The sequence below is a fragment of the Pseudarthrobacter sp. NPDC058329 genome, from assembly GCF_042879835.1.
GTDB lineage: Bacteria > Actinomycetota > Actinomycetes > Actinomycetales > Micrococcaceae > Arthrobacter.
In genome coordinates, this window is the sequence record NZ_JBHVZR010000009.1 from 57,672 (window position 1) to 169,713 (window position 112,042).

Consider the following 112,042-nt stretch of genomic DNA (forward strand, 5'->3'; position numbering starts at 1 on the left):
CTGGGCGAGTTCGGCGAGTTCGTAGGTGCGGCGGTCCGGTTGAATCAGGTAGCCGGAGATGGAGGTATCGTCCACCACGCCCGCGAGCTCCAGGCCGCGGGAGGTCAGGGCTTTCAGTGCGGCCTTGAAGCCGTGCATGACCTTCGGCGCTTCGGGATCCCGCAGCCATGCGGCCAGGACGTTTTCCGCCTCAGCGTCCTGAACGGAGAGGTCGACGTATGCCGCGGCGCCGTCGCGGACAATGGCCAACCCGGCAGCATCCTCGCCGATGCGCCCAGGAACCAGGTCCACCGCGACGGCGGTGCGCTGGCCCGTGCCTGCAGCCAGGAATTCGGCGAGCTCAGCAGCCCCGGAAGGTGTGATGAAGTCCGGGGTTTCGATGCTCGCACGCTCGGGGGCGGGAGCGTCGTCGTCGCCATAAAGGGCGAAGAGACGGCCCCGGATGGCTTTGAATTCGAGCTGGTCGAACAGATCCTCGAGGGCTGCCTGGTCCGGGCGGGGCTCGTAGAGCTCATCGAGCGTGACGGGAAGTTCCAGGTCCGTGTGGAGCTGGTTCAGCCGGCGGTTGCGCTTGACGGCATCGACGTTCTCCCGCAGCGCGTCACCCACCTTGCCGCCAATGGAATCGACGTGTTCGAGCACACCCTCAAGACCGCCGTAGAGGTTGATCCACTTGGCCGCCGTTTTGGGGCCCACGCCTGGCACGCCCGGAAGGTTGTCGGCCGTCTCCCCCACCAGCGCGGCCAGGTCTGAATACCGTGCGGGGCTGACGAAGTACTTGGCCTCGATAGCGGCAGCGTCCATCCGGGGGATATCGCTGACGCCCTTCTTCGGGTAGAGCACAAAAACGTTGTCCGTGATCAACTGGAACGCATCCCGGTCGCCCGAGACGAGGAGGACCTCGAAGCCGGCTTTCTCACCCATTGCGGCGAGGGTGGCAAGAATGTCGTCAGCCTCGTAGCCCGGCATCTTGATGGTCTTGATGCCCCAGGCTTCCATCACCTGGCCGATGAGGTCGATCTGGTTGTTCATCTCGCGGGGGGTTTCGTTACGGCCCCCCTTGTATTCGCTGTACTCGGCCTTACGGTGGGTGGACGAGTCTGAGACGTCGAAAGCCACGGCGATGTGGGTGGGCTGCTGTTCCTTGATCAGGTTGATCAGCATTGAAGTGAAGCCGTGGATGGCGTTCGTGTGCTGCCCGTTCGCGGTGGAGAACTTGTCCGCGGGGAGGGCGAAGAATGCGCGGAAGGCCATCGAATGCCCGTCCAGCACCAACAGCCGCGGCTGGCCCGTCATGGGAACGACGGGTGCCACAGTAGCCGAAACCGAATCGCCGGCCTCACCCGGAACCGTGTCCTGAACGGCAGCGTCCGCGAGGGCAGTTGAGCCCTGCGGGGCGTTGTCCTCCTGCAGGACATTGGACGGAAAAGGGGACGGTTTGGTTGTTTCACTCACAGGTGCCAGCCTAGTTGCCATGATGGACAATTTCACGCCCGGCCCCTACGCCGATGAGCTCAACGCTGCCGGAGTCCCCGAGCACCTCCACGCCTGGCTGGGTCAATTCGGGATCGGCGCCCTCGTGGTGAAGATGGGGATCCGTTTCCTGGAGATGAGCCCGGAACGCACAGTAGCCACCATGCCTGTGGCAGGAAACACCCAGGTGGCCGGAATCCTTCACGGCGGTGCCCACGTGGTGCTGGCCGAAACGCTCGGATCGTTCTCCGCGGGTATGCATGCAGGGCCCAGCCGGCACGCCGTGGGCATCGAAGTCAGCGCCACCCATCACCGATCCATTGCAACGGGAACGGTGACGGGCACCTGCTCCGCCATTCACCTCGGCCGGACGCTTGCCACCCACGAGATCGTCATAACGGACGAGCAAGGGCGGCGTCTGTCCACCGCCCGCATCACCAACATGATCCGGGACAACGCCGCCCCGCCGCAGGGCTAGCACAGCCAGGGACCGCAAACCCAGGAATGTCAGGCCCCCATTAGAAGATGTCTGTATGGAGGAAATCCCGCCGGGCGAGGGAGTTGGTGGCGAGGCGTTGCTGCCTGTCAGCCCCAGCCTGCCCGCAATCACTCGCGGGAATGTCAGTGCCTCGATGGATGATGTTGGTATGGGAAACGGCGGAGGCGCACCGGCAGCGATGGAGGGCATACATGCTTCTGTTGCGGGCCTCGATGTGCTGTTCCTCGAAGAGGCCGCCCTGGATTCCTGCGCCGGCGACGGTGCCGACGTTGATGTGCTGCAGCGCCAATATGAGATCCGCCTGGAACGGATGACGGCAGTGAAGCAGCTGGAAGCACAACTCGCCGCGGTCAAAGCCCGGGACGCGGCAGAGGCCCTCGACATCCAGCACGCCATCACCCCGCCCGACGCGCCCGTGCACGAGCGGACCTACGCCGAAATGTCCGCCATCGAGGAGATCGCCGGGGTCCTCACCATCAGCTCCGGCACCGCCGGCGCGTTCATCAGCCAATCCCGCCAACTCTGCGCACTGCCCCTGGCCATGGACGCCCTGTGCACCGGGACCATCACCTGGCAGCACGCCCGAATCATCGCCGACGAAACCGAATCCCTCGACCCCGCCGGCGCCAAGGCCCTGGCAGCGCACTTCTTCGACCCGGACGCACCCAACCCGGCCCGCGGAGCCGCACCCGGGGAACTCGTCCCCGCCCGGTTCCGCGCCAAAGTCCGCACCTGGCGCGAACGCCATCACCCCGAAACCCTCGAAAAACGCCACACCAAAAGCGCCGCCGACCGGCGAATGGAATACACCCCCGACCGCGACGGCATGGCCTGGATCTCGCTCCACCTGCCCGGCGACACCGCCTGCGCCATCTGGAACCGCACCACCGCCCTCGCCCGCGGCCTCCAAAGCCCGAACGAGCCCCGGACCATGACCCAACTACGCCCCGACATCGCCGCCAGGCTCCTCCTTAGCGCACCGGCTGCCGCAGGAAGCGCCGGCACCGGGACCGGAGACGGCGTCGGCGACACGGCCACAGGCGCCACCGCAGCAAGGAACAATCCAGAAAGGGACAATGCCGAAGGGGACAGTGCAGAGAGGGCGACGGCAAACGGGGCCCCGGCGAACGACGGGATTGCAACCCTGGGACAGGTCCCGGTGCCCAAGGTGGATGTTCTCGTCACCGTCCCCGTTTTTGCCCTACTTGGCCTGACCGACGAACCCGCCCTCCTCGACGGGTACGGACCCATTCCGGCCTCCATGGCCCGCAAACTCGTCGCGGACGGTGCAAGCTCGTTCTACCGGGTACTCGTGGACCCCCGCGACGGCGCACCACTGGAAATCGGACGCACCAACTACCGGATCACCAAGGCCATGAAAAAGGCGTTGCACCTTCGGGACGGCAAATGCACCTTCCCCGGCTGCAACAACAACTCCCTCGACAACGAAGCAGACCACCTCAAAGCCTGGCAGCACGGCGGGACCACCGGCATCAGCAACCTGGCCCAACTCTGCCCCAAACACCACCGCCTCAAACACAACAGCGGCTGGAAACCCACACCAGCCACCCGGAACGAACCACCCGGCTGGACCTCACCCACCGGCAGACACTACAAAGCCGAACACCACCACTGGGAACCACCACACTGGCCAAATCAAATCGGACTGGAGCGGGGAATGCAGCGGGGCAACGTACTACCGAGCCACCCTCCAGACTTTGCCTACATCGGGCTTTCTCCGGGAGAAGAAGGACTGGAGCGGTTCCTTCATGCACGCGGCGGATGAACCATGCGGCTGGCACAGTATCGTTCGCGTGCCGGTTCCAAGAGGCGAAACAATAGGGCCAGGTTTCTACAAACTCAACCTACGGGTTGAATTCAACCCGCCCGCTGAACCAACGATTCCGACTTAAGCCCGCTCAATCACCGAGAACCGGGTTCGATTTCTGGCAGGTTCAACCATGGGTTTGGGGGCCGACAGACTCAAAGCCCGTTCAGGTTGTATCGCAACTCCACTATGCCCCTGCCCAGAGCCTGCGAGGCAGTCAACTCAAGTGGCGGCGTCGGGCCCGTCAACGGGAGCAGCCGTTTGCCATCACCCAGAACCACGGGAATGACGGAGAGGATCAGTTCGTCCAGGAGGCCGGCGTCTGCGAACTGCGCGGCGAGGTCTCCACCGCCAACCACCCAGATGTTTTTGCCTCCGGCGTCGGCCTGGAAGTCGGCGATGAATTCAGTGACGTTCCCGCGGACGAACGTGAGGTCGGCCCCTGGGGGTGCCTGGTACTCATGCCGGGTGAATACGTAGCAGGGGGTGCCGGGATAGGGCCAGTTGCCTGGTTCGTGCTCCATCAGCCAGGCGTAGGTCCCACCTCCCATAACAATGCAGCCAACACCCGCCATAAACGTTTCGTAGCTGTCCTTGCCGCCCTCAAAACCATCGAACTGCAGGAGCCAGCCCAAATCATCGGTGGACGTGGCAATAAAACCGTCAAGGGACGCGGCTACAAAATACTGGATCCGTGACATGGCTCCAGCCTAATGATCCGCCGCCGTCTGGCCAACGGCCCGGCACCTGGCGCTTTCGTGCCGGTGTCAGGGGGGTTAGGCGGAGAAGTACGGGATGATCAGGTAGAGGCCGAAAAGGACGGCGAGTCCGCACAGGCCGAAGCAGACGTAGGCAAGGGACCTTTTCACGCCGGGTGACGCCTGCTGCGCGTCGCCGGCGATGGCCGTCAACCGAACGCCCAGTGAGTAGAGAGCCACCACGGTCACTGCGGCCGCAAGGGTGGCACCGGCCACGGTCAGCAGTTCGAACCACTTCATCGTTGGGAATCCTTCGTCGTAACGGCTTCGGTGCCGGGCGTGTTGGTGCCCGCTTGGGCGCTGGTATTTGCCTCAGTGTTGGTGCCCCCCTGGGCGCCGGTACTGGTGTTGGCGTCTGCGTTGGTTTTCGCATGCGCCTTGGCCTTGGCGCGCGCACGGGCCATCGCCTTCTTCTTCGCGAAGCGCACGGTCTGGCCAGCCTCCTCCACCTCGATGGCGTTGTGGTGGCCCACGGCGGACTTACGTGAGTAGAAAAACATAAACAGAACGGCGGCGGTGCCGGCGATGGCCGCAAGCAGCACGCCCACGACGCCGGTCTTGACCAGCAGTGCGGTCAGCGCCCCGACCAAACCGGCCGCGGGAAGGGTGAAGAGCCAGCCCAGCGCAATCTTGCCCACCATGCTCCAGCGAACACTGGTTCCCCGGCGGCCCATGCCTGAGCCAATGACTGAACCGGAAGCAACCTGGGTGGTGGACAGTGCAAAGCCAAGGTGCGAGGACGCGAGGATAGCCGACGCGGTGCTGGTTTCGGCGGCGAAGCCCTGCGCGGGCTTCACTTCGGTAAGCCCGGAACCCATGGTGCGGATGATGCGCCACCCGCCGGCGTACGTGCCGATGGCGATGGCCAAGGCGCAGGCGGCGATCACCCAGAACTGCGGGCCGGAGCCGGGTGTTTGCGTGCCGGCGGCAATCAGGACGAGCGTGATGATGCCCATGGTCTTCTGGGCGTCGTTGGTGCCGTGGGCCAGCGCCACCAGGCTGGAAGTGAAAATCTGCCCCGTGCGGAAGCCGCCGCGCTTCTGGGTGAGCTTGCTGCCGGTTTCGGGGTCATGCCGGGACGTCAGGGCGTAGGCGAGGCGGGTGCAGATGTAAGCGACGATGCCGGCGATGAGCGGCGCGAAAATGGCAGGAAGGATGACCTTCTGGAGCAAACCCTCCATATTGATGGAATTGAACCCGATGCCGGCGATGGCCGCACCGATGAGGCCACCAAACAGGGCGTGCGAGGAACTCGAGGGGAGACCCTTCAACCAAGTGATCATGTTCCACAGGATTGCTCCCATGAGGCCCGCAAAAATGATCTCGGGCGTGATCTGTACCCCGTCGGATCCTTCACGAATGATGCCGCCTGAAACCGTCTTAGCCACTTCCGTGGACAGGAAGGCGCCCACCAGATTCAAAATAGCCGCGAGGGTCACTGCGGTCTTCGGCTTAATGGCACCGGTTGCGATGGGCGTGGCCATGGCATTCGCTGTGTCGTGGAAGCCGTTCGTGAAGTCGAAAAATAGTGCCAGTGCGATGACCAGCGCCACCATAAAGGTGATATCCACCTGTTGCCCAATCTGCAGAGTCGACGTCCAGCAGTTTCTATCCCCCGGCTGCCTTGCACAGCATAATTCACCAGCTGTTCGCTTGGAATGACCTGCGCTGTTAACTCAACCGGCGTGAAACCTTATCGATCGTACGCGCCCTCGGCAGGACGTCAAAAAATCGGCGCCGTGAGAAAGGCCGCAACGGCATCAAGTTCCGCGGGTGCGATTCCGCGCCGGGGGTTCGGCGAGAGTGCGAGCAACCGCCAGCCCATCACCCCCACCCAGGCCTGGGCCTCCGCCTCGAATGCGAGCTGGTCGTCAGCCCAGGCGACAGCAGCGGGCCCAGTCTCTTCCACATCTGCCTGGATTGCCCGGAGCTTCCACCAATCGGGGCCGCTTCCGGAACCTTCGGCGGTCAGGAACGGCCAGCGGCCTCCGTTCAGGCCGATGGCCGGACAAAGGTACTGCGGCGCCATGTCCTCCCAGCTGGTGAGCCAGACGCACCGCACCTCCGGAATCGCCGCCAGGCTGTTCAACCCCTTCACGAGCTCAGCCGCGAACGCCACCGGCAACAGCCCCGCGTCAGCACGCCTCCAAGGGGTTCCCCAAGCGTTGCGTCCGTCGGGACCGAACGGGCAGACGACACCGTCCACGTCGAGGTAAAGCGTGCGGACGGCCACGGCGTCTGTCCGGGGATCAGCCGTGCTGGGAATCAGTGGGCCGCGCGCCCGGATCCAGCATGGGTGCGATCTTGTCCTCAAGGGCCGCTACGGTCACGTCGGGCAGGACAATGAGGCCGTCGAGTTCCCGGCGCGCCCGCTTGTAGGCTGCCTGGCGTTCTGCCGGCGTGGCGGCATGGTTTTCGGCGATTTTCAGCAACTGCCGGGCGGTGGCAAGCCTTTCGCGCTCCGGTCCGGTGAACCTGCTGTCCCTGATGCGCCTGGCTTCACGCTCGGCGACGTCCAGCGCCACACCGAAACCGTCTACCGCCTTGCGGTACGACTCAAGGCGCGAGTGGGACGTTATGTCTGCCGCTGCGGCCGGCCGCAGTCCGTCGGCTTCCCTCTTAGCCCGAAGAAACGCCACAGTGAGCGGTTCCCGGACGTCGGTCATGAGCGGGAAGTCGATGAGCTTTCCCGCGTCCAGTTCGTAGTCAAGCCAGCGCTGGTTGGTGGCATCATGGGCGGCCATCAGTGACTCCACCTCCACCGCAGAGGCCTTCTCCGCCTCGCGTGTCTGGTTCCTGAGCGTGTACAGCTCCACCTTCCGCTGGTGCCGGCGGTCGCTTGCCTTGCGCCAGGAGTTCGCCCAGTGGCCGGCAAAAGCCAAGGCGGGGAAAACGAGCCACCATTTATCGTCAAGGATCTCGAAGAGGGACTCCACGCATACATCCTCGCACTGCGTGGCGCCCCTCCTCAAGAAAGCATGGCCGGGATGGTTATTCGGCGCCCAGGCCTGCCGCCTGCGGGTTGTTGACGTTCACCAGCCAGGCCACGCCGAAGCGGTCCGTACACATGCCGAAGACGTCTCCCCACGGCGCCTGCTCCAAGGGCACAGTGACATTGCCGCCGTTGCCGCTGAGCTGTTCGTAGTAGCCGCGGAGTTCGGCTTCGTCATCCCCGCTGAGCGAAATGGAGATGGACGACCCTCCACTGAACTCCATGCCGTTGGGTGTGTCCGCCCCCATCAGGACCAGGCCCTGGGTGGTTGTCAGCATGGCATGCATGATCTTCTCCGCCTCCGCGGGATCCTCGCTGGCCTGGAACTCCCCGAAGGTGCTGAGCGTCAGCTCGCCGCCGAAGACCGACTGGTAGAAATTCATGGCTTCGCGGGCGTTGTCACGGAAGCCGAGGTACGGGTTGAGGGTGGTGGGCATGGCTGGATCTCCTTGAGTCGTACTGAAAGGGATGGAACCAGACAACATCCTGCCCCAAGAGGCAACCCTCGGGGTAGGGGGCAACGGCCCCAATTGACTGCTTTTGGTATCCCCCGGCCGTTGATGCGTGCGGCGGCGGGGCAGGGAACGTAGGCTCGGGTGCATGGCCAGATACTTTGACGTTCACCCGCAGGATCCCCAACCCCGCGCCATCGCCCAGGCAGTACGGATAGTGCTCGACGGCGGGCTGATCGCCTACCCGACGGACTCCTGCTATGCGCTGGGGGCACAGTTGGGCAACAAGGACGCCCTGGACAGGATCAGGGCCATCCGCCGGCTGGACGACAAGCACCACTTCACGCTGGTCTGCCGCGATTTCGCCCAGCTGGGGCAGTTCGTGAACATCGGCAACGACGTCTTCCGCAGCATCAAGTCCGTGACTCCGGGCAGCTACACCTTTATCCTGCCCGCCACCAAGGAAGTTCCGCGGCGCCTGCTGCACCCCAAAAAGAAGACCGTCGGCGTCAGGATCCCTGACAACAGGGTGGTGCAGGCGCTGCTGGCTGAGCTCGGGGAGCCGCTGCTCTCCAGCACCCTGCTCCTGCCGGACGAGGAGGATCCGCTGACCCAGGGCTGGGAAATCAAGGAGCGCCTGGACCACCAGGTGGACGCCGTGATCGACGCCGGCGACTGTGGATCAGAACCCACCACGGTGGTGGACTTTTCCAGCGGCGTGGCCGAGGTGGTCCGTCGCGGGACAGGCGACCCGTCCCGCTTCGAATAGGGTGCCAAGGGCTGCTGAAGGCCGCTAATCCTGCTTTCGTGCGCGGCTCGGCTGGACCCGCGGCGGCTCGCCCGGCATCTTCGGGTAGTCCGGCGGGAAGGGCATCTCCTCGAGGCCGGCCTTGACGTCGCGGTCCCACCACTCCAAAAGCGTGTCGATCGTTCCGGCGTTGTTGTGCATGTCGACCCAGGGGTCCCCCACGGTCTTCAGCCGGTCCGGCACGGTGAGGATGGTGAAGTTCTTCGGATCCGCGGTTTCCAGCTCATCCCAGGTGATGGGGCATGACACCGAGGCGTGCGGCAGCGCCCGGGGGCTGTAGGCGCCGGCGATGGTGCGGTCGCGGTTTGCCTGGTTGAAGTCCAGGAAAATCTTCTTTCCCCGTTCTTCCTTCCACCACGCGGTAGTGACTTTCTCCGGCATCCGGCGTTCCACTTCCCGGGCAGCAGCAATCACGGCATGCCGGACGTCAAGGAACTCGCGGGCGGGCTCAATGGGTGCGTACACATGCAGTCCCCGGTTACCTGAGGTCTTGATGAAGCAGGTGAGCCCCACTTCGGCGAGGACCTCCTTCAGCACCAGCGCGGCGGGGATGGCATCACCGAAGTCGGTGCCGGGCTGCGGATCCAGGTCGATGCGCAGCTGGTCCGGGTTGTCCGTGTTCGCGGTACGGGAGGGCCAGGGGTGGAAAACGATGGTGTTCATCTGGACAGCCCAGATGGCCGCGGCGGGTTCGTCCAGGATCAGCATCGGATGGGAACGGGCACTCGGGAAGACCACCTTCGTGGTCCGGATGAATTCGGGGGTTCCTTTGGGCGGGTTCTTGGAGAAGAACATCTCGCCATCAACGTTGTCCTTGTACCTTTGCAGCGCCACCGGCCTGTCACCGTTGGCGGCCACAAACGCCTCGCCTACGTCGGCAAAATAGCGGGCAAGGTCGAGTTTCGTAATTCCCAGATCGGGCCAGAGCACCCTGCTGGGACTGGAAATGCGCATCTCGCGCTCGCCGTGGGGGCCCGGAACTGCGATGGTGGTCTGTTCGCTCGCCATGGGGACAACGTACACCCCGGCTGCAGAACGCGGACGGATTTGGGCTGCCGGGTCCGGCATGATGGAGGCATGCCCGTCTCAGAAGTGCCCCTGACCCTCACGGTGGGCGACGTTACCGTCAGTGCCGCCTACGCCCGCCCGGATAATCCGTCCGCCACCGTTGTGGTGGCCCACGGAGCCGGCGCCGGCATGGAGCACCCGTTCCTGCGCGGGTTCACCGCGGCGTTGAATGAGCTGGGAACAGCAACGCTGCGGTTCAACTTTCCGTACCGGGAAGCAGGCCGGAAATTTCCGGACCGGCCTCCTGTGGCCATCGCCGCGTGGCGCGCAGCCATGGCGGCAGCGGCTGAGCAGGCAGCAGCCCACAACGATGAGGGACCGATATGGGCGGCAGGCAAGTCCTTTGGTGGGCGAATGGCATCCATGGCGGTGGCCGAGGGGATGGACGCCGCCGGGCTGGTGTACCTGGGCTATCCCCTGCACCCGCCGGGCAAGCCGGACAAACTCCGGGACAAGCACCTGTACGGGCTCACCACACCCATGTTGTTCCTGCAGGGCAGCCGGGACACGTTCGCCACAGCCGGGATCCTGACGGGCGTGGTGTCACGGATCGGGCCCAACGCTGTCCTTCAGTGGTTGGCGGGCGGCGACCACTCCTTCGCCGTCGCGGGCCTGAAACGTACTGCCGACGAGGTGGGCGCTTCCCTCGCAACTCCGGTGGCTGCCTTCATCCGCGACCACTCCTGATACCTGCCCCAAGCGGAGCCCGGAGCCAGGATTAGGGGCAGGGGCCGGGTAGCCAGGCCCGCGGGACGCCCGCTACGCGGCGTCGTCCTGCCACCAGCCTTCCCAGGCCGCGGAGCTCAACTGTCCCTGGGGGGATTCGGATATTCCGTCGCCGTTGTGGGATCGGCCGTCATCATTGCGCTGGCCGTCGAGCAAGAGATTGAGGCTGGTGAGGAGAAACATCTGCACGTCCTTTGGGTCGGGGTGTGGACAACGTCATCCAGGTGCATATGAGCCTAACTACCGGATGTTTCAGCCCATCGACGCGAAGTTTCAACTGTGTATCGGAGATCTCACGCCGTATTCCCTGTGGCGGCGGCCCCTCCCCCTGTGCGGCTACTTCCTCCGCTTAACGTGTGCGGTGGCCGGCGCCGTCCAAGGGTCCTCGGGCCAGGGATGCTTGGGGTATCGGCCGCGCATTTCCGCCCGGACCTGCGAATAGGGGCCGGACCAGAATGACGTCAGATCGTCCGTTACGGCCAGGGGACGCCGGGCCGGTGACAACAAGTGGAAAAGGACCGGCACCCGGCCGTTGAGCAGCCGCGGCGTCTCTGCCCACCCAAAGCACTCCTGCAGCTTGACCGCCACCACCGGCCGCGCAGTGTTGTCTGCGACCTCCGGGTACTCAATCCGAATCCGCGATCCGCTGGGCACCTCAAGCCACTCCGGGGCCAGGTCATCAAGCCTGGCGGCCTCGGGCCAGGGCAAGAGGCGGCGCAACGGGTCCACCAGGTCCATGGCGCGTGCGGCCGCTCCGCCGGCGAGGCCTTCAAGCTCCGGTCCCAGCCATTCCTCCAGCCGCAGCAGCAGCGCCTGGTCGGCCACGTCCGGCCACGGCGCACCCAGCCCGCGGTGCAGGAAGGCCAGACGGCGGCGCAAAGCATCGGCCGCCGTCGACCAGTCAAGGAAACCCAGGCCTTCCCTCTGCAGGGCAACCGCTACTGCCCTGCGTCCTTCGGCGGGTGATGGGCGGACCGGTGTGGACGCCAAAACGATTTCCCCAAGCCGGCGGACCCTCCGTGCCGAGATGCGGCCGCCCGTGAACTGCGCCTCGACGGCGTCCGTCAGGAGGTGCGACGCGGCAGCCTCCGCCAGCTCCGGCGAGAGGGGCGCCGCCGAGCGGATCACGGCGCCGGTTCCGGCAGCGTCCCTCCCGTCGGCGCGGGTCACTTCCGCCACCGCCAGCCATTCGTGGCCGGACAGGGAGCTGCCGGCGGGCAGCCCGGCGCGGGTCCCGGAAGTCAGAAGGTAGCGGTTGGGGATGTCGCCGTCCACCCTGCGTGCCACCCGGTCAGGGAAGGCGAGTGCGACGACGGCGCCCACCACGGCCGCGCCGGTGACCGCGGCCGGCGGTGCGGGAGAAGCGGAGGGCGCGCTCTGCTGTGCGAGGGACGCAAGGCGGCGGGCGTCCTCGGCCCAGCGACGCGCTTCCGGCCCTGCTTCGTTCCGCACCTGGGACAGCAGCCGGGTCAGGTCTGCGCCGGGCGCGCGGTGATCCCCCGTTACCAGTGCCACTGCTTCCGCTGCCGGTGCGGGTCCCGCGAATGCCGCCCCGTCGAGCAGGGCCCGGGCCAGCCGGGGATCAGCCGGAATGGTGGCCAGGAGCCTTCCCATGCCGGTGGTCTGGCCGTCGTCGGTGACTGCACCAAGTTCGCGGAGGACCTCCATCGCCTCGTCCATCGCCTGCTGCGGCGGCTGGTCGGGCAGCGCGAGCCCCTCACCGCGCGGCGAACCCCAGGATGACAGGAGCAGGGCGGCCCCTGTCAGGTCCGCGACCTTGATTTCGGGCGTCACGTGGGCCGGCGCCGCACCGAAAGCCTGCTGGTCGTAGCAGCGGACCACCCGCCCGGGACCTTGGCGGGCTGCGCGCCCCGCGCGCTGGTCTGCTGAGGCACGGGAGCAGGAAACGGTGACCAGCCCGCTCATGCCCCTGCCGGCGTCGCGCCGGGGTTCCCGGGTGAGGCCGGAATCGATGACCAGCCGGACACCCGGGACCGTGAGGGAGGACTCCGCAAGATCCGTGGAAACGATAATCCTGGCGCTGCCCCCGGGCAGGCGACCCGACACTGCGCGGTCCTGCTCGGCCGGACCCACCTGGCCATGAAGCTCGAGGACGTCAATGCCCGGTCCCAGCCGGCCGCGAAGCCCAGCCGCTACCCGGGAGACCTCCCTCGCACCGGGGACGAAGACCAGGGCATCAGTGGAGCTGTCTACGCTTACCGCATGCGTCAACTCCTCCGCGGCGGTGGCGGCAACGTAGTCGAGGTAGGCGGGTGTGACTCCCCTGCCGTCCAGGCGCGCTCCCGCAGCAGGGCGCCACTCCGTCTTCAGGGGATAGAGCACCGAGGGACAGTCGACGACGGGAGCCGGGGTTCCGTCGTCGGTATTGGCGAGCAGGGCGGCAAACCGGGCTGCGTCCAGGGTTGCGGACATGGCGACGACGGTGAGGTCCCCGCGCAGTTCCCGGACCTCTGCGAGCATGCCGATGAGGAGGTCGGTCTCCAGCCCCCGTTCATGGACTTCGTCCAAAACCACAGCTGCTACCCCGTCGAGGCCGGGGTCGGACAGCAGTCGTCGGAGCAGGATGCCGGGTGTCACAAACTCGACCAGCGTCCCGGAACCGCCCTGCCGCTCTCCCCGCACCGTGTAGCCAACGCGGCTGCCCAACCGGCTGCCGTCCAGGACCGAGAGCCGGCGCGCGGCGGCACGGGCAGCAACCCGTCGCGGCTGGGTGACCACCACGCGCCCGGCACCCTCCGCAGTGAGGTTCGCGAGCAGGGGCGGAACCAGCGTGGTTTTGCCGGTTCCGGGCGGCGCCTGCACCACTGCGGCGCGGGGGCCGCCGTCATAACCGCCGCCCACAGCGCGCGGTCCGCCGTGGTTGCCACCGCCGGTCAGAGCTTGCACCAGTGCCTGGGCTGAACTGGCGAAGGCCAGGCCTGCTCCGATAGCCCCAATGTCGAAGGGTTTACCGGTGGTCGGCTGCTGCTGCCTGCCCGGTGAAGTCATCCGTCCATTGTGCCGGAAGTTGGACTACTGCTTTCCCTGGTCTTTGCCCTTCCCCTTGTCCTTGTTCTTGTCCTTTGCCGGTTGCGGCAGCACCGGTGCCTCCTGAACGGGCGCCGGAGCGGGCGCTGCCGGTACGACGACGGGCAGCTGGGGCTCAACGTCGACTGGCTGCTGCACTTGCGCGGGTTCGGTAGCCGCAGGGGTGTCCGCGGTTCCCGCCGTCGGGGCCACAGCCGCCGACACCGCTGCCATCCGGCCGGTGATGTCCGCCCGCACCGAGTCCACGGCTGCCTCAATTCCGCGGTACCTGGACAACGAGATCTGGCCCCGTCCGGCGGCGTCGTTCACGTCTTTCTCCAGCGCGTCCAATGCAGCGAGGGCCCCATCCATGCGGTTCTCGGCTGCGGCCTGGCTGATGGTCAGCACCCGTATCTGCAGCCCGCGGAGCGTGCCTTCATCCGGATCCGCCGGCCGCAGGAGCGGCGTGGCAGCGATCAGGGCCGCGGCCAGGCCGGCCACGGCCACGAGCACCGCAGCGGTCCGCCAGGTACGGAGGCTCTGCAGAAGCGGCTTGCCGGCGTTGTTTTGATACGGCGGCTGCGTTTCGGGAGGCCTGCCGGCTATGCTCTGACGCGGCTGCTGCATTCCAGCCGGGATGCCCGCTTTGCCTTGCTGCGGCTGCGTTTCAGGCGGCATGCCTGCCCCGCAGCGGAGCCATCGCCGGGGGCCGGGCGGGCAGCACGGTGACCGTGGCCATGTGCGCGGGCGCTGCTGCAGTATCCTCTTCAGCCATGCTGACGGTCCGCCCAGCCATGAGGCGCCTGGTGGCGACACGCAGCAGAATGGCGATGGCGTGACCGAGTCCCAGCCCCAACATCACATGGCCCGCGAGATACTGGCCCCCGTTCCCGGCAGCGCCAAAGGGGGCACTCAGAGCCGCGGCTGCTCCGGCAGCGGTGACTGCCACTGCCGAGGCGGCACCAATAACTGCGCCCATGGCCCTACTCCAATCCTGGATTAATCAGCAAGCTTATTACTATTGATCAGCAAGCTTACTACTTCATCTTCGCGAAGCAAGAACCCATCCACCCGGGACAGTGGGGCCAGCAGGGTCCGCCGCAGCCATGGACACCAATAGTCGGCAGGTTTAGCATCTTTTTCATCCGGCGGGCCTTCCGACGCAAGAAGCCGCGAACGGCTCCCCCGTTGGGCTTGTGGACCGGCCGCAGACGAGGCCCGCAATAACGGATGAGGGAGACGAACATGGCAACGGCACGGGACATCATGAGCGGCGGCGCGCAATGCGTGAACGAGAACGAAACGCTGGAGGCAGCGGCAAGGAAAATGAAGGAACTCGACGTGGGATCACTGCCGATCTGCGGCGGGGACAACAGGCTCAAAGGCATGCTGACAGACCGTGACATTGTCATCAAGTGCCTGGCAGCCGGCGGGGATCCGCGCACGGCAACGGCCGGAGAATTTGCGGAGGGCAAACCCGTCACCATCAGCGCTGATGATTCCGTTGAGGATGCCATCCGGACCATGCAGGACCACCAGGTGCGCAGGCTGCCCGTGCTGGATGGGCACAACCTGGTGGGGGTATTGAGCCAGGCAGACATTGCCCGCAACTACCCCGAGGACCGGGTGGGCGAACTCGTCGCGTTTATATCATTCTGAACGGCCGGATCTGTCTATTGGCGCCATCACGGCACCATCCGCAGGCTGCGTGCTAGCCGGCCGCTTCAAGCAGGCGGCCAGCAGGGGCAATCCCGGCGTAGGCGCCTTTGAAGAACACCAGCGGTTCGGCGTCCTGCCGTGCGCTCAGATGCCGCACGGCAGCCACCACGATGGTGTGGTCACCGCCGTCGTACTCCGCCTGGAGCTCGCAGTCGATCCAGGCGAGGGCGTCGTCAAGGATCGGGTTCCCCAGCGGCGAGGCGGAGTAGCCAACGCCGGCAAACTTGTCCGTTCCCGATTTGGCGAACTGCCCCGCGAGGTGCTGGTGTTCCGCGGGGAGGATGTTGATGGCAAATGAGCCCGCCTGCCGCAGCACCGGCCACGTATTGGATGTCCTTGCCGGGCTGATGGTCACGAGGGCCGGCTCAAGGGACAACGATGCGAACGACTGGCAGGTGAACCCCGCCGGGCCCTTTTCCGTGGCGCTGGTGATCACCGTCAAGCCGGTAGCGAAAGTCCCGAAAATATCGCGAAGCCGGCGGGGAGCAAGATCTGAGGTGGCTGTCATGGATGGCCTCTCGTTGGATCGTTACCTCACCAAACCATCTGCCCTTCCCGGCGTTCAACCGCTTTGCAACGTACCGACGCGCACCGCAACGGCGGGTCATGCCGGTACATCTGCCGTAACGGAGCAGGGCCGCGCCCGTCCGAAAAATCTTTCAGAAAACTTCCATGCATCTGCATCCAGATGACCGGATGTGCCGGTAGTAGGGGTGTAAGCAAAAACCGCCCGCCCAGCGGGCCTCAGAAGGAGAAATCATGCGCCCCAGCATTTTCGCATCAGGAGCAGTGGCAATCGCGGCAGCACTGGCTTTCGCGGGCCCGGCCCAGGCGGCGGAAGGAGACGCCCAGCTGTCCGTCCTGCACGGAGTCCCGGGCCTGACCGTTGACGTGTGGGTCAATGGTGAACGGACCCTGGATGACTTCACTCCCGGCACCCTTGCCGGGCCGTTGGCTCTTCCGGCCGGAAACTATGCCCTTGCCATCACCGCTGCCGACGCAGCAGACGCAACCGCTGCCGTTATCGGCCCGGTCAACGTGACCCTCGCCGCCAACGGCAACTACACGGCGGTGGCCAACCTGGATGCCGCCGGCGAGCCCACCGCGAACCTCTTCACCAACGACGTCTCGCAGATTGCAGCCGGCAAGGGCAAACTGACCGTCCGGCACACCGCAGCGGCTCCCGCCGTGGACGTCCTGGCCGCCGGCTCCGCTGTCATCTCCAACCTGGCCAACCCGAATGAGCAGACCCTGACCCTTGATCCCGGCACCGTCCCGGCAGCTGTGGCAGCGGCGGGGACTACCGAGCCCGTTATTGGCCCGGCTGACGTCACGGTAGCCGAAGGCACACACACCATCGTGTACGCCTGGGGCAGCCTGACTGACCAGAACCTGCAGCTCGCCGTGCAGACGATCGAGGGCCTGCACTCGGCCCCGGGAGCTGTCCCGGGCGGACGCTCGGGTGCCGCTGACGAAGGTGCCGCAGGACAGGCCATGGCAGTAGCCGGTTTCGGAGCTGCCGGGCTTGCACTCCTGCTCGGCGCCGTGGCGGCTTCCCGCGCGGTGGCCCTGCGCAGGGCAAGCTAAGCATCACGTTCAAGAGGAGCAGGCTGACCAGCCCTAAGCTCTGAACACCGGGACCCCGGCCGACCGGAATTCCCTCCGGCCGGCCGGGGTCCGCCATAATGTCCCCACCGAACCGGCTGCGGATTTTCCTGCAGACTCTCGGAGATGAGGTTGTTCCCATGAAAGGCACGACGACGTCGCAACGGTCGCGTAGTTCGGCGGACGTTACGGACGGGGCCACCGCCTCTGTGGCCGCGAAGTCACGCCGGCCGGCAGCCGCCGTCGTCCTCGCCGCGGCGGTTCTGCTGTCCGGATGCGGCACACAGGCACCCTCCTCGCCGGATGCTTCCCGGCCCGCCACAAACTCGCCGGACGCTTCCCGGCCCGCCACAAATTCCGGAGCCGCAGCCTCACCGGCCTCCTCCGGTGTACCCGCCGCGTTGCCGGACATTGCGGTGCGCGCCGCCACCCCCGCACCGCCAGCTCCGCCGGACCCCGAACCACGCTTCCTGACAGTGGAGGGCACCACCATCAGCATGGACATCGTGGAAGCCAGCGTCTCCCCGGACGGCGCTATGGAGCTCCCCGACGCCTTCCACCAGGCCGGCTGGTACCGGCACGGCCCTGCCCCCGGCGCGGCGGCGGGTTCAGCCGTTGTGGCGGGGCACGTGGACACCGCCTCTGACCTGGCCCCGCTGTCCCAGTTGAGGGACCTGGCGCCGGGCACTCGCATTACCGTCGACCGCCACGGTGCACCGGCCCTGAACTACCGGGTGCGCTCCGTTGAACTGATGGCCAAGGACAAGTTCGACGGCGGTTCACTCTTCCGCCGCGACGGGCCGCACCAGCTCAAGCTCGTGACCTGCGGAGGCCGATGGCTGGACGAGAGACAAGACTACAGTGACAATGTCATAGTCACTGCGGAACTGGAATGAGCCGCTACGCAGCCCTGACACTCAACGCCGAGGAGGGGAAGGAGGCCGGGTTGGCACCTTCAGACCAGGCGCCTTCCGGCGATGAGCAACACGGCAGCACCGCCGCGTCCCGGCCGCCCGTGCTGGGGGGCTGGAACCCGCAGCTGGATCAATCCTTTTCCGCCGGCGACGAAACCGCGCTCGCAGAGGCCTACCGGCGGTTCTCTCCCCTGGTGTACACACTGGCTCTCCGGGCGCTGAGGAACCGCAGCGCGGCCGACGACGTCACCCAGGAAGTCTTTATCCGCGTCTGGAAATCGCGGTCCACTTTCGACCCCCACAAGGCGGAACTGCCGGCATGGATTGTTGGCATCACCCGGAACGCCGTCACCGATGCCCTCAGCGCATCCGCCCGGGAAAACCGCAAGGTACTCGCGGCCGCCGAACTTCAGCCCGATGCCGGGGACACGTCCGCCTCTGCTTCTGCCGAAGTTTTGGCCGACCGGCTGTTGCTGGACGGGGAGCTAGACCGGCTTGGCGAACCCCAGGGCTCCATCATGCGCCTGGCGTTTTACGACGACTTGACCCATGACCAGATTTCACGGCGGCTGAACCTTCCCCTTGGTACGGTCAAGAGTCACATCCGGCGCAGCCTTAGCCACCTGAGACACAGATTGGAGGTGGATCATGCAGCACCTTGACCCCGAAGCCCTTAGCCTGTTCGCTCTGGACGAGCCGATGGACGCCGGCAGCATCGACCACCTCCGTGCCTGCCCGGAATGCGCAGCCGAGTACGCCGCACTCCGCCGGGCCGTCCACGCCGTCAGGACCACGCCTGATGCCAGCCATCTTGAGCGTCCGGGCGCGAACGTCTGGGAAGGCATCCACCGGACACTGGGACTCTCCGGGGCCGTCGCTGCGGACCCATTGGCCCCCGCCCGTGCCGGCGAAACACCGGCGGGCGCTTCGGCGGCGGAAGCTTCGGCTACAGCGGCTCCCGCGACAGGCGCTCCCACGGCAGGTGCACCTGCGGCCCTGAACCCCGTGAAAAAGCAGCCAGCGGAACCGCTGCCCCCCACAACAAGCGGCAACGTAACCTGGCTACGCCGGCCGGCCACGTGGCTGGCGGCAGCAGCGGCCGCCGTCGTGATCACTACCGGGGTTGTTGTGGCTGTCAACCAGACGGCTGCCCCGGTGCCGCTCGCATCGGCCCGGCTGGAACCGCTGGACCGGTTTACCGCCTCCGGGTCCGCCACCGTGACAGAGGCCAGCGACGGTTCGCGGAGTATTGAGGTGCAGCTGGACAAAACGGAGGCCCGGGGATACCAGGAAGTCTGGCTCATTGCCCCGGACCTTTCCCGGCTGGTCAGCCTGGGGATCATGAACTCCTCGTCCGGCCGCTTTGACGTCCCGGCAGGACTGGACCTCTCCGGCTACCCGATTGTGGACATCTCCGATGAACCGCTCGACGGCAATCCGGCGCACTCCAGCGTCAGCATCGTCAGGGGCACCCTCAGCTCCTGACCATGGCGCCGCCGCTGCGGAGCGGGTACAACTTATTCATGACATCGCCCCTGGTGCTCGGCCCCATGATGAGATTCGTGGACGAAACTTCAGCGAGCATCTGGGTGGAGACGCACAGCGCCTCGCAGGTGACGGTCCGCGCCGGAGTCAACAGCTGGGGTGCCCGCACTTTCGCCGTCCACGGCCACCACTACGCGCTGGTGGAGGTAATGGGGCTGGCGCCGGGAACTGTGACTCCCTACACTCTCGAGGTGGACGGGACCACGGTGTGGCCCGATCCGGAATCCGGCCTGCCGGCCTCGAAAATTGCGACCCTGGCACCTGGCAGGCCGCTCCGGCTGGCCTTCGGCTCCTGCCGCACCAGCGTCCCGCACGATGCCTCCGGGAACCGGAGCCACGGCGTCGACTCCCTGCGTGCCTACGCCCTGCAGATGGCGTCCGACGACGGCACCCCCTGGCCGGACCTCGTGGCCTTCCTGGGTGACCAGGTCTACGCGGACTCGACCAGCAAGCAAATGCAGAAGTTCATCCGCTCCCGGCGCAGCATCAAGGAACCGCCGGGAAAGGAGCTCAAGGACTACGAAGAATACGCCCACCTTTACTACCTGGCCTGGTCCGACCCCGCCAACCGGTGGCTGCTGTCCACCCTGCCCAGCACCATGATCTTCGATGACCACGATATCCGGGACGACTGGAACGCATCCCGCACCTGGAAGCAGGAGATGGCGGCCACACCGTGGTGGCACGAACGGGTGGTCTCGGGGCTGGCGTCCTACTGGGTGTACCAGCATTTGGGGAACCTCTCCCCGGAGGAGCGTGCACAGGACGCATTGTGGCAGCGGGTGGTCCGCCACACCGGCGACAACGAACTGGACATAGGTGCTGAGCTGGACCGGATCGTGGAACGCGCCGATGCCAATCCCGAGACCTATCGGTGGAGCCTTTGCCGGGACTTCGGCGACACCAGGCTGTTGGTGGTGGACTCCCGTGCCGCCCGGAATCTCTCCCCGGACCGGCGGGCGCTGCTGGACGACGTCGAAATGGCCTGGCTGGATGACAGCATGCGCGGCGGGTTCCGGCACCTGCTCATTGCCACCTCGCTGCCTTTCCTGCTGCCGATGGGGCTGCATTACGTGGAGTCGTGGAACGAAGCCATCGCCGAGGGAGCATGGGGAAGCCTGCCCGCCAAAGCCGCGGAGAAGCTGCGCCAGGCTTTGGACCTCGAACACTGGGCAGCCTTCCAGAAGAGCTTCCAGCGCCTTGCCGTCCTGGCCACCGAAGTGGCCGACGGCAAACGCGGGGACGCGCCGGAGACCGTAATGTTCCTGTCCGGGGACGTCCATTTTTCCTACGTCGCCGAAGTGCAGCGGTCAACGGGGAGCAGGATCATCCAGGCGGTCTGCTCTCCCATCCGGAACCCGCTGCCGCGGCTGATGCGGTTTGTCACGGCGATTTCGTCCTACGGGCTGGCGGCATCCTCGGGCGCACTGGCGGCGCGCTCCGCGAAGGTCCCGGACCCGCCCTTTAGATGGTCGGGCATCAAAGGGCCCTGGTTCGACAACAACCTGGCATGCCTGGAGGTCGCGCCCGAAGGCATGAACCTGTGGTGGCAGAAAGGCGTGGTGGAGGGCGGCGACCAGCTCCACCCACGGCTGCAGCGCGTCGCGTCCCTCACCATCGCGCCGCGGAAAACTACGCCCCGGAACATCGCTCCCGGCACCGTGGAGCAGCACACCCCGCAGGGACCCTAGACCCGCAGCGCAGGGCTCACCTTCCGGCGCCGGCAGCGGCCATATTGCCGGGGACGGGATCGTGCCGGATGTACTGGCGGCTGAACGTGCCGGTGCCCGCTGTCAGGGCACGCAGTTCCACCGCGTATTTCAGGAGTTCCTTGTCCGGCACTTCCGCGGTGATCTCGGTCCGGTCCCCGCCGGAGGAGTTGGTGCCTGTCAGCCGGCCGCGGCGCCCCGAAAGATCACTCATGACGGTCCCCACGTGCTCGTCCGGGACGCTGATCGCCACGGACGAGACAGGTTCCAGCAGCTGGATTTTTCCTGCCGCCGCCGCTTCCCGCAAGGCCAGGGCCCCGGCTGCCTGGAAAGCCGCGTCCGAGGAGTCGACGCTGTGTGCCTTGCCTCCCACCACGGTCACGCGGACGTCCACCACCGGGAAGCCGGACGCAACGCCCTTCTGCATCTGCGAACGGACGCCCTTCTCCACCGAAGAGATGTACGTTCCGGGGATCACGCCACCCACCGTTTTGTCGATGAATTCGAAGCCGTTGCCCCTGGGCAGCGGCTCAACCTCGATGTCGCAGACCGCGTACTGGCCGTGCCCGCCGGACTGTTTGATGTGGCGCCCATGCCCCGCCGCGCGGGCTGAAAAGGTCTCCCGCAGCGGCGTCACCACCTCGACGGTGTGCAGTTTAACGCCCTGGTCCCGCAGCCGGTCCAGCACCACTTCGGAGTGGGCCTCCCCCATGCACCAGAGGATCAGCTGGTGGGTTTCTGCGTTCCGTTCCACCCGGAGGGTGGGGTCACCGGCGGCCACCTTCCCGAGGCTGCGGGCAAGGGCATCCTCGTCGCCGTGGGAATCGGCTTCAATGGCCACTGGCATCAGCGGCTCGGGCATCTCCCAGGTGGCCAGCAACAATGGCTGGTCCTTGGCTGAGATGGTGTCTCCGGTCTCTGCGCTGCCCAGTTTTGCCACCGCGGCGATATCGCCGGCGATACAGAATGGCACGGGCCGAAGGGTGGCTCCGAGCGGCGAGTAAAGGTGGGTGAGCCGCTCATCGGTGTCGTGGTCCTGGTGTCCGCGGTCTGCCAGCCCATGGCCGCTCACGTGTACCGGGGTGTCCCCCCGCAGGGTTCCGGAGAACACCCGGACCAAACAGACGCGTCCCAGGAAGGCGTCCACCGTGGTGCGAACCACCTCGGCGGCCAGCGGCCCTTCGGGGTCGCAGGCAAGGGCGCGGACGGGCGCTCCGGCAAGGTCGGTTGCCCGCGGAAGGGTGCGCTCCGGCGGGGAGGGGAACGCCTTGGTGAGCAGCTCCAGCAGTTCCGCCGTGCCCAGCCCGGTCAGCGCCGAGGCTGGCACCGCAGGAAAGAAGGAGCCGCGCGCGACGGCGGTCTCCAGGTCCGCGATAAGGACTCCGGCATCGATGTCCTCGCCCCCAAGGTAACGCTCCATCAGCGTTTCATCTTCGCTTTCCGCGATGATCCCCTCAATCAGCTCGGCCCGCACAGCGTCCGCTGCCGCAATCTCCTGCGGCTCACCGGCACGGGCCGCCGCTCCCGCGGTGTCCGGCGGGTACTCGTACACCGTCCCGGACAGCAGGCCCAGGAGGCCGGTGACGTCACCGCCGGTCCGGACGGGGACGTAGAGCGGAAGCACGGTGTCGCCGAACGCCGCGCGGCAGGCTGCCAGGACGCCGTCGTAGTCTGCCCTGGGGTGATCGAGACGGGTGATGACCACTGCCCGGGGCATCCCCAAGTACTGGCACTCCTGCCAGATCGCGGTGGTGCCCGCGTCCACGCCGTCAACGGCGGAGACGGCAAAAAGGACGGCATCGGCGGCGCGAAGGCCTGCGCGGAGCTCGCCAATAAAGTCCGGATAGCCGGGGGTATCCAGGAGGTTGATCTTCATTCCGGCCACCGGCAGCGGAACCACTGACAGTGCCACGGAGCGTTGCTGGTGGATGGCAGCGGGATCGGAGTCGCTCACGGTGGTTCCGTCAACCACCGAGCCCTTCCGGGTGATCATCCCGTTGGCCTCAAGCAATGCCTCGACCAGTGTGGTCTTGCCGGCACCGGAGCGGCCCACGAGTGCCACATTCCTGACGAGGGCAGGGTCCCGCGGCGACACTGCGGCAGAAGCGTTGCCCGGGCGACCTTCCGGCCCGCCCCGCCCGGCCGTGCCTGCTGCGTCCTTGGTGCCTCTAACCGACATCGGAACCTCCTGGCGTCTTTGCCTGGTTGCTGTCTATTTTTCGCGTGCTTTGCGGGTGGCGGCGTCGTTGGCTTTTTGCAGCGCCTTGACGAGCTCTTCCTTGTCCATTTTTGAGCGGCCGCCGATATCCAGTTCCCGGGCGCGCTCCAACAAGTGCTTCTTTGAGGCGTTGGCGTCCACGCCGCCGGCGGTGGGCTCGTCCGCGTCGAGTCCCTTTTCCGCCCGTTTGTCAGAAGGGCCGCGTTTCTCCTTGGGCTCCCAGTGGTCCCCCACCTTTTCGTAGCTGTGCTTCAAGGAGGCGAAAGCCGCGCGGGCGGCGCGGCTTTCGTCTTTGTTATAGGACTCCATGGCGGAATCGTAGGTCTTCGCGAACGTGTCCTGCGCTTTCTGGTCCGAGCGCTGCAGGGTTGAGGGGAGCTCGTCCTTGCGGGCGTGGTCATTCTTTCCCGTCTTCGGCATTGCACTCACCGCGCTTTCGTCAGCAGGCTGATCGTCCGGACACACCAAGCTTAGCCACGCCATGGTTGGCTTGTCTGCTGGCGGCGCCGGCCGGATACCTGTGCGCGGAAGCCGGCATCAACCAAGCTCCGGCCACTGGTCCGGATCGTAGCCGTAAAGGCGGGGACGGCGGGGCGCCTCAGGCTCGGCGGCAGGGGGCGCCTCGGGCGGGGCAGCAGGGGGCTCCTCCTGCTGCTCACCATCCCCGGCCTCGGGCGCGTCGCCGGCACCGCTTTGCTTCGCGTCCGCTTCGGCGCTGCCCTGCGTGTCCGGGCTGTCGGCCATGAGCACTCCAATCCCCCCTTTGGGAGCGGCCCGGCTGCTTGAACCACTGAAGCCACCCTAACGGCAGGAATGCTGCCCAAACATGTCACTTTTGCTCAAGAAATGGGCAGTTTCGCCGCCAGGCCCGGATAGCCACCGCAGCGCGGGTGCCCTGCAGCTCAGCTTCGCGGGGTGCGGTCCAGCGCGTCGAGGAGCCGCCGGACCGATCCGCCGAGGTTCCATTCGGTGGCGAGGCCTTCGAGTTCCGCGCGGGCCTCCCCGGTGACAGGGTGCAGTTGGGCGCCGGCGTCCTCCAGGGAAGGCAGGTCGAGGTCCCGCACAAGGCGTACGACGGCGGGCGCGGCCACAAGGTAATCGGCGGCGGCATCCAGTTTGGCGCGGACAGGTGACGACAGGCCGCTGCCCGGGTCCGCCGCTGCCTCCAGCAGGTTCTCGAGGGTTCCGTACTTCAGGAGCAACGACGCTGCCGTCTTCTCCCCGATACCGGCCACACCCGGCAGGCCGTCCGACGCGTCGCCGCGAAGGGTGGCGTAATCCGCATACTGCTGCGGCAGCACCTTATATTTCCCCACCACCACCGCTTCGGTCATGACCTCAAGGTTTTTCATCCCGCGCGCGGTGTAGACCACCCGCACCTGGCGGGCGTCATCGCAGACCTGGAAGAGGTCGCGGTCCCCCGTGACGACGTCGACGGGAAAGCCGGCGTGGCTGGCGTAGGTGCCTACAACGTCGTCGGCCTCATGGTCGGCAGCACCCACGATGGCGATTCCGGCCAGGCCCAGGACGCGCCGGATCATGGGAAGCTGTGCCTCGAGGGCGTCCGGCACCACCTCCACGTCCGGGGCGTCCGTGATGGCTTCCGCCACGCGGTGGGACTTGTAGGTGGGGACGAGGTCAACGCGCCATTGAGGCCGCCAGTCGTCATCCCAGCACGCGATGAGATGGGTGGTCCCGTAGTCGGTGGTCAGCCTGGCGATCATGTCCAGGAGTCCCCGGACGGCGTTGACAGGAATCCCGTCGGCACGGCGGATCGAATCAGGCAGGCCGTAAAAGGCGCGGAAGTACAGCGAGGCGGTGTCCAGCAGCATCAGGCGGTCAGGCATACCCTGATCCTGACACGGAATGGGGCTGTCCGGGCGGCAACGGCGCGTCGCCTCTGGCACAATGAGCCTGCCCGGGGCGAGAATGGCCTCGTGTTCCTTGCACGGAGGGGCCGGGCCAGTGAACCGATGAACGCCGCGGCCCGAAGGATCCAGCGCATCTACCTGACGCTGACGCTGGGCAATACGCTTGCGGCGTCATTCATCTGGGGCGTTAACACGCTGTTCCTGCTGGACGCGGGACTCAGCAATTTCGAGGCCTTTGCCGCCAACGCGTTTTTCACGGTGGGCATGGTGATTTTTGAGGTCCCCACCGGGGTGGTCGCCGATGGCTGGGGCCGCCGGGTGTCGTTCCTGCTCGGCACCGTGACGCTGGCGGGGTCCACCTACCTCTACTACCTGCTGTGGCAGTTCTCGGCCCCGTTCGTGTTGTGGGCTGTGGTGTCGGTGTTGCTGGGCCTAAGCTTCACCTTTTTCTCCGGTGCGGTGGAAGCCTGGCTTGTTGATGCCCTGCGCTACTCGGGGTACGACGGCGGGCTGGAGGGCGTGTTCGGGCGCGGCCAGATGGTTTCGGGCGTGGCGATGCTCGCCGGTTCGGTGGCCGGTGGCGTCATCGCCCAGGCCACGGACCTCGGTGTGCCGTTCCTGGTGCGGGTGGGTGTGCTGCTGGCTATGTTCGCGGTGGCCTTTGGACTGATGCACGACGTCGGGTTCACCCCTGAGCGGTCAACGCACCCTTTGCGTGCAACACGGGCGGTGCTGTCCGCCTCGATCGAGAACGGCCTGAAAATCCCGCCCGTCCGGTACGTGATGCTGGCCGCCCCCTTCAGCGCCGGCGTCGGGATCTATGTTTTTTATGCCCTGCAGCCGTTTCTGCTGGAGCTCTTTGGCGATCCCCGCGCCTATTCCATCGCCGGACTGGCGGCGGCCATCGTGGCCGGCGCCGAGGTGGTGGGCGGTTGGCTTGCGCCCTACGTCAGGCGCCTGTTCCGGAAGCGCACCTCGGTGCTGATCCTCAGCGGCAGCATCAGCGCGGCGCTTCTCCTGGTCCTCGGATTCACCCGGGTGTTCTGGGTGGCCCTGGTCCTGCTGACGGTGTGGGCGGTCATCGACTCCGCGGCAACGCCCGTCCGGCAGGCCTACGTGAACGACATGATCCCCTCGAAGCAGCGCGCCACCGTCCTCAGTTTCGATTCCCTGATGGGATCCAGCGGCGGCGTAGTGGTGCAGCCGGTCCTGGGCAGGACCGCGGACCTCTACGGCTATCCGGCGTCACTGGCCCTGGCCGGGATCTTCCAAAGCCTTGCGGTTCCGTTCCTGCTGGCAAGCCGCCGGCAGGGCGCTCCCGCGGACCGGGCCAACGCGTCCACGGAGGACCCGGACAAGGGACCGGCGGAGGAATCCCTTCCCTGACCGCCGGGCACTGCGTGATTGAGGATAATGGCCGGGACAGTTATTGGTGCGTGAGAAAGGCCCCGCATGATCGAGATCCTGAACTCTGCCGAAGTGGCCCGGGCCAGGGAGGCAGGAGCCCTGGTCGCTGACATCCTGCAGGCGCTGAAGAGCCGCAGCACGGCGGGCACCAATCTTTTGGACATCAATCGCTGGGCCAAGGCCATGATTGTGGAGGCCGGAGCAGTGTCCTGCTACGTGGACTACGCGCCGTCCTTTGGGCGCGGGCCGTTCGGCCACTACATCTGCACGGGCGTCAATGATGCCGTGCTGCACGGGCTGCCGCACGACTACACGCTTGCCGACGGCGACCTGCTGACTTTGGACCTCGCCGTCCTGCTGGACGGAGTGGCTGCAGACTCTGCCATCAGCTTCATCGTGGGCGACTCGAAGCCGTCCGAAAGCATCGCGATGATCAACGCGACCGAGCGCGCGCTAAACGCAGGGATAGCCGCTGCATGTCCCGGAGCCCGCATCGGCGACATCTCCCATGCCATCGGCACCGTGCTCAGCGAGGCAGGCTACCCGGTCAACACGCAGTTCGGCGGCCACGGCATCGGATCAACGATGCACCAGGACCCGCATGTTCCGAACACCGGACGCCCCGGCCGCGGATACACCCTGCGCCCCGGGCTGCTGTTGGCACTGGAGCCCTGGGTCATGGCGGACACGGCTGAACTCATCACCGATCCCGACGGGTGGACGCTCCGGAGCGCGACCGGCTGCCGGACTGCACACAGCGAGCACACCATCGCCATCACCAGCGACGGTGCCGAAATCCTCACCCTGCCGAGGCAGCCGCACCCGTGAGACGGCGGCGTCATTGTTGAATGCCTCCGGCCAGTCAGCCTAAGACGCCCAGTCCGTGTCGCCGAAAGTCTGCCCCCGGAAGTGGGCCCGCAGGTACTCTCCCACCACGGCCGCCCCGAGCCCTCCGACGTCGGGCGCCACGACCCTGCCTCCGACGCGCCGCACCATGCGCTGGACGAACCGCTCGAGGCTGGGATCGTCGCCGAGCCGGAAGAATGTCACCTGTGTCCCTGCGCGCCCGAGCCGGTCCAGCTCGGCGATGGTGACGCGGATGGTTTCCGGGTCCGAAGGCCAGCAGAACCACGGCACGCCCTCCGGCAGCAGATGCGCGGTGGGTTCGCCGTCGGTCACCACCAGGAGGACCGGCTGCATGGATGGGTGCCGGCGGAAGAAGCGGCCGGCGAGCAGCAGCCCGTGATGAAGGTTGGTACCCTGCTCCCGCCGCACCGGCAGGGCTGTCAGCTCGCCAATATCCATCGACTGCGCGTGCAGTCCGAACGTTGTCAGCTCCAGCCGGTCCCCGCGGAAGCGTGTGGAGATGAGGTGGTGCAGGGCAAGTGCAGTGCGCTTCATCGGGACCCAACGCCCCTCGGCCGCCATGGAGAACGAAACATCGACGAGCAGGACGACGGCAGCCTGGGTGCGGGCCTCTGTTTCGCTGACCTCGATGTCGGCCGGCGTCAGCCGGAGTCCGGCGGCGGGGTTTCCGCCGTCGGCCACGGTACGGTTGACCGTGTTGGTCAGGGTGCGCGTGACGTCCCACGGTTCCGCGTCCCCGAACTCCCACTGCCGGCTGGAACCGGTCTGCTCCCCGGCGGCTCCGGCCACGCGCGTGTCCCGCCGTCCCTGCCGGCCGGACAGCTGTTTCGCAGTGTCCCGCAGTAAAGACTTGCCCAGCCGCCGCATCGCCTGCGGAGACAGCCGCAAGTCTCCGTCGGCTCCCCGTCGGAGGTAGCCGCCGTCCTGCATGGCCCGCTCTATGTCAGCGAGCGTGCGGGCGGTCACGGCGGCATTCGGTCCAAGCTGCCGGGCGAGGGCATCAAGGTCCAGATCGCCGAGGTTTGATCCGCTATAGGACTGGGCCAGCTGTTCCGCCAGCCCGTCCAGCTCCGCAATATCCTGAAGCACGCCGGTGCCGTCGCCCAGGCCCAGCCCTTCCTGGCCCTCAAAGCGTTCGGAGCCGGTCCAGTCCTCACCGGGGCGCAGGGCGCGCAGGCTGGAGTCGAGCTGGTCCAGCTGGGCCATGAGTTCGGACGAGCCGAAGGCCTGCGCGGACAGCCGCATCAGCTCATCACGCTGTTCGGGGGACATGGATTGCAGGAGCCTCTGCGCCGCGGCGGCACGCTTGGCCAGGGCATCAATCAGCTCCTCGACGGACTGCGGGTCCTCCGGAAAGAACCCGCCATGGCGTGCCATAAACTCCTGGAAGTCCTCCTCGGTGTCCTCGCCGCGCCGGTGTTTGTCCAGCAGCCGGTTGAGATCGCGCAGCATGTTGTTCACAGCCGCCCGGTCCTGATCCGTGGCGTTCTCAAGTGCCTGCTTCATTCCGGCGAACCGCTGGTCCAGGACCTCCCGGCCCAGCAGGTCATTGATCCGCTCGTAGGCCTCCCGCGCGGTGCTGGACTGCCAGTCGTAGGCGGCGAGCTCGTTGACGGCAGCCGCCGTGGACTGCGGCAGGTTCTGCAGCTGCAGCTCCCGGAAGGCGCGGTCGGTGTTGTCCATCATGGCGTCCCGGGCCAGCTGCTTCCGCTCCTCCAGCACAGCCGTCCCAAGCAGCTCTTGCACCTCATTCAGGGTGCCGTCCAGCCGGTGCCGGCCCAGCAATTCACTCCTGCGCTGCTGGACGCGGCGGGCGAGATCGTCCAGGCCTTCCCGGTTCCTGCCGCCGCGCCGCAGGAACTCCTCCAGCGCGTGGCGGGGCGAGTAGCCGGCCATCACGTCCTCTGCGACGGCGTCGAGCGCCTCCGCGAGGTCAACCGGCGGAGCGAGGGGGTCCGGTCCGCCCGTGTACCTGCCGTACCTGGCGGAATGGTGGTGGATTCCCATGACGCCTCCTGGTTCTGTTCCTGGCTGTCCCGCTCCCGGCTGCGCTGCTGTCAGCCGTATATGGTTTCCTCATCGTCGGATTCCTTGGAGATCCGGCGGGCGAGGTAGAGGCCTTCCAGTGCCAGTTCGATGGCGGCGGCGCGCTGCCCGTCGTTCGTGGCTCCAAGGCGGCTGCTGATTTCGTCGTAGAGTCCGGATCCGTTGAGGGACGGCAGGTTCCCCAGAAACTCCTGCGCCGTGACGTGCTCGCCGGTGGTCACCGTCCGGTGGCCGTCCAGGGCGCCGACGAGCGGACCCAGGTCGATGCCCTGGTAGTGTGCCCGCACGGCTTCGGCGGTGGCGGTACGCAGCAGGTGATCGAGGACGGCCTGTTCGCGGCCTTCCTCGCCCGACTCGAACTCGATCTTGCCTGTCAGGACCTCCACCGCCGTGCCGAGGTCCACAATCCGCGCCACGGCTTGGCCCTCCCCGCGCACGCTGGCACGGCGGAGCGCTGCGGCGGCGACGGTTTCGGCGCCTGCGATGCCGAACCGCGCCGATACACCGGAAGTCTGGTTGATTGCCGGGGACTGCCGGAGCGCACGGGTGTACCGGGCGAGGATCTCGAGGATGACGGACGGAACATCGGCCACGAGCCGCCCCTCCTGCCGGATCACCGCGACTTCGTCGTCCAGTTCTATCGGGTAGTGGGTCCGGATCTCGGCGCCGAAGCGGTCCTTCAGGGGCGTGATGATCCGGCCGCGGTTGGTGTAGTCCTCCGGGTTGGCGGACGCGACCACGAGCACGTCCAGCGGCAGCCGCAGCACGTAGCCGCGGATCTGGATATCCCGCTCCTCCATAACGTTCAGCATCGCCACCTGGATCCGCTCGGCGAGGTCCGGCAGTTCGTTGATGGCGATGATCCCGCGGTTGGAACGAGGAACCAGGCCGTAATGGATCGTCTCCGGATCGCCCAGGCGGCGGCCCTCCGCCACGCGCATCGGGTCCACGTCGCCGACGAGGTCTGCAACGGAGGTGTCCGGCGTCGCGAGCTTCTCCACGTACCGCTCCGAGCGGTGGCGCCACGCCACGCGCAGCCGGTCCCCTTCGGTGAGGGCCCGGGCGCGGGACTGCTCGGTGAGCGGCTCGTACGGGTGTTCGTTCAGTTCCGAATCCTCGATCACCGGGGACCATTCATCCAGCAAGCCGGCCAGCGTGCGCAGGAGCCGTGTCTTGCCCTGCCCCCGCTCACCCAGCAGGACCACGTCATGGCCGGCGATCAACGCGCGCTCAAGCTGGGGAAGGACGGTCCGGGTGAAACCGTACAGCCCCGGCCATGGATCCCGGCCGGCCCCGAGCGCGGCCAGTAAGTTGTCGCGGATCTCAAGGCGCAGGTCCTTCTGGACATGGCCGGCGGCGCGCAGTTCACCAACTGTGAAGATATCGGGTCGGTCAGTCACCTCTCCACGGTAGTCCCGACGTGTGGTGTAAATCGAGGGAAAGTTTTCGCCCGCTGCGGACAGGGGCCCTGGCGCTCACCCACCGCCGCAAGGGTGCTGCGGGGACGGGCGCCGGGGTGTACTTATCGGAGCGCGGCCGGGCGATTCCGGCGACTGGACCGGGCCTTGTCCCGCCGGCGGTGACCCGGGAGGGGCAGCTAGGCTTAATCAGTGCAATTCAAAGCCGCAGCATGGCACCCCTCGTCGCGGATTTCCGAGCAGGCGCCTGGCGTGTTCCTCGTCGAGGGACCTGCCTCGAACTGGGTCGTGGTCCGTGACGGCACCGGCTTTATTCTCATCGACAGCGGCTACCCGGCGGACCGTCCCCTGGTGCTGGAATCCATCCGGCACCTGGGGCTGCAGCCGGCCGATGCCAGGGCCGTACTCATCACGCATGGCCACGTTGACCACACCGGATCTGCTGCCCACTTCTCGGGCACCTACGGGACCCCCGTTCTCTGTTCACCCGAAGAGCTGGCCCATGTCCAGGGGAAAGAAAAGCACCAGGTCACGTTCAGCCAGGTCATCGTCCGCGCATGGCGTCCCCGCGTTTTCCGGTGGATGCTCCACGCCATCGACGCCGGAGGGCTCACTGCCAGGCCGGCAACGCAGGCCCGGGCGTGGGACACCGACACGCTCCGCAGGCTGCCCGGCAGTCCCGAAGCCATTCCCGTGCCGGGGCACACGCCGGGCAACGCCGCGATCCTGCTTTCGGGAGCGGAAGCTATCGCTGCGGGAGATTCCTTCGTCAGCGGCCACCCGCTGACCCGGAAGACCGGCCCGCAGATGCTCCATCCCATGTACCACTCGGACCCAGCCGCGGCGCTGGAGTCCACCCACCGCCTGGACGGAGTCCCGGGCGCAGTGGTTCTTCCCGGACACGGCCCGGCGCTGCGCATGCCCCTGGCCGAAGCCCTGGCAGCGCTGCGCCGTTAGGCCGGGCGGGACTTCGTTACTGGCCGGCCGGCATAACCGGCGGGACGAACTCGAACGTCATCCCCAGGAGCCAGACCAGCAGCAGCACCACCGGCAGGTGGAACACGAACTGCAGGAACGTGAAACCCACAAGGTCCCGGGCGCGCAGCCGGAGCACGGCCAGCAGGGGCAGCATAAAGAACGGGTTGATGAGGTTCGGCAGGGCCTCGGCGATGTTGTAGATCTGCACGGTCCAGCCGAGGTTCATCTGGACGTCCGTGGCGGACTGCATCACATAGGGCGCCTCCGCGAGCCATTTGCCGCCGCCTGATGGCACCAACAGGCCCAGCACGGCGGTGTACAAGGCAATAACCACGGCGAATGCGCCGTTGCCGCCGATGTCGGAGAAGAACTCGGCCAGGTGGGCGGAGATGGTCATGCCGCCGTGGCCGGTGGCCTTGGTGAGGATTGCTGCCATGGCCGCGTACAGCGGGAACTGGACCAGGATGCCGGCGGTGGCGGGAACGGCCTTGGTGACGGCCTGCAGGAAGTTCCGCGGTGTGCCGTGCAGCACCAGTCCCAGGATCAGGAACACCAGCAGGTAGCCGTTGAGGCTGCTCACGACGGTCAGGAAGGGCTTGGTCAGGTACTGCGAGACCAGCCAGCCAAGCGTCAGGATGCCTGCGAGGATGGGCAGGATCCTGCTGTATTCGAGCCATTCCCCCGGACGGGAGCGCGGTGCGGCTTCGCTGGGTTCGTCGTCGAGGTCGACGCCGAGATCCTCAGCCGTGCGGATCGCGCCGCCCTGGGGTGCGGAGAAGTGCGAGATCACCGTGGTCAGGGCCATCAGGATGACCAGGGTGAGCAAGGACTGCCACGTGAAGATCGTGGTCCCGAAGTCCAGGATTCCAGTGATTTTCAGCAGGGCGGGCGGCAGCGACGCGGGCGTGGCCTGCAGCTGAGCGGCGGAGGAAGACAGTCCCAGGGCCCAGACGGCACCAAGGCCCATAAAGGCGGCCGCGCCGAGTGCCCGGTAGTCCACGGTGAGGTCCTTGCGGCGTGCGATCGCCCGGGCCAGCAGGCCGCCGAAGATCAGGCTGAGGCCCCAGTTCAGGAAGGACACGGACATTGACAGCAGTGCCACGAAGCTGACCGCAGTCCGGGCGGTGGCCGGAACGAGGGCCAGCCGGTTGATGAGCCTCGCCACCGGCGGGGAGGTTGCCACGACGTAGCCGGTGAGCACCACCATGGCCATCTGCAGCGTAAAGGCAGTCAGGTCCCAGAAACCATTTCCGAAGGAATCAGCGACGGACTGGGGTGAAGCGCCGATGGCCAGTGCGGCGACGGCGATAATGACCACACCGGCCAGGGCGAAGATGTAGGCATCCGGGAACCATTTCTCGGTCCAGGCCGCCATCCGTTGGGCTATTCGGGCGAGACCGCGTTCTTCGGTTCCGCTCTGCGTCAATACCGTGTTTCCCACAGGGGACTACCTCTCCATCGAGTGCGACTCTGTACCCGAGGGAGCCTAGTGCCGATCCACCGGGAAACCGGTTAATACGGGCTAACTCTGCGTGCCGCCGCCTACTCCGGGGCGCCGGTGTCGGTCGGGGCGGCGGTGTCGGTCGGGGCGGCGCGGTGATCCATCCCGGCCATGAGTTCGTCGATCCGTTCAAGGGCCGAGTTGAGCTCCTGGACCGTCCCCCACAGCACTGGTTGTTCTTCGCGGATCTGCTCAAGCGTGGCACCTGCGGACCGAAGCGTTGCGAGGTCAAAACTGACGTTGGTGCGCGCGCCTGTCACTGCTGCCCGGAGGGCGCCGAACGCAACCGTAACATCGGCGATCAGTGCCGGATTCCCGTTGGAGGAGAGCCAGCCAAGGTCTTCGATGGCTTCCATGGCCCGCTCACCCAGCACGGCTGATGCCTTCGCGGCGTTAACGGATGCGCGGTGGATTGCGTCGTCACGCTCCTGCCCTGGTTCCAGGCGGAACGCTGCACCGAACGCCTCGGAGGCGGCAGCATCGTCGTCGGCCAGTTGAAGGGCTGCCTCGCGGAGCGCGTGCGCCCGCGCGTGGATGTCGGCGAGCTCCCCACCCTGCCCTTGACCCGGTTCGGTGTAGCCGGCCACCATCGATGCCAGTGACGCGGCAATGGCAAGCATCACCCCGGTTCCTGCCCCTCCCCCGGGCGAACCCTTGGACTCAGCCAACGCCCGCGTCCATTCCTCAACCGTTGAGCCCCGGGTTGTCACCGCTTCCGAATCAGCCATGGCACCCATTGTGCCTGCTTCCTCGGGCGATCTTGATCAAAAGTTGGGCGAACACAGGCCGATTCCTGATTGTTGTCCCGCAGGATCGATGCAGGTCGGGTAGCCGCGAATGGGAGTAAGGTGAAATGCCATGACAAAGGAAGGTCCTCCGTCAGGAGCCTCCACGGAAGACGAGCCGGACCCTGCGGGTCCTTCGTTGGGCACCCTGGTTATCCGCACATGGAACGAGCCGGACCAGACGCCGCCATTTCGCGCACGGGTAACCTACAGCCATTCAGCGTCCGCTGAGCCCAAAACCGTTTACACGGCCGATCCGCTCGAAGTGGTGGGCCTGGTACGGCAATGGCTCACCTCCCAGTCCGAGGGTCCGCTAGAGCACTAGTAAGTCCCGCGAGCACTAGTAATGCCGCAGTTCATTGGGGCCCGGCTGTGACGGTATGTCCGCTACGAGGCGTTTAAGAGCCTCCGACGGCATAAGTCCCATGTCCGCGGCCAGCTGGGCTTTGTATCTATTGAATGCGCGGAGGGCCGCAGCGATGTTGCCCTGCCGGAGTTCCGCCTCTATGAACAGTCCAACAGCGCTTTCATACAGCGGCTCGAGGACCAGAGCGGCCCCCCCGGCCTCCACGGCGGACTCGTAATCGGAGCGGGCCAAGGAACCCCGGGCAATGATGTGACAAGCATGGAGCCGGTCCTGCGTCAACCGGCTTTGTTCAAAGAGCACCCAATCCTCATACCAGCCCGGAAGCAGCTCGGCATCCCGCAGTTGCTCGAGGAGGGCGGAGGCGTTTCCGTTGAGCCCGCCACGGCACAGCTCCTGGATTTGCACCCGAAGCCGGCGCAGGTCCACGTCCACCATTTCATTGAGCGCGAGGACAGTCCCGGCATTGACCAGCAGGCCGGGCACCTGCCGCGACGTGAGATGCACGGCAACCCGCAGACTTTCGAGGGCCCTGGGCTCTGTACACTCCGGCCACAGCAGGCCGGCAAGGAAGCTCCGGGGACGGGGACCGTGGATAGCCAGCGCAGTAATGAGCCGTTGTTGCCGTGTGGCGACGTGCAGGACCTCGGTGTCCTGGCGAAGTTGCCACGATTGCAGCAGCCTCAACTGAAAACCACAGCCGTCATTGCCCATGGGTACCCCCGAACTCCAGCCTTGGGCTGGAACAGATGCAACAACCACTTTCCGCAGTCCGCGGCGGGCTGTCAATGATCCGCGCCATCTGACGCAGCGCGGCCGTAACACTGCAGTAACGGCAGGCAGCCAGCGTCCCCGTTAAGCCCCGTCAGCCCTTCCGTTCCGCCCTGTACGTCCTGGGGCTGACGCCGTGGAGCCGCCGGAACTGGCGGGAGAAGTAGAACTGGTCATTCAGCCCGACTCCACGCCCCACCTCCGCGATCGACAAACCAGTTGTATCGAGGAGGAGCCGCGCCCGGGCCATCTTCAGGGCAGTGTGGTGGGCCAGTACTCCCCCGCCGGTAGCCTCCCGGAACAGCTTGCTCAGCTGCGACGATGACACGCCCACTACCTTGGCCAGCTCGGGCAGCCGAATGGCACCGTCCACCCTGTCCTCCAGGAATTTCATCGCCTGCTGCAGCGGGGTCCCCTGCTCCGGAAGGCGGCGGTCCACAGCCAGCGTGGCCAGCAGTTTCCACGCCATCCCTGCCGTAGCCACCAGGCGGGCAGGTGACTGGTCCTGTTCCAAGGCCGTGATGATCTCATCCAGCATGGCCGTCAGCCGGTCCACGGCCACCAGCGGAATGACCGGCCGGTCCGGCCGGACTCCCGATTCTCCGATGAGTTCGGCAGCGTCGGCACCCCGGACGTGGCACCACCAGATCGTCCATGGGTCGTCCTGGGAGGCACCGTACGCATGTGCCTCCCCTGTGCCGCCGGGAATGACGACGGCGGTGGCCTTGCCGACGTCGTGCCGGGAACCGGCGGTTTCCACCCACCCCGCCCCCGCGACGCAGATCATCACGATGGTTTCCTGTGCGCCCTGCGGGCGGTACCGCCCGTGCGCCTCCGCAACCGGAAAGACTCCGGCGTCGGTGACCACAAGGCGCCGGGTGACCGGACGGGTGAGGGCTTCCCGGACCAGCGGCCGCGGAACCACCACGAGCCGCTGGTTCTGGAACCCCGTTGCGCGCTCCACGCCCGCTCCCTCCGTCACGAAACGTCCATACTATGCCGGAAGGGGGCGTTGGGCCGGTATGGCCGGGCCTAGCCGTAGGGACCGGTTAGGCGGGCACCTCCTGCCAGGCCGTCCAGTAAAGCAGCTCCACTTTGTCCAGGGCAGCCAGGTCGCCGTTGACGTCGTCACGCCGGTGCTGGGCCTCGAGCGGCACTCCCACCTTCGCATCCTTCGGGAGGGGAAAGATCTGGAGCAGGACCTCGGAGCCGGGGCGGACGCCGGCGTCCTGCGCGTCAATGACCCAGGGCGAACCGTCCCAAAAGCGGTCAGCAACCACTGTGCCGTCCACGAGCAGGCGGGCGACGTCTCCGGCCCAGGTGACTTCCAACTCGGTGCGCCCCTCCCCCGCCGGGGATGCCGCCGTAGGCAGGTCAAGCCGGTAAACTGCCGCCAGCTCCTCAATGGCCCGCTCGGAGGGGGCGGCGGCCCGCCCGGCCAAGGAGCCGAAGGAGGCCGGGACCGGCCCCGCGGCACGGATCATTCCGGCAGGCAGGGTCAGGCGTGTCCGAACAAGCGGCACGGTTGCACCCTGAACGTCGTCGAAGCGGGCAGTCCCAACGGAGTACCGCCGAACGGATGGCGGGCCGGGAGACCTCCCGGTCAGGAGCCCATCCGCGCCGACCCAGAGCGGGTCAGCTGAGAGGACCAGCCCGCGTCCCCGCAGAGTGTCCAGGACCCATGCCTGGTCAGCCAGTCCGGACGGTAGGACGAGGATTTTGAGGGAGCCCTCCGGGGACTTCGCGGTAAGGGTGACCGGTCCTGCGGCATCCAGGGCGTAGACGTTGTTACCCAGCGCAGAAGCAGGCCCCTCAAGCGTGGTTCCCTCCGCCAGGCACAACTGCGGCGCGATTCCGGCCTCGGCGGCAAGGACCAGTGTGGGTGCCGCGTCCGGGCCCAGGAGGGTCAGCGGCGACGCCGTTGCCCAGCGCAGGCGCACTCCCGCGATCTCGAGGTTCACGGGCCAGGCGGCGATTGTCCCGGAAGGGATGGCGACGGGCTTGGCGGGGAACGTCACGGCGTCATCGGCCAGGGACAGGCTGAACTGCGCTCCGGCGTGGTCCGGAAGCGGGATGTGGGGCTGGTGCCAGGTGATAAACACAAACGCGGATTGACCATCGGAACGCAGCGCCCAGCGGAGCGTCTCCGAGTCCTCAACGCCGGCCGGCATCCGGTCCGGGAGCGTGGACGGCATGGGGGCGAGGCGTTCACCGAACCCGGCGAGGAACGCGTGCTGCCTGCGGAGCTGTCCGAAGCAGGGAGCCAATCTCCCGGAGGAGCCGATCGGGGCGTGGAAGTCGTAGTCGAACACCGGAAGATCGTTGGGGTAGCCCGTTGCCTGGGATTCCTGCAGGCCGCCGGGAGGATTGCTTCCTCCGGCGAACATGTAGTAGCCCTGCCACCCGGAGCCGCTGCCGATCTTGCTGTTGGCCACCGCGGCCACATCCTTGCCCTTGGGCCACGGCCGGCGCTGGTAGGCCGCGGCCATCCCGCCGGTCAGTTCACAGGTGGCCGGCGGGTAAAGGGCTGACGGCGAGCGCGGCGGTGCTGCGCCGCTGCCCGAGAAATGTTCGCGGAGGTCGGCGCCGATGCCAGGGTCGTCCCAGTCGTGGCTGAAGAAGTAATGCTGGCGGAACGTCGGATCCCAGGGGGCGTCCGCGTCCACCCAGAAGCCGTCACCATAACCGCCGAAGACCGGAAGGACGTCGCGCTCCGGGATGTCGGCGCCGCCCCAGGCAGTCGCAGTCCAGATGGGGGCGCTCAGCCCTGCGGCCCGGGCGAGTTTCTTCAGCTCGGTGATGTGTCCGGGCTGGTCGTAGAGTTCGTTCTCCAGCTGGATGCCGATGACGTTGCTGTCCGGACCGGTCAGCCTCCACAGTTCGGTGCCAAGGCGGGTGAACCAGCGCTGCACCAGGGCCAGGTAGGCGGGGTCGTTGGTGCGGTGTTCGACGGCGGCCGCCTGCACCCAGTCCGGGAAGCCGCCGTTGCGGACCTCGCCGTGGGCCCACGGCCCGATGCGCAGGACCACATCCAGGCCCACGGAAGCGCACAGCCGGACGAAGGCAGCAACGTCCAGGTTGCCATCGAACCGCGCTTCGCCTTCGGCCTGTTCGTGGTGGATCCAGAAGACGTAGCAGGCCACCACCGTAATACCGCCAGCCTTCATCAGCCGCAGCCGCTCTTCCCAGCGGCTTCGGGGCAGCCTGCTGAAGTGGATTTCGCCGGACACAGGCACGGCCGGCCGGCCCGCGCATTCGATGTAGTGGCTGGTCAGCCGCCATCTGTTGTGGGGCTCCTCGGTGTTGCTCATGGGTGGGAGCTGGAGGGCCTCTTCGCGGGGCCGGTGGGTGGCCTTCAGGAGTTCAACGCTGCCGGCTGGTTCGCGGGTGCCCTGTTCGAGGGTGCTGTCTTCGAGGGTGGCGGGGTCAAAGCGCATGGGTGGATTCTTTGAGCTGGCCGGGGCGGTGAGGATGAGGCTGTTCATGCGGCGTTGCCACGCTTCATTGGCCCACATCGGGTGGTGCGGGGCGGCATTGGAGCACAGGACCATGCCCCAGATCCCGTGGTCCAGCGCAGTGCGGATGCCGCGTTCGGCCAGGTCCCGCCCCACGGGCCCTTCCTCGAACGTGCCGTCAAGCGGGGTGTAGCCGATCCATCCCTCGCCCACTACCGTGGGGACCTTCTTCCACCGTGCCCACGCCGCGATGGCGATGACGCGCGACTCGATCTCCCGCTGCATCACCTCCCGGTACTTGCCGTATTCGTTGTGAAGCCAGGCGTCCCAGGCGTCCGCGTCTATCCAGTCGTAGCCGTAGAACATCTGGTCCGTGACCACAGTGGCCCGGTACTTCCAGCCGGCCAGCCGTCCATACTCCTCGACCGACGGGGCGTCAGGCCGCAGCAGGGCACGCAGCGCAGGGTTGGGAAACCCGGAGGTTCCTTCGGAGCGGATGTCGATTTGCTGCTGCAGCGCGTCCAGCACACCGTAGCTGTAGACGTGGAACTGGGCTGCACCGAGGCCATCGGCCAGAGTGTGCATCGCCAGGTGTGGAGGTTTGCCGTAGCTGGCTGTAACGAGAAGGTCCGGATGAAGGCTCCGGAGCCGATGCAGCTGCCCGCTGCCGCCGTCGGCCAGCGCGGGCAGGATGGAGAAGTCCACCTCATTATGCAGTTCCACCATGGCGATGCTGTCACGGTGCCCGGCTGCGGTGAGCGCGTTGATAAGCCGGTCCCAGGCGTCGGCCAGGACACGGTACCTGTCGTTGAGCGGAACGGCGTCGATGGCCTCAAACCATCGCGGGGTGCCGGCGAAGACCGTTGACTGCTGGTACTCCCAGCTGGCCAGGATGAGCACGAGCCCGTGCCGGGCGGCAGCGTCGAACAGTTCCAGGAGCCGCTGCTGCAGGTTCAGGCGGTAGCCCCCGGGAGCGTCGTACCAGCGCGTTCCCCTGCCGTAGATTCCCCCATCCGGCGCCTTTCCGAGTCCTTCAATTTCAAGGTCACTGGCCAGGTCCTCCAGCCCCAGACCGGCGAAGAGGAGCAGTGGGGCGGCGCAGATCCGGATGGTGTTGTAGCCGAGCTCTGCCGCTTTGGCGCAGGCAGCATCCAGATCGGCGTACGGGCCGCCGTCCTCGGCACGGGTGTACCAGGAGAAGTCCCAGAGGGTGATGGCCAGGCGGGGTGGAAGGTGCGACGGCGGTGCTCCTGTCAGGGAGGCGGTTCCACTATCGATCGTCCCGGATCCGAGGTACCTCGGTTTGTCTGTCACAGGTTTGCGCTTTCTTTCTGGTTCGTTCTGTTTGGCAGGGTGCGGCCGTCAGCGGCCAAGGCGCGCAAGCACTTCGCCGTTTCGCTCCTCGCTGCGGCCGTATCTGTCTCGAACAGCAGCAACTCGGGCAGGGACGTGGCGAAGTAGTCGGGAGCTGCGGGCGCGGCTGCCAGCTCGTCCGCGCGGGCCTCAAGACTTTGCCAGACACGATCAGCTTCTGGTTGCCTGCCGAGCCGGGTATGGGCGACACCCCTCCAGTAATCAGCGGGGCTGGTGGGACTGGGGTCCACCGCGAGCGGATGGCCCTCCTGGCAGGCGGAGTTCCAGGCACCGGCTGCCCCTTCGGTATCCCCCGCCGTCTCCAGCGCGTCGCCCAGCGCGACCAGGCGTTCGGCCATGCTGTCCGCCGGGTGCCGCCCCTCGCCCAGGTTCGCGGGAGGTTCGACGCCGGCGCGCAGCAGGGTGACTGCCGCCGTCGGATCCTGCTCCATGAGTTGGCGGGCGCGCTCAACGGCCGCCCGGTCGTAGGCTGCGAGCGCCAGCCCCTCACCGCCTTCGAAGGGCTGGAAGGTGCGGGTGGACATGATGGCCAGGGCCTCCACTACCCGCCCGGCGTCGATGAGCAGGTTGACGTAGAGCAGCGCCAGGTCATCCCGGTCCGGAACGGAACGGTTGTGGCGTTCAATGGCGGCGATGCGGTCTTTGACGGACACCCCCCGGAGGCCGGACAGGACGGACCGTTCAAAGACGAGCCGGGCGTCATCCGGGCTCAGTTCCAGGGCATGCCGGAAGTACCGGTCTGCGGCAGCGGTATCGCCGCCGGTGTTGACGGCGGCGACGGCCGCGTTCCGCCACACCACCGGGTCCGCCGAACCGAGCACCATGGACTTTTCGAGGTGGGCAAGGGCGTCGGTGGTGCGGCCTGCGTCCAGCAGCCAACACCCCAGCAGCCCGTGCGCCACTTTGTCCCTGGGGTCAGCCTCGAGGGCCCGGTGCAACGCGTCGTAGTCGTCGAGGCCGTACGGGAAGGCATAGGCGGTGTCGCTGCGCCTGGCCTCGGTCCGTTCTGCCGAAGCAGCCTCCGGGTCCAGCAGTTCGTCCAGCCAGCCGGCGCGGAGGTAGTGGCGCAAAGGCTCCGGGTTGCCGAACACCCTGTTGCTGTTCACGGGCGTGGCCTTCTCGGTGAGGTCCAGCGCGGGCTGCCACTGGCCGGCCCGGGCCAGCCAGCAGGCCACCGTCAGGATGGTCTTCGGGTCCGCGGCGTTCAGGGAGCCGGCCAGGGCGAGTGCCACCGGGTCCAGCGGATCAGACGCGAGGATGTCCTGCAGCAGCCGGGTGCTTTCGTCACTGCGTCCCAGCTTACTCAAAGCCAGGAACAGCAGATGCTTCGCTTCGGGGCTGGCCGGGTCCTGCCGCAGTGCAGTTTCGGCCTGCCGGCGTGCTTCCTTCGGTTCTCCCGACCGGAGGGCCAGCCGCGCCAGTGCGAGGTGTGATGGCTGCGCCCACGCCTTGTCCCATGCGGCTTTCCCGAACCGGTCCCGGGCTTCTTCAAGTTTCCCCATACGCTCCAGGACCAGGCCGAGCCGGTAGCCGGCCTCCCCGCTGGGGGGATTGAGGTTGCGGCGGGTGAGCCGGGCCAGGGCGTTCTCCAGCAGCTTCCGGGCCTGGCCGTAGTGTCCGGTCCGGTACTTTGCCGCACCCAGTGCGATCGACGCGCGGGAGTCGAGCGGGTCCCGGCGCAGCATCTCTTCGAAGTAGGGCAGCGGTGAGCGGGTGGGGTGCCGGTTCTGCGTCAGGTGGGTTCCGGTGATGAAGAGCTCGTCCTGGCTGTCCATGGTTGACGGTAGCTCCGGCTCGGTGGCGGCCCAGGGCTCCTCAGTGCTTCCTTCGGATCGCCGCGGGGTCCAGGAAATGAGTTCCCGGTCCCCGTCCAGGACCTGCAGGGTGAGCTCGGCTTCCTCTGCAGGCGCTGCGAGCTCTACGGTCCCTGTGAACGAATGGGCGGGTGAGATGCGGGCCGTCCATGACTGGACTACTGCGCTCCCGAGTTTGAGTACCACCCTGGCGTCCCCGTGGTCCTCCGTACTGGAGACACCGACGGTGACATTGCGCGCTGTCCCATCCAGTTGCAGTGAGACGGCCGCGTCGAGGTTCGCCTGGTGTGCCGGGCCCATCGTGCGGATGGGGTACCAGAACTCGCTGAACGTCCGCGTCTCACCGGGAGCCAGGTAGCTGAAGTCAGGCTGGTTGTCCGTGAAGACGCCGGACATCAGCTCGACGTAAGGGCCGTCGTCGTCCGTCAAATGCGCATCCCACGCCTTGCCCACAGGTCCAGTCCCCCACGTCCACTGCTTCTTCCCCGGGGAAATGCTGTGGTCCGCCCAATGGACGAATCCGGCACCAGCCTGGTGGTCGTAGCCGCCGAAGAAGCTGTCCCGGGTGTCCGTGACCATGTAGGAGGTGGGGAACGGGATGTTGGCGCAGTAGTCGACGCGGTCCGCATCCTGTGGGCCGCCCTCTCCGGCGAGCGCCGGGTAGTCCACGCCGTAGTACGGCCGGTCAGCCCGGGGGAAGGCGGTCATCGCACGGCGCGCATGGTCCGCCACATAGCGGACATCGGTGGGAAAGAACGACTGGTACTTTCCATGGACGCGGGCCGCAACGTTCGCCCACCACAGGAAAGTCTGCGGTTCATCAGTCCGGTTGTACAGCCGGGCTTCGACCTCGATCAGGGAGCTGCCGGGGCGAAGACGGACACCATGCGTTCCCCGCATCCGCTGCAGCGGGTCCAGGTCGCTGTGCCACACGGTGACCTCGCCGCCGTCGGCCCGCTCCACGGAGGTTTCGACGGGAAGGAAAGTGGCCGGACGGTGGTGCTGGGGCCAGTTGAACTCCACCCCGCCCGAGACCCACGGCCCGGCAAGCCCCACCAAGCCGGGCTTGATGACGTTGTTCCGGTAGAAGAAGTCGTACCCGGCGGTTTTGTCGTAGCCGATGTGGATGCGTCCGCCGATCTCCGGAAGCAGCATCAGGCGGACGTACTCGTTCTCCAGGTGGATGGCCTGCCAAAGGCGGGGTTCCTTGGACGCCGCGATGCTGTCGATGAACGGCATGGGGTACACCTTGCCGCTGGAGCCCTGGTAAACGCGCCGGTCCAAGAACAGTGGATACCGGTCCGGTTCCCCCGGTGCGTAGGTGTCAATCGAGACCGGCTCGGTCCAGCAGGCAACTCCGCCTGCTTCGAGGACGGCCTGCTGGTCGGGCGGCGCGTCGGGCAATACTATGTGGCTCTTGTTTTCGTGGGCATCCATCACGGATGCAAGCCTAGGGACTTCCTCCGCCTGTTCCCATGGCATAAGCGCGCTGGAATATGGACGATCGTCTACAGGCTGTCCTGTCCCTCGGGGGTGAGCCTGTCCACACCAGCGTTCTCTTCGACTCAATCCCGACGACTGCCCGGCGGTTCGTCCAGCACTGTGGGGACGTACTCAAGCAACTGGAGCCGGCCGTCAAAGGTCCTGCTGTCCACCATTTCCAGTGCGACGGCCGGATAGCCGTCGTAGATCCGTTCCCGCCCGGTGCTGCCCGTGATTACCGGGAAGACCACCAGACGGAACCTGTCCACCAGCCCGGCGGCCAGCAATGACCGGCAAAGGCTGAGGCTGCCGAGGGTGCTGAAGGGCGTTGTCCCGGTCCGCTTCATCTCCCTCACGGCCTCCACGGCGTCTCCGGTCACGAGCTCCGAGTTGGGCCACGTCAGCGGAGCCTCCAGGGTGGAGGAAAACACCATCTTGGGGACTGCCGCCAAGCCGGTCAGACTCGCCCCTTCTTCCTCGGAAAATCCCGATCCTTCGGCCGCGGCCGCGCCGGACATGCCCGACATCAGCCGGTAGGTGTTCGCCCCCAGCAGGAAGGTGTACCGCTTCTTGCCCTCCTGCTCGAGCCAGGCCAGGTACTCCGGCCCCTCCAGACCCCACCAGCCCGGCCATCCCTCGGCCGAGGCATACCCGTCCAGGGAAATGATGAGGTCAATCATCAGCTCAGCGGATGAGCCGCCCGACGTTGCTTCGCCCATAACCGACTCCTTCGAAGGCTGGTGCCGGCCATGCTATCCCTGCGGCGATCAGGCCTTCAAGGGCCGCTGATGGATGGGGACAGTGACGCCGTCATGGTTTCCGCCTGCAGACGGCATCTACCGGCCAGGTCCCGCGGATGAGAACATACGGGCATGCCTCGCATACAACGCATCCGCCCCGAAGGGCTCGTCGTTAGCCCGGCCTTCAGTCACGTCGCCATCGTCCCGCCGGGCGCCACCACCATCTACGTCGGCGGGCAGAACGCCGTCGACCACAACGGACTAATTGTCGGAGAGGGTGATGTGGCCGCGCAGTCCGCCCGCGCCCTTGCTAACGCCAAGACCGCCCTCGCTGCTGCAGGCGCAACCGTCGCCGACGTCGTTCAGTGGACGGTGCTCTTCGTTGACGGCGTCGACCCCGCAGCGGCCTACGGGGCGATTGCGCCGGAACTCGCCTCCGATGAACCTGCCCTGGTGACCGGAGCCCGGGTGGCAGCGCTGGGTGTTCCCGGCGCCCTGGTCGAAATCAGCGCTGTTGCGGCCGTGTTTGGCTGAGCCATGAACAACGTCACCTGTGATCTCACCATTTCCCTCGACGGATTCCTCGCCGGTCCGAATCAAAGCCATTCCAACCCCTTGGGCGAAGGCGGGGAGGACCTGCACCGGTGGCAGTTTGAAGAGCCCGAGGCCAATGCCGCGGCGTTGAAGGGGATCCTCTCCGCGGGTGCCTACATCATGGGCCGCAATATGTTCGCCGGCCCGGGGCCGGGGCCTTGGGATGAGGATTGGCGCGGCTGGTGGGGCGAAGAACCGCCGTACCATGCTCCTGTTTTTGTTCTCACCCACCATCCGCGCCCTCCCGTGGAGATGCTGGGCGGTACCACGTTCCACTTCGTGAACGACGGCATTCAGTCGGCACTGGCACAGGCGCAGGAGGCCGCGGCCGGCAAGGACGTAGCGATAGCCGGCGGCGCCGAGACGGCCCGGCAGTACCTTTCGGCCGGGCTGATCGACGAGTTGCGGCTCCACACCGCTCCCCTCGTCCTCGGCGGTGGCGAGCGCCTCCTGGACGGCGCCGGAAGCATCAGGCTTGAGCCGATCGAAGTGAGCGGCACCAGCCTGGTGACCCACGTACGCTACCGGATCATCAAGTAGCCAGCCCGCAGAACTCCGCCCTTGCACGGCTCCCACTCCACACGCCTGTAAGAAGAGGGGCAGATAAGGGGGCCTTCGACTCTTGACCCCTAGCGGGCCCAGGCGTAAACCAAAGGTGTCATAGCGCTGGCCCTCGCTGGGCCCCGTATGGAGCCGGCTGCCCTCTGGTCTCGGAGAAAAGAATCTGGAGTTGTCATGGGTAGCGATCGTTTCGCCGTGCTCCGCGAACAGGTCCGCGGGCAGGTCATCGAAGAAGGAGACGCCGGCTACGAGGCGGCACGCCGCGTGTACAACGGCATGGTTGACCGGCACCCCGCAGCGGTTTTGCAGGTCTCCCAGGTCGCCGACGTCATGGCCGGGATCCGCTTTGCCCGCGGCCTGGGCATAGATGTTGCCGTGCGCGGCGGCGGGCACAGCGCACCCGGCTTTGGAACGGTCGACGGCGGCCTGGTCCTCGACTTCTCGGCACGCCGCGGAATCCGCGTCGACCCCGCTGCGAGGACGGCACGTGTCGAACCCGGCGCCACGTGGGCTGATTACAACCACGCGACCCACGCGTTCGGCCTCGCAAGTCCGGGCGGCATCATCGGCTCAACGGGCGTCTCCGGCCTCACCTTGGGCGGCGGTATCGGTTATCTAAACCGGAAGTACGGGCTCGCCTGCGACAACCTTGTCTCGGCGGATGTTGTCCTCGCGGACGGTACCTTTGTCACGGCGAGCGAAGCAGAGAACGCTGACCTTTTCTGGGCACTTCGTGGTGGCAGCGGCAACTTCGGTGCAGTGACATCCCTCGAATTCCGCCTACACCCGGTGGACATGGTCCATATTGGGCTCATCTTCTTCGACGCGGCCCTTGGGGCCCAGGCTGGTGCGGCATACCGCGAATGGATTGCCTCCGAACCTGAGGAAATGGGCGCCTTCCTCGGATTCCACCAAGGCCCACCGGTTCCTTTCCTGCCGGAGGAATGGCATGGACGCCCCGTTGCAGTCATCGCGGGCATGTGGACGGGCGACCCCGAGGCTGGTCCGGTGCATTGGCAGCACATGCTGGACGCCGCTCCGGTGCTGGGGAGTTTCTTTGCGCCGATGCCCTACCCCGCGCTCAACATCATGTTCGATGGACTCAACGGCGTCCCCGGGCTGCAGGGCTACTGGAAGGCGGATTTCCTCCGGTCCCTCAGCGACGATGCGCTCCGCGTCGCCGTCGAACATTCTCCCGGAATTCCCAGCGTCCATTCCGCCAACCACTTTTATCCCGTGGACGGGGCTGTGCAGCGCGTTGCCCCGGAAGCAACGGCCTTCGCCTACCGAAATGTGAATTTCGCGCCCGTCATTGCCGGACAGTGGCCGGAACCTTCAGACAACGACAAGAACATCGCGTGGGTCCGGGAGTACTGGGCCGCGCTTCACGAGTATTCCGAACCTGGCGGCTACCTCAACTTCCAGGACTCCGACGACCAGTCGCGGATCGAGGCAACACTGGGATCGAACTATCCACGGCTTGCTGAACTGAAGGCGAAGTACGATCCCGACAACTTCTTCCACATCAACCAGAACATCATCCCGGCCACACCGGTTGCCGGCGTCCCCTCACAAGCCCGCACGGCACAAAGGACTCCAGCCGAAGCACAGCCATCTGAAGCAGCGCTTTCGGAAAGCAATCCGCCGGAAACTGCTTCGAACGCTTGAACGGCACCGCACCTGCGCCGTCGAAAAGAGCCCTAGTGGCGGCGGGCAAGCAGGCGTAGCGTCGGTCTGAGAAAACCGTGCCGGCACCCGGATGACGTACACGGCGCGCTGAGTGGTTCCGTGGAGGAGGCCGCGATGGCTGGGTGGAATGCTGATACGGCGGCCGGGCCGTTGGGGGCCGGAGCGGTCACCCTGGTCGAGGGTTCGTCCTTCTGCATCTCCCTGCCCAACGGAGACATCCACCCCGATCTTCCGCATGGTCTTTTTGTGCAGGACGCCCGGATCCTCTCGGGCTGGAGCCTGACCGTCAATGGCCAGGCCCTCGAGCCACTGGCGTCGGAGACGAAAGAGCCGTACCGGGCACTGTTTGTGGGCCGGGTTCCCCGGGCCGACGGGTACGCGGACAGCCCGCTGATCGTTGAGCGGCTGCGGGAAGTGGGATCCGGCATCCAGGAGCAGGTCACCGTGCGCAACTATTCCGTGCAGCCGGCGGAATGCGTCATCGCCGTAAAAGTCGAGGCGGATTTCGCGGACCTGTTCGAGGTGAAGGAGGCACGGATCCGGCGGCGCTGGGAGGAAAACCGCCAGGCCGACGGCGGTGCGCTCACCATCCGGGCCGGCTTTCAGGAGGTCCGGAAGTCCATGGTTATCCAGGCTATCCCGGTGCTGCAGATGGGCAACCGGTCCATCGAACGCACCCTGCGCAGGAGCTACGACGACCTGGGCGCCCTGCGGATCGAGGACCCCGCGCATCCCGAGCGGGTGGTGGTGGCCGCCGGCGCACCGTGGTTCATGACCCTGTTCGGCAGGGATTCGTTGTGGGCTTCGGTGATGGCGATGCCGGTGGACCCGTCCCTGGCCTTGGGCACCCTGCAGACTTTGGCGGACCGCCAAGGAAGCATCGTTGACCTGATCACCGAGGAGGAACCCGGAAAGATTCTTCACGAGGTCCGGCTCGACGTTTCGAGCGGCCAGTCCCTGGGCGGCAAGTCCAACTACTACGGCAGCGTCGACGCCACGCCCCTGTTCCTCATGGTGCTCGGAGCCGTCAGCCGCTGGGGATTTGCGGCGGACACCATGGCAGCTTTGCTCCCCCATGCTGACCGCGCCCTGGACTGGATCGTCAATTACGGCGACAAGGACGGCGACGGCTTCGTCGAGTACCAGCGCCTCAATGACCAAGGGCTGATCAACCAGGGCTGGAAGGACTCCTGGGACGGGATCAACTTCGCCGACGGCACCCTCGCCGAGCCGCCCATCGCGCTCTGCGAGGTCCAGGCCTACGTCTACGTCGCCTACCTGTCGCGGGCATGGCTGGCGTACGACGCCGGTGACACGGCTTTCGGGGACGAGCTCACCGATCGAGCGGCGCGGCTTAAGAAGCAGTTCAACGAGCAGTTTTGGATCCCTGAGCGCGGGTACTACGCCATCGCGCTCGACGGCAGGAAGCGCCAGGTGGACGCCTGTGCTTCCAACATGGGGCACTGCCTGCTGCAGGGGCTTATTGACGAAGACAAAGCCGCGCCGGTAGCCGAGCGGCTGATGTCCCCGGAGATGTTCAGCGGCTGGGGCGTGCGTACCCTCGCCAGCGACATGGGCGCCTACAATCCTGCCAGCTACCACAACGGATCCGTCTGGCCCCATGACAACGCCCTTGTGGCGGCCGGGCTCCTCCGCTACGGCTTCGTGGCGGAGGCGCAAAGAATCGCTACCGGCATGATGGAGGCCGCCGAGTACTCCGACGGCCGTCTGCCGGAACTGTTCTGCGGATTCAGCAGGGACCAGCTCGCCGTCCCCGTCCCCTACCCCACTGCGTGCTCGCCGCAGGCCTGGGCAGCCACCGCGCCCATCCAGCTCGTGACGAGCCTGATGCGGTACGACCCCGTGGTTTCCGCCGGCAGGCTGTGGATGGATCCGGCGCTTCCGGAGTCCTTTGGGGGCCTGCACATCACCAACGCCCCGCTGGGCGGCGGCCGCATCACCATCGACATCGCCAATTCCGTCCCGTCCGTCCACGGCCTGCCGGACGGTATGGAGTTCCTCCAGGGACACCGCCCGTGGATGTCCGAATTGGTGGCCCAGGCCGACCACCGCCGGACGGACGCGCAACGCCAGGGGGACCGCTGATGGAGGGCTTGTCCGCATCCTTGGTTCTGATCGCGTTGCTGGCTGTTGCAGCGCCGCTTGTGGTCCGCCTCTTCGATCGCGTGGTCAAGGTGCCGATCGTGGTGTTCGAGATTGTCCTCGGAATCCTTCTCGGACCCAGCCTCCTGGGATGGATACAATCCACCCAGTTCACCGATACGTTGGCAGATTTCGGCCTGGCCATGCTCTTCTTTGTGGCCGGGAACGAGATTGATTTCGCGGCCATCCGCGGCCGGCCCGTAAACCGCGCAGCCGGCGGCTGGGTCATTTCGCTGGCGGCCGGCATTGGCGCCGGCTTTGTCCTGGCCCCAGGCCCGGAGGCTGCCGTGATCGTAGGCATCGCCTTGTGTTCCACCGCCCTGGGAACGCTGCTGCCGATCCTCCGCGACGCCGGCGAGTCGAAGTCCCCCATCGGAGTCGCGGTTGCGGCCTTGGGTGCGGCCGGGGAGTTTGGTCCCCTTGTTGCGATCTCGCTGTTCTTCAGTGGCCGGGAACTGGGACCGGCAACAGCGGTCCTCCTCGGGTTTGTCCTGCTGACCGGCCTGGCGATCTATCTTGCCTCCCGGGCACGGCACGCTCTGCTCCATTCGCAGGTCACCAGGACCCTGCATACCAGCGGCCAGTTCGCCGTCCGGTCCATCATGCTGATCCTGAGTGTGCTCGTTGTCCTGAGTATGGTGCTGGGCCTGGACATGCTGCTGGGTGCATTCGCGGCAGGAGTCCTGTGGAAAGTTGTCATCGCGCGGGCTCCCGAACACGACCGGCACGTCATCGACATGAAGATCGATGCGATTGCGTTTGGTTTCCTGGTGCCGATCTTCTTTATCGATACCGGCATCGACTTCGACCTGCGCGCGCTGACCTCCAGCCCTGAGACTCTTGTGCTGGTCCCCTTGTTCCTGCTGCTCCTGCTCGTCATCCGGGGCCTGCCAGCGTTGCTCGCGGCTCCGCCAAAGTCCGCGGCAGGCGACAAACGCGCCATCGTCCTCTTTGCGGCAACAGGCTTGCCGATAGTCGTGGCGGTGACGGGCATCGGCCGCGATGAGGGGCTTATCACCAGCGGAATCGCGTCGGCGCTGGTGGGGGCAGGAATGCTCTCGGTACTCCTGTTTCCCCTGCTGGCACTTCGGCAACGTCAACGGCCACCCGTGACTCCACGCACCACGGGGAGATCGGTCCGCCGCAAGGACCGGGCCGACGTCCCGGACGAGGCAGCGAACTAAACCTCTGCAGCCCGCTGCCGAGCCCGACGACGGAAGCCAGGCGCCGCCGTCGTAAGCCCAATTCCGTTGCTGCGGGCAAATATCCCCACGCTATGGACTCTGGGGCGGCGCCCAACCAGACTGGCTACAACGTGCCTGATCCACATTCTTGAAAGGACCTGGTAATGCCGGACTTCTCAGCATTCTTTCCCCTTATTGCCACAATTCTGGGTGTACTTTTTGCCGTCGCTTTTATTTGGGTGGCAACGAAACTGATGTGGAAGGTGGCTGAACCCAACGAAGCCCTCATTATCTCCGGGCTGACCCGTGGGACCCTCGAAACCCGGTCCGGAATGGATTTCAAGATCGTCACGGGAAAGGGTGCGCTGGTCCTTCCCGGCCTGCAAACGGTGCGGCCCCTCTCGCTCACGCTGAACGAAACTGAGCTCAAAGTCTCCTGTGTTACATCCCAGGGCATCCAGGTGATTGTGGAGGGCGTGGTCATTTACAAGATTGGCGATGCGCCGCCTTTTATCGCCAATGCGGCGCGGCGCTTCCTGGGCCAGCAGCCCAAGATGGAAAGCCAGGTGTACAACGTCTTTGAGGGGCACCTGCGATCCATTATCGGCAGCATGACGGTGGAGGAGATCATCCGGGAACGGGACAAACTCGCTTCGCAGGTCCGCAGTGCCAGCGGCGTGGAGATGGAAAAACTGGGGCTCGTGGTGGATTCGCTGCAAATCAAGGACCTGCAGGATCCCACGGGATACATCGAGAACATCGCAAAGCCGCATATCGCCCAGGTGAAGATGGAGGCCCGCATCGCCGAGGCCACGCGCAACCGCGAAGCGGCGGAGAAGGAAGCGGAAGCGGCGGCCCTGATCGCGGACGCGCAGAGCGTTTCAGCCATCCGGCAGTCGGTGGCGCAGGCGAACGCCGAGCGTGCCAAAGCCAATGCCGCCCAGGCTGGACCGCTGGCAGACGCCACGGCGCGGCAGCAGGTGGTGGTCCAGGAAACCGAAGTCGCCAAGCTGGAGGCTGACCGGGAGGAGCAGAAGCTGCAGACCATCGTCCGGAAACCGGCGGACGCGAAAGCCTACGCCACACGTACCGAGGCGGAAGGCAAAAAGGCGGCCGATATCAGCGCAGCCGAAGCACTGGCACGCAGAACCGAACTTGAAGCCCAGGCCAATGCCCGCCGGACGGAACTGCAGGCCCAGGCGAATGCCACAGCAGCGGCCGCCACTGCGGGGGCCACCAAAGTTACCGGCGAAGCCGAAGCCGCGGCGACCAGGGCCAAGGGTGATGCTGCCGCTTCCGCCATCAAGGCCAAGGCACTGGCCGAGGCAGAAGGCATCAAGGCGCGGGCCGAAGCCCTGGGGGCCAACCAGGACGCCGTGATTTCGCAGCAGCTCGCCGAGAACATGCCTGCCATCATCGCCGCGGCCGCCGAACCGTTCTCCCACGTGGGACAGATGACAGTCCTGAACGGCGGCGAAGGCGTCAACAAAATGCTCGGCGGGATCCTCGCACAGGCAGGTGATTACCTTCCCGCCCTCGCAAGTGCGCTCAAGAATGGCAAGGGCGGCAAGCAGGCTCCCCCGGCTCCCGGCGCCTAGGAACACCGGATGCACAGGAAGGTTGACCGGAGCCTGACAGGAAAGATCGGGCGGGTGACCGGACGCATCGGGCCCGGCACCATCGGCGAAATTATGCTGCCCTATCTCGGCGGCACCATGGCCTTCCACGCCCATCCGTTCGACAAGGCGAGCGGCTTCGCAGTTGGTGATGAAGTGCTGGTGATTTACTTCGAGCCGCCCCAAACGGTTTATGTGGACGAACTTCCGGACGTGTTGAGGCATGGTTGACACCCAAATGCACATTGCTGGAGACGGGACTCTACCCAGGACCGCAAAGGGGCCCCGCCGGCGCTTCTACCGGCTGCTGGCGGCGCGCACTGGGCTTGTGCGTGGCCCTGACCCCGGCTCGCCCCAAGGAAGTCCGCAACCTGGCCGGCGGCGCCGCCGTCGGCATCCAGTCAGGCTATTCCACGGCGGAGACGCCGGTGGCCCGAACGCCTGTGGCGGACCGTCCGATCGGCGGTTATGACAGGTGGTGGAACTCGACCCCTGTTTCCGGCAAAGCGGACAGCTTCCCAGCGGGAGCGGCTCGATCGGCTCCCCGTCATGAATGTTCGATCGTCCCCCGGTGACCCACTACCGACGCATAGTGCTGCAGGCCTCGAGGACGCTGCCTAGCGCGTCGTGCTCGGCCTGGGTGACCCAGAGGCTGTATTTGGCCTTGACGGCGGTCTGGCGGGCGACGTACTCGCATCGGAACGCCCGGTTCGGCGGCAGCCAGGTAGCGGCGTCCTTGTCGCCTTTGGCGCTGTTGGTGGGACCGTCAGCTGCCAAGAGGTTCAGCGGGTCATTGGCGAGTTGCCTGCGCTGGTCGACGCTGAGCTGCTGTGCGCCCTTCTGCCAGGCGTCGCTGAGCGGAACCACGTGGTCTATCTGGACGTCGGAGCTGGTGTCCTGGCCGCGGGTGAAGCTGATAGTCGTGCCGGTGTACTTGTCCGCCAGGGTTCCGGTGGCGACCACGCAGTTGTTGGTGCCGGGCTTGAACGTTTCGTTGGTCAGGTCCCGGGCGAGGATGTCATTCCGGGTGTCGCAGCCGTTGCGGTCAACGTCGGCCCAGGCTGGCCCAAACTCTTCACGGGCATAACCAGTCTTTGGTGCCCGTCCCTTCACCGGGATGCCCGCCAGTTGGACAAGGGCGCTGGCCGCGTGGGCGGCAGAAGCCGGGCCTGCCGGGGCCGGCGCATCGGCAGCGATGCCCGAGTCAGGCTCGATGATCTCAAGGGCGTTGGCTGCGGCGTCACAACCGACCAGAGAGCCGGCCAGAAGCAGGGAGGCGAAAGCGGTCAGGGTCTGGGCGGTGGAGCGGATAATCTTAGCGGTCCTTCTGTTTGCAGCGGGCCGTTCCACGCTAACTTCCATGACCGCCTGTTGCAGGCAGGCGTGTTCATGGTGCCCGTCACACGCCGCGGCTATCTGCCCTGCCGCGGGTCCCGGCCGGGTTACCTGTTGACGCTCCGTGTGACGCCCGCTACAGTTGGTCGAGTTATACGAATAACCTACAGGATTACCAAAGGCCCGAGGAGGTGTCCATGGCTGGAACACGGCCAAAGTCAGGACCGACCATGCACGACGTCGCCGCTGCCGCGGGCGTCTCGCAGGCCACCGTATCCCTGGTGCTGAATTCAGCTTCCGGGTCACGGTTCTCGGAGGAAACGCGCAATAAGGTCCGGGACGCCGTGAACCGGCTGGGATACCGCACCAACGCCCATGCCAAGACACTTCGCGAAGGCGTCGCCGGCATGATCGGGTTCATCGGCGATACCGTTGCCACCACTCCTTTTGCCGGCGCCATCATCGAAGGCGCGCAGCAGCGGGCCTGGGAAGACGGGCTCCTCCTCCTCACCGTCAACACCGGCGGCGACAAAGAACTTGAAGCCGCCTCCCTGGACACCATGCTCTCCTACAAGGTTGCAGGAGTGGTTTACGCCGGCATGTACCACCGCCGGCTGGATGTCCCGGAGGCCCTGACGGGCGTCAGGTCGGTAGTACTTAACTCCCAGGACCGCTCCGGCCGCGTGCCCAGTGTGGCACCCGACGAAGTGAAAGGCGGCTACACAGCCACCCGGAGGCTGCTCGAGGCGGGACACCGGCGGATAGCCCTCATCAACATCGAGACCCTCGAAAGTGAGCTGCCAGCCGCCGTCGGACGCTATGAGGGACACCGGAAGGCCCTCGAAGAAGCAGGACTGGAACTGGATCCGGAACTGGTCCGCTTTGGTACCGGCGGTGAGGAAGACGGCTACAAGTACGCGATGGAACTGATGGCCTCCGGCAACCCGCCCACGGCAATTTTCTGCGCCAACGACCGCGGCGCCTGGGGTGCCTACCAGGCCGTCTCGGACCTTCGGCTTTCGATTCCCGAGGACGTATCCATCGTGGGCTTCGACAACCAGGCCACCCTGGCGCCGTTCCTCCGGCCGGGCCTCACCACCTTTGAATTGCCGTTCGTCGCCATGGGCCGGCGCGCGGTTGAACTGATCCTCCAGGACGCGGAACCCGATGGCCGGGTCGAGCTCATGGACTGCCCTTTGATCGAACGGAACTCAGTGACCCATCCCAAGGAGATGCCATGAGCCGCACCATCCCGGCCCGACGCGGGCGTCCAGCTGCGGCATCGATGCCGCAGCGGAAAAATTCTCTTTCGCTCCGCCTGAAGAGAATTTCCCGTGCCTGGCAGTTATACGTATTACTAGCGCCGGCCGTCATGTACATCCTGGTCTTCAAATACTGGCCGATGTACGGCGTGCAGATTGCGTTCAAGAACTACAACCCGGTGGACGGGTTTACGGACAGCCCCTGGGTGGGCCTGACCCACTTCATCAGGTTCGTGAACTCCTACCAGTTCGGGCAGGTGCTGGGCAACACGCTGTGGATCGCGGTGCTTGGCCTGCTGGTGGCCTTCCCCATCCCGATCATCCTTGCATTGCTGGTTAACCAGCTGCAGAGCGAGAAGTTCAAGAAGTTCACCCAGACGGTGCTTTACTCCCCCGCGTTCATTTCCACCGTTGTGGTGGTGGGCATCATGTTCGTCCTCCTCTCCCCACGGTCGGGGCTGGTGAACAACGCCATCCAGCTGGCGGGCGGGGAGCCGGTCTTCTTTATGGGCTCCCCGGAGTGGTTCCGCCCCGTCTACGTGATCTCGGATGTGTGGCAGAACGCCGGCTTCTCGATGATCGTGTACCTGGCGGCGCTGGCAGCCATTGATCCGGCGCTGCATGACGCGGCAAAGGTGGACGGCGCATCAAAGCTCCAGCGCATCCGGCATATAGACCTGCCCGGCATCATGCCGGTGGTGACCATCCTGTTCATCCTGGCCATCGGCAACCTGCTCAACGTCGGTTTTGAGAAGGCGCTGCTGATGCAGACGCCGCTGAATATCTCATCCTCGGAGATCATCCAGACATACGTCTACCACGCCGGCCTGCAGCAGGCGCAGTTCAGCTACTCGGCCGCCATCGGCCTGTTCAATTCCCTCCTCAACCTGGTGCTGTTGCTCGTCTTCAACACGATCGCACGCCGGGCCAACCAAGCGACCCTGTGGTGATGCCGATATGTCCCTGACAACCAACCCCCGCACTGCCAACACCGCCAAACCGGCTGCCTACCAGGTCCGTCCCCGGCGAACGCTGCGGGACAGGTACGGTGACCGCGCCTTCAGCATCGCCGCCACCGCCGTCCTCCTGCTCTCCATCCTCGCCGTGGTGTACCCGCTGTACTTCATCGTCATCGCCTCCATCAGCGACCCGAACGCTGTCTACGAAGGTAAGGTTTGGCTCCTTCCCTCGGGCATCACCACCGAAGGGTACGAGCGGATCTTCGCCGACAGCAGGATCTGGAACGGCCTGGGCAACACCCTTGTCTACACGGTCCTCGGCACCGCCGTCAGCGTCAGCACCATCCTCTGCGGCGCCTACGCCCTGTCCCGCAAGGACATGCCGGGCCGCAAAATCCTGATGCTCCTCTTCGTCATCACCATGTTCTTCGACGGCGGCCTCATCACCAAGTACCTCGTGGTCCGCGACCTCGGCATGCTCGACACCGTCTGGGCAGTCGTCCTGCCCGGTGCTGTGGGCGTGTGGAACCTGATCATCGCCAGGTCTTTCTTCGAGCACACCATCCCCAACGAACTGCGTGAAGCTGCCCAGATGGACGGGGCAACCGACTTCAAGTTCTTTTTCAAAATGGTCCTGCCCCTGTCCAAGCCACTGATCATGCTCATGATCATGATCCACGTCGTGGCGCACTGGAACTCGTTCTTCGACGCGCTGATCTTCCTGAACGACGACACCAAATACCCGCTGCAGCTCGTCCTGCGCAACATCCTCATCCAGTCAGACGTCTCATCCACCGGAACCACCGGCGGAGACATCGAATCCTATGCCGCAGCGCAGCGGATCGCAGAGCTCACCAAGTACGCCATGATCGTCGTCTCGAGCCTGCCCCTCATGATTGCCCTGCCATTCATGCAGAAGCACTTCACCAAGGGCGCCATGATCGGCGCCGTGAAATAGCCCCACCGCAGTACCATCACCCGGGCAACCGCCCCGGGCGATCAGCACACCCACACCCCAGAATAGGAATGACCATGGCATTCAGCCGCAAATACGCCGCCCTCGGCGCAGTCCTGGCCGGAACATTGACGTTCACCGCCTGCTCCGGCGGCGGCTCAGGCACCACGGAGATCAAAGACGCCTCCGCCGACTTCGGGTTCCAGGAAACAGGCTTCCCCATTGTCAGCCAGCAGCTTGACCTGACCTTCTCCGGCACCAAGGCAGCGCTGGCTCCGGACTACAACACCATGACCGTTGTGCAGGAATGGGAAAAAGCCACCAACATCCACATCAACTGGGAAAACCTTCCCGATCCGGTCTTCCAGGAGAAAAAGAACCTGATCCTGGCCAGCGGCGACCTGCCGGACGCGTTCTTCAACACCGGCCTGACCGACGGCGAAATCGCCACCTACTCCGCCAGCGGCACCCTCATTCCCCTCGAAGGCCTGATCGGGAAGAATGCCCCCAACCTCTCCAAACTTCTCTCCGAGCGGCCAGACATCAAGGCAGCCATCACCTCCTCGGACGGGCACATCTACTCGCTGCCCTCCGTCGAAGAACTCGGCCTGGTCCAGTTCCCCCACGAACTGGCCATCAACACTTCCTGGCTGAAGAAGCTCAACATCCCGATGCCGAAGACCATTGACGAATTCCATGACGCGTTGCTGGCCTTCAAAACCGAGGACGCCTCCGGGACCGGTAAAACCATCCCGCTGAGCTTCATGCCGGGGTCCTGGTGTGGTGACATTGTTGATCTCATTGCCGCTTTGGGCGGGGTCCCTGACAACGCAGACCACCGCATCGTCCAGGATGACAAAGTCATCTTCACCGCCACCCAGGATGGCTACAAAAAGGCCATCCAGACCCTGCACGAGTGGTACCAGGAAGGCCTGATCGACCCCGAGTCCTTCTCCCAGGACGACAAAGCCTACCTGGCGAAGGGCAAGGCCGCACAGGAAAACCTCGGCTCCTTCGTCTGGTGGGAGATCCCCGAAATGGTTGGCGCGGACCGCGCCGGCAACTACTCTTTGGTCCCCGTGCTGGAAGGTGTGGACGGCAAGCGGATCGCCAGCCAGTCCAACAACCAGGAGATCGCCCGCGGCGCCTTCGCCATCACCCGGAACAACAAATACCAGGCCGCCACCATCCGCTGGGCAGACAACCTCTACGACCCCATCCAGTCCGCCCAGGCCAACTGGGGACCCATCGGTGAGACCCTGCAGAAGGATGCCGGCGGTTTGCTGACCCAGATTCCCGCAGCAGACGGAACCAGCGAAGGCGAACGCCGCCAAAAGGTCGCCCCGGGCGGCCCGAAGGCCAACACCGCGGAGAACTTCAAGACCGTCGTCGCCCCGGAGCCCCGCGCAGCGGAGCGGCAGAAAACCGTCACCGAACTTTACAAGCCCTTCGCCGGCAACGAGGGCTACCCCCCGGTCGCCCTCTCCAATGAAGAACTCCAGCAGATCAGCACCATCCAGACCGACGTGACGTCCCTGGTGGAGCAGAACATCGCCAAGTGGATTGTCTCCGGCGGGATCGAGCAGGAATGGGACGGCTACGTCTCCCAGCTCAGGAACGTCGGCGTCGACAAAATGGTCGAGGTCTACCAGCAGGCCTACGACCGCTACAAAAAGAACTCCTAACCACCGGAAACGGGGGCCGGAGCTACCCGCACCGGCCCCCACCTCTGCCTGCGGTATTCCCACCGGCCGCAACTGCCCAACCCTGCCAAGAGAAGAGACCTCACCTTCATGACTGCCGCGACCGCCACGACAGCCGACACTTTCCGCCCGGTCCTGCACTACGCAGCCCGGAACACCTGGCTCAATGACCCCAACGGCCTGATATTCCATGACGGCGTCTACCACCTGTACTACCAGAACAACCCCTTGGGGAACGTCTGGGGCAACATGTCCTGGGGCCACGCCACCTCCACCGACCTGCTGACCTGGACCGAACACCCCGTCGCCATCGCCTGCGACGAGAACGAGGACATCTTCTCCGGCAGCATCGTCTTCGACCGAGACAACACCAGCGGCTTCGGCACCGACTCCGTGGCCCCCCTCGTGGCCATCTACACCAGCGCTTTCAAACCCGGCTCCGCGCATGAGGGCATCCAGGCCCAGTCCCTGGCCTACAGCCTGGACGGCGGCTACACCTGGACCAAACACAGCGGCAATCCCGTCCTGACCCGGAGCTCAGCGGAGTTCCGGGACCCCAAAGTCATAAAATACGACGGCGGCGGGGGCAGCTACTGGGTAATGGTCGCCGTCGAAGCCCAAGACTTCCAGGTGGTGCTCTACAAGTCCGACGACCTGAAGAACTGGGAACTGTTGAGCACCTTCGGCCCGGCGAACGGCACCGGCGGCGTCTGGGAATGCCCGGATCTCTTCCCGCTGCCTGTCGACGGCGACCCCGGGAACCTCAGGTGGGTCCTCACCGTCAACCTCAACCCCGGCGGACCCAACAACGGCTCCGCCGGCCAATATTTCATCGGCGACTTCGACGGAACCACCTTCACCTCGGCCAGCACTGTCACCGAAGGCCTCCAGGACCCTGACCGGCTGGCCGACTACCAGTGGCTGGACTGGGGCCGGGACTACTACGCCGCCGTCTCCTTCAGCGACGCCCCGGCCAGCCGCCGCCTCATGATCGCCTGGATGAACAACTGGGAATACGCCAACCACATCCCCACCGCACCGTGGCGCAGCCCCATGAGCCTTGCCCGCGAACTATCCCTCCAGACCATCGACGGAAACCTGCACCTGGTCCAACAGCCCGCGGGCGACTGGGCGTCGCTGGCAAGCCAGGAGTCATTCTGCCTCGCGGGCACCACCATTGACGGCGCCGTGCAGACGCTCGCCGGCGCTGCCGGCACGGTCCAGCGCATCGACGTCACCTTCACCGCCGGAAGCGCCGAGGAATTCGGCCTCATCCTGCGCGGCGACGGCCAAAAAGGTACCCGTGCAGGTATCCGCCCCGGCGACGACACACTGTTCGTGGACCGCCGGGAATCAGGGCAGACGGACTTTCACGAATCCTTCGCCTCCATCGACACCGCACCCATCCGGCCCATTGCGGGGTCTTACCGCCTCACCATCTTCGTGGACCGATGCTCGGTGGAAGTCTTCGCCCAGGACGGCCAGGTCACCATCACCGAACTGATCTTCCCGGCAGAGACCAGCACCGAACTCTCCGTCTACGCCACCGGCGGCACAGCAACCATCAACAATTTTCAGGTCACGCAGTTCGCCTAGGGCCGCACCCACGCCAGGAAGAACAGACATGCACAACAACGGCAAGCCGAACCCTCCGCGGCAGGTACTGGACGTCGTCGTGATCGGGGAGGCACTCACCGACGTCGTCACCACGCCCGAGGGCACCAATGAGCACCCCGGCGGGTCACCGGCCAATGTTGCTTACGGCCTGGCCCGGCTTGGAGTCAGCACCGGGCTGCTCACCGCCGTCGGAGCTGATTGCCGCGGCACCGCGATTGAGGAGCACCTCGCCGGCGCCGGCGTGACGTTCCTGCCCGGCTCCCACCCACAGGAGAAAACCTCGACGGCGACCGCCACCATCGCGGAGGACGGCTCAGCCAACTACGCCTTCGACATCACCTGGGATATTGAAGCGCCGGACCTCGTGCACGCCCCGCCCAAGGTCCTCCACACCGGCTCGATCGCAAGCTTCCTCGCACCCGGCGCCGACAAGGTCAAAGCAACACTCCAGGCACTTCGCGCTGAGTGCACCATCACCTACGACCCCAACATCAGGCCGGCCCTGCTCGGAACCCACGCCGAAGCTGTGCGAACGTTCGAGGATCTGGTCCACCTCACCAACGTCGTCAAGCTCAGCGACGAGGACGCCGAATGGCTCTATCCGCAAAGGAGTGCGGTCGAAGCTGCGTCGCACATCCTAAAACTCGGAGCGGATCTCGCCGTCATCACCAAGGGGTCGCTAGGCTCGCTGCTGGCGACAAGGTCCACCACGCTGAGCACCGCGGCCGCGAAGACTACAGTGGTTGACACCATCGGCGCCGGCGACTCCTACATGTCCGCGCTCATCCTGGGCCTTCTCGCCCGCGGAACAGACGGCTACGCACCTTCTGTCCTTGAACAGCTGGGACGCACGGCCGCGCTGGCTGCCGCGATCACGGTAGGCCGCCGCGGTGCCAATCCCCCGACCAACACCGAACTTGAGGAAGCACACAGACCGTAGTGGTACAGGCGGTCAGGAAGGCTCCTGCTGCGTAAATTTGCCGGGGTCGGCTGGCGCACCGTTCTCTCCCGCCTTCGACAGCGTGAATATCCCATAGCGCATCGCACCGGTGCGGTAGGCCAGGATCAGGCGGGGGATGCTCAGAACGAAGACGCGATTGCGTGCGCCAAGGGCGAGGCGGCGGGTCTCGCGATCGGTGAGCAGGGCCTTCACAAGTCGGCGGGCGCAGATACTCCAGGTGCGCGCGACGCGGCGGCTGACATCCTCATAGCCATCGATCTCAAAGCCCGCCGCCATGGCCATCGCTTCATACTCCTCGCGCGTTCCCATCGAGGGCAGGCGCCCTTCGCGGCAGATCGGCTCGAGCAGGTGGCGAACCTTCCAACCGCCGGCATCAGTCCCGGCGAGCCACGCGCAGACGACAAAGCGGCCACCGGGCGACAGCACGCGATGCGCCTCGGCGAAGAACCTGGGCTTGTCCACCATGTGCTCGCTCGACTCGATCGCCCATGCGGCATGGGCCGAGCCATCGGTCAGTCCGTTGACGAGCCAGTCGCCAAGATGGATGTCCACGTCGGGTTGGGGATGCGCGGCGGCGTAGTGGGCCTGCTCAGCCGAAAGCGTCAACCCTGTAACGCGGACCCTACGTGTCGCCGCCAGCTGCCTCGCAGTGGAGCCATAGCCGCAGCCGATGTCCACGCACGGCTCGCCGGGCGTCAGGCGCAGCCGATCGCCGACCATGTCCACCAGCGCCTCGACGGCTTCGGCGGGCGTTTCGCGACCCGTCACCCAGAGCCCGTGATGGACATGCTCACCCCACACCCGACGGTAAATCGGATCGAGCTCGTCGTAGTGGTCAGCGACCGCCACGGCATTCTGGGACATATTGGGGACGATCACGCCATCACGTTATACGCCGATCCCTGACATCGGAAGGTCTCTATCAACGGAGCCGCAGAAACACGCTGTGAGCTCATCCCCCGGTGCCGGTCTTCGCGGCGTATTCGGCAGCGTGGTCGCGAACTTGCCGGATGTACGCGTCGGACTGGTTGTAGGCGTAGATCGCGCTGGTCCACCCTTCCGCGGTTGTGAGGTCACGGCCGCGGGCACACAGATACGTCGCCGCACTGAGGGCGGCATCATCGATGTTGAACGGGTCCGCCGTTCCGTCCCCGTTTCCGTCCCGCCCGACGAGCTGCCATGTTGAGGGAATGAACTGCATCGGACCTACGGCGCGGTCCCAGCGGGTGTCCCCGTCCAGGGCACCCGCGTCGGTGTCCGCGATGGCGGCGAATCCGGCACCGTCGAGGACCGGGCCCACCACCGGGCGGCTCACCTGCCCCTCGGCGGTCAGGCTGCCGCCGCCATAAGTCCCGTGCATTGATTCGACGAAACCAATGGCCGCCACAGTGTTCCAACTGATCCCGCACATCGGAGTAGAAGCATCCACTGCCACCGCCGCGGCAACATACGCCCGCAGCGCGCGTTCAGGGATCCCGGTCTGCCCTGAAGCACGGACAACCCACTGGGCATCCGGATTCCTGGTGACGTTCACGGCGGTGGTCATGCCAGAAGTAAGCATCTCGAGCTCAGTCCCCGCCCGCGGCGGTGGAGAAAAGGCACGACGGGAGTCGGGGCCGGGTTGCCCAAGCGCCCAGAACGAGAGAGCAGTGGCCACACAAACCGCAAACAGGACGAGAACTATGAGGCGTCTTAGACGGAGCACCGACTAATCAAACCATCCACATCCAGCAAGCGTTGCTGAGGGCCTTAAGCCGGCCCTTCGTTCACCCTTTGCCGTGACTCCCAGTACGGAATCCTGATGATGAGTAACCCATCCCCCGGAACTGCCTGATCTCCTCACGCCGGCGAGTCGTCGGAAAGATCAGATGCCGGTGAGGAACCGCATTGCCGTTCTCCGGTCCGAACACGCCTGGACGCAGGCCGACGTGGCACAGCGCCTGGGCGTTTCCCGGCAAACCATCAACGCCATCGAAACAGGAAAGTTCGATCCGAGCCTTCCTGTAGCCTTCCGCCTCGCCCGGCTGTTCGAGCTGAAAATCGAGGAGATATTCCTCGACGAGCAGTGAGCGCATTCTCGTAGCGCAACGACGCGCCGCGCGGAGGCGCAAGAATACTACGCGCCAGTGTGGGCGCATGAGCGAAGCAAAAGAAGTGCGTCCCCTGCTCTGCCGGGCCTGTAATACGGATTCCATGTTTGGCCCGCTGCATCTGTACCCGGAAACGGGAATGGGAAAGGGCGAGGTATTGGTCGCGACTAAGGGGTCGACGCGAGTTTTCGGGAAGGTGCGGAGTGTGCCGCTCACAGCGTGGGCATGCCGTCAGTGTGGCCAGCTGGAACTTATCGCTGCAGACCCCGGAGCGCTCTTCGAGCACTGGTCGGCTGAGAACAGGTAGACGTAGTTGTTGCCGCCCCGGGTGCACAGGCCCCATGGTCCAAGCGGTAACAGTCAGGTGTTGAATATTCCCATGTCACTGAACCGAAACCCGATAGTTGATGCGTTCCTTGACCAACGGTGGGATGGACTGTTGAAAATGATCGCGCCAGACCGCGGCCAGGTGATCTTTCCAAGTAAGAAGGTGGCCATGGCCCGCCAGAAGGAATTTGCTGGCCTTATCCGGGAATGGGTTCGATCCTGAGCGCTGCCGGGCCGGACCGCGGCGCCGATACGACCCCGGGTTCACGTCAGTGTCATGTGCCGCTGTTAGGGTCGGGGCCATGGATGAGCTCTCGCTGACACAGACCACCGCTACGGCCTCCCGTGTCCTGTCCGGCCGGGCCGGTTTCGACACCAATTTCCTCGGACCTGCGGTCCCCGTTCCTGCGTTGGCCGCAACGGAGACGGTGCTCTTGCCGTACACGCATTTCTCGGTGCTCATGCGCCTCGACAAACGGCTGGCCGCGGTGGCAGCGGTGGGGATCGACGGGGACAAGCTGATGGACGTGGGCAGGTCCGGCATCCAGTGGCGGCTTGACCCCCGCCTGGCCGAAGACAAGCAGACCGGGGAACGGGTCTACGCACGCAACGACATCGACCGTGGCCACCTCGTCCGCCGGGCATCAGCGGTCTGGGGCGACACACGGGCTGAGGCGGCGCAGGCCAACGAGGACACCTTCCACTACACGAACGCAGCTCCCCAGGCCGCGCAGTTCAACCAGGGGCTCGAGCTTTGGCTGGGCTTGGAGTCATACCTCTTGCAGAACGCCACGGACCACCGCCGCCGGCTCATCGTATTCACCGGCCCCGTCTTCAGCGATGTTGACCCGGTGTACCGGGGCGTGGAGATCCCGCTGCAGTTCTTCAAGGTCGCCGCTTTCCTGTACCAAGGACAGCTGGCTGCCACCGGCTACGTTGTGGACCAGACTCCCCAACTGGCCGGCCTCCCGGATGTCCCAAGGCCTGGCGTCATCGGTGACGCTCCCCCGCTGGGCCCATTCCGCACCTTCCAGGTCCCCATCCGCGACATCGCTGCCCTGACCCGGCTGGACCTCGATCAGCTCACCGCCGTGGACAGGATGCCCATCGCCTCCACCCTGCCCACCGCACGGGCAGGTTCTACCTGGCGGCAACTGCACTCAGCCGAAGACCTGGACCTGGACTTCGACCTCGACGAGCACGGCGAACAGGGTAATGGCTCGGCCGCGGTTACCCTGCCGCGTGTCTAAGGCATCACCGGCGGTAACTCACGCCTAGGGTCAAGATCATGGAAAGGTCTACGTCAGGAGAGTTGGAGGGACAAACGTCGGTCAACGACCTGCTCGACGAGCCGATCGGAGCCATACCCATTCAGCTGGCCCTGCCCATCCTCGTCCAGATCCGGCCAGGGGACTTCCGGCGCCTGTCCTGACCTGATCATGCTCTTGGCACCCGGAGCCACCGAGTTCCTGCCAGCGACAACCCTTGCCGCTATCGTTATTGCCGCGGCCGCTGCAATAGCCGACCCGGCCGGAATGCGACGGCTCATCAGCATGAGCCGCAGTGAATCGTTGGTGATGCTCGCGGCATTCCTGGAGGTGCCCATTCTGGGCGCCCTCGCGGGCATCGCCGTTGCCATCGGCTTGGCAATCCTGGACTTCCTAAGGCGGGCCTGGGACCCGCAGCGGGAATAAGAGTCCCGCTGCGCCCGCAATTGAAAGCCCACAGCGGATCAGGTTGGCCCGGGTCCAGGTTCGCTGGAACCGGCTCCATTGCAGGTCGGGGTAGGAACCGCCATCAACGGACAGGCTGTTGTTCAGTGGCACATTCACCAGCATGGTGGAGGCCCAGCCTGCCAGATATGCTGCGGCTCCCGCGACTCGTATCGGGGACCGGGTCAGCGGATCGGTGGCGGCGATGACCGCGACCGCTCCGCAAGCGGCAGCGGTGCCGAAAAACAGGATCATGAACGGAGGCCGCACAGCCAGTTTGTTGATGGCGATCATGGTCGCTATGGCTTCCTTCGCCGGCCGACGGCGAAGGGCGGGCATAACCGCTGCGGAGAAGGCCAGGTAGAAACCCCCTGCCACTGCCGACCCAGTACCGGCAACCACCGGCAACCACCCGCTCACCGGATTCCCGCGCTCGCGGGTGCGGCCCAGACCCCGGAACTGGCGGCACGGGTTGCGTAGACACGGAAATCGGTGGGGCGCCGGTTCAAGACCCGGGCCAGATCAGCTGTCGTAGAGGCGTTCCGACCGTCGAGGATCTCTGTGAAAAGTCCGGCCAATGGCAGGGCTACTTCGCCAGGAACGCCGTCTTGGCCCAGATCGGCCGCGAATTCCTCCACGGTGCTGGGCACGAATTCAATCCGTCGGCCTGCGGCGGCCGAAAGTTCGGCAGCGACGTCGTGAAGGGTGAGCAGCCGCGGACCGGTCAGTTCCAGCAGCCGTCCAACGTGGCGGTCACCTGTGAGGCAGCCTGCTGCGACGTCGGCAAGGTCATCCAGGTCCAGGAATGGTTCGGCCACGTCTCCGTCCGCCGGCAACAGCAGCCTGCCCCGTCGGACCGGCCCGAGCAGGAAGTGTTCGCTGAAGTTTTGGGCGAACCAGGAGCAGCGCAGAACAGACCATTCCAACCCGCATGTCCGTACTGACTCCTCGGCAGCCTGCGCGCCGTCCTCGCCGCGGCCGGACAGCAGTACAAGCCGTCGAACGCCGGCATCTGCGGCAGCTGCTGAGAATTCGGCGATTACCTCGGATGCCCCCGGGAACGCCAGGTCCGGGCTGTAACAGAGGTAGCTTGCCCGGATCCCCTCCAGTGCCGGCCGCCATGTGGTGGAATCGTGCCAGTCAAAAGGAATGGCGGCGCGCCGGGAGCCTATCCGCACGGCCACGCGGCGGTCTCTTAATCGTCGGACCAGCCGCGCGCCAGTACGGCCGCTTCCACCGGTGACAAGGACAGGGGCGGATGCATTCATTTGGGTCATAACCTCAGACTGCCGCACACCTGTTGGACGCTGAATGTCTTATGGTCTACCAGAGATATGTCGGGGTCTATGATTCGTAGCATGGACCCCTTGTCGCAGTTCCTCACCGGGCCTCGGGCACAGTCCGCGTTCACCCTGCGGGTGGTCATGGACCCGCCGTTTGCTATCGATGTCCGGGACGAGGCCGCCCTGACAGTGATCGTGGCAGTACGCGGGCAAGCCTGGATTGCCGCAGGGGATCCCTCCGCAGGCCCTGCGCCCAGGAGAGGCAGCAACTGTCCGTGGCCCCGCCCCTTACATGGTCGCGGACGCGCCGGGCCGAACGCCGACCGTGGTGATCGACCCCGGCCAGTCCTGCCGCACCCCGGCGGGTGAACACCTGGAACTGACCATGTCCCAAGGCGTGCGGACCTGGGGCAACAGCCCGGATGGGGAAACAGTCCTGCTGATCGCCACTTACCCAACGGCGGCCGCTGCCGGCCAGTTGGCTACCTCAGCCCTCCCCATGCTGGCCGTGTTCAACGAAGAAGAGGCCGGCCCGGTCTTGCTGAAGATGCTCCACCACGAACTCACGCACAAGGACTTGGGGCAGGAAAGCGCCCTCGACCGGGTCCTCGACCTCCTCTTGCTCCACCTGGTGCGCGTGAGTGCGCGTCGGGCCGAGGGTATGCTCCCCAGCTGGGCCGCGGGTACCAGCGACCCCGTCGTTGCCCAGGCCTTGGCCCACCTGCACGAGGAACCGGCTGCGCCGTGGACCATCGCTGAACTTGCCCGGCGGGCACACGTCTCCCGGGCCACCATGGCCGCCCGGTTTAGCGCCGTCGTCGGGCAGCCGCCCATGGCCTACCTCACCGCCTGGCGCCTGGCCCTGGCCGCAGACCGACTCGCTTCCAGCTCCGCAACCACGGCCGTCATCGCCACGGAGGTCGGCTACAGCAATGCCTTTGCATTTAGCGCCGCATTTTCCAGGATCTACGGCGTCAGCCCGACGGGCTACCGACAATCCGCGCACGCCCCGGTTGCTTCCGAGGACAGCAAACCAAAAAATGCCCTGGGCCGGCATCAATAGAGGTAGCGCCCCGAGCACCACACCCACCAAGGGAATCCGGCTGTCCTGCAGGGAAGAGCATGGAACATCCCTTGACGCCAAGAACTGCGAAGTCCACACTTTTGGGGATGAGCGACGACCCAAAAGAACCCCTCGTGCTGCGCGTTGTTGAACGGCTTGCCGCAAGCTACCCGGAAACCCCACGAGCCCACATCGAGGGCATCGTCGCTGACGAATTCCACACCCTGAACCGTGCGCGAATCCGCGGCTACATACCGATTCTGGTAGAACGAAGCGCATGGAACCGGCTACACCGCGAGAGAACCCACCACACGCCCGACCGATAGTCCCGCCAACCCTCGAGGGTTACCAGTCGCGTCTCCGGCCTCCCTCAAGGCACCCACCAGCGCGGGAAGATCCTTCACGCCATCGAGAATGGCGTGGTGCGGGTGGGACCGCAGTACTTCGGCCCCGAGCTTTCCGCTGAGGACACCGACGCCGGTCACCCCGGCATTGGCCGCCGCCAGCAGATCGTTGACGGTGTCCCCGGCAGCCAGGACAGCGGACACGCGCAGGACCCCAGTGCGTTCCATGGCGCGGTGGATCATGTGGGGTGCGGGCCGTCCACGCGGAACCTCATCGGAAGTGACGACGGCGTCCAGCAGCTCGCCGTCGCCCACTTTCCATCCCAGCGTGGCAAGGAGCGGCTCAGCAACGTCGCGCGAAAACCCTGTGGTGAGGGCGACCTTCACCCCGGCTGATTTGAGCGTCGTCAGGGCCTCCTCGACGCCGTCGAGCGGAACCGGAGCGTTCGCCGCGTAAAGTACTGCGAGGATCTCCTGGAACCGGACAAAGGTGCGCCCCACGAGTGCGGGATCGGCGGCGACACCGCCCAAATCCATAAGGGCAGCGATGGCCTCAGCCTTGTCCGCACCCATCCAGGCCTGCAGGTTTTCCGGCGTTACGTCCGCGCCGGTTTCCCGGACGGATTGTTCCAGGGCGCGGTAAACGTCCCCATGCTCGTCGATAGTGGTTCCGGCCATGTCCAGGGCGACAAGTTCAATCATGAATGGTCCTTAGGCAGTAGTAGGCATGCGCACCAGGTTGGCACGGTGCTCGCTGGTGTTTTCAATGGTGAAGTTGGTAAGGCCCGGAATGTACCGGTCATCCGAGTACTCGATGGGTTTTCCGGCGGCGGAGGAGGTCAGCCGCCTCTCCCGCAGGAGCGGCGAACCGGGCTCGACGCCGAGGAGTTCAGCATCCAGGGCATCGGCGGCGACGGCGTCTATGGTGTGGCGGCCGCGGCTGAGGTCCACTCCGCTGCTCTTCAAGTAGCTGAAGATCGAGCCGCTGTCCGTATCGAAGCCAAACAGGAGTTTCCCGGCGCTGAGGATAAAACTGGTGCGCTCCACCATGGCCGGGACGTCCCCCAGGAGGCGGAGGCGCAGGACATCAACGACGGGCTCCCCGCTTTGGATGCCAAGCTGGGTGGCGACTTCGGCTGATGCCGGCCGCCGGGCGATTTCCCTGGTCTGCTGCCCGGGGATCCTGCCGATGGATCCCGCCCATTCGGTGAACGACATGAAGGTGGTGAAAGGCTGCGACAGTGCCGCCCGGCCGGCCACCGGCTGCCTGCCGCGGCCGCCCAGAATGAGGCCTTCCTTGCGCAGCGCCGAGAGCGCCTGGCGCACTGTCCCGCGCGAGGCTTCGAACTCCCGGCAGAGTTCCGCCTCGCTGGGAATCTGGAACCCCTCGGGCCACGCGCCGGAGGTGATGCGGCCCCGGAGTTCGACGGTCAGGCGCTGGTGCAGGGGCTGAAGTTCGGATACGGCCATAACTTGATCATACAAGTAGCGATGCCCTAAACCGCCTGTTTTTCATTCCAATAGGTGAACATCATCTTAACTCGCACCAACCATGGTGAATAGATTCTTAACTTGTTCAGACAAGTGCCGTTTGAGCTTGATCCCCGCAAAAGGGGTAGCCAATATCAATGCTGTGACTACCCCGAATCTTCCCGCCGAATCCGTAACAGGCCTTCCTTCCGCCGTAGACGTCCTGGTGGTGGGGGCCGGAATTGTAGGCCTTGCCCACGCCGCCCTCACCGCAGACCGAGGCCTCTCCGTTGCGGTCGTCGACCGTGACCATCACGCCGTCGGCGCCTCCATCCGCAACTTCGGGCACTGCTGCGTCACCGCCCAAACCGGCGAACTTTACCAACTGGCCATGACCGGCAGAAAGCACTGGCTGGATTTCTCGGCCCGTGCCGGATTCTGGTCCAGCGAGGCCGGCGCCGTGGTGGCAGCCCGGACGGCAACCGAACTCCGTGTGCTCCACGAGCTCGCAGAATCCCGGGAGCCGGGACAGATCGTCCTGCTCAGCACTGAAGAAACGCTGGCCCGGCTCGGACGCCAGCCGGAGGACGAGGAATCCCCCTCCAGCCTGGCCGGCGGCGCCTGGCTGCGCGACGACCTCCGGGTGGATCCCCGCACCACCGTTTCCACCCTCGCCGCCTGGCTGGACTCCCGCGGGGATGTCTCGGTGCACTGGAACACCACAGCACTTGGCTTTACCGCCGGCTCCACCCGCGCAGCACGGGTACAGACCAGCCGTGGCGTGGTGGAAGCAGACCGCGTGTTTGTGTGCGTCGGCCACGACGTGGACGTCCTGTTCCCGGCACTCGCCGAACGTCACCGGATTGAGCGGTGCACCCTCCACATGGCGTCTGCCGAACGGCCGGCCGGGCTCGACCTCCAACCCGCCGTCCTGACCGCCACCTCCATGCTGAGGTACGGGGCCTTTACCGAACTCCCCTCAGCCCCGGCCCTTCTGGCGGAAGTACAGGCAAACGATCCCGCGCTGCTGGAAATCGGCGCCAACGTGATGTTCACCCAGCGCCCGGACGGCACCCTGCTCGTGGGTGACTCGCACCACTACGGCAAGTCGGCCGCCCCGTTCCTGCAGGAGCCCACCACAGACGTCCTTCTGGACAGGATCCAGGACGTGCTCGGCCTGGAAAGCCTCACTGTAAAGGAACGGTGGCAGGGCATCTACGCCTCCAGCGACGTTGGCCCGCTGCTGCTCGCCGAAGTGGCACCGGCCGTCACCGTCGCCTCCGTCACCGCGGGCATCGGCATGACAGTCTCCTTCGGCCTGGCCGAACGGAACACCGCAGCCCTCCTCTAGCACTCCCGCCCCAACTTCCCCCAACGTTCCGGACCCTATCAAAGGATCACCATGAAAACCCGCTACCTGGCACTGCTTCCCGCCGTGCTGCTCGCCGCCGTCGGACTTTCCGCCTGCACCGGCGCTCCCGTGGAGAGCGCCTCAGCCAACACCCCTGCCTACTGCTCGGACGGGCCCATCAGGTTCGGCATCGAACCGTACGAGGACCCGATCAAGCTTGAGCCGGCGTACCGTGTCCTCGCCGAGGCCATGGAACGGAAGCTCGGCTGCGAGGTGGAAGTCCAGGTGGTGGAGGACTATTCGGCCGAGGTGCTGGCCATGGCCAACAACCGCCTGGACATCGGGCAGTTCGGCCCCATGGGCTACGTCTTCGCCAGCAGCAAGGCCGGCGCCGAACCGGTGGCCTCCTTCGGCACCGCGGACGGACAACTGAGCTCCTACACAGCCGGCATTTGGGTGGCCAAGGACTCGGACGTCCAATCCATCGAAGACCTCCGGGGCAGGGACATCGCCCTCGGCGGCGTGGGCTCCACCTCCGGGGATGTCCTCCCGCGCTACGGACTTAAGAAGGCAGGCGTCGCCGAATCCAACCTCAACATCAGCTACGCCGGCGGCCACCCGGAAGCACTCCTGGCTCTGACCAACGGCACCGTGGATGCCGCCCAGATCAATTCCCAGACCGTCGCTTCGGCTACGGCAGCCGGGACGTTCAAAGCCGAGGACTTCCGGCAGGTATGGACCTCGGAAGCGATCCCGAACGATCCCATCACTATCCGCGGCAGCGCCGATCCCGCCCTCAAGGAAGCCGTACGCGATGCCCTGCTCGACCTGCCTGCCGGGGCCATCGCCGAGGTAGGCACCTTCCTGGACGTCACCCCTCCTGGTCCGCTCCTGGCCGTAACCAAGGAAACCTACCAGCCGCTCTTCGACCTCGCGGCAACGATGGGGCTTACCGAGGAAGACCTGTGACCGCCGTCGAGGTCACAGGCCTGGTGAAGTCCTACGCCGGCAAGACGGTTTTGAACGGCGTGGATTTTGCGGTCCGCCCCGGCGAACTGGTGGCTTTCCTGGGCGCCAATGGTTCCGGAAAGTCCACCACCCTAAAATGCGTCATGGGGCTGGCGCAGCCTGACGCCGGCACCATCCGGCTGCACGGCCAGGACCTCGGCCACCTGCATGCCTCGGCGCAGGTGCGTGCCCGGAGCAAGGCGGCCATGGTGTTCCAAAAAATACATCTGGTGCCGCGGCGTACTGCCCTGGAGAACGTGTGTACCGGCGGCCTCCTGCGCCTGCGGGGCCTGGCTTCGGTCAGCCCGGCCTTCTTCTCGAAGGAACTCAAGGAGGAGGCGATGGCATGCCTGGACCGCGTGGGCCTCGCGAAGATTGCCTTGGAACGCGCCGGCAGGCTGTCCGGCGGCCAGCAGCAGCGCGTGGCGGTGGCCAGGGCCCTGTGCCAGCGCGCATCCGTGCTCCTGGCCGACGAACCCGTGTCCGCCTTGGACCCCCATGCTGCAGAGCAGGTCATGGCACTGCTGGCCGAACTGGCCCACGCAGAGGACCTGGCCGTGGCGGCGGTGCTGCACCAGCCGGACCTCGCCCTCCGCCACGCGGACCGAGCCGTCGGGCTGCTCGAGGGCAAAATAGCGTTCGACGGCGGCCCTGCCGCCCTGACCGAGGACCTACTGGACACGCTGTACGCTCCGGACAGGGTGGCAGCATGAGTGGCGCCCCACACCGCTTCCAGGGACATACCGCTGTGAAGGCCGCCCGGTCCCTGCCAGTGCCTCAGGCCCAGCGAAAGTGGGCCGGATCCGGACTGACGGCCGCCGCCCTCGCGGTCCTTGTGGTGGCGCACCTCGTGGCGCTGGACAGCACGGAATTCCAGCCCGCGCTGCTGGTTGATGGAGCCCAGGGCATGGGCAAATTCGTTGCCGAGGCTTTCCCTCCTGACTTGGATTGGGAACGGGTCCTGAAGCCCAGCCTCGAGGCCACCCTCGTCACGCTCTGGATCGGCCTGCTGGGCACCACGCTCTCCGTCCCCACAGCACTGCTTCTCGCCGTGCTGGCGTCAACCACCAGCACGCCGCATCCGCTTGCCTACCAGTCGGCCCGTGCCGTGCTGTCCTTCTTCCGCGCTGTCCCCGACGTCGTATTCGCCCTGATCTTCGTCACCGCGGTAGGTCTGGGCCCCTTCGCCGGAGTCCTGGCCCTCATCTGCCACAACACCGGAGTGATGGGGAAGCTCTGGGCCGAAGCGATGGAGGAGAGCGATCAGGGGCCGGTCCAAGCACTGGCCACCGCGGGTGCGTCCAGGCTGCAGCAGACGTTCCACGCCACCATCCCGCTGGTTGTCCCCCAGTTTGTGGGACTCCTCCTCTACCGTTTCGACGTCAACGTAAGATCCTCCCTGGTACTGGGTCTGGTGGGCGCCGGCGGCGTGGGCCTGCTCATCAACCAGGCCATCAAGTCCTTCCAGTTCGACACCATGCTGACGCACATCATCGTGGTGCTTGTGCTGATCGTTCTGGTGGACCAGGCCTCAGCCCTCATCAGGAGGAAATTGGCCTGAGCACCACCACCCCGAATGGTTGAACGACAGGAAGCCCCCCGCAATTCGAGCTTCAGCGCGGGGGGCTTCCTGTCCTGCTTCCGTGGGAGAACTGAAGACGGGAGCCTTTGCCTGCATACCTTCGCTGTCCGGGTAGGGCATGCCGCGGCCAGTGATAGGAAGGCGTTTTGCAGATGCGGTGGCTTGTGGAACCCGTCAGTACTCTCGGGCCTCGACCATCTCCAGGATGTGTGCCTTGGCCTCGCCCGTCTTGGCTGGAGCCTTCTCGGGGGACGGCCACACCTTGGTGCGCAGCGCGTCGAGGAATGCGCCGGCTTCGGCCGCCGAGTTGAAGTCAATGTCCAGCATCACTTCATGGTCCTGCCCTGCGGGGCGGAAGATTCGGTAACGCCGCGCTCCTGAGCGCTCACGTCCAGCGGCGTCTTTTTCGAAGGCGCTCCTCCACAGCTCATAATCACGAACCTGAAGCTCAATTCGCAGCGTTGCCATTAGCCCTGATCCTTCCCATACAGCTGCCGAATATTCATTACCCGAGCAATGTAATCATTACGTTGGTATTCTACTCGTATGGGAACAATGGTCAAGAGTCGAACGTACGTCTCACCCCGCCGCCGGGAGCAGGCTGAGGCGACGCGCAAGGCGATCCTCGACGCTGCCCAACGGCTCTTTGAGCGCCAGGGCTACCCCGCAACACCGATGCCCTCCATTGCCAAAGAAGCTGGGGTGGCACTGAAGACGATATACGTCCACTTCGACACCAAGGCCTCGCTGGTGCGCACCCTGTGGGACACCAGGCTCGGCGCCGAAGAAGCAAGGCTGCCGGTCCTGGAACGGGACTGGTACCAAGCCGTGGTCAAGGAACCTGATCCGGAACGAAAGCTCCGCCTGGTCGCCGCGCAGGCACGCCGGGTCAAAGCCCGGTCCGGAGCGTTACTGGAAATGATCCGCACCGCCGCGTCCGCAGACTCCGAGATCGCCGACCTCTGGGCAAGCATCGAAGCAAAACTCCTCGATGTGCAACACGCCATTATCGAGCAACTTCATGCCGGCGGGTCCCTCGCCCCATTCCTGAACGTCTCACGCGCAACCGACATCCTTTGGGCCCTTAACCACCCGAATATGTGGCAACTCCTGGTCCCGAACCGCGGCTGGACCGACGAAGAGTATGAGCACTGGCTGGGCGACGTCTTCTGCTCCCAACTCCTCGACCCTCACCGTGCCCCGCAGTGACAAACGCAGCGCCCCTCAGGCACGTGCCGATTGCCGGCGGTTGTTCAAGCCTGCGGCTGGAAGTGGAATGGCGCTATTGTTTTGGGCGGAATGTCTCAGGCCAAGGCTGGGCTTGACTCACCCTTCGCATTCTGTGCAGTAAGAATGGCCGTTGCTCTCACGCGCGAGCTGGGATCGGTGCCGGACCAGGAAGCAGGAAGAGCAGGTGAACTCGTCCTTGCCCTGAGGGATGACCTGAACGATGAGCTCTTCGGAGACGATTTCTCCGCCGGGGGTCAGTCCCTCGTCAAGGGCATCAGCTTGCTCCAGCTCGGTGACGACGCTGCGGGCATCAGGGGCGTTTGCAGACTGCAAAGCCTCCAAAGAACGGTCCTGGGACTCCTTGACGTCGGAGCGGACTTCATCGTAATCGGTTGCCACTTAGGTGATACCCATTTCTAACGTTTTTGCGGATTCGCTTGCTGATGAGATAGCAACGCACACCACCGCGTCATTGTTCCCGCGTCGGGGGCTCTTGCAACCACGCGCCCCATAAGCTGCGCCCCTGGTTTGAAGGCAGGAGATCCTGACCATCAGCTGGACACCTTCCCTAGGCTTCAAGCGCCTGCGACACTACCTTATGGCGAAAGACCCGCCCAGCCCGGACCCTGCGTCGCCGCCTCCACCCCAAGCACCCGAGGCGGAGTTGCTGGCCCACGCCAACGTCTGGGCGGAGGCAATTGTCAGTAACGACGCCGGGCGCATTGCCGCCTTCGTCACCACCGACTGGGTCATCGTTTCTGACACGGGCATCTCCCCGGGAGAGAAGTTCCTCGCCCTGGTCGCGTCCGGTGATCTGACTCATTCGGCAATGGACATCGTGGGCAGGGCCCGGATACGCGTCATGGGAGAGACCGCCATCTTGACGAGCCGCATCACGAGCACCACAAACTATCTCGGCCACCAGAGCCACGCAGACGAGTGGACTACGGACGTTTTCGTCAAGCGGGACGGCCGCTGGCTGTGTGTGCTCACCCACTACACGGCTGCCAAACCCTGACCGCACAAGCTGCAACCAGCCACCGCGGATTTCACGCGCTATCAGTTCGGGGCTCGAGTGGTGCCGCAGCGGGCGAACGCGGATTGTGATGAGCCAGGCATCGATCATGCATGCATTCTGCACAGTTATCTTCAAAATCTTGCGCTTTTGTTGCAGCTCTTGTGACCCTAGTCTCGTCAATACAAGTTCTTCGGCCCTGCCGTTAGCACCCCCGCACCCGTGGCCAACGCCACGCCTGCTACCCAAGTCTCGGGAGGAAACCCATGACCGCGTCAGTGAACGTGCCCCTCAAATTACGCCACCGGGAACGGCATCACTGACAGCCTTCGTCCTCGTAAAACACGAACTGTCCCGTTCCCGTGAATGGTGCTCCGGTGGCCTGGAACCTGGGGAGGCATCCTCATCGAAGCACCGCTTTCGGGCGACGGGGCGGCCCAGTGCACGGCAACCCGACATGGCAGGCCTGCCACCAAAATTCCAGCACCATCCCCGCAGCCAAAGGAGTGACAATGTCAGGAAACAGAGCAGTCGCCTACAAAGAACCCGGTGTCGTCGAAATTATCGACACCGACTACCCAACGTTCGAACTCAAAGACGGGCCCGGCGTCAATCCGGCCAACGTAGGCCGGAAAGTACCCCACGGTGCGATCCTGCGCACAGTGACCACCAACATCTGCGGCTCGGACCAGCACATGGTCCGCGGACGTACCACTGCACCAAAGGACCTCGTCCTTGGCCATGAAATCACCGGCGAAGTTGTGGAAGTCGGACCGGACGTGGAGTTCATCAAGGTGGGAGACATCGTCTCTGTACCCTTCAACATCTCCTGTGGCCGTTGCCGGAACTGCAAGGAGCGCAAAACCGGCATCTGCCTGAACGTCAACCCGGACCGGCCGGGCAGCGCCTACGGCTATGTGGACATGGGCGGCTGGGTGGGTGGCCAAGCAGAATACGTGCTGGTCCCCTACGCCGACTGGAACCTGCTCAGATTCCCGGACCGCGATCAGGCCCTGGAAAAGATCATGGACCTGACCATGCTCTCCGACATATTTCCCACCGGGTTCCACGGCGCCGTCACCGCCGGAGTCGGCGTCGGATCCACCGTTTATATAGCCGGTGCCGGCCCGGTGGGACTCGCGGCCGCCGTCGGCGCGCAGCTGCTTGGTGCCGCCGTCGTGATCGTCGGTGACATGAACGAGGACCGCCTAAAGCAGGCCCGCTCCTTCGGGTGCGAAACGGTGAACGTCTCCAACGGAGATCCGAAAGACCAGATCGAGCAGATCCTTGGAGTGCCCGAGGTGGATTGCGGCGTCGATGCTGTGGGGTTCGAAGCCCGCGGGCACGGCAAGGACGCATCCCACGAATCCCCGGCCACCGTACTAAATTCCCTCATGGACATCACCGCGGCAGGTGGGGCCCTTGGTATCCCCGGCCTGTACGTTACCGGCGACCCCGGTGGAATCGACGAGGCCGCCAGGCACGGCTCGCTTTCGCTGTCGTTGGGCACAGGGTGGGCAAAGTCCCTGTCCTTCACCACCGGCCAGTGCCCCGTCATGTCGTACAACCGGCAACTGATGATGGCCATACTGCATGACAAGGTCCAAATCGCCAAGGCAGTAAACGCCACGGCGATCGCGCTTGAGGATGCACCGCGCGGCTACGCCGAATTCGACGCCGGTTCGGCAACAAAGTTCGTGCTGAACCCTAACGGCTACGTCAAGGCATAGGACCCCGGCTGACGGGGCCGGGGACTGTGAGGCAGACACCACCTGGTGCAACTCTCACGGTCCCCGGACCTGCGCTCTTCAAGCACCAGCTAAGAAAGGGGGCACCGTTGCTCACCCAAGAAACCGCCGGAAGCGGCAGCACGTCGGAGTTGCTCCCTGCAAGGCGACCCTCCCGCCAGCCTTCGCCCACCTGGCCCGAAGCCCGGCAGATGGCTTTCGATTGCGCGGCCCCGCTCGCGCCCGTGGAGGTTCCGCTCGCGTTGGCAGCAGGCCACATCCTGACCCGCGACGTCGCAGCCCTGCAAAAGCTCCCCCATTACGACTCCTCCGCCATGGATGGCTGGGCCATCAGTGGCGGCGGTCCATGGACCCTTGGCCACCGCGAACCCTTCCTCCTCCCGGGGAGGGCCGGCGTCATCGTCACCGGCGGACTGGTACCTGCCGGTGCCCAGTCGATACTCCGCAAGGAAAGCGGCCAGATCCGCCACGACGCTGACGGCAGCCTTCGCCTGCACCTCAATGACACCGCAAAGAAAGGTGAACCCGGTCCGGCCCAGCACATCCGGCCTGCAGGCGAAGAAGCTGCAGCCGGCGAACTGCTGATTCCCGCCGGCACAACACTGAACCCGGGCCACATTGCCCTTGCCGCCGTCGCGGGCCACGACAACCTGCAGGTTCAGGCCAAACCGGTGGTCGGCATCGTCTTGACCGGTTCCGAGGTTGTCACATCAGGCGTTCCGGAACCAGGACAGGTCAGGGATACTTTCGGCCCGCAGCTGGGGACGGTCATTTCCCTTCTGGGGGGCACACCTTCCGGTTCCCTGCGGATCGGGGATTCCTACCCCGAATGGCTCGCCGCCCTTGACGGATCAGAGGCGTTCGCCGGGCGGAAGCCGGACGTGACAATCACCACTGGCGGAACCGGCTGTTCCGCGACGGACCATTTTCGCGCCGCCATCAGAGCCCTCGGTGGCCGGCTGCTGCTGGATGGCGTCGCCATGAGGCCGGGCCACCCGGCTGTCCTGGCCGGACTCCCGGACGGCCGCTTCGTCGTCGGGCTGCCCGGTAATCCATTGGCAGCAATGATGGCCCTCATCACTATGGGCACGCCGCTGCTCGAGGCGCTCGGTGGCAGGACCCTGAGCGACGTGGGACACGTGACCTCCGCCGCTGACGTTGATCCATGCCCCGGCCGTACGCGCCTGATTCCCTGCACGTTCATCGAGGGGCTGGCCTTCCCCTCCTCGCATACGGGACCGGGCATGATGCGTGGACTGGCTTGGGCCGACGGCGTTATGGCTGTCCCCCCTGCCGGAGTCCAGTCCGGCGAGCAGGTTCCTGTGCTTCCCCTTCCCTGGACGCAAGCCAATGAAACAATTTCTCCGCCCAACCGATCCCGGAGCACCGCATGGCCCAGTTGAGGCCTTGCATACGGACCGGGACAGTAAATAGCTGTTCACCGTAAGTAGCACCCCGCCCCTATGGCATGCGGCTTCCCAGCCCGCGCCGCAGCGGCTCACCCACTCCCCACGAACCAGCAAAGGTATTCACATGACCCATCGCAACGACCAACCGATTCTCCGCGTCAGCACCAACGGGAAGGAGTCGGTGGACATCCGGCTTGAATCATCGAGTCCATTGACCGTTCGGCTGCAGGTGGATGGTGGCTGCAAATGCGAGCACGATAGCTTAGACCGCCCAGGCTCGTACATTGACAGCGACCTTGGTCTGCGCTGACGGAAGCTGCACCGGCCACGGCCTTGGAACGGTCAACATTAACGCTGTGCTGACTACGCCGGCTGATGCGTTAATCGTTGGCGTCGAGTCCGGCCTGCGAAATCAGCTCGGTCAGCCACGGCCGGTGCTCACGGTGGAACGTCAGCCCCTCGGGCAACCCCTGCACGGAAGCTTCGGATCCGGTGATGTCGATGGTCATCCGGCTGCCGGCCAGGGGCGCGTTGGTGATATGCAGGTTCCCGAAGGATTCCGGCAGGGCAGGGTTCATCCAGAAGCCGCCCCGCGAGACATGGGCGTCGTACCTCATCAGGCTGGTGATCAGCATTATCGGGGTTGTGGCCGCCCATGCCTGGGGTGAGCAAGCGGTGGGGTACGGCACCGGCTCGGCAACCTGCTCCCGGCTGAAGCCGCAGAACAGTTCCGGGAGCCGTCCGCTGGAGTATTCGGCCGCTTCCAACAGGGCGGTGGCAATCCGCTGCGCCTCCTCCACGAAGCCGTAGCGCATGAGGCCCGCCGCGATGATGGCGTTGTCATGTGGCCAAACAGACCCGTTGTGGTAGCTTGCCGGGTTGTAGGCACCCATGTCCGTGGCAAGGGTCCGGATGCCCCATCCGCTGAACATCTCGGGCGACATCAGCCGTTCGGCCACCAGCGGCACCTTGTCATCATCAACGATGCCGTGCCACAAGCACTGGCCCATATTGGAGGCGCAGGCATCCACCGGCCGCTTCATGCCGTCCAGCGCCACGGCGAAGTAGCCACGCTCCGGCAACCAAAATTGCTCGTTGAACCTTTTCTTCAGCGCCGCCGCCTCTTCGGTGAGCTGCCTACCCAAACGTTCGTTCCCGCCGTCGTACGCCATCCATGCCCGGGACAGCAGCGCGCTGTACACCAGCGCCTGAACCTCACAGAGGGCGATGGGCGGCTTGGCGAGGGCGCCGTCGGCGAAATTGATCCCGTCCCACGAGTCCTTCCAGCCTTGATTGAGCAGGCCCTGTTCGTTCAGGCGGGAATACTCAACGAAGCCGTCGCCATCCTTGTCACCGTAGTTCCGCACCCAGTCCAGCGCCCGGTCCGCGTTGGGCAGCAAGGCCGCGATGATGTCCTTAGCGAAGCCCCACCGGCTGACGGAGGCCAGGGTCATGACGAACTGCGGGGTGGCGTCCACGCTGCCGTAGTAGACCGATTTGCCGCCAAGGGCCAGGCCGCTGGAAACTCCCAGCCGGACCTCGTGGAGGATTTTCCCGGGCTCCTCCTCACTCATCGGGTCCACCACCTTGCCCTGGCGGTCAGCAAGGGTCTGAAGGGTGCCAAGAGCCAGGGACGGGTCCACAGGCAGCGCCATTTCCGAAGCCCAGAGCGAGTCACGCCCGAACAATGTCATGAACCACGGTGCTCCTGCGGCCACCACGATCCGCTCCGGATGGGCGGGGTCCTCGATCCGCAGCGCGCCGAGGTCATCGTAGCTGCGCCGCAGCGTCCGTTCGATGGACCGGTTGGTCATCTGGATTTTGGGAATCTTGGTAACCCATTCCTGGTGCCGCCGGTCGCTCGCTGACATTCCGTGACCTTCCGGACGCGAGACGACATGCTGCCCGGCCGGTGCCACGCTCAGCCGCGTCTTCCACTGGCCGTAGCCGGGAACCACGGCCTGGTAGGTGAGCGCACCGGCGGTGGCGACGGCGCCTCGACCCCTGACCAGGACTGCCTTCCGCACATCCTGCCAGGCCGCGCTGATGATCAATGAATCACCGTCGGCTCCGTGGGCGACCTCCCAACGCCGCTGGACCCTCGCCTCCTTCACCTCAAACAGGTCGGCGAAGTCCGAATCGACGCCGACGGAAATGCTGCACACGACGACGGCCCCGGAGTAATTGCGGATGGTAACTTCCTCAACCACGCCGGCCGCCACCTCGCGCAGGCGCTCCACGACCAGGGGGCTATCCGCATATCCGTCCGCACGGGGGACCCGGCCGATGAACAGTGCCCGGTAGGCTTCCTTCGTCTCAGCGGTCAGCGGCTCGAGGGGCTGGCCATTTACCTTCATGCTCCACGCGGACAGGATGCGGGTGTCCTCGTGGAACACACCATGGGGAAGGTCGGCGCTAATGTCACCGTTGGCAGCCGAGATGCAGAAACTTGAGCCTTCCACCAGCGTGACGGTCCCTGCCCCCACGGGTCCCGCCGCGGTCTCTGCATTCCATCCAGCCATGTCCGCTCCTCTGACGGCTACCACGGTCCCCGGCGGAATAGACGCTACGCCTGAGACGGGGCTGATAAAAGGGCCGGTGCGCATGAGCAGCAGGACGTGGTAGAGCACGTCCTCGTTCCTGGTCGTCCGGACTGAAGGACAGGATCCTGAACTCTCCCGCCTCAGAATTGACTACCCCGCGCAGCCGCCTCAGTCCCTAGGGATCAGAGCCGCACGTGGGCTGGCAGGGATTGGCGGTTACTCGAACAGCTCAACGCGCGGTTCGCCCTGGACGCCGCCGCGCTGCATGGCGTCCCTCAAGTCGTCTCGGCCAAAGAAAGCCCTGGCTGTTTCCACGTCGTCAAAATGATGGATCACGAGGACATTGTTCGGGTCATCGACCATCCGGTGCACGGACTCCTGGGTAACCCCGCCGTCCTTTTGCATGTCCCCGACAGAATCGTAGACTCCGCGCCAAGCGTCAAAGTCGGCCACACGGTGAAGGATGATTGCAACGCTCATGGTGCTTCTCCTTTGAAGCGTGCCGCTTTATCCCTGCGGTCCAGCCTGGTCATTGACTCCGGGGCCTTAATCCGCCGACAGTGCGTGCACAGTTCTGCGGCGGCGCAGGATTGGGCCGCCACTGGCTGTGTTACTCCCGCCCGGCAGGGCTGTCAACTGGCTCCAGTCACCGCATCATGATTATGTCCGCCGTCGCCTCCTTCTGAGTCGATGCCCTGCAAGTAGACTCCTCCAGAGGAGAGCAAGTGGGGGATGAATGGACTCGTCGAAAGCGCACTCGTGCGCGATGTGTGGGCTGTGAGCTGGTGTGCATGACAGGGACGTCCGGTTCCGGCTCCCTGACCCGGTCCTGAACAGCCCTGAGCAGCACCGCGCCGAAGACAGCTGGTTGATCGACCCGGATCCCAACAAGGCAGCTCTCATGCAGATCCAGGGCATCAGCCCGTTCGTCCGCGCCCTGCTCCCGGTCAAGCTGGAGGGCGGACACGAATTCCGGTACGGCGTCTGGATCGCAATCCACCCCGATGACCGCCAGCACGCATGCAGAGTGTGGAACGCGCCGGAGTACACGGACCTGAAACTCGCAGGCTACCTTGCGAACAGGATCCAGCCATGGGGTCTGTTCGCCGTCCCTGTGAACCTCGCTGTACTGAACCCCGATCACACCCCCTACTGCGTCAGCAGCACTAATGATGAGCTGAACGAGGTGCTCACCAAAGAGTGGCCTTACGACATCCTGGCCTCGCTCCCGTCATGACCCCGCAGGAACGCCATCCCTGGACGTTCGCCGCGGTGTGCGTCATGGTCCTCACGCTGACGTTCCTGATGTTCGGGCTGACGCAGGTGCCCGTGATCGAGCTGCTGCCCGGCTACGTGCCGCGTACCTTCTGATCGGGGCCTGCATCTTCGGCCCGACGTGCAGGGTCCCGACCTTGCGGCAGGCCGTGGCGTTCCTACTGCCCGGAGCCCTTCTCATTGCGCTGGCACTTCTGGACTTCGGTTTCTGGGCGGGCGGCTGCTTGCTCGGTCTGCCGGCGTGGGGTCTGCTGCTGAGCCGGTGGACTCCCGGAACCCTCCCCGCGTTGGGCAGGTGCTGGCGTTCCTGGGGGTGCGGGTGCCGGGCATGGCGATCTTCAACTTCAACATTATTTGGGTGGTCTTCAGCCTCGGCTTGTTCCTGCTGCCGGTCATTCCCCTCATCCGCTTGGCCTACCCCGGGTACAGTGCCCGGCCGTTGCAGACGGGCGCTGAGATCCTCCTGGCCGTGGTTGCCGTCGTGATGGCCTTTGTCATTCCCACCCCTGAAAAGTCCCGGAGCTCGCCGTGGATTCAGCTGGTGGGGCCGCCACCGCCGGGCTGATGATCGCCTTCTGGGCGCGGCGACTCCCCCGCCGCGTACGCCGGCTCCAACTCAACGACGGGGCCATCGTCTAGGTCATCGCCCATAGACCCTCCGTCAGCGCGACCGCAAGATGTCGAGCACCGCTGGAAACCTGGTCACCCCATCTTTTGCCATGAAATGCCCGGCTTCCGTATGGACCTGCAGCTGCGCGTCGAGGCGTCTGGCGAGGTCATCAGATGCTGCCGGCGGTACAAAAGGGTCCGTCTCAGAGCGGATTACTGTTCGCGTTCGGATGCTTCTTGCCAGCCGTTCGACGTCAACGTCAGCTGCCAGGTAGCGATCCAGTTCCGGCAACGCGTCCAGCCGTTCGACGAAACCCGCTACCAAGATAAGGACGCCCAGCTCCCACCAATTGGGCAAGGCTGCGAGGACCCGCAGTGCAGTGATTGCACCCAGCGAATGGGCCACCACCGCCGTTGCCGCGTCCGGCACGCCAAGCGCCGCGCTGACGGCGTTCTCCCACGCTGCCGTATCAGGATCGTCCGGGTCCGGGAGAGGAACAACCGCGACGTCTATGCCTTCGGCCTCCAGTTTGCGTTGAAGCCAAGGAAACCAATTCGCATCCGGCGAGGCCTCGTACCCGTGGACGATTACGACCCGCTGAAGGGATTCATTTGGGCTAACCACGGTTTCTTTGCTGCTCATAGCCAATGACACTATGGGCACAGCTGCCAAGCAATGAAGGCCGCCCATCTAAACAGCACTGCACTGTCCAGCACAAGACTTCGAAGGGCGACCTTAATATGGTTGGAGTCGGATGGGGATCCGGTGCGAGGTGAAAACGAAAAGGGTGCGCTCAGCGAACGGGCGCACCCTTTCCCGTATCCGGTGTTGCGTCCGGGTCTCCAAGCCCGTGCCGTCTTAGACTTTCGCCATGCACCCCTTAGTGGCGATCGGCCTGGTGTTCCTTACGGGGCTTGCCTGGATGGTCACCGTCCTGACCTTGTTGATTGCCCTAGCCAAAGACCGGCGGCGACCCAGGACCGAAGCCCAGCGAACTGACCAGGATGTAGGGACCCAAGCCGCTGATGTCGAGGCAGCCTAGACCTAGCTCTTGGCCGCCTGGTGGGGCGAGGTGACACGCGAGGGACGCCATACCGGAGACCGGTTTAGAGTCCTTCTATGGTGTAGCGGCGTTCGATTCCTTTGGTGGCTCGTCCCCAGTCACTACCCGCCACCCGCTCCTGGTGAGCTTTGAAGGCGCCGGCGTCGTGGAACCGTTCCTGGACCTGCCACACCAGGGGGTCATCGGTAGGAGCCACGCGGAACGAGATGCAGCCGGGTTCGGCACATGTGAGCTCAATGTGCTGACCAAGATACTGCACGACGAGAGCCACCTCGTCAGTGTCACGGCACACGAGGTGTCCCCTGAGGTGAACGTCAGTCATGAAGCCATCCTGCCGTATCCGCGTCCGCAACTGTCATTGCACGGAGCAGAAGCAGTCCCCGATAGGCTACCCCAGGGCAGTGCACAGACGCTCTGAGAGGTCTTCGAGGGATTCGCGCCATTCGGGTTCGTCGGCGTCGTCCCACAGCTCGGCCAGCTCGGACTTCTCCCCCGCGACCCGTTCGACAGCTTCCAGGGCGAGCTCGACATCCTCGGGGGTGAGTTCTGCCCCATGGGCGGTCACCCAGTCGGCGACGTTCTCCGGGAGGTCCCGTGACGGGTTGCCCTGGCAGGCTGCAGCGATGCTAGCGGCGGCGATGGCAATGCTGCCCTCCGGAGCCTCGACGTAACCATTGCCCGGCTTGGCAAGTGCCCCACGGACGACTTCCGTTCCTTCCGTTTCAAGTTCATCCAGCCAGTCCAGGCGCGTCGTCATTCTTGAACGGCAAGTAACCCCAAGCGCCCATCGATCATCACATTTCGGTTGCCGGTGTTGTGGCACTAATACTGCAGACCCTGCTGGGATTCATGCGTACCCACACGGAGGACGCGGTCCTATCATGGCGGTATGGGCACACCAGCTGGTCCGCACGTTGTCCGCGCAGGCGAGGGCGACGTCACCGGAGAACCGGGGTTCCAGGATCGATACCTTCTTGAGAGCGCGGCTTCCTCAGGCAGGGTTGCGCTGGTCGAGCACGTGCTCGCCCCGAAGATGCTGGCAGCGCCGATGCACCGGCACAGCCGGGAAGACGAATACACGTTCGTGCTGGCCGGAACACTAGGGGTGATCGAGGAGGGTCTTGAGATCACGGCAACACCGGGCGACATGGTAGCTAAGCCTCGCGGACGCTGGCACACCTTCTGGAACGCTGGCGACGACGAACTCCACGTGCTGGAGATCATCGTTCCGGGCGGAGTCGAGGCACTGTTCCGCCGGCTTGCAGATCCCGGCGGCGAACACTCCCCCGACACGCTTCCAGCCCTCGCGGCGGAGTACGGCGCCGAGGTGGACTTCGAGGCGACAATGCCGCTGGTCGAGCGGCACGGGCTTCTGTTCTAAGGCCAGAAATTCTAATTCTCCCCGGGAGATGCGATCGCAGCGATTTCCTTGCTTGGGTAAGGACCGCGCTGTACGACGCCGAACTGGCGATCCACAAAGGTGACGTCGGCCCGCGCCGCGCGATTTGGTCCCGCAACGAACCGGTGAGCGTCCTTGGAGCCTGGCGCAACGCCTTCGGGCAGCCGGAGCTCGACCAGTTGTTCACCGGCCTTGCCAAGCAGTTCTCTGACTGCACGTCGTACAGGTTCGAGTTTATTTCTTACGACGTCGTGGGCGACCTGGCCTACACCCCGGCCTCGAACACACCTCGGCCTCGGTGGACGGCGAGCCGCGCAGCTATGTACTGCGGGCCACACAGGCCTACCGCCGCGAGGACGGGGAATGGCGGGTCGCCCACCGGCACGGCGACACAGTGGTGGGGTGACGATAGCGGCTGGACCGTCACCTTGTCGGCGTCCAGGGCGTCCGAGGGGCGGCACCCGGCTGCCGTGACCTCTGGACGCACGGCCCGCTTTCAAGCACGGATTATCGGTTTATCCTATGCGTGACAAGGAGCCCCTGTGGGGTCGCGTGCGGGGCGAAGATCATGAAGGGATAACGGCGAGATCGCCGCAATTACATGTCAGTAACCCTTGAAAATCAAGGGAACCATTCACGGCGGCCCGTCCCTAAAATAAGCCATGGATTCAATCCCCGCAGTGATGCTGGTGTTCGGTGTCGCGTTTGCCTGGCTTGGCTTGATGGCCTTCGTCATTCTGAGGTTTCGCCGACGCCGAAGCGGGTCGTCGTTGGTGGCTTCGGCTCCCCCTCCCCCTGAAGCCGACAGCGGCCGGGAGCACAGGCCATTCCGACGGGCACGGCCCTCAACCGGGCATACGCCGCGGCAACGCCGGCTGGGGCCCGGGAAGGTTCGCAGGTGAAGGCTCTATCAGATTTGCGCCCGAAGTTGAGGGCGGCCGGGACACTGCGGAAGCGGTAAGACCTCGTTCCAGGTCCTCGGTCCCCTGCTGCAGGCCGCTGACCTGTCATCACGCAGGCTGGGCCGAAGCCCCGGGTCGCGACTTGGGGTGCGGCGCGGGCTCCGCGCGGTGGTGTGGTGAGGAACCGTCGCCGCAACAGCCGCATCAAGAGCCTCTACGCGTCAGCGGAGCTGAATCTCAAGATCCGCACAATAGTTCCCGAGGTTGGACAAACGTACTTCCGTTTTGTCCCTTTGGCTTCCTAGAGTGACTGGCAGACAGCAGAAATGACTACGTCGGGGGGACGTATGAACATGAGCAGCGCACCGTTGGTAGAAGAATCACGTGGCGGGCAGGCTCCGGTTCCTGCCCCGCCCAAGAATCCCTTGGTTCGGCCGCGCCCGGTACGGCAATCTTCGCTATCAACGAGCCGGGAATACGAGGTGCAGCGGCTTATCCGCGACCTCGCCGCCCTTGCCGCCACCCGCCACCCGCCACGGGAGCACCTCATGACGGCCACGGTTGCTACGTCCTTCGAATCCCAGTCGCATACGCCTCCCGGCAGGACCCAGACAAGCTCCTAACCCTGTGAGTAGCGAACACCACGACGGCGACGGCCACAGGGCCGTTATCGGGCATAACGGCCGGGCGCAAAATCGGCACCGAAACGGTGAAGACGGCCCCCAATCAGCCCCCGGATTTATTGGAGTGCTCGAGACAAGCTCCCGCACGCCATAGGCTTCCGATGCTTCAGCGGCGCCGTATCGGACATGGAAAACAACGGCTGTCGCTTCAGCATCGATGGCGTTGCGGGCAAACTCTTCCAGATGAACGGTCGCTGGCACTGGCGTGCCGGGCGAATTCGAGGGAGAAGGCTCAGTTGTACAGCCAGCCAGCACCATCACGAGTACCGGCAAGACAGGGGCGGCGGTCCCCAGCCTGTCATGTTTTGCCGGATTAGCGATGGTAAGTCCGACCCTCAGGGTTAGAGGGATGGTCCCCATCTGCAAGGTGCCCGGACCATGAGGCGTCGCGGCGATCAACTTTCCCGCAGTATGTGCAGTGCCGGTGGAACATCCCGTCCTGGCCAACTTCAGCTGACCAGTGGTGTCCTAGGTTCAATCTGCAAAGCAGCGACCTGAACATGATGCAATCCTTCTTGCCGAGTAGGCGGCGTCGTGAACCTGCGCCACCCTTCCATAATTTTAGGCTCCTAGCAGCCCGTCAACCACACCTTCTTCGTCCCGTCACTCTGCAATGTGAACTGAACCACTGGCTCGCATCCCGCGGCAAGGTGCTTGAGCGGATCTTATGGCAAGAGGCTACGACGGTGCCGGTTCGACGGCGTCCTGGATCCTCTGCAGCGTCGCGGGGCTGACGGCGATCTCGATGAGGCCGCCGTCTGAGTCCAGCGTGATGATCTGGAAGCCGAACGGCACGGCCTGCTTGTTGTCGTGGCGGTTAGATGCACGGGGCGGCAAGTCGGTGGTCCGGAGTCCATTGAGTGACTTGCTGCGGCCGCTGGGTATCAGCTCTTCGTAGACCGCCGGTTGGAAGTCGATCCCGCCCGGCCCCGGGTTGGCAACGCCCATCTGCCAGATACCGCTCAGAGAACCCGGCGGCGAGTTCGGGTACCGCAGGAACATCAACGACTGACCATGCTCTTCGAGCCTCGCCGCGGTTCTACGGAGGCGTTTCTGGTGAAGTAGGTGCCTCCGGCAAAAATAAGCGCGTAGAACAACCCGCTCACCAGGGCGCTGTCGAGGCTGTCCCGGAAGATGAGCAGGAGACAGCCCGTGTAGAAGGCAAAGGCGAGGGCACCTACTATCGCCGCCCGGAGGCCCGGGGACAGATCCCGCCACCACTTACTCATGGCGTGAGTCTAAGGGCGGGCACTTACCTCCGCTACGCCTCTTCAGCCCCCTGCCCAAACGGTCAGCCACCAGATGTCAGGGAGTGTGTAATTGCAGCCCGGGCCGAAGTCAGGCCGTCACGTCCGGATCGTTCTCGACCAAAAGCTCCTCCAGGGGTTCCCAGCCGTGGGTTCCCCCTCCTGACCTCAGCTGACTCTGGCTTGGTCCAAGGCATTGAGCAGTTCCCCGGTGTCCTCGACGTCGTAGAAGGCCACCGTTTGCCCGAGTCCAAGGCTGAAGAAGTCCATGCCTGTGTTTTGGTACATTCCCATGCCGAAAAGACCGGCCACGCCTTGAGACCCGAAAGTAACGCTGACATGGCGCCCGTCTTTGGATCGATCGACCTTGGTCGGCATCCCGTTGACGGGCGACTCTGAAACCGATCGGTCTCCTGTGCAGACGATTGCCCGGCGATCGGTGAGCCCATAGATTGTGCGGAGCTTCCGTCGCTTCTTGTAGATGAACCTGCCGAAGATGAAATAGAGGCCCACCAGCACGAAGGGGATGCCCCAGAGCACAAAGAAGGGCTGCTCGGCCGTGGTGGCAGCCATGAACTCCCAGAAGATGGCGAAGCCACCCCAGAGAATACTGAACGGGATCAGAAAGGCATCCGCACCGGTAAAACGAACTCGTGGGTCCGGTTGGCCCACCCACAGCAGCCTTTCACCCTGGCGAAGGAGTGGCAGAATCCGGCTTCTGGGATCGTTCATGTCACGAAGTGTTACACAGTAAAGGCGGCCTGAACAGGGCAAACGTCGACGGCCGGGTGCCACCGACGCCTTGAAACAGGTTTACCTAGCCAGAGGCCGCTCAGGGGCGGGCGGCAACCATCAGGGTTTAATCCCCGCAGATGAGCAACTCCCCGGCGGCACTGTCCAACCGGCAACCCTGGTCCTTCACCTGCGGCCATCGGGAGATCTCTGGAACGTCCCGGACCTGCTTGTAGTGGATCTAGTCGTACGGCGTGTAGAAGACGACAATATCGCCGTCGAAGCCATCCTGGAAGACAAGGACCGAGGTTCAATCCAAGCCGCGATCTTCACGGTGTGACCAGTCTCGATTGCGCCAAAGACTGCGCAGAGAAGATAAGGCAGAAAAAATGGCGCGGCGGCCGCGGCCGCCACGCCCGTGATCCAGCCGGCGGTGTGTCGTGGAACCTTTTTGGGAGTACAGCCAATCCACACCGGAAGCAGGAGCGACAGCCCGGCACCGCCGGGCTTACCCAGTGGGCGATCAGGCAGTATCTCCCCCGGAGTCAGACCTTCAGCGAGGACATCGGCCTCGTCGAGTTCGCTAACAACGCTGCGGGCATCTGGGGCATTCGCGGACTGCAGGCCTCCAGAGGACGGTCCTGGGATTCTTTGATGTCGGAACGGACTTCGTCGTAATCGGCTGCCACTTAGGTGATTCTCATTTCTGATGTTTTTTCTGTGCTTTTTTCTGACGAGACTGCAACCCACGTCATCACGCTGTTGTTCCCGCTTCGGCGAACTCGATACTCGGCAGTGTTGCCAGGCCGCCTTCTCATGAGATCCCGCGCTCTTTGGTCGGTCTAGGAGTGAATGTTCGAAGCCGATAGCGGACGTTATGTAAGGCTGAACGTAGGAGACCGCTATTGGTGGGCTGACTTCCGATGGCTGGGCCACCGGTGAAGTAGATGTGCGCGGACTTCATTCCGGCGCACCGTCGTCCTTTTAGAGCGCGGTGCCGCAGACGATTCAGTTGCAGGATGTGGCCGGGGAGCAATGTTTCCGAGGATAGTCAGTACTCCCGGGCCTCGACCATCTCCAGGATGTGTGTTTTGGCCTCGCAGACCTTGGCCGGAGATTTCTCTGAGGAAGGCCACACCTTGGTGCGCAGGATGTCGAGGAATGCGCCGGCTTCGGCGACCGAGTCGAAGTCGATGTCGAGCAATACTTCGTGGTCCCGCTCCGCAGGGCGGAAGATCCGGTAGCCCCGCGCTCCGGCGCGTTCACGTCCGGCGGTTTAAAGCGGCGCAACTCTGAAACTTCTCGAGCCGCTGCCTGACGTCGGGTTGGGGTGGTGTCGCGTCGTGGCGCGCCTCCACGCCCACTCGGGGTGCAGCTCAACGCGAACGCGCCGTGTTCGAGCATTTCCTTTGGAGTCGCTCCCCCGGAGGGTATCGACCGGCAATATCTGAAGCCAATCAGATCGACGACGCGGGAGAGGGCCTTGTCATCTGATAGGACGGGCAGCCAACAGCTTTACACCGTGTCGGTTATCCGCATATCGCGGCCGTAGCCATGCCTGGCTACTTTTCACATTAGTGGGAACTCTCCGGCAGTCCATCTTCGGGCTCCAGAACCCCCTGCTCAAAAACATGAACAGGTATGCTAACAATCGACTTATCCTTTCGCTTTACCCTAAAATAGGGCGGTATCTGGGCCGCACCTAAAGCCGTCGAAACATATACAGCTATATAACAGCGGCCCGAGGAGTCACTACCTATTCCCATACCGACTACGCTTGGCACACTACTAATAAGGCTCGCATTCTCATCGAGAGCTTGTAGACAATCATCGGACTGAATTTCAGTCATCAATCTACGTCTCAGTGATAATTTCTTCAATCTTCAATGCATCCAATACAAAAGAAATAGGACTGAAAACACTAACGATGTTGGAACCACACCAATGCAGCCCGACCGGCGATCCGTTCATGTCGCAGATCAGAGCGCCTGAATCACCCGGCTTGCTGTACCTGGAGCAGAGAACTTGATCTAGAAACCCCGCCTTTCCGCTGCTTCCGTTGGGCTTAGGAAAATTCATGAATGTTCTATAGTTGACGTCTTTCACCGAACCAGTTGTGTGCCCAGTTGTACGACCATGCTTCTGGATTTGCTGCCCCCTAGTGACTTTTTCAGCTGTACTCCTAAGGGCAATGTTTGGCATCGCCGGATTCGTTTCTGTAGCGTTGGAAACCATACAGACTGCGGCGTCACACAGATTATTAAATCCCAGATCAAAATTAAAGGCGACGGTTTCGAAAAGTGATCCGACGGAATCGCCAGTTACGGTGCCACCGTCGTCGGGTCCGGGTTGCACTATAACCGCCCCTTTTGAAAGCCTTCCCGAACCCGCTAGCACATGGTTATTGCTTAGCAGCATCAGCGTATTGGATGGGTTTAGCAGCCGTACGAGGCAACCCAGGGTTCCTGTCTCCCCTCCTACTACCCCGATACTGCTTCCGGGACGGAGAGGGCGGATCCTGTAGTTGTTCTGCAGCCGCTGGTCGCCAATTTCTTCAACATCCAAGGGAATTTCAGTCTGTAAGCCGGGGAGACTTGCGAAGCGCGGGACCCTCTCCCGTACAGGTAGTTGACGCTTCGTCTTCTTCTTCGAAACGTATACCTTGAGAGTCAGATCGCCGTCAACGGACTGGCCCATGGTCACTCGTTCTGCCAGGCCGTACCCCACGATCCCGCGTGCCTTCGTCCAACGCCTGATGGCGCGAAGCTCCAACAACTCCGAGCGGCTCAGTGACTGCAATGCCGGAGCACCAGGTGGCTGACTAACAAGATCCAGTGCTTGGACAAGTTCATCTTCAGTGGGCATACATGCCTAAATGTCGAACGTGCAAGACACTTTGGCGACCGGACCGCCATCCCAGCCGAGCTCGACCGTGCAGGTCGTGGCTTCGGGCATGGGACGTTCATCACGAACCGCATTTATTATGCCGAATAACTGCAGAGCAGCATCCTCGATCTGCTTCTTTTCCTCAGGTGAGAATCCCACATCCGTTAGATTCGACTTCTGGACCCGAGGGCTAGTTTCCCTGGCTTCAGGTTGTTTCATGCTCATTTTATTTCTCCTATTCACTCTTCTTCAATCAACGCTTGTCGGTGATAACAAGCGGGCAAATGTCGCAGGCTATGCGACCACGTTGTGCAAACCAGCGGCAATCCTTGCGGATGCCACAGTTGGGTAGGTCTTGCTTGGCATCAGTTTCCCGGTCGGACAATGTTGCTGCAAGTCGATCTATAACTCCGCATCTTTCAGAACTCCATTGGGCGCAAGCTTCTTCAGCACAAGGAGTAGCAAACCGGTAACGTTTAGTTGGACTCGAAGTCGAGTTCGCTGCCGCGGCTACGAATTTGGGAGTAATAGGTATCAGGGGTCGCACGTAGCCGATTCTCCCATCGGCGTTCACAATGCCCAGTAGCGAGGACCCAACATCGCAGGGACCACTTGGACAAATTTTGTCACTCTCGCTCATAGCGACAAGTCTCGTGCGATGAGGCCGTCTGTTTGCAAAAGTCGCTGCCGATCCAACGCTTGAGGGGAAAGACTTTCTTGCCTTGCGACTTCATCAAGGTCATCCATTGCGATGTCTGTGATGTCTAGTTCGCTCAAACTCTGAAGAACAGCCGCTTCGATATTTCGCTGGATGACAACTGCTTGTTCTTCCGTGAGCAGGACATCAGCGAATACAACTTTGAACTCGCGACCAGATTTGGGAGTATCGCGACGACTAGATTCTTGAGGCATTGCTCACTCATTTCCTTACCCGCGTTCCAGACGCATCCAGTAGACCGCTGCCGTGGGTCTGCAGGAGGTGGCCTGGCTCGAAAACATGTGTCCATGAAGACGAACGCTGTCGGTCATCCTCCCTCGACTGACTTGCGTGCTCCTCCTAATGCTCAAAGGAGGAGCCCAACGATGACTACTAAATACGGACGACCGTTACTGCAGCGTTATTGCGTCCCTTTTTGCCTTGTCGGCGCTCTTGGTTCGGGTAATAACGACGACAGACGCCCGGCCAAAGCTGTCAGTGACGGTAGAAACTGAGCCGGGTGGGTGATTACTGTGGAGGATTGGGCGCCTACTCGACGGTTGCATCTTGCCGAGGGTGAATCGATGAGGTCGATACCGGGTCCATTTGGTTAGGTTTCTCCTCTGCATTTGCCGGCTGCCAGCCGGTGTCGTCGATGTGTCCGCCGGTTACCGTGAAGGGCAGAACCATGGACGTGATCATGGCTCAAACTAAAGGAACCGGTGCCGCCTGCGCGGCGCGCTGCTCCATATCGGGAGTGGGTACCCCAACCGCCTGGACGTGGCTTGGTCGGTGATCGCTTGTCCTGTGGACCAGGACCGGGTGTGGGTCTCGACGCTTCTGCCGTCCGGGCTAATCGTGACGGCTCCGAGGTCTGCAGTTCCCCCGTCCCGGCCAGCACGCGGCGGCGGTCTCGGAAGCTGCCTGCGACGATATCGTCTGTGCGGTGACTGTGAAGCTTAGGCGCACGCCCCTTAATGCCGCGGTCAGCGGAACCCGCACGGTGGAGCTGGATCATCTGGAGCAGGCCATCGGTGATGGGCCCTGCCTTAGGGCAATGCGCGAGGTGACCCTAGTAATTATCGATGACGTTTCGACAGATCTGCGGTGGCCGGCAGCCCCCGCAGATCGCCCGTCCTCAGCAGCTGTCGAACAGTCGGCGCCCCAACTGCCAGCTCCTCGGCCACCTGCTCGATCGTCAAGAACCTCGGGCGTTTATGCACAACATCATCAGCAACAGTCACCTAGCTACCATAGCCAGGCGAAGTGCGGCCCTGAAGCTATTCAGCACCGGGTTTGCCGAACCTTGGGGCTCGTTGCTTGCCAATGATTGATCCCTGGAGCCGAACCTAGGCCGCGTCGATACCCAATGCTGAAGGGGCGCTGAGGCAATATCAAGTAGTGCGATGGTTACTGTACGAGACACAGGTGGCAGCTGCGGGTCCTGAGGCCCAGATCGGAACGGTCGCCGCCATCATCGCTGCAGTTGCCGCCGCCTTTTCCGCTCTTATCGGCCTCTATGCTCTCAGAAGGACTGAGGCGAGGGAACACCATAGGTGGCTCCAGGAGAAGCGGCGCGAGGCCTATGTCGAATTCATCATGGCAACCCGCGACACTTACGAGGCGATTTCAGCGCGCGGGAAATCGATCGGCGCGGAGGACCTCACTGAGGATTACTCCGAGCCGAAGTCGAAGGATCTGCTGAAGACACACGCTGACATTGACGACAAGGAAGGGGCAGTTACTCGTGCCTTGGACTTACTTGTGATTGTCGGGCCAGAAAGCATGATTACGGCCGGCAGGCGCGTTAAGGCTCGGCTACGGCTAGACAGGGTTTACTACTCACCGACGCGTTGGACGCAACTCAATATGGCCAACAAAGCCAGGATCATGCAGTACGCAGAAGCCACGGGAGACGCTGGCCTTCTGGCTGATCTAAAGGATGCGTACTTTGGGGGACCTGTGGATCTCGAAAAATATCGCCAAGCTCATCGCGACCACAGGCTGGACGTTCTTTGGACTGCATTCACGACCGAAGCACAAAAGGTGTTGGAGAATCCCACCCCAGTCGTGCACGGTTCAGACGACACCGCTTGGTCAAAACTCATTAGGTCAGCAAGGCGAAACCTATGACCGCTTATCAGGCCGAAGACTTCGATTCTCCCGGGCCACCCAGCTCTGCGTCCAATTGGTAAGGAGTTCCCGTAGCAAAGTGACGGCCGCCCTGCCGAGCGGCCCATACTTGGGCTCCTGGCCATTGCGGATCCGAATCTCGTCCAACATCGCGGCCTTCTCCAGCAGCCTCCGCTTTTTCTCAGGGTCAATGTAGATGGTCAATACCGGTGCGGGCTTAGCGTTCTCGACGGCGGACGTTGACGGTGCGTTTGTCTTGGCCGTCATCGGACGAGAAATTCGCTCATCTGATCATGGACGACTGCGGATTGCGAGCCGTTCTGAGTGGTCTGGGGAGGTCCCGCAACTCCGGCTCTTGGAGCGCTCAAGCTTCCCAACTCAGGGCGGCACCGCCGGTTATCGGCATTTGTTAATTGGCTAGGGGAGCGCCATGATCAGGGGCTTGCCACCTGGAGAGTTTTCTGTCACTCGGCACTAAGCGAGGACGAACTGCGCAACCTCATCGCGAGACAAGGGTTGCCCAGCTACAAATTCCCTGTGTCTCAGCCTTCCGAAGGCGATCGGCTTATCCGGATGCCGTCGCGGAGGACCTGCCGAGCTTCATCAATGCCGCATGACCACTACCGTCGAATCCTGGGGCTGACCTACTGGCGGACGCCGTCGGCCTCATCGAGATCTCGTAGGTCGCCTCGTTTCAGGACCAGCGGTCCGGTGCCGAGAACGGTGACTGCACCCACCGCGCAGGCCCCCGTGGGCAGGTCGACGGTCACGGCATCTAACGTTCCCTCGCCATATGCGGTGACGCGCCGGTGGTCTCCGTCGAGCCTCAGCTCGACACTGCGAGGGTCGACGGCGAGCCCGTCGCCGGTTGCCTTGAGCACACTCTCCACTCGGACCCATTCGTCGAGCCCCCACTCACCCGAGGCATGAGCGGCGATCGCCTCAATGTCGATGCCGACGGGCCGTGCCGCCACCGCAACGGCGACGAACCAGCCACTGTGACTGGCGGAGGCGTGAACGTCGGTTTCGGGGAACCAGGGCTTTCCATGTCGGTCCGAGCCGCAGCGTCGGCAGGTTCGCAAGACCCGCAGGTCAGCCGTCGACACTCCGCTGATGCGGGCTACGGCACGCCTCAGCAGCACAGTCCCCGCCACAGCGCGCAATCGGTCAACGTCCCGCGCGAGGCGGCCAATCCGTGCAGCATCGTCGGCCGGAACCGGCATGTCCGCGAACGCTGAGACAGGCTCGCACCACCAGCGGACATCAGTCGGCGAGCCGTAGCGCGAAAAAGGCAAGGGAAAAGTCAAGGCGTAATAATCCTGATTGTTGATGCAATGAAGGGTTGCCTGAAGCGTATACTGGCTCTCGTAGCGCCGCCTCGTTGGAGGCGACGCTAGAGCAGCGTATCAACGTTGCATCGACCAAATGCCCGGGGGGGAAGCATTGGCCACTGACTCAACTTCGGCGATCGCCGATCAGAAACGCTCTGCACTCACATATGCCGGCCGCAGCCGCATGGGTGGTCTTGCGCTCCTTGAGGAGCCCGACGAAGTGTGTGAACTGCGGGTGGAGTCGTGGTTCCCGAAGCCCGCCGCCGTCGTAATCGACTTCTGCCTGCAGCGCCAGAACTTCATTGCGATCATGCCCGACCGGATGCAGGTCATCTGGTCGTCAACGGAGACGGGTGAGCTGGGCGGCACCTACCACTTCCGCTGGTGGCTGAAGAACGTAATCCCTGTCCAGTGGGTGGCGTTCATCGACTCCTACACGCCAGGCCACGAATTCAGTGATCAACAGGTGCGGGGCTTTTTCCGGTACTTCCACCACACCCATACTGCTGTGGATGACGGCACAGGGAGCCGCTACACCGACACCCTGCGGTTCGCCGGACCGTTTGGCGCCCGGGTGGATCGTACGGTGCTGATGGGACAGATGCGGAGGACATTCCGCGCGCGGCATGAGCGGATGAACCGCATGCTCTCGGTACTTCCGTGACCGTCCGGATCTGTGCGGTGACCACCGCCGCCGAGACCCGTCGTTGGGCCCTCCTGCCCGAGCGCCTGCATGCGAACAAGCCCGGATTTGTTCCCGCACTGCGCTCCACCACGCTCGCGGCGATGAATCCGCGGCGCAACCCATTTCACCGACACGCTCACATCTCCCATCTCCTCGCGGTACGCGACGGCGTCGACGTGGGCAGGGTGAGCACCACCGTGCATCCGGCCTACAACGAACGGCACGGAGCCTCTGCGGGGTTCTTCGGGTTCCTCGACGCCGTCGACGATCCGGAGGTCTACGCGGCACTGCTGGACGCCGCAGCAAACGAGGTTACCCGTCACGGCGCGACCACACTGACGGGCCCCTACAACTACTGGAGCGGCGACCAGTTCGGGGTGCTGCTCGAGGAGCACGACCGCCCGACAGCAATTTTTCAGACGTGGAACCCGGCTGAGGTCGCCGACCGGCTGGCAGAGTGCGGTTTCACCCCCCGTGATGAGATGCGCGGCTACGAGATCTCCGCCTCCCAGCGCACTGCCGTCCGAACGGAGGTGCTCGATCGCGCCGAGCGGATCTCCCAAGCTCTCGGCCTTGTCTCACGACCCATGAACCGGCGGCGCATCGACCGCGATGCCAGGCTCATCCGGGACATGTTCGCCTCGTCGTTCGCGACGAGCGCCGAGGTGCTGCCCTACCCCGACGACGTCTTCGATGACATGTTCGGGCAACTCCGCCCCCTCCTCGACCTGGACCTCGTGCGCTTCGTCGAGCGGCGCGGTGAGCCAGTCGGGTTCTCCCTCACGATCCCGGACCTCAATGAGCTCTTGGCGGTCTGGCAGGGCAGAATCTCGCCGATCGAAATGGCTCGGCTGCGCGGCCGACTGTCGCGGGTCTCGGGCGTGGTCGTGCTGCTGCTGGGAGTGGTGCCCGGCAGCCCCATGGGCATCGCGCCGGTGCTGTTCGCCGATACACTTCGAGCGGTCGAGCAAAACGGCTACGGATCGGTCCACACGACGTGGGTGCACGGCACCAACTCCGCAATGCACGGACTGCTCTCACGCTTCGCCGGCACCGGCCCGACGCGACGGTGGGCTCTGTACGACCGGCCGCTGCGGCAGGACGCTGACGCATGATCCTCGTAACCGGAGGCACGGGCTGCCTGGGCGGACACGTGCTGTCTGAATTGAGCGCCAACGCAGAGCCCGTCCGTCTCCTCGTCCACGCGGAATCCGCTGACATGACGCACCGCCCAGGGACAGAGATCGTCGCCGGAGACGTACGCGATGACCGTGCGATCGAGCGGGCGATGAAAGGGTGCCGCGCCGTCGTGCACATCGCAGGGGCCGCCGGCCTCAGCGCGACCGACGGCGTCCGGATGCGGAGCATCAACGTCGAGGGCACGCGGGTCGTCGCGGCATCCGCTCGTCGCCATGGCGCGCACATGGTGCACATGTCGTCGGCAAGTGCGGTCGGACTCGTGCGCGATCGCCTCATCGACGAGACCTGCACGGCCGATCTTCCCCGCCATCCCTACCCCCGGTCAAAACGCGCGGGAGAGCGGGCTGTCCTCGAAGAGGCGGCGCGCGGACTGTCGGCCGTAATTTTGAACCCCGGCGCCGTCCTCGCGACCGGCGGAGCCGCCGCCAACACGTGGTCGGGCATGGCCATCGCGGTGCGCCGCGGCGCCTTCCCGCTCGCCCCTCCGGGAGGATTCGGATTCGTGTCACGGCAGACGCTTGTCGCAGGTGTTCGTGCCGCCATCGAGGGGGCCGGCGGGACGACCGCCGAACGGTTCCTGCTCGTCGACGAGAACCTCTCGCACTACGACCTGATCCGCCGTATCGCCGCCCGCGTAGAAGTTCGCGGCCCGCGGGGCACAGTGCCCGCACCGCTGCTAACGGCAGCTTGTGCGGTGGGAGGCGTGACCGGGCCATCAGCGAGCGGGCTCCTGCACCCGGACAATTTGCCGTTCCTCGCATGGCGGGTCACCTACGACGGGTCGCGCGCCCGCCGGGTGCTCGGCGTCCCGCACACGCCCATTGATTACGCGATCGAAGAACTCACCGCCCAGGAGGCCGCATGAGCACCACTACATCCCACGCCGCACAGGTTGCTTGGCTCACGATGCGAGTCGCCGGGATGCTCGAAGTCGACCCCGCCGATCTTGATGCTGACCTTCCCTTGGCAGAGCTGGGCCTTTCGTCGCTGCAGGCCGTCGAACTCGCGGGGGATCTCGAGGATCGCCTCGGTCGCGCGGTGGATCCCACCGTCGTCTACGACCACCCCACGATCGCTGAGCTCGCCGACTTCGCCGTGTCCACATGACGAGGTCGGACGCGGGCGATGTCTCCATCGCAGGGCTGGGTATCCGCCTCGCACCTGACATCGACGAGCCCGCTCAGCTGTGGAAGACACTCACGGCCGGGCAATCGGTCTCGGGCAGAGTAATCTCCGGCGTGGAGGGGCGCCGCGTCGCGGCGCCCGCGCGCAACGGCGAGCCCGGCGGCCTCCGCCATGGCATCGACCAGTTCGACCCGGCGCCCTTCGGGATCGGCCGCGCCGAGGCGACGGACATCGACCCGCAGCAGCGGCTAGTGCTCGAGGCCACATGGGACAGCCTCGCTGATGGTGAGATCGGCTGGCACGGTCTGCGCGGCCGCTCGGTCGGCGTTTTCGCCGGGGCGTACGCCCAGGACTGGCTCTTTACACAAGCACGCGGCGGGGCACCCTTCAGTGGGTACGCTGGAACAGGCACCGCGCATTCGATGCTCGCCAACCGTCTTTCCTACCTGTTGGACGTGCATGGCCCGTCGCTCACCGTCGATACCGCCTGCTCCTCTTCTCTGACGGCGCTTCACCTTGCCGTCGGTGCGCTGCGCCGCGGCGAATGCGAGTTCGCCCTCGTGACGGCCGTCGCGCTGGGCTTCGACGAGACCTACCGGTCGATGACGGCATCGTCGCTGCCCTTCTCCCCCACCGCTGTGTGCCGTCCTTTCGACGCCGCCGCCGACGGGATCATCCGCGGCGAGGGCGCCGTGACACTGCTGCTCGAACTTGACCGTCCCGGCCGCCGTCCCAGCCGCCGTCCCAGCCGGGCGAAGATCCTGGGCAGCGCCGTCAACCACGACGGCCGCACAAACGGTATGACGGCGCCGAGCGCAGCGGCGCAGACGCGGCTCCTGCGCTCAGCACTAGCGGACGCCCGGGTGTCGGCCAGTCAGGTCGACTATCTCGAAGCCCACGGAACCGGCACGATCCTAGGTGATCCCATCGAGACCAAGGCGATCGCCGCGGTCTACGGCGAACGCGACACACCGCTGCTCATCGGATCCGTGAAGGGCACTCTCGGCCACCTGGAGGCCGCGGCCGGACTCGCCGGACTCGCCGCCGCCATCCTCTCGTTGCAGCACGGCGAGGTCCCTGGTCAGGTCGGGTTCGAGAACGCCAACCCAGCACTCAATCTCGCCGACGGCTCCCTCGCGGTCGCACGGCACGGGGACACGCTTCGCGCGGACGGCCTCGTCGCAGTGAGCTCTTTCGGATTCGGCGGATCCAACGCACATGTCGTGCTGGGGCCGGGGACGCGCCACGCCACTATCAACGCCGATGACCCATCCGCGGTGCACGTGCTCGCGCTGTCGGCCGCTGATGCCGAGAGCCTGAGTGCTCGCCGGGAGTCCGCTCGCCTGCGCCTCGCAGACCCGGGGGCCCACCGCGCCGGGATCCTCTCCCGCACGACGCGCGGGATGACCCCGCAGCGGCATCGGTACGCATGGTCGGCGTCATCTCCCGACGAACTCGCGGAGGCAGTTCAGGTCCAGGCTGGTGGCCTCGGCGGGGGCCGGGTCTCGGCATCAGCCCGCGCAGGCGCCGTCTGGGTGTTCAGCGGACAAGGTTCCAACTGGCAGGGGATGGCCGATGAACTCCGAAGGGTGCCCCGGCTTCAGGCGTCGTGGGATCGCTGGGAGCACGAGGTCACGGCCGCCACCGGATGGTCGCTGCGGGAGCGCCTCGCCGCCGTCGACACCGGAACCACGACGCACGATCAGGTGACTATCGCGGCGGTGCAGCTGGCCCTCAGCGAGCTGCTGATGTCGTGGCAGCACCGACCCGCTGCGGTAATAGGGCACAGTATGGGCGAAGTCACGGCCGCAGTCGTCGCCGGTGCGCTCACCAGCGCCGAGGCGTTCGCGATTCTCGCCCAGCGCGGCCGCTGGATCGAGTCCGCGGCGGAGGGCGGCCGCATGGTATCGGTGGCACTGCCAGCCGCCGAGCTGGCCGCGCGGCTCCAAACCACCGAAGCGGTCGGGGTCGCAGCCATTAACGGACCGCGCTCCACAGTGCTCAGTGGCGCGGCGGAGGACGTCACGGCTCTCGCCGTCGAGCTGGTGGCCGAAGGCATCCCGGTACGCGAAATCGCCGTCACCTACGGCTTCCACAGTCCGCTCCTGGACGCCGTGGCGCGGTCCGAGCGCACCATATCTCCATCGGCCCTCGCCGGCGGCGTGCCGCAGTTCTCCACCGTAACGGCTGCCCGGCTGGACCTCGAACGGGAGCCCGATTACTGGTGGCGCAACGTCCGCGAACCGGTGCAATTCCTCGCAGCACTAACAGCCGCCCTTACCGAAACAGGCAGCCGTTGTGTAGTTGAGATCGCCCCGCACCCGGTGCTCCAGCATGACATCGAGGCCGTTGCCGCGGAGGTGCTGCCGGCCGAGCCGGTATTGGTGCTCGCCGCCGCGCGTCGGCGGACACCCCTGCAGCACACTCTCGGCGCACTCGCCGCCGGCTTATTCCGGCACGGCCTCGATCTCGATCTCAAAGCTCTCGCGCCGCCCGCGACCGACGGCTGGGCGGAGCCCGTACCTTACGCCTGGCAGCGGCGACGCTTCTGGCGCGAGGCATCGAGCAGTGCAGCGATCGCGCCCGGCTCCCGTCCGGCGACCGCACAGGTCGACCACTGCCCATCCCCCGGTTACCCGGCGGAAAAGGTGGGGCCTGCGGCATCAGAGATCACCGCACACGTCTGTGAACTCGTCTCAACCGCGCTGGATGATCAGCCCGCCGTCTCCCCCGACGTGCCGCTGGGTGAATGGGAGCTTGAATCATTAGCCGTGGTCACCCTCCGCAATGCCGTCGAACAACGGTTCGGCATCACCATCCCGCTGCCGCTGTTGCTGGACGGACCAACGCCACGCGCGCTCGGACTCGCATTGGCTCCCGACCGGATCGCTGCGGCGGCTGCCAATGTCGAAGCGGTGAGCACCGAGGATCCGCTGGACGCGCTCACGGATGCGGAGCTCGTGGACCTGCTGGCAGCGCTGGAGACCACCGCACCGCCCACACCCGATGACACCACCCGCCTAGGAGCCCCCGATGTCCATTGACCTCCCCCCAGGCGCGTCCGCCTTGCCGCTGGACACCGTCGACCGCGCCGCACTGGCCGAACTGGTACGCCGCAAGCTCGCGGCTCGCGAGGCCTCCGCACCTTTCATCGCCGAGCCGATTACCGGAGCGGAGGGCTACCGGCGGCATGTCGCGCCGGAGCTGAGCCGCATCCTGGGAGCGCTGAACCTGGACCGCTCGTACCGGCGCGGGGAGGGGCTGCGACTGACAGACGCTAACGGCAAGGTATGCCTCGATTTCGCCGGCGCGTACGGCGCGTTGCCGTTCGGTCACAATGATCCGGCCATGTGGGCCGCTGTCGCACAGGTGCCGGTGGAGGCACCCCCCGGATTCATCCAGCCGTCTGTGATGGAGGCGGCAGGTGAACTGGCCGCTCGACTGGTCGCGATCGCACCATCGGGTCTGGATCGCGTCACCTTCGCCAACAGTGGCGCGGAGTCGGTAGAAGCCGCGCTGAAGCTCGCCCGGTCGGCAACAGGACGCCTTGGCATCCTCGCCACCCACGGGGGCTTCCACGGCAAGACGCTCGGTGCTCTTTCCGCGACCGGACGCCCCGATTATCAATCGGACTTCGGCGCACCTGCCGACGGTTTCGCGTGGGTGCCCTTCGATAACCTCGATGCGGTCCGGGACGCGCTGTCCGCGGCGCCGGGGCACTTCGCCGCCGTGATCGTCGAGCCGATTCAAGGCGAGGGCGGCGTGATCGTACCGGCACCGGGCTACCTCCGAGGACTGCGGAAGCTGTGCGACGAGCACGGCGCACTGCTCATCGTCGATGAAGTGCAGACCGGCCTCGGCCGCACGGGATCCCTGTTCGCCTCGGAAGAAGAGGCGTCGCCCGACATCGTCACGGTCGCCAAGGCGCTCGGTGGCGGCCTGCTGCCAATCGGCGCGGTGCTGAGCCGTTCCGCCGTGCATTCCGAATCGTTCGCCCTGAGACACACCTCGACCTTCGCCGGAGGCACCCTCGCCTGCCGCGTCGGCCTGGCGGTGCTGGATCGGCTGGCGCAGCCGCAGCTGCTGACGGGAGTCGCCCAGCGCAGCGCACAACTGCTGGCCGGCCTGCGAGACATCGCACGGCGGTACCCTGCCGTCGTCACCGACGTCCGCGGACGCGGACTGCTGCTCGGCGTGGAGCTGTCGGGCAACCTCGACCTCACCGGTGATCAGGGTCTGCTCGGCTCGTTGGCCGAAGGCGGCAATCTTGCCATGGCGGTGTGCAGCTACCTGCTCGAAGTGGAGGGCTTGCGCCTGGCCCCCACGCTGTTCGGCAACACCGTGCTGCGGGTCGAGCCCCCTCTCACCGTCACGGCCGACGAATGCGACGTGCTGCTGGCGGGGATGGAGCGCGCTGTCGCCATCGTCGCCGCAGGCGACACGGCCGCGCTGCTCGGCCACCTGCTGGGGTCCCCTCCCGGAGGGCCGGTCGACAGGCGCGCATCCGGAATTGCCGCCCGCACTCCGTCGCGGACCCCCGAACCAGGACGCACTCGCTTCGCCTTCGTGGTGCACCCGCTCGATCCGGGAAGTTTGGCCGACTTCGACCCCTCCCTTGAGAGATTTACCGATGCGCAGCACATCGAACTGCTGGAGCGTTTCGATCGCGCCTCCTCGCTGCTGAACCCCGCACCCTTCTTGGTCGGCAGTGGCACCGTGGGCGCGGACACTATCGTGCACGGCGAGCTCATCGGCGTTCCTTACACCGCCGAGCAGCTGTTATCGCTTCCGACCGAGCGCGCCTGTGCGGTGATCAGCGACGCAGTCGAACTCGCTACCGAGCGCGGCGCCGAGATCGTTGGACTCGGGGCGTACACGTCCATCGTCACGAGCAATGCAGTAGGCCTCCGCGACCAGCCTGTACCGGTGACGACAGGAAACGCATTCACTGCCGCGGCGAGCGTGCGCGCCGTGCTCGCCGCGGCGGCGGACCGCGGCGTTACGCTTCCGGATTCCACGGTCGCGATCGTCGGCGCCGGTGGAGCAATCGGGCGGGCAATCGCGGTTGCCCTAGCCGGTCGTGTGGGCCGTCTGCTCCTCATCGGGCGCCCGGGCAGCCGCAGCGCGCGCCTGACCGACGCCGTCGACGCCGTCCGCACGGTACTGGGAGATCCCCTTCCGCGTGTCGGCGAAGCGTGGACCAACACGGCCGTCGAAACCGGTGACAACGCGCCCGCGGCGGCACGTCGGGCCAACATCGTCATCACGGCCAGCTCAACGCCGCACGCCCTGCTCGGTGCCGACGACTTCCTCGCCGATGCCATCGTGTGTGACGTCGCTCAGCCGCGGAACCTCCCGGCGACTCTGCCCCGCGATCGACCCGACCTCGCAACGTTCGCGGGCGGGATGGTGACGGTGCCGGCAGGGTCGGACTTCGACCTTCGGTACGGCCTGCCCACCGGCATCACCTACGCCTGCATGGCAGAAACCATGCTGCTCGCGCTAGCGAAGGAATCCGGCGTCGAGGACTGGCAATCGCTGGCCAGCCAGGGCGAGGCGCTCTCGCAGAAAGCGCTCGACCGCCTGGGCCTGCTCGCCGACCGCCACGGGTTTCGCCTGGCGGGTATCGACTCCCGTGAGGCAAAGGATGCGGAGCCTGCCCGATGACGACCTACGGCGATCGCTGGAAGGCCGCACAGGTCTTCGACGCCCAGCTCGCGTACGCGACGGTCAAGGACCTCCTCCGTCCGCGCATGTCGGTCTACTGGACAGACCTGATCATCTCGGCGGTTATCGGCTGGTCGGGTTTCGCTCTGGCCGTCGTCTTCACACCGGTGCACTGGCTCGGCATCATCGGCCTGGTCATCTCGGTGCTCGCGCTCTATCGCGGGGCGCTGTTTATCCACGAACTGGTGCACTTCCGCAGCAAAGCGCACACCCGCTCGTTTGGTCGCGGATGGAACACGTTGATCGGGTTCTGGCTGCTCATCCCGTACTTCATGTACGAGGGACACGCCGAGCACCACAGCAAACGCCTCTATGGCACCGCGTTCGACGCCGAGTACTTGCCTTTCGCACGGCTGTCACGGCGGGAGATGGTCAAGGTGGCCGTCGCAGCAGTTGCGCTGCCGCTGTTCGGACCCATCCGCTTCGGCATCCTGGCACCGGTGTCATGGCTGGTGCCGGGCACCCGGGAGCGGGTCTACGCCCGCGCGTCAACAATCAAGATCGATCTGGAGTACCGAGGGCATCCGCCGAAGAAGTCGCAGCGGCTCTCGTGGTTCCTGCAGGAACTCGCCTGCTTCGCGCTCGTGTGGACGGTCGGCGTCCTCATCGTTCTCGGACACCTCCCGGTCCTGCTGCTCCTGTGCTGGTACCTGCTGTTCGTCGGCGTCGTCTCGCTCAACACCATGCGCCTGCTGGGCGCCCACCGGTACCTGGGCAACGACTCGGACGCGAACATCGTGCTGCAAATGATCGACACCATCAACTACCCGTCATCGCGCATAGCGGGATTCTTCTGGGGACCAATCGGTTTGCGGCTGCACGCGCTCCATCACCTGGTCCCGTCGCTGCCCTACCACTCGTTCGGCAAGGCGCATGCCCGGCTCGTGGCCGTGCTGCCGCCGGACTCCGCGTACCGCCTCACCGAGAGCCCCGGCCTGGTCGCGGCCGTCATCGGCTTGTGGCGCGCACCCCGCCCCCTCCCAGGCGAGAACCCCTTCACCGAAACCGTCAGCCTGCACGACGCCCGAAAGGACGCCCTATGACCGTCGAGACCTTGGCAGCCCCGCCGCCGCAGCTGCGCACGCGCAGTCCGCTCGGCGCGCTCCCGGCGATGCGCCGCGATCCCCTTCACCTGTTCGAGTCGCTCGCCCGTGAGCACGGTCCCGTGGCGGCCTTCCGCCTCGGCCCGCAGCCTGCCATCGTGGTGTCTGGCCCCGAGGCCGTCCGTGAGGTGCTGGTCTCGCGGGCTGACGACTTCGACAAGGGCGACATCCAGCGTCGAGCCTTCACCCCTGCGCTGCGGAACGGACTGCTGATCGCGGAGGGCGACCTGCACAAGGTCCAGCGCAAGCTCCTCGTACCGCACTTCCAAGCGCGACGGATTTCGAACTACGTAGACATATTCGCCCGCGAGGCACAGCGCCACGCCGACCGCCTCGAAGACGGCAGCGAGGTAGACCTGCTCGCGGTCATGGGTGCCATCACGCGCGACGTGATCGGCCATCTCCTGTGGAGCAGGTCACTGCAGGAAGAGGCGGAACTCGCCGCCGCCGTCACCCGCGTGTTTGAGTGGGAGATGCGGGCACTGTTCGCCGTGGTGCCGATCCCGCTGGGCGTCCCGACACCGTCCAACCGGCAGATGAATAGCGACCTGGGCTGGGTTCGCAGCCGCATCCAGGCGATTGTCGACGCTCGCCGGACCGAGAGCGGGGAGCACGCCGACCTGCTCGACGCCCTGCTGCAGGCCCGCTACGACGACGGCAGCGCAATGTCAGACGAACAGTTGCTGGACGAGCTGATCACCCTGTGGGGGGCGGCACACGAGACGTCCGCTGACGCCCAGTTCTGGACTGCAGCGTTGCTGGCCAAGCACCCTGAGGTGCGCGACGCTGTTGCCGCGGAGGCGGACCGCGTGCTCGGCGACCGGCTTCCGACCGGTGAGGACCTGGTCCAACTGCCGCTGGCGATGGCGGCGTTCAAGGAAGCGATGCGTCTGTATCCGCCCGCCGCGTCGCTGATGCGCGCAGCCGTGCGCGACACGACTGTCGGCGGATACCGCATCCGCAAGGGCACGATCGTGTTCATCTCCACGTATTCAATGCACCGCGATCCGGCGCTGTATCCGGACCCGGAGCGATTCGATCCGGCGCGTTTCCTCGCCGGATTCGACCACAACGGCAGGCCATCAGCCGCGCCGGCTGAGCGCAACGGATTCGGCTACCTACCGTTCGGGGCCGGCAGGCACGTATGCATCGGATCGACGCTCGCGCTGACCGAGGGGCAGGTCTTCACTGCAGTCCTCGCCCGCCGCCTGCGTTTCGACATTGTCGACGACGGGCCCATCGAGGCGCAGCTGCTGATCAACCTGCGCCCGCGTGGGACAGTGCACGCAACAGTGAGCCGTCGCGTGCCCGCACGAGCGGAGAACGTGGCATGAGCGTCCAGACCGATCTCCCATGCCGGCAGTCCGAGCTCTCCGATGCCGTGGCGCACTGGGCCGCCGAAGACGGAGCGCGCCCGGCACTCACCTTCCTGACCTACAGTGGCCGCCAGCGCAGCGAGCAGACCCTCAGCTACGCCGATCTGGACCGGTCCGCGCGGGCCTGGGCTGCTCGCCTCGCCCCGCTCACGGCTCCCGGGGACCGCGTTGCGTTGATGCTGGGGCAGAGCCTTGACTACATCGAGGCGTTCCTCGGTTGCCTTTACGCCGGTCGCGTTGCAGTGCCTTTGTACGCCCCGGATGCCCGCCGCTCCGACGAACGGCTCGTGGCGGTGCTCGCAGATGCCCGTCCTACAGCGGTGATCACGGCAGAGGACGCGGCAGCCGACGTTGATGAACTGGTGGCGGGCACCGGCGTCCGTGTGCTTCTCGCGGACGGTAGCGGACCGCCCGCTGATGGGTTCCCTGCGGCGTTCACCCCGGTGCGCGGGGACGGGACTGCCTACTTGCAGTACACGTCCGGTTCGACCCGCAGTCCCGCCGGGGTGCAGGTTACCGCGCGCAATCTCGCGGCGGCCATGACACAGTTGCGCGAGTCGCTGCCGATGGCCGAGGGGCCGATGGTGAGCTGGCTGCCCTACTTCCACGACATGGGCCTCGTCTACGGCGTCTGTGCAGTGCTGCAGGGTGGCGGACACTGCTGGTCGATGAGCCCGATGTCGTTTGTCCAGCGCCCGTCACGCTTTTTGCAGGCTCTCAGCGACGCACGCGCGGCACTGACGATTGTGCCGAACTTCGCCGTGGATCTTTGTGTGCGGCGCGTGCCGCAGGCCGAGCGGGAAGGCCTGGACCTGTCCGGGCTGCGCGCGTTCGGCAACGGCTCCGAACCGATCCGTGCGTCCTCCATGACAGAATTCAGCGAAGCCTACGCACCACACGGCTTCGACCCGCTCGCCCACCAGCCCGGATACGGGCTGGCAGAGGCGACACTCATGGTCACCGCGCACCAGTACGGCAGCCCCTTGAGCGTTGCGCGTCTCTTGCGCGGGCCGCTGGCCGAGGGCGTCGCAGTCCCGGCGAGTGCGGACGCGCCTGCCGGGGACGTGTCGGAAGTGGTTTCGTGCGGGGTGCCCGTCGATCAAGCCGTGCGCATCGTCGATCCGGCGTCCCTCGCCGCGGTGTCCGACGGGATCGTCGGAGAGGTATGGGTCCAAGGCGATAACGTGTGCCGCGGCTACGCCGGGCGGGCCGAGCTGACCGCAGAGATCTTCGGCGGCAGGCTCCGTGACAGCCCCGACGCCGGTACCTGGCTGCGGACAGGCGACCTCGGCTTCCTCAGCGAGGGTGAACTGTTCCTGGTCGGTCGCCTCAAGGACCTCATCATCATCGCGGGAAAGAACCACTACCCGGCCGACGTGGAAGCGACGGTATCGGATGCTGTCGCAGAGATACGCGCGGGAGGGGTCGTAGCGATGCCCACCCGCGGCGATGGGCCCGAGGGCCTGGTTGTCGTGGCCGAAATTGAAGCCAGGTCCCTGGCCGGTCTCGACCACGCACGAACCGCGCTGGCCGTGCGTGCGGCGGTGGCCGCGGTGCACGCGATCACCCCGACTGACATTGTCCTGGTTCGTTCCGGAACCATCCCCCGCACCACAAGCGGAAAACTGCAACGCCGGGCTTGCTCGGCACGATACGAGGCCGGTGAGTTTCAATAGCACACGCAACACAGACCCCATCCACCCGTCGGGCCGCGCGCACGAGCGCGGGGAGCGAGGAGGAAGCCGCGATATCCCTCAGAGGACTGACGAAGCAGTTCGGACGCTTCCGCGCCCTCGACGGGCTCGACCTGACGGTTCAGGCAGGTGAGACGCACGGTTTCCTTGGACCGAACGGTGCAGGCAAGTCGACGACCATCAAGATCTTGTTCGGCCTTCTGACAAAGACGGGTGGATCGGCGACCGTGCTCGGCGGTGATCCACGGCGCGACGCCGTGGCGCTCCACCGGCGGATGGCGTACGTGCCCGGCGATGTGATGCTGTGGCCGTCCCTCACGGGAGGCGAGTGCATCGACCTGCTGACCCGAATGCGCGGAGCGCGTGCCTCGCGCGCACGCCGCGACGAGCTCATCGAGCGCCTCGACCTGGACCCCCGCAAGCGCGCGAAGGCGTATTCGAAAGGCAACAGGCAGAAGGTCGCGCTCGTAGCGGCTTTCGCGACGCCGAGCGACTTGCTCGTGCTAGACGAGCCGACGTCGGGCCTGGACCCGCTCATGGAGGTGGTGTTCCAGCAACTCGTGCAGGAGGCTTCGGCCCAGGGCGCCACCGTGCTGCTGTCCAGCCACATCCTCGCGGAGGTGGAGGCCCTGTGTGACCGCCTCACCATCATCCGCAACGGAAAGGCGGTCAGCACCGGAACCCTCGACGAGATGCGCGAGCGGACCGTGTCGAAGGTCGTGGCCACAACCGAGCACAACGTGGTGGGGCTCGCCTCGATCGAAGGGGTCCACGGTCCCCTGCTCCAGGGCCGTCACGTCGAGTTCAGCGTTGGACCCTCCGGTCTCGCTGCTGCGCTGGCGCTGGTGACTGCGGCAGGACCGACGAGTCTCGTCAGTCAGCCCCCGACCCTGGAGGAACTGTTCCTACAGCACTACGAGCTCCAGGAACCGGCTGCGGCGGTCTCACGATGACCACTTTTGCAGGAACAGCCTGGCAGCTGCGCCTGACGACGCGACTCGAACGCTGGCAGGTCCTGCTATGGACGGTGGGAATCGCAGGGCTCCTCGCCGCGATCGTCGACAGCATGGCCTCGCTGTACCCCACGGTCGCCGACCGTGAACAGTACGCCGCGATCAACGACGCCAGCCCGGCACTACAGGCAATCAACGGGCCCGGGCACGCACTCGACACCCCCGGCGGGATAGTCGTGTTCGAGGTCGGTGGGTACCTTCTCGTTGCCGTAGCACTGATGGCGGTGCTCGGAATGACAAGGCTGACCCGTTCCGAGGAGGAACATGGTCGGGCCGAGTTGACACTGTCGACGGCAACCGGCACTCTGGCCCCGCTGGCCGCGGCCGTGCTCACCATGATCGCCACCTCGGCGCTTATCGGTGCAACGTGCGCCGCGGGGATGATCCTGCTCGGACTTCCCGCCGAGGGCGCGTGGTCCTACGGAGCCTCAGTTGCCGCTATCGGCGTGTTCTTTGTCGGTGTGACAGCGCTTGCCGCGCAGGTGTGCGGCACGGCTGGAGAGACGCTCGGGCTATCGGGCCTGGTCATCGCTGCCTCGTACGGCGTCCGCGCGGCAGGCGATGTGGGCGACGGTGAACTGTCGGCCTGGTCGCCGTTCGGATGGGTCCAGTACGCCGCGCCGTTTGCGGACCACCAGCGCGGTTGGCCGCTGGGCATCGCAGCCGGAGCGGGCCTGCTGCTGGTCGCTGTGGCGATGGCGGTGCGCAACAGGCGCGATCTCGGCGCGGCGCTGCTCACGCGCGGACCGGGGCGCCCTGCCGCGGGTGCGTCGCTCGTCGGCCTCCTGACGGCGACGGTGCGGGTGGCGACACCTGCCGTGGTGGGGTGGGCACTCGGGGGACTGTTCGTTGGCTCCGTGTTTGGCGTGGCCGGCGAAGAGGTCACCAAGGTGTTCGCGGCGACCCCCGAGATCGCTCTGCTGCTGGGCACCGGCCGGACTGAGGCGACGGAGGGCTACCTCCGTCTCGTCCTGCTGCTGATCGCGCTCCTCGCCACGGGGTACGCGGTCTCCGCACTCCAGCGTGTGCGCAGCACGGAACGCAACGGGCTCGGCGACCTTACCCTTGCGGCATCCGTAAGCCGCACCCGCTGGCTGCTGTCGGGCGTGTTTCCGAGCCTCCTCGGCTCGGCGGTCGTCCTCGCGGTCGGCACGGCGGCGCTCGGCGGGACCTTCGCGGCCGTGACCGACGACGCCGACTGGGTGGGGCGCGTTTTGCGCTCAGGCCTGTGGCATCTACCAGCGGTGTGGCTCGTGGCGGCGATCGCAGTGGCGCTCCTCGGTGCACTGCCGCGGTTCTTCGTTGCGGCGTGGGCTGTCCTGGCTGCCTGTGTGGTGATCGATATGCTCGGCCCCGCTTTGCAGCTGGAGGAAGGGGTGACCGATGTATCACCTTTCGCCCACGTGCCCCAACTGCCTGACGTAGAGCCGGGAATGGGAGTGTGGGTCATGGGCGCGGCTGGCCTCGCGCTGCTGCTCGTAGGCAACCTCGGCATGCGCAGGCGCGATCTAGGGTGAGCCCTTTGGGCTGTGCGTTTTGGAGTGGCGGCTCGACAGGCGCAGGCTGGTGAGCCTGCCCAGGGCGACCTGGTCGCGTCAGGACGAGGGGACAACCCGTTTCGCCAGCGGCACAGTGAGCACACCCGACACAGCACCTCCGGCACCGAATGAAGGCACTCTGGCGTTTGTTAGCAACAGGGGCAGTGGGGCGGTCAACCGCTGCTGCGTTCAGAGCGTTCCCAATCTGAACAATAGGATGCACCTTCGTCGTCGAAGGATTTACACCCCAACCTGACAGTGCAACGCCTTTGCAGCTTTACGGAAGGTCCATCATCATCCTTTGAGTAGGGCGAGTCAGAACAGCTGTCGCAGACATCTCAGGCCAAGGTATCTAGTTTCCGCTGCCGTCGGCCGCGGACCCGGAGGACCTGGGCGATGCCGGCCAGGGCCAATGGGATGGCGATAACTGCGGCTCGGTGGTGTGTCAGCCCGTAGGGGTCGTCCAGCGCCGCCCAGCAAACGAGAGCCCCTGGCAGCCCGGCGCAGATGGTCACCCAAACCTGATGGCCCCGGAGATTCGACCCGGCCGCGGCGGCGAAGGACAGCGCACAGCCGGCATGGACGTGGCGGCCGACCAATCGAAGACTCCTCCATTTCGGCAGGAGCCGGGAGCC

The 112,042-nt window shown here is 65.3% G+C and carries 109 protein-coding genes and 2 pseudogenes (1 of these 111 running past the window's edge); 61 read left to right on the forward strand and 50 right to left on the reverse strand.

Annotation, left to right across the window (positions count from 1 at the left end; genetic code table 11):
- Window positions 1-1,296: the start of a DNA polymerase I gene (gene polA, locus ACFVYC_RS13120; RefSeq protein ID WP_387550804.1), read on the reverse strand. The gene continues 1,389 nt to the left of window position 1, outside the view; 1,296 of the gene's 2,685 nt are visible here — the first part of the coding sequence; the start codon lies at window positions 1,294-1,296; the stop codon falls past the left edge of the window.
- A 178-nt stretch (window positions 1,297-1,474) separates the two neighbouring features.
- Between polA and ACFVYC_RS13125 the strand changes: the two genes are divergently transcribed.
- Both ACFVYC_RS13125 and ACFVYC_RS13130 read left to right on the forward strand, forming a co-directional pair.
- On the forward strand, window positions 1,475-1,951 hold the full coding sequence (locus ACFVYC_RS13125; RefSeq protein ID WP_387550504.1) for a hotdog fold thioesterase: 477 nt from the start codon (window positions 1,475-1,477) through the stop codon (window positions 1,949-1,951).
- A gap of 169 nt (window positions 1,952-2,120) precedes the next feature.
- Window positions 2,121-3,758, forward strand: coding sequence for an HNH endonuclease (locus ACFVYC_RS13130; protein WP_387550507.1), 1,638 nt, complete (start codon window positions 2,121-2,123; stop codon window positions 3,756-3,758).
- Window positions 3,759-3,955: 197 nt separating this feature from the next.
- Here ACFVYC_RS13130 and ACFVYC_RS13135 read toward each other — a convergent pair whose 3' ends face one another.
- The 6 genes from ACFVYC_RS13135 to ACFVYC_RS13160 all read right to left on the reverse strand — a co-directional run bounded on the left by ACFVYC_RS13135 (window position 3,956) and on the right by ACFVYC_RS13160 (window position 7,987).
- Window positions 3,956-4,501 (reverse strand): dihydrofolate reductase family protein, encoded by a 546-nt coding sequence (locus ACFVYC_RS13135; RefSeq protein WP_387550510.1) that lies wholly within the window; start codon window positions 4,499-4,501, stop codon window positions 3,956-3,958.
- 75 nt (window positions 4,502-4,576) lie between these two features.
- Window positions 4,577-4,798, reverse strand: coding sequence for a hypothetical protein (locus ACFVYC_RS13140; RefSeq protein ID WP_387550513.1), 222 nt, complete (start codon window positions 4,796-4,798; stop codon window positions 4,577-4,579).
- Window positions 4,795-6,129 (reverse strand): anion permease, encoded by a 1,335-nt coding sequence (locus ACFVYC_RS13145; protein ID WP_387550516.1) that lies wholly within the window; start codon window positions 6,127-6,129, stop codon window positions 4,795-4,797. The genes ACFVYC_RS13140 and ACFVYC_RS13145 overlap by 4 nt, the downstream gene beginning before the upstream one ends.
- Before the next feature lie 152 nt (window positions 6,130-6,281).
- Window positions 6,282-6,791 carry an HAD domain-containing protein gene (locus ACFVYC_RS13150; protein WP_387550519.1) on the reverse strand — a complete coding sequence of 170 codons (510 nt, stop codon included), beginning with the start codon at window positions 6,789-6,791 and terminating at the stop codon, window positions 6,282-6,284.
- A gap of 16 nt (window positions 6,792-6,807) precedes the next feature.
- The gene (locus tag ACFVYC_RS13155; RefSeq protein ID WP_387550522.1) at window positions 6,808-7,494 is read right to left on the reverse strand and encodes a hypothetical protein; all 687 of its coding nucleotides are present in this window, start codon (window positions 7,492-7,494) and stop codon (window positions 6,808-6,810) included.
- A gap of 55 nt (window positions 7,495-7,549) precedes the next feature.
- Window positions 7,550-7,987 carry a VOC family protein gene (locus tag ACFVYC_RS13160; RefSeq protein ID WP_387550525.1) on the reverse strand — a complete coding sequence of 146 codons (438 nt, stop codon included), beginning with the start codon at window positions 7,985-7,987 and terminating at the stop codon, window positions 7,550-7,552.
- Window positions 7,988-8,150: 163 nt separating this feature from the next.
- On the opposite strand from ACFVYC_RS13160, the gene ACFVYC_RS13165 reads away from it, so the two are divergent.
- Window positions 8,151-8,771 (forward strand): L-threonylcarbamoyladenylate synthase, encoded by a 621-nt coding sequence (locus ACFVYC_RS13165; protein WP_387550528.1) that lies wholly within the window; start codon window positions 8,151-8,153, stop codon window positions 8,769-8,771.
- A gap of 24 nt (window positions 8,772-8,795) precedes the next feature.
- Here ACFVYC_RS13165 and ligD read toward each other — a convergent pair whose 3' ends face one another.
- Window positions 8,796-9,818 carry a non-homologous end-joining DNA ligase gene (ligD, locus tag ACFVYC_RS13170; RefSeq protein WP_387550531.1) on the reverse strand — a complete coding sequence of 341 codons (1,023 nt, stop codon included), beginning with the start codon at window positions 9,816-9,818 and terminating at the stop codon, window positions 8,796-8,798.
- 69 nt (window positions 9,819-9,887) lie between these two features.
- Between ligD and ACFVYC_RS13175 the strand changes: the two genes are divergently transcribed.
- Window positions 9,888-10,565, forward strand: a complete 678-nt coding sequence (locus ACFVYC_RS13175) for an alpha/beta family hydrolase (protein ID WP_387550534.1) — start codon at window positions 9,888-9,890, stop codon at window positions 10,563-10,565.
- 72 nt (window positions 10,566-10,637) lie between these two features.
- Here ACFVYC_RS13175 and ACFVYC_RS13180 read toward each other — a convergent pair whose 3' ends face one another.
- The 4 genes from ACFVYC_RS13180 to ACFVYC_RS13195 all read right to left on the reverse strand — a co-directional run bounded on the left by ACFVYC_RS13180 (window position 10,638) and on the right by ACFVYC_RS13195 (window position 14,610).
- The gene (locus tag ACFVYC_RS13180; RefSeq protein WP_387550537.1) at window positions 10,638-10,787 is read right to left on the reverse strand and encodes a hypothetical protein; all 150 of its coding nucleotides are present in this window, start codon (window positions 10,785-10,787) and stop codon (window positions 10,638-10,640) included.
- A 153-nt stretch (window positions 10,788-10,940) separates the two neighbouring features.
- The gene (gene hrpB, locus ACFVYC_RS13185; protein WP_387550540.1) at window positions 10,941-13,613 is read right to left on the reverse strand and encodes an ATP-dependent helicase HrpB; all 2,673 of its coding nucleotides are present in this window, start codon (window positions 13,611-13,613) and stop codon (window positions 10,941-10,943) included.
- Window positions 13,614-13,637: 24 nt separating this feature from the next.
- Complete coding sequence (locus ACFVYC_RS13190; protein ID WP_387550543.1) at window positions 13,638-14,309, reverse strand: hypothetical protein; 672 nt, start codon at window positions 14,307-14,309, stop codon at window positions 13,638-13,640.
- Window positions 14,299-14,610 (reverse strand): hypothetical protein, encoded by a 312-nt coding sequence (locus ACFVYC_RS13195; protein WP_387550546.1) that lies wholly within the window; start codon window positions 14,608-14,610, stop codon window positions 14,299-14,301. The genes ACFVYC_RS13190 and ACFVYC_RS13195 overlap by 11 nt, the downstream gene beginning before the upstream one ends.
- A gap of 266 nt (window positions 14,611-14,876) precedes the next feature.
- On the opposite strand from ACFVYC_RS13195, the gene ACFVYC_RS13200 reads away from it, so the two are divergent.
- The gene (locus tag ACFVYC_RS13200) at window positions 14,877-15,290 is read left to right on the forward strand and encodes a CBS domain-containing protein (protein WP_387550548.1); all 414 of its coding nucleotides are present in this window, start codon (window positions 14,877-14,879) and stop codon (window positions 15,288-15,290) included.
- Between the two features lie 52 nt (window positions 15,291-15,342).
- Here the strand turns inward: ACFVYC_RS13200 and ACFVYC_RS13205 are convergent, their stop codons facing one another.
- Window positions 15,343-15,858: a flavin reductase family protein gene (locus ACFVYC_RS13205; protein WP_387550551.1), complete on the reverse strand. Its 516-nt coding sequence runs from the start codon at window positions 15,856-15,858 to the stop codon at window positions 15,343-15,345.
- Window positions 15,859-16,109: 251 nt separating this feature from the next.
- On the opposite strand from ACFVYC_RS13205, the gene ACFVYC_RS13210 reads away from it, so the two are divergent.
- The 5 genes from ACFVYC_RS13210 to ACFVYC_RS13230 all read left to right on the forward strand — a co-directional run bounded on the left by ACFVYC_RS13210 (window position 16,110) and on the right by ACFVYC_RS13230 (window position 21,105).
- Window positions 16,110-16,937 carry a DUF4397 domain-containing protein gene (locus ACFVYC_RS13210; protein ID WP_387550554.1) on the forward strand — a complete coding sequence of 276 codons (828 nt, stop codon included), beginning with the start codon at window positions 16,110-16,112 and terminating at the stop codon, window positions 16,935-16,937.
- A gap of 158 nt (window positions 16,938-17,095) precedes the next feature.
- Window positions 17,096-17,851, forward strand: a complete 756-nt coding sequence (locus ACFVYC_RS13215) for a class F sortase (protein ID WP_387550557.1) — start codon at window positions 17,096-17,098, stop codon at window positions 17,849-17,851.
- On the forward strand, window positions 17,848-18,531 hold the full coding sequence (locus ACFVYC_RS13220) for an RNA polymerase sigma factor (protein ID WP_387550560.1): 684 nt from the start codon (window positions 17,848-17,850) through the stop codon (window positions 18,529-18,531). The genes ACFVYC_RS13215 and ACFVYC_RS13220 overlap by 4 nt, the downstream gene beginning before the upstream one ends.
- A complete protein-coding gene (locus ACFVYC_RS13225) occupies window positions 18,518-19,354 on the forward strand; it encodes an anti-sigma factor domain-containing protein (RefSeq protein ID WP_387550563.1) in 837 nt (278 codons plus the stop codon). Before ACFVYC_RS13220 ends, ACFVYC_RS13225 begins: the two co-directional genes overlap by 14 nt.
- A gap of 38 nt (window positions 19,355-19,392) precedes the next feature.
- Window positions 19,393-21,105, forward strand: coding sequence for an alkaline phosphatase D family protein (locus ACFVYC_RS13230; RefSeq protein ID WP_387550565.1), 1,713 nt, complete (start codon window positions 19,393-19,395; stop codon window positions 21,103-21,105).
- 16 nt (window positions 21,106-21,121) lie between these two features.
- Here the strand turns inward: ACFVYC_RS13230 and ACFVYC_RS13235 are convergent, their stop codons facing one another.
- The 4 genes from ACFVYC_RS13235 to ACFVYC_RS13250 all read right to left on the reverse strand — a co-directional run bounded on the left by ACFVYC_RS13235 (window position 21,122) and on the right by ACFVYC_RS13250 (window position 25,188).
- On the reverse strand, window positions 21,122-23,302 hold the full coding sequence (locus tag ACFVYC_RS13235) for an elongation factor G-like protein EF-G2 (protein ID WP_387550568.1): 2,181 nt from the start codon (window positions 23,300-23,302) through the stop codon (window positions 21,122-21,124).
- Between the two features lie 33 nt (window positions 23,303-23,335).
- A complete protein-coding gene (locus tag ACFVYC_RS13240) occupies window positions 23,336-23,761 on the reverse strand; it encodes a ChaB family protein (protein ID WP_387550807.1) in 426 nt (141 codons plus the stop codon).
- Window positions 23,762-23,878: 117 nt separating this feature from the next.
- On the reverse strand, window positions 23,879-24,085 hold the full coding sequence (locus ACFVYC_RS13245) for a hypothetical protein (RefSeq protein WP_387550571.1): 207 nt from the start codon (window positions 24,083-24,085) through the stop codon (window positions 23,879-23,881).
- Between the two features lie 158 nt (window positions 24,086-24,243).
- On the reverse strand, window positions 24,244-25,188 hold the full coding sequence (locus ACFVYC_RS13250) for a 5'-3' exonuclease H3TH domain-containing protein (RefSeq protein ID WP_387550574.1): 945 nt from the start codon (window positions 25,186-25,188) through the stop codon (window positions 24,244-24,246).
- A 126-nt stretch (window positions 25,189-25,314) separates the two neighbouring features.
- On the opposite strand from ACFVYC_RS13250, the gene ACFVYC_RS13255 reads away from it, so the two are divergent.
- Both ACFVYC_RS13255 and map read left to right on the forward strand, forming a co-directional pair.
- Window positions 25,315-26,598: an MFS transporter gene (locus ACFVYC_RS13255; RefSeq protein WP_387550810.1), complete on the forward strand. Its 1,284-nt coding sequence runs from the start codon at window positions 25,315-25,317 to the stop codon at window positions 26,596-26,598.
- A gap of 66 nt (window positions 26,599-26,664) precedes the next feature.
- Window positions 26,665-27,447: a type I methionyl aminopeptidase gene (gene map / locus ACFVYC_RS13260; protein ID WP_387550577.1), complete on the forward strand. Its 783-nt coding sequence runs from the start codon at window positions 26,665-26,667 to the stop codon at window positions 27,445-27,447.
- 39 nt (window positions 27,448-27,486) lie between these two features.
- Here the strand turns inward: map and ACFVYC_RS13265 are convergent, their stop codons facing one another.
- Together ACFVYC_RS13265 and ACFVYC_RS13270 are read right to left on the reverse strand one after the other, a co-directional pair.
- Window positions 27,487-29,493, reverse strand: a complete 2,007-nt coding sequence (locus tag ACFVYC_RS13265) for a VWA domain-containing protein (RefSeq protein ID WP_387550579.1) — start codon at window positions 29,491-29,493, stop codon at window positions 27,487-27,489.
- Between the two features lie 50 nt (window positions 29,494-29,543).
- Window positions 29,544-30,932: a sigma 54-interacting transcriptional regulator gene (locus tag ACFVYC_RS13270; RefSeq protein ID WP_387550582.1), complete on the reverse strand. Its 1,389-nt coding sequence runs from the start codon at window positions 30,930-30,932 to the stop codon at window positions 29,544-29,546.
- Between the two features lie 210 nt (window positions 30,933-31,142).
- Between ACFVYC_RS13270 and ACFVYC_RS13275 the strand changes: the two genes are divergently transcribed.
- Window positions 31,143-31,907, forward strand: a complete 765-nt coding sequence (locus tag ACFVYC_RS13275; RefSeq protein WP_387550585.1) for an MBL fold metallo-hydrolase — start codon at window positions 31,143-31,145, stop codon at window positions 31,905-31,907.
- Between the two features lie 16 nt (window positions 31,908-31,923).
- Here ACFVYC_RS13275 and ACFVYC_RS13280 read toward each other — a convergent pair whose 3' ends face one another.
- Window positions 31,924-33,369, reverse strand: coding sequence for a short-chain fatty acid transporter (locus ACFVYC_RS13280; protein ID WP_387550588.1), 1,446 nt, complete (start codon window positions 33,367-33,369; stop codon window positions 31,924-31,926).
- A 101-nt stretch (window positions 33,370-33,470) separates the two neighbouring features.
- Window positions 33,471-34,157, reverse strand: coding sequence for a cyclodeaminase/cyclohydrolase family protein (locus tag ACFVYC_RS13285; RefSeq protein ID WP_387550590.1), 687 nt, complete (start codon window positions 34,155-34,157; stop codon window positions 33,471-33,473).
- Window positions 34,158-34,287: 130 nt separating this feature from the next.
- Between ACFVYC_RS13285 and ACFVYC_RS13290 the strand changes: the two genes are divergently transcribed.
- Entirely contained in the window at window positions 34,288-34,539 is a 252-nt protein-coding gene (locus tag ACFVYC_RS13290) for a hypothetical protein (RefSeq protein WP_387550592.1), read from the forward strand.
- 15 nt (window positions 34,540-34,554) lie between these two features.
- Here the strand turns inward: ACFVYC_RS13290 and ACFVYC_RS13295 are convergent, their stop codons facing one another.
- The 5 genes from ACFVYC_RS13295 to ACFVYC_RS13315 form a co-directional block, all read right to left on the reverse strand.
- Complete coding sequence (locus ACFVYC_RS13295) at window positions 34,555-35,265, reverse strand: BTAD domain-containing putative transcriptional regulator (RefSeq protein WP_387550595.1); 711 nt, start codon at window positions 35,263-35,265, stop codon at window positions 34,555-34,557.
- Window positions 35,266-35,443: 178 nt separating this feature from the next.
- Complete coding sequence (locus ACFVYC_RS13300) at window positions 35,444-36,331, reverse strand: helix-turn-helix domain-containing protein (protein WP_387550598.1); 888 nt, start codon at window positions 36,329-36,331, stop codon at window positions 35,444-35,446.
- A 67-nt stretch (window positions 36,332-36,398) separates the two neighbouring features.
- The gene (locus ACFVYC_RS13305; RefSeq protein WP_387550601.1) at window positions 36,399-40,118 is read right to left on the reverse strand and encodes a beta-galactosidase; all 3,720 of its coding nucleotides are present in this window, start codon (window positions 40,116-40,118) and stop codon (window positions 36,399-36,401) included.
- Window positions 40,115-43,429 (reverse strand): DUF5107 domain-containing protein, encoded by a 3,315-nt coding sequence (locus ACFVYC_RS13310; protein ID WP_387550603.1) that lies wholly within the window; start codon window positions 43,427-43,429, stop codon window positions 40,115-40,117. The genes ACFVYC_RS13305 and ACFVYC_RS13310 overlap by 4 nt, the downstream gene beginning before the upstream one ends.
- Window positions 43,430-43,557: 128 nt before the next feature.
- Window positions 43,558-44,193, reverse strand: a complete 636-nt coding sequence (locus ACFVYC_RS13315; RefSeq protein ID WP_387550605.1) for a dihydrofolate reductase family protein — start codon at window positions 44,191-44,193, stop codon at window positions 43,558-43,560.
- 153 nt (window positions 44,194-44,346) lie between these two features.
- Between ACFVYC_RS13315 and ACFVYC_RS13320 the strand changes: the two genes are divergently transcribed.
- The 7 genes from ACFVYC_RS13320 to ACFVYC_RS13350 all read left to right on the forward strand — a co-directional run bounded on the left by ACFVYC_RS13320 (window position 44,347) and on the right by ACFVYC_RS13350 (window position 52,252).
- Window positions 44,347-44,748 (forward strand): RidA family protein, encoded by a 402-nt coding sequence (locus ACFVYC_RS13320; RefSeq protein ID WP_387550608.1) that lies wholly within the window; start codon window positions 44,347-44,349, stop codon window positions 44,746-44,748.
- Window positions 44,749-44,751: 3 nt separating this feature from the next.
- Entirely contained in the window at window positions 44,752-45,348 is a 597-nt protein-coding gene (locus tag ACFVYC_RS13325) for a dihydrofolate reductase family protein (protein ID WP_387550611.1), read from the forward strand.
- Between the two features lie 195 nt (window positions 45,349-45,543).
- Complete coding sequence (locus ACFVYC_RS13330; protein WP_387550614.1) at window positions 45,544-47,037, forward strand: FAD-binding oxidoreductase; 1,494 nt, start codon at window positions 45,544-45,546, stop codon at window positions 47,035-47,037.
- Between the two features lie 135 nt (window positions 47,038-47,172).
- Window positions 47,173-49,164: a glycogen debranching N-terminal domain-containing protein gene (locus ACFVYC_RS13335; protein WP_387550617.1), complete on the forward strand. Its 1,992-nt coding sequence runs from the start codon at window positions 47,173-47,175 to the stop codon at window positions 49,162-49,164.
- Window positions 49,164-50,405 (forward strand): cation:proton antiporter, encoded by a 1,242-nt coding sequence (locus tag ACFVYC_RS13340; protein WP_387550620.1) that lies wholly within the window; start codon window positions 49,164-49,166, stop codon window positions 50,403-50,405. The genes ACFVYC_RS13335 and ACFVYC_RS13340 overlap by 1 nt, the downstream gene beginning before the upstream one ends.
- Window positions 50,406-50,569: 164 nt before the next feature.
- Entirely contained in the window at window positions 50,570-52,003 is a 1,434-nt protein-coding gene (locus tag ACFVYC_RS13345; protein WP_387550623.1) for a flotillin family protein, read from the forward strand.
- A 9-nt stretch (window positions 52,004-52,012) separates the two neighbouring features.
- A complete protein-coding gene (locus ACFVYC_RS13350) occupies window positions 52,013-52,252 on the forward strand; it encodes a hypothetical protein (protein WP_387550626.1) in 240 nt (79 codons plus the stop codon).
- 348 nt (window positions 52,253-52,600) lie between these two features.
- Here the strand turns inward: ACFVYC_RS13350 and ACFVYC_RS13355 are convergent, their stop codons facing one another.
- Window positions 52,601-53,371, reverse strand: coding sequence for an HNH endonuclease family protein (locus tag ACFVYC_RS13355; protein WP_387550629.1), 771 nt, complete (start codon window positions 53,369-53,371; stop codon window positions 52,601-52,603).
- A 182-nt stretch (window positions 53,372-53,553) separates the two neighbouring features.
- Between ACFVYC_RS13355 and ACFVYC_RS13360 the strand changes: the two genes are divergently transcribed.
- The 6 genes from ACFVYC_RS13360 to ACFVYC_RS13385 all read left to right on the forward strand — a co-directional run bounded on the left by ACFVYC_RS13360 (window position 53,554) and on the right by ACFVYC_RS13385 (window position 60,792).
- Window positions 53,554-54,597, forward strand: a complete 1,044-nt coding sequence (locus ACFVYC_RS13360; RefSeq protein WP_387550632.1) for a LacI family DNA-binding transcriptional regulator — start codon at window positions 53,554-53,556, stop codon at window positions 54,595-54,597.
- Entirely contained in the window at window positions 54,594-55,568 is a 975-nt protein-coding gene (locus tag ACFVYC_RS13365) for an ABC transporter permease (RefSeq protein ID WP_387550634.1), read from the forward strand. The genes ACFVYC_RS13360 and ACFVYC_RS13365 overlap by 4 nt, the downstream gene beginning before the upstream one ends.
- A 7-nt stretch (window positions 55,569-55,575) precedes the next feature.
- Window positions 55,576-56,535: a carbohydrate ABC transporter permease gene (locus tag ACFVYC_RS13370; RefSeq protein ID WP_387550637.1), complete on the forward strand. Its 960-nt coding sequence runs from the start codon at window positions 55,576-55,578 to the stop codon at window positions 56,533-56,535.
- A 74-nt stretch (window positions 56,536-56,609) separates the two neighbouring features.
- A complete protein-coding gene (locus tag ACFVYC_RS13375) occupies window positions 56,610-58,217 on the forward strand; it encodes an ABC transporter substrate-binding protein (protein ID WP_387550640.1) in 1,608 nt (535 codons plus the stop codon).
- A gap of 108 nt (window positions 58,218-58,325) precedes the next feature.
- Window positions 58,326-59,831, forward strand: coding sequence for a glycoside hydrolase family 32 protein (locus ACFVYC_RS13380; RefSeq protein WP_387550642.1), 1,506 nt, complete (start codon window positions 58,326-58,328; stop codon window positions 59,829-59,831).
- A gap of 28 nt (window positions 59,832-59,859) precedes the next feature.
- The gene (locus ACFVYC_RS13385; RefSeq protein WP_387550645.1) at window positions 59,860-60,792 is read left to right on the forward strand and encodes a carbohydrate kinase; all 933 of its coding nucleotides are present in this window, start codon (window positions 59,860-59,862) and stop codon (window positions 60,790-60,792) included.
- Window positions 60,793-60,804: 12 nt separating this feature from the next.
- Here the strand turns inward: ACFVYC_RS13385 and ACFVYC_RS13390 are convergent, their stop codons facing one another.
- Window positions 60,805-61,692, reverse strand: a complete 888-nt coding sequence (locus ACFVYC_RS13390; RefSeq protein ID WP_387550647.1) for a class I SAM-dependent methyltransferase — start codon at window positions 61,690-61,692, stop codon at window positions 60,805-60,807.
- A 73-nt stretch (window positions 61,693-61,765) separates the two neighbouring features.
- Entirely contained in the window at window positions 61,766-62,359 is a 594-nt protein-coding gene (locus tag ACFVYC_RS13395) for a lytic transglycosylase domain-containing protein (RefSeq protein WP_387550650.1), read from the reverse strand.
- 322 nt (window positions 62,360-62,681) lie between these two features.
- Here ACFVYC_RS13395 and ACFVYC_RS13400 point away from each other — a divergent pair, with 322 nt between their 5' ends.
- From ACFVYC_RS13400 to ACFVYC_RS13415, 4 genes are all read left to right on the forward strand, one after another.
- On the forward strand, window positions 62,682-62,882 hold the full coding sequence (locus tag ACFVYC_RS13400; RefSeq protein ID WP_387550653.1) for a helix-turn-helix transcriptional regulator: 201 nt from the start codon (window positions 62,682-62,684) through the stop codon (window positions 62,880-62,882).
- Window positions 62,883-63,532: 650 nt separating this feature from the next.
- Window positions 63,533-64,480 (forward strand): DNA/RNA non-specific endonuclease, encoded by a 948-nt coding sequence (locus tag ACFVYC_RS13405; RefSeq protein WP_387550656.1) that lies wholly within the window; start codon window positions 63,533-63,535, stop codon window positions 64,478-64,480.
- A 38-nt stretch (window positions 64,481-64,518) separates the two neighbouring features.
- Complete coding sequence (locus ACFVYC_RS13410) at window positions 64,519-64,662, forward strand: hypothetical protein (protein ID WP_387550659.1); 144 nt, start codon at window positions 64,519-64,521, stop codon at window positions 64,660-64,662.
- A gap of 7 nt (window positions 64,663-64,669) precedes the next feature.
- On the forward strand, window positions 64,670-64,924 hold the full coding sequence (locus tag ACFVYC_RS13415) for a hypothetical protein (RefSeq protein WP_387550662.1): 255 nt from the start codon (window positions 64,670-64,672) through the stop codon (window positions 64,922-64,924).
- On the opposite strand, the gene ACFVYC_RS13420 is transcribed toward ACFVYC_RS13415, so the two are convergent.
- Window positions 64,892-65,362, reverse strand: coding sequence for a DUF1772 domain-containing protein (locus ACFVYC_RS13420; RefSeq protein ID WP_387550664.1), 471 nt, complete (start codon window positions 65,360-65,362; stop codon window positions 64,892-64,894). The two genes, ACFVYC_RS13415 and ACFVYC_RS13420, sit on opposite strands and share 33 nt — an antisense overlap.
- A complete protein-coding gene (locus ACFVYC_RS13425; RefSeq protein ID WP_387550667.1) occupies window positions 65,359-66,219 on the reverse strand; it encodes an NmrA family transcriptional regulator in 861 nt (286 codons plus the stop codon). Before ACFVYC_RS13425 ends, ACFVYC_RS13420 begins: the two co-directional genes overlap by 4 nt.
- 81 nt (window positions 66,220-66,300) lie before the next feature.
- Here ACFVYC_RS13425 and ACFVYC_RS13430 point away from each other — a divergent pair.
- From ACFVYC_RS13430 to ACFVYC_RS13440, 3 genes and pseudogenes are all read left to right on the forward strand, one after another.
- Window positions 66,301-66,805, forward strand: a pseudogene (locus ACFVYC_RS13430) (cupin domain-containing protein); the annotation flags it as partial.
- Window positions 66,806-67,018: 213 nt separating this feature from the next.
- Window positions 67,019-67,288, forward strand: coding sequence for a helix-turn-helix domain-containing protein (locus tag ACFVYC_RS13435; protein ID WP_387550813.1), 270 nt, complete (start codon window positions 67,019-67,021; stop codon window positions 67,286-67,288).
- A gap of 107 nt (window positions 67,289-67,395) precedes the next feature.
- Entirely contained in the window at window positions 67,396-67,614 is a 219-nt protein-coding gene (locus ACFVYC_RS13440; protein WP_387550670.1) for a three-helix bundle dimerization domain-containing protein, read from the forward strand.
- Here ACFVYC_RS13440 and ACFVYC_RS13445 read toward each other — a convergent pair.
- Window positions 67,576-68,334: a phosphonatase-like hydrolase gene (locus ACFVYC_RS13445; RefSeq protein WP_387550672.1), complete on the reverse strand. Its 759-nt coding sequence runs from the start codon at window positions 68,332-68,334 to the stop codon at window positions 67,576-67,578. The genes ACFVYC_RS13440 and ACFVYC_RS13445 overlap by 39 nt on opposite strands.
- A gap of 9 nt (window positions 68,335-68,343) precedes the next feature.
- Window positions 68,344-69,102, reverse strand: coding sequence for a GntR family transcriptional regulator (locus ACFVYC_RS13450; protein WP_387550675.1), 759 nt, complete (start codon window positions 69,100-69,102; stop codon window positions 68,344-68,346).
- A 163-nt stretch (window positions 69,103-69,265) separates the two neighbouring features.
- On the opposite strand from ACFVYC_RS13450, the gene ACFVYC_RS13455 reads away from it, so the two are divergent.
- Genes ACFVYC_RS13455 through phnE form a run of 4 tightly spaced genes read left to right on the forward strand, consistent with a single transcriptional unit; the run spans window position 69,266 to window position 73,022 of the window.
- Entirely contained in the window at window positions 69,266-70,453 is a 1,188-nt protein-coding gene (locus ACFVYC_RS13455) for a TIGR03364 family FAD-dependent oxidoreductase (RefSeq protein WP_387550678.1), read from the forward strand.
- A 51-nt stretch (window positions 70,454-70,504) separates the two neighbouring features.
- Window positions 70,505-71,422 carry a phosphate/phosphite/phosphonate ABC transporter substrate-binding protein gene (locus ACFVYC_RS13460; RefSeq protein ID WP_387550680.1) on the forward strand — a complete coding sequence of 306 codons (918 nt, stop codon included), beginning with the start codon at window positions 70,505-70,507 and terminating at the stop codon, window positions 71,420-71,422.
- On the forward strand, window positions 71,419-72,174 hold the full coding sequence (locus ACFVYC_RS13465) for a phosphonate ABC transporter ATP-binding protein (protein ID WP_387550683.1): 756 nt from the start codon (window positions 71,419-71,421) through the stop codon (window positions 72,172-72,174). Before ACFVYC_RS13460 ends, ACFVYC_RS13465 begins: the two co-directional genes overlap by 4 nt.
- Window positions 72,171-73,022: a phosphonate ABC transporter, permease protein PhnE gene (phnE, locus tag ACFVYC_RS13470; protein WP_387550686.1), complete on the forward strand. Its 852-nt coding sequence runs from the start codon at window positions 72,171-72,173 to the stop codon at window positions 73,020-73,022. Before ACFVYC_RS13465 ends, phnE begins: the two co-directional genes overlap by 4 nt.
- Before the next feature lie 195 nt (window positions 73,023-73,217).
- On the opposite strand, the gene ACFVYC_RS13475 is transcribed toward phnE, so the two are convergent.
- Window positions 73,218-73,511: a hypothetical protein gene (locus ACFVYC_RS13475; RefSeq protein WP_387550689.1), complete on the reverse strand. Its 294-nt coding sequence runs from the start codon at window positions 73,509-73,511 to the stop codon at window positions 73,218-73,220.
- Window positions 73,512-73,589: 78 nt separating this feature from the next.
- Between ACFVYC_RS13475 and ACFVYC_RS13480 the strand changes: the two genes are divergently transcribed.
- Window positions 73,590-74,252 carry a TetR/AcrR family transcriptional regulator gene (locus ACFVYC_RS13480; protein ID WP_387550691.1) on the forward strand — a complete coding sequence of 221 codons (663 nt, stop codon included), beginning with the start codon at window positions 73,590-73,592 and terminating at the stop codon, window positions 74,250-74,252.
- A 117-nt stretch (window positions 74,253-74,369) separates the two neighbouring features.
- On the opposite strand, the gene ACFVYC_RS13485 is transcribed toward ACFVYC_RS13480, so the two are convergent.
- Window positions 74,370-74,672 carry a DUF4193 domain-containing protein gene (locus tag ACFVYC_RS13485; protein WP_387550693.1) on the reverse strand — a complete coding sequence of 101 codons (303 nt, stop codon included), beginning with the start codon at window positions 74,670-74,672 and terminating at the stop codon, window positions 74,370-74,372.
- Window positions 74,673-74,871: 199 nt separating this feature from the next.
- Between ACFVYC_RS13485 and ACFVYC_RS13490 the strand changes: the two genes are divergently transcribed.
- The 3 genes from ACFVYC_RS13490 to ACFVYC_RS13500 all read left to right on the forward strand — a co-directional run bounded on the left by ACFVYC_RS13490 (window position 74,872) and on the right by ACFVYC_RS13500 (window position 78,439).
- The gene (locus tag ACFVYC_RS13490) at window positions 74,872-75,291 is read left to right on the forward strand and encodes a nuclear transport factor 2 family protein (RefSeq protein WP_387550695.1); all 420 of its coding nucleotides are present in this window, start codon (window positions 74,872-74,874) and stop codon (window positions 75,289-75,291) included.
- 509 nt (window positions 75,292-75,800) lie between these two features.
- Window positions 75,801-77,018 (forward strand): formaldehyde dehydrogenase, glutathione-independent, encoded by a 1,218-nt coding sequence (gene fdhA / locus ACFVYC_RS13495; RefSeq protein ID WP_387550697.1) that lies wholly within the window; start codon window positions 75,801-75,803, stop codon window positions 77,016-77,018.
- 209 nt (window positions 77,019-77,227) lie between these two features.
- A complete protein-coding gene (locus ACFVYC_RS13500) occupies window positions 77,228-78,439 on the forward strand; it encodes a molybdopterin molybdotransferase MoeA (protein ID WP_387550700.1) in 1,212 nt (403 codons plus the stop codon).
- A 386-nt stretch (window positions 78,440-78,825) separates the two neighbouring features.
- Here ACFVYC_RS13500 and ACFVYC_RS13505 read toward each other — a convergent pair whose 3' ends face one another.
- Together ACFVYC_RS13505 and ACFVYC_RS13510 are read right to left on the reverse strand one after the other, a co-directional pair.
- Complete coding sequence (locus tag ACFVYC_RS13505) at window positions 78,826-80,967, reverse strand: glycogen debranching N-terminal domain-containing protein (RefSeq protein ID WP_387550703.1); 2,142 nt, start codon at window positions 80,965-80,967, stop codon at window positions 78,826-78,828.
- A 237-nt stretch (window positions 80,968-81,204) separates the two neighbouring features.
- The gene (locus tag ACFVYC_RS13510; protein WP_387550706.1) at window positions 81,205-81,468 is read right to left on the reverse strand and encodes a hypothetical protein; all 264 of its coding nucleotides are present in this window, start codon (window positions 81,466-81,468) and stop codon (window positions 81,205-81,207) included.
- A 307-nt stretch (window positions 81,469-81,775) separates the two neighbouring features.
- Here ACFVYC_RS13510 and ACFVYC_RS13515 point away from each other — a divergent pair, with 307 nt between their 5' ends.
- The 3 genes from ACFVYC_RS13515 to ACFVYC_RS13525 all read left to right on the forward strand — a co-directional run bounded on the left by ACFVYC_RS13515 (window position 81,776) and on the right by ACFVYC_RS13525 (window position 82,828).
- On the forward strand, window positions 81,776-82,225 hold the full coding sequence (locus tag ACFVYC_RS13515) for a DUF2199 domain-containing protein (RefSeq protein WP_387550709.1): 450 nt from the start codon (window positions 81,776-81,778) through the stop codon (window positions 82,223-82,225).
- Complete coding sequence (locus ACFVYC_RS13520; RefSeq protein ID WP_387550712.1) at window positions 82,222-82,359, forward strand: hypothetical protein; 138 nt, start codon at window positions 82,222-82,224, stop codon at window positions 82,357-82,359. Before ACFVYC_RS13515 ends, ACFVYC_RS13520 begins: the two co-directional genes overlap by 4 nt.
- A gap of 145 nt (window positions 82,360-82,504) precedes the next feature.
- Window positions 82,505-82,828 (forward strand): hypothetical protein, encoded by a 324-nt coding sequence (locus tag ACFVYC_RS13525; RefSeq protein ID WP_387550715.1) that lies wholly within the window; start codon window positions 82,505-82,507, stop codon window positions 82,826-82,828.
- A 96-nt stretch (window positions 82,829-82,924) separates the two neighbouring features.
- On the opposite strand, the gene ACFVYC_RS13530 is transcribed toward ACFVYC_RS13525, so the two are convergent.
- A complete protein-coding gene (locus ACFVYC_RS13530) occupies window positions 82,925-83,515 on the reverse strand; it encodes an RBBP9/YdeN family alpha/beta hydrolase (RefSeq protein ID WP_387550718.1) in 591 nt (196 codons plus the stop codon).
- Between the two features lie 229 nt (window positions 83,516-83,744).
- Between ACFVYC_RS13530 and ACFVYC_RS13535 the strand changes: the two genes are divergently transcribed.
- Window positions 83,745-83,915, forward strand: a complete 171-nt coding sequence (locus ACFVYC_RS13535; RefSeq protein ID WP_387550721.1) for a hypothetical protein — start codon at window positions 83,745-83,747, stop codon at window positions 83,913-83,915.
- 64 nt (window positions 83,916-83,979) lie between these two features.
- Here ACFVYC_RS13535 and ACFVYC_RS13540 read toward each other — a convergent pair whose 3' ends face one another.
- Both ACFVYC_RS13540 and ACFVYC_RS13545 read right to left on the reverse strand, forming a co-directional pair.
- On the reverse strand, window positions 83,980-84,258 hold the full coding sequence (locus ACFVYC_RS13540) for a putative quinol monooxygenase (RefSeq protein ID WP_387550724.1): 279 nt from the start codon (window positions 84,256-84,258) through the stop codon (window positions 83,980-83,982).
- 66 nt (window positions 84,259-84,324) lie between these two features.
- The gene (locus ACFVYC_RS13545; RefSeq protein WP_387550726.1) at window positions 84,325-84,693 is read right to left on the reverse strand and encodes a DUF4259 domain-containing protein; all 369 of its coding nucleotides are present in this window, start codon (window positions 84,691-84,693) and stop codon (window positions 84,325-84,327) included.
- 132 nt (window positions 84,694-84,825) lie between these two features.
- Here ACFVYC_RS13545 and ACFVYC_RS13550 point away from each other — a divergent pair, with 132 nt between their 5' ends.
- The 3 genes from ACFVYC_RS13550 (at window position 84,826) to ACFVYC_RS13560 (ending at window position 86,860) form a co-directional block, all read left to right on the forward strand.
- A complete protein-coding gene (locus tag ACFVYC_RS13550) occupies window positions 84,826-85,317 on the forward strand; it encodes a cupin domain-containing protein (protein ID WP_387550729.1) in 492 nt (163 codons plus the stop codon).
- Between the two features lie 316 nt (window positions 85,318-85,633).
- A complete protein-coding gene (locus tag ACFVYC_RS13555) occupies window positions 85,634-85,741 on the forward strand; it encodes a hypothetical protein (RefSeq protein ID WP_387550732.1) in 108 nt (35 codons plus the stop codon).
- Window positions 85,742-86,719: 978 nt separating this feature from the next.
- Window positions 86,720-86,860, forward strand: a complete 141-nt coding sequence (locus ACFVYC_RS13560; protein WP_387550735.1) for a hypothetical protein — start codon at window positions 86,720-86,722, stop codon at window positions 86,858-86,860.
- Window positions 86,861-87,598: 738 nt separating this feature from the next.
- Here ACFVYC_RS13560 and ACFVYC_RS13565 read toward each other — a convergent pair.
- From ACFVYC_RS13565 to ACFVYC_RS13600, 8 genes and pseudogenes are all read right to left on the reverse strand, one after another.
- Entirely contained in the window at window positions 87,599-87,925 is a 327-nt protein-coding gene (locus ACFVYC_RS13565; RefSeq protein ID WP_387550737.1) for a hypothetical protein, read from the reverse strand.
- Window positions 87,922-88,149: a hypothetical protein gene (locus ACFVYC_RS13570; RefSeq protein ID WP_387550740.1), complete on the reverse strand. Its 228-nt coding sequence runs from the start codon at window positions 88,147-88,149 to the stop codon at window positions 87,922-87,924. The genes ACFVYC_RS13565 and ACFVYC_RS13570 overlap by 4 nt, the downstream gene beginning before the upstream one ends.
- A 186-nt stretch (window positions 88,150-88,335) precedes the next feature.
- On the reverse strand, window positions 88,336-88,899 hold the full coding sequence (locus tag ACFVYC_RS13575) for a hypothetical protein (RefSeq protein WP_387550742.1): 564 nt from the start codon (window positions 88,897-88,899) through the stop codon (window positions 88,336-88,338).
- A gap of 537 nt (window positions 88,900-89,436) precedes the next feature.
- Window positions 89,437-89,588, reverse strand: a pseudogene (locus ACFVYC_RS13580) (DUF4193 family protein); the annotation flags it as partial.
- A gap of 362 nt (window positions 89,589-89,950) precedes the next feature.
- Window positions 89,951-90,103, reverse strand: coding sequence for a hypothetical protein (locus ACFVYC_RS13585; protein WP_387550745.1), 153 nt, complete (start codon window positions 90,101-90,103; stop codon window positions 89,951-89,953).
- A gap of 650 nt (window positions 90,104-90,753) precedes the next feature.
- Window positions 90,754-91,764: a hypothetical protein gene (locus tag ACFVYC_RS13590; protein WP_387550747.1), complete on the reverse strand. Its 1,011-nt coding sequence runs from the start codon at window positions 91,762-91,764 to the stop codon at window positions 90,754-90,756.
- 6 nt (window positions 91,765-91,770) lie between these two features.
- Window positions 91,771-92,010, reverse strand: a complete 240-nt coding sequence (locus ACFVYC_RS13595; RefSeq protein WP_387550750.1) for a hypothetical protein — start codon at window positions 92,008-92,010, stop codon at window positions 91,771-91,773.
- Between the two features lie 411 nt (window positions 92,011-92,421).
- Complete coding sequence (locus ACFVYC_RS13600) at window positions 92,422-92,697, reverse strand: hypothetical protein (RefSeq protein WP_387550753.1); 276 nt, start codon at window positions 92,695-92,697, stop codon at window positions 92,422-92,424.
- A gap of 1,186 nt (window positions 92,698-93,883) precedes the next feature.
- On the opposite strand from ACFVYC_RS13600, the gene ACFVYC_RS13605 reads away from it, so the two are divergent.
- Window positions 93,884-94,615 carry a hypothetical protein gene (locus ACFVYC_RS13605; RefSeq protein ID WP_387550756.1) on the forward strand — a complete coding sequence of 244 codons (732 nt, stop codon included), beginning with the start codon at window positions 93,884-93,886 and terminating at the stop codon, window positions 94,613-94,615.
- A 644-nt stretch (window positions 94,616-95,259) separates the two neighbouring features.
- Here the strand turns inward: ACFVYC_RS13605 and ACFVYC_RS13610 are convergent.
- On the reverse strand, window positions 95,260-95,922 hold the full coding sequence (locus ACFVYC_RS13610) for a 4'-phosphopantetheinyl transferase family protein (protein ID WP_387550759.1): 663 nt from the start codon (window positions 95,920-95,922) through the stop codon (window positions 95,260-95,262).
- 136 nt (window positions 95,923-96,058) lie between these two features.
- Between ACFVYC_RS13610 and ACFVYC_RS13615 the strand changes: the two genes are divergently transcribed.
- The 11 genes from ACFVYC_RS13615 (at window position 96,059) to ACFVYC_RS13665 (ending at window position 111,386) form a co-directional block, all read left to right on the forward strand.
- Window positions 96,059-96,610 carry a hypothetical protein gene (locus ACFVYC_RS13615; protein ID WP_387550762.1) on the forward strand — a complete coding sequence of 184 codons (552 nt, stop codon included), beginning with the start codon at window positions 96,059-96,061 and terminating at the stop codon, window positions 96,608-96,610.
- 17 nt (window positions 96,611-96,627) lie between these two features.
- A complete protein-coding gene (locus ACFVYC_RS13620) occupies window positions 96,628-97,746 on the forward strand; it encodes a hypothetical protein (protein WP_387550765.1) in 1,119 nt (372 codons plus the stop codon).
- Window positions 97,743-98,696 carry an NAD-dependent epimerase/dehydratase family protein gene (locus ACFVYC_RS13625; protein ID WP_387550768.1) on the forward strand — a complete coding sequence of 318 codons (954 nt, stop codon included), beginning with the start codon at window positions 97,743-97,745 and terminating at the stop codon, window positions 98,694-98,696. The genes ACFVYC_RS13620 and ACFVYC_RS13625 overlap by 4 nt, the downstream gene beginning before the upstream one ends.
- Window positions 98,693-98,938, forward strand: coding sequence for an acyl carrier protein (locus ACFVYC_RS13630; protein ID WP_387550771.1), 246 nt, complete (start codon window positions 98,693-98,695; stop codon window positions 98,936-98,938). The genes ACFVYC_RS13625 and ACFVYC_RS13630 overlap by 4 nt, the downstream gene beginning before the upstream one ends.
- Window positions 98,935-102,000 (forward strand): type I polyketide synthase, encoded by a 3,066-nt coding sequence (locus tag ACFVYC_RS13635; RefSeq protein WP_387550774.1) that lies wholly within the window; start codon window positions 98,935-98,937, stop codon window positions 101,998-102,000. Before ACFVYC_RS13630 ends, ACFVYC_RS13635 begins: the two co-directional genes overlap by 4 nt.
- Window positions 101,990-104,623: an aminotransferase class III-fold pyridoxal phosphate-dependent enzyme gene (locus ACFVYC_RS13640; RefSeq protein ID WP_387550777.1), complete on the forward strand. Its 2,634-nt coding sequence runs from the start codon at window positions 101,990-101,992 to the stop codon at window positions 104,621-104,623. The genes ACFVYC_RS13635 and ACFVYC_RS13640 overlap by 11 nt, the downstream gene beginning before the upstream one ends.
- Window positions 104,620-105,726: a fatty acid desaturase gene (locus ACFVYC_RS13645; RefSeq protein WP_387550780.1), complete on the forward strand. Its 1,107-nt coding sequence runs from the start codon at window positions 104,620-104,622 to the stop codon at window positions 105,724-105,726. Before ACFVYC_RS13640 ends, ACFVYC_RS13645 begins: the two co-directional genes overlap by 4 nt.
- Entirely contained in the window at window positions 105,723-107,120 is a 1,398-nt protein-coding gene (locus ACFVYC_RS13650; protein ID WP_387550783.1) for a cytochrome P450, read from the forward strand. The genes ACFVYC_RS13645 and ACFVYC_RS13650 overlap by 4 nt, the downstream gene beginning before the upstream one ends.
- Complete coding sequence (locus ACFVYC_RS13655) at window positions 107,117-108,838, forward strand: fatty acyl-AMP ligase (protein WP_387550786.1); 1,722 nt, start codon at window positions 107,117-107,119, stop codon at window positions 108,836-108,838. The genes ACFVYC_RS13650 and ACFVYC_RS13655 overlap by 4 nt, the downstream gene beginning before the upstream one ends.
- Before the next feature lie 71 nt (window positions 108,839-108,909).
- Window positions 108,910-109,809, forward strand: a complete 900-nt coding sequence (locus ACFVYC_RS13660) for an ABC transporter ATP-binding protein (protein WP_387550816.1) — start codon at window positions 108,910-108,912, stop codon at window positions 109,807-109,809.
- Window positions 109,806-111,386, forward strand: coding sequence for an ABC transporter permease (locus ACFVYC_RS13665; RefSeq protein ID WP_387550789.1), 1,581 nt, complete (start codon window positions 109,806-109,808; stop codon window positions 111,384-111,386). Before ACFVYC_RS13660 ends, ACFVYC_RS13665 begins: the two co-directional genes overlap by 4 nt.
- Before the next feature lie 359 nt (window positions 111,387-111,745).
- On the opposite strand, the gene ACFVYC_RS13670 is transcribed toward ACFVYC_RS13665, so the two are convergent.
- Window positions 111,746-112,006, reverse strand: coding sequence for a hypothetical protein (locus ACFVYC_RS13670; RefSeq protein WP_387550792.1), 261 nt, complete (start codon window positions 112,004-112,006; stop codon window positions 111,746-111,748).
- Window positions 112,007-112,042: the final 36 nt, after the last annotated feature.

Bases quoted from the DNA above. Each gene is read 5' to 3' on its own strand.
- ACFVYC_RS13400 (WP_387550653.1), top strand. From the start codon at position 62,682: ATGCCGGTGAGGAACCGCATTGCCGTTCTCCGGTCCGAACACGCCTGG.
- ACFVYC_RS13265 (WP_387550579.1), bottom strand. From the start codon at position 29,493: ATGGGAATCCACCACCATTCCGCCAGGTACGGCAGGTACACGGGCGGA.
- ACFVYC_RS13550 (WP_387550729.1), top strand. From the start codon at position 84,826: ATGGGCACACCAGCTGGTCCGCACGTTGTCCGCGCAGGCGAGGGCGAC.
- ACFVYC_RS13320 (WP_387550608.1), top strand. From the start codon at position 44,347: ATGCCTCGCATACAACGCATCCGCCCCGAAGGGCTCGTCGTTAGCCCG.
- ACFVYC_RS13415 (WP_387550662.1), top strand. From the start codon at position 64,670: ATGCTCTTGGCACCCGGAGCCACCGAGTTCCTGCCAGCGACAACCCTT.
- ACFVYC_RS13215 (WP_387550557.1), top strand. From the start codon at position 17,096: ATGAAAGGCACGACGACGTCGCAACGGTCGCGTAGTTCGGCGGACGTT.
- ACFVYC_RS13655 (WP_387550786.1), top strand. From the start codon at position 107,117: ATGAGCGTCCAGACCGATCTCCCATGCCGGCAGTCCGAGCTCTCCGAT.
- ACFVYC_RS13125 (WP_387550504.1), top strand. From the start codon at position 1,475: ATGATGGACAATTTCACGCCCGGCCCCTACGCCGATGAGCTCAACGCT.
- ACFVYC_RS13490 (WP_387550695.1), top strand. From the start codon at position 74,872: ATGGCGAAAGACCCGCCCAGCCCGGACCCTGCGTCGCCGCCTCCACCC.
- ACFVYC_RS13595 (WP_387550750.1), bottom strand. From the start codon at position 92,010: ATGAGCATGAAACAACCTGAAGCCAGGGAAACTAGCCCTCGGGTCCAG.
- ACFVYC_RS13540 (WP_387550724.1), bottom strand. From the start codon at position 84,258: ATGACTGACGTTCACCTCAGGGGACACCTCGTGTGCCGTGACACTGAC.
- ACFVYC_RS13165 (WP_387550528.1), top strand. From the start codon at position 8,151: ATGGCCAGATACTTTGACGTTCACCCGCAGGATCCCCAACCCCGCGCC.
- ACFVYC_RS13365 (WP_387550634.1), top strand. From the start codon at position 54,594: ATGAGCCGCACCATCCCGGCCCGACGCGGGCGTCCAGCTGCGGCATCG.
- ACFVYC_RS13590 (WP_387550747.1), bottom strand. From the start codon at position 91,764: ATGCCCACTGAAGATGAACTTGTCCAAGCACTGGATCTTGTTAGTCAG.
- ACFVYC_RS13435 (WP_387550813.1), top strand. From the start codon at position 67,019: ATGGCCGCCCGGTTTAGCGCCGTCGTCGGGCAGCCGCCCATGGCCTAC.
- ACFVYC_RS13385 (WP_387550645.1), top strand. From the start codon at position 59,860: ATGCACAACAACGGCAAGCCGAACCCTCCGCGGCAGGTACTGGACGTC.
- ACFVYC_RS13210 (WP_387550554.1), top strand. From the start codon at position 16,110: ATGCGCCCCAGCATTTTCGCATCAGGAGCAGTGGCAATCGCGGCAGCA.
- ACFVYC_RS13630 (WP_387550771.1), top strand. From the start codon at position 98,693: ATGAGCACCACTACATCCCACGCCGCACAGGTTGCTTGGCTCACGATG.
- ACFVYC_RS13180 (WP_387550537.1), bottom strand. From the start codon at position 10,787: ATGTTTCTCCTCACCAGCCTCAATCTCTTGCTCGACGGCCAGCGCAAT.
- ACFVYC_RS13640 (WP_387550777.1), top strand. From the start codon at position 101,990: ATGTCCATTGACCTCCCCCCAGGCGCGTCCGCCTTGCCGCTGGACACC.
- ACFVYC_RS13375 (WP_387550640.1), top strand. From the start codon at position 56,610: ATGGCATTCAGCCGCAAATACGCCGCCCTCGGCGCAGTCCTGGCCGGA.
- ACFVYC_RS13195 (WP_387550546.1), bottom strand. From the start codon at position 14,610: ATGGGCGCAGTTATTGGTGCCGCCTCGGCAGTGGCAGTCACCGCTGCC.
- ACFVYC_RS13405 (WP_387550656.1), top strand. From the start codon at position 63,533: ATGGATGAGCTCTCGCTGACACAGACCACCGCTACGGCCTCCCGTGTC.
- ACFVYC_RS13130 (WP_387550507.1), top strand. From the start codon at position 2,121: ATGGGAAACGGCGGAGGCGCACCGGCAGCGATGGAGGGCATACATGCT.
- ACFVYC_RS13290 (WP_387550592.1), top strand. From the start codon at position 34,288: ATGACAAAGGAAGGTCCTCCGTCAGGAGCCTCCACGGAAGACGAGCCG.
- ACFVYC_RS13475 (WP_387550689.1), bottom strand. From the start codon at position 73,511: ATGGCAACGCTGCGAATTGAGCTTCAGGTTCGTGATTATGAGCTGTGG.
- ACFVYC_RS13545 (WP_387550726.1), bottom strand. From the start codon at position 84,693: ATGACGACGCGCCTGGACTGGCTGGATGAACTTGAAACGGAAGGAACG.
- fdhA (WP_387550697.1), top strand. From the start codon at position 75,801: ATGTCAGGAAACAGAGCAGTCGCCTACAAAGAACCCGGTGTCGTCGAA.
- ACFVYC_RS13310 (WP_387550603.1), bottom strand. From the start codon at position 43,429: ATGGATGCCCACGAAAACAAGAGCCACATAGTATTGCCCGACGCGCCG.
- ACFVYC_RS13650 (WP_387550783.1), top strand. From the start codon at position 105,723: ATGACCGTCGAGACCTTGGCAGCCCCGCCGCCGCAGCTGCGCACGCGC.
- ACFVYC_RS13520 (WP_387550712.1), top strand. From the start codon at position 82,222: ATGACCCCGCAGGAACGCCATCCCTGGACGTTCGCCGCGGTGTGCGTC.
- ACFVYC_RS13425 (WP_387550667.1), bottom strand. From the start codon at position 66,219: ATGACCCAAATGAATGCATCCGCCCCTGTCCTTGTCACCGGTGGAAGC.
- ACFVYC_RS13570 (WP_387550740.1), bottom strand. From the start codon at position 88,149: ATGAGTAAGTGGTGGCGGGATCTGTCCCCGGGCCTCCGGGCGGCGATA.
- ACFVYC_RS13410 (WP_387550659.1), top strand. From the start codon at position 64,519: ATGGAAAGGTCTACGTCAGGAGAGTTGGAGGGACAAACGTCGGTCAAC.
- ACFVYC_RS13380 (WP_387550642.1), top strand. From the start codon at position 58,326: ATGACTGCCGCGACCGCCACGACAGCCGACACTTTCCGCCCGGTCCTG.
- ACFVYC_RS13395 (WP_387550650.1), bottom strand. From the start codon at position 62,359: ATGACCACCGCCGTGAACGTCACCAGGAATCCGGATGCCCAGTGGGTT.
- ACFVYC_RS13530 (WP_387550718.1), bottom strand. From the start codon at position 83,515: ATGAGCAGCAAAGAAACCGTGGTTAGCCCAAATGAATCCCTTCAGCGG.
- ACFVYC_RS13220 (WP_387550560.1), top strand. From the start codon at position 17,848: ATGAGCCGCTACGCAGCCCTGACACTCAACGCCGAGGAGGGGAAGGAG.
- ACFVYC_RS13445 (WP_387550672.1), bottom strand. From the start codon at position 68,334: ATGATTGAACTTGTCGCCCTGGACATGGCCGGAACCACTATCGACGAG.
- ACFVYC_RS13330 (WP_387550614.1), top strand. From the start codon at position 45,544: ATGGGTAGCGATCGTTTCGCCGTGCTCCGCGAACAGGTCCGCGGGCAG.
- ACFVYC_RS13600 (WP_387550753.1), bottom strand. From the start codon at position 92,697: ATGCCTCAAGAATCTAGTCGTCGCGATACTCCCAAATCTGGTCGCGAG.
- ACFVYC_RS13505 (WP_387550703.1), bottom strand. From the start codon at position 80,967: ATGGCTGGATGGAATGCAGAGACCGCGGCGGGACCCGTGGGGGCAGGG.
- ACFVYC_RS13360 (WP_387550632.1), top strand. From the start codon at position 53,554: ATGGCTGGAACACGGCCAAAGTCAGGACCGACCATGCACGACGTCGCC.
- ACFVYC_RS13665 (WP_387550789.1), top strand. From the start codon at position 109,806: ATGACCACTTTTGCAGGAACAGCCTGGCAGCTGCGCCTGACGACGCGA.
- ACFVYC_RS13250 (WP_387550574.1), bottom strand. From the start codon at position 25,188: ATGCCTGACCGCCTGATGCTGCTGGACACCGCCTCGCTGTACTTCCGC.
- ACFVYC_RS13350 (WP_387550626.1), top strand. From the start codon at position 52,013: ATGCACAGGAAGGTTGACCGGAGCCTGACAGGAAAGATCGGGCGGGTG.
- ACFVYC_RS13225 (WP_387550563.1), top strand. From the start codon at position 18,518: ATGCAGCACCTTGACCCCGAAGCCCTTAGCCTGTTCGCTCTGGACGAG.
- map (WP_387550577.1), top strand. From the start codon at position 26,665: ATGATCGAGATCCTGAACTCTGCCGAAGTGGCCCGGGCCAGGGAGGCA.
- ACFVYC_RS13535 (WP_387550721.1), top strand. From the start codon at position 83,745: ATGCACCCCTTAGTGGCGATCGGCCTGGTGTTCCTTACGGGGCTTGCC.
- phnE (WP_387550686.1), top strand. From the start codon at position 72,171: ATGAGTGGCGCCCCACACCGCTTCCAGGGACATACCGCTGTGAAGGCC.
- ACFVYC_RS13200 (WP_387550548.1), top strand. From the start codon at position 14,877: ATGGCAACGGCACGGGACATCATGAGCGGCGGCGCGCAATGCGTGAAC.
- ACFVYC_RS13325 (WP_387550611.1), top strand. From the start codon at position 44,752: ATGAACAACGTCACCTGTGATCTCACCATTTCCCTCGACGGATTCCTC.
- ACFVYC_RS13175 (WP_387550534.1), top strand. From the start codon at position 9,888: ATGCCCGTCTCAGAAGTGCCCCTGACCCTCACGGTGGGCGACGTTACC.
- ACFVYC_RS13230 (WP_387550565.1), top strand. From the start codon at position 19,393: ATGACATCGCCCCTGGTGCTCGGCCCCATGATGAGATTCGTGGACGAA.
- ACFVYC_RS13240 (WP_387550807.1), bottom strand. From the start codon at position 23,761: ATGCCGAAGACGGGAAAGAATGACCACGCCCGCAAGGACGAGCTCCCC.
- ACFVYC_RS13440 (WP_387550670.1), top strand. From the start codon at position 67,396: ATGAGCGACGACCCAAAAGAACCCCTCGTGCTGCGCGTTGTTGAACGG.
- ACFVYC_RS13345 (WP_387550623.1), top strand. From the start codon at position 50,570: ATGCCGGACTTCTCAGCATTCTTTCCCCTTATTGCCACAATTCTGGGT.
- ACFVYC_RS13480 (WP_387550691.1), top strand. From the start codon at position 73,590: ATGGGAACAATGGTCAAGAGTCGAACGTACGTCTCACCCCGCCGCCGG.
- ACFVYC_RS13245 (WP_387550571.1), bottom strand. From the start codon at position 24,085: ATGGCCGACAGCCCGGACACGCAGGGCAGCGCCGAAGCGGACGCGAAG.
- ACFVYC_RS13335 (WP_387550617.1), top strand. From the start codon at position 47,173: ATGGCTGGGTGGAATGCTGATACGGCGGCCGGGCCGTTGGGGGCCGGA.
- ACFVYC_RS13315 (WP_387550605.1), bottom strand. From the start codon at position 44,193: ATGGGCGAAGCAACGTCGGGCGGCTCATCCGCTGAGCTGATGATTGAC.
- hrpB (WP_387550540.1), bottom strand. From the start codon at position 13,613: ATGACTTCACCGGGCAGGCAGCAGCAGCCGACCACCGGTAAACCCTTC.
- ACFVYC_RS13205 (WP_387550551.1), bottom strand. From the start codon at position 15,858: ATGACAGCCACCTCAGATCTTGCTCCCCGCCGGCTTCGCGATATTTTC.
- ACFVYC_RS13575 (WP_387550742.1), bottom strand. From the start codon at position 88,899: ATGAACGATCCCAGAAGCCGGATTCTGCCACTCCTTCGCCAGGGTGAA.
- ACFVYC_RS13135 (WP_387550510.1), bottom strand. From the start codon at position 4,501: ATGTCACGGATCCAGTATTTTGTAGCCGCGTCCCTTGACGGTTTTATT.
- ACFVYC_RS13370 (WP_387550637.1), top strand. From the start codon at position 55,576: ATGTCCCTGACAACCAACCCCCGCACTGCCAACACCGCCAAACCGGCT.
- ACFVYC_RS13140 (WP_387550513.1), bottom strand. From the start codon at position 4,798: ATGAAGTGGTTCGAACTGCTGACCGTGGCCGGTGCCACCCTTGCGGCC.
- ACFVYC_RS13450 (WP_387550675.1), bottom strand. From the start codon at position 69,102: ATGGCCGTATCCGAACTTCAGCCCCTGCACCAGCGCCTGACCGTCGAA.
- ACFVYC_RS13510 (WP_387550706.1), bottom strand. From the start codon at position 81,468: ATGAGCGTTGCAATCATCCTTCACCGTGTGGCCGACTTTGACGCTTGG.
- ACFVYC_RS13285 (WP_387550590.1), bottom strand. From the start codon at position 34,157: ATGGCTGATTCGGAAGCGGTGACAACCCGGGGCTCAACGGTTGAGGAA.
- ACFVYC_RS13235 (WP_387550568.1), bottom strand. From the start codon at position 23,302: ATGTCGGTTAGAGGCACCAAGGACGCAGCAGGCACGGCCGGGCGGGGC.
- ACFVYC_RS13255 (WP_387550810.1), top strand. From the start codon at position 25,315: ATGAACGCCGCGGCCCGAAGGATCCAGCGCATCTACCTGACGCTGACG.
- ACFVYC_RS13625 (WP_387550768.1), top strand. From the start codon at position 97,743: ATGATCCTCGTAACCGGAGGCACGGGCTGCCTGGGCGGACACGTGCTG.
- ACFVYC_RS13460 (WP_387550680.1), top strand. From the start codon at position 70,505: ATGAAAACCCGCTACCTGGCACTGCTTCCCGCCGTGCTGCTCGCCGCC.
- ACFVYC_RS13635 (WP_387550774.1), top strand. From the start codon at position 98,935: ATGACGAGGTCGGACGCGGGCGATGTCTCCATCGCAGGGCTGGGTATC.
- ACFVYC_RS13645 (WP_387550780.1), top strand. From the start codon at position 104,620: ATGACGACCTACGGCGATCGCTGGAAGGCCGCACAGGTCTTCGACGCC.
- ACFVYC_RS13190 (WP_387550543.1), bottom strand. From the start codon at position 14,309: ATGCCGCCTGAAACGCAGCCGCAGCAAGGCAAAGCGGGCATCCCGGCT.
- ACFVYC_RS13160 (WP_387550525.1), bottom strand. From the start codon at position 7,987: ATGCCCACCACCCTCAACCCGTACCTCGGCTTCCGTGACAACGCCCGC.
- ligD (WP_387550531.1), bottom strand. From the start codon at position 9,818: ATGGCGAGCGAACAGACCACCATCGCAGTTCCGGGCCCCCACGGCGAG.
- ACFVYC_RS13500 (WP_387550700.1), top strand. From the start codon at position 77,228: ATGGCTTTCGATTGCGCGGCCCCGCTCGCGCCCGTGGAGGTTCCGCTC.
- ACFVYC_RS13340 (WP_387550620.1), top strand. From the start codon at position 49,164: ATGGAGGGCTTGTCCGCATCCTTGGTTCTGATCGCGTTGCTGGCTGTT.